Source organism: Nocardia sp. NPDC020380 (genome assembly GCF_044386975.1).
Classification (GTDB): domain Bacteria; phylum Actinomycetota; class Actinomycetes; order Mycobacteriales; family Mycobacteriaceae; genus Nocardia.
In genome coordinates this window covers 1-115,034 of the sequence record NZ_JBIRVQ010000003.1, presented here as the reverse complement: position 1 = coordinate 115,034, position 115,034 = coordinate 1, and the positions used below count along the sequence as shown (strand labels likewise).

Annotated in this window: 106 protein-coding genes (1 of these 106 running past the window's edge); 52 read left to right on the top strand and 54 right to left on the bottom strand. The window is 67.6% G+C overall.

The features are described from left to right. The 3 genes in view from ACH438_RS07980 to ACH438_RS07970 are tightly spaced (at most 42 nt apart) and all read right to left on the bottom strand, a layout consistent with a single transcriptional unit that may run on beyond the window. Positions 1-122, bottom strand: the start of a protein-coding gene (locus tag ACH438_RS07980; RefSeq protein WP_397002533.1) for a hypothetical protein. The gene continues 487 nt to the left of window position 1, outside the view; only the first 122 of its 609 coding nucleotides appear in the window; the start codon lies at positions 120-122; its stop codon lies off the left edge, out of view. 42 nt (positions 123-164) lie between these two features. Beyond that, positions 165-1,232, bottom strand: a complete 1,068-nt coding sequence (locus tag ACH438_RS07975) for a hypothetical protein (protein ID WP_397002531.1) — start codon at positions 1,230-1,232, stop codon at positions 165-167. An 8-nt stretch (positions 1,233-1,240) separates the two neighbouring features. Next, positions 1,241-1,753 (bottom strand): DUF4365 domain-containing protein, encoded by a 513-nt coding sequence (locus tag ACH438_RS07970; protein ID WP_397002529.1) that lies wholly within the window; start codon positions 1,751-1,753, stop codon positions 1,241-1,243. 255 nt (positions 1,754-2,008) lie between these two features. Between ACH438_RS07970 and ACH438_RS07965 the strand changes: the two genes are divergently transcribed. After that, the gene (locus ACH438_RS07965; RefSeq protein ID WP_397002527.1) at positions 2,009-2,653 is read left to right on the top strand and encodes a DedA family protein; all 645 of its coding nucleotides are present in this window, start codon (positions 2,009-2,011) and stop codon (positions 2,651-2,653) included. Here ACH438_RS07965 and ACH438_RS07960 read toward each other — a convergent pair. Continuing rightward, complete coding sequence (locus ACH438_RS07960; protein WP_397002525.1) at positions 2,641-3,567, bottom strand: MBL fold metallo-hydrolase; 927 nt, start codon at positions 3,565-3,567, stop codon at positions 2,641-2,643. The two genes, ACH438_RS07965 and ACH438_RS07960, sit on opposite strands and share 13 nt — an antisense overlap. A gap of 112 nt (positions 3,568-3,679) precedes the next feature. Between ACH438_RS07960 and ACH438_RS07955 the strand changes: the two genes are divergently transcribed. Beyond that, the gene (locus ACH438_RS07955; protein ID WP_397002523.1) at positions 3,680-4,543 is read left to right on the top strand and encodes a LysR substrate-binding domain-containing protein; all 864 of its coding nucleotides are present in this window, start codon (positions 3,680-3,682) and stop codon (positions 4,541-4,543) included. Here ACH438_RS07955 and ACH438_RS07950 read toward each other — a convergent pair. Both ACH438_RS07950 and ACH438_RS07945 read right to left on the bottom strand, forming a co-directional pair. Then, entirely contained in the window at positions 4,540-5,898 is a 1,359-nt protein-coding gene (locus ACH438_RS07950; RefSeq protein WP_397002521.1) for a nucleobase:cation symporter-2 family protein, read from the bottom strand. The genes ACH438_RS07955 and ACH438_RS07950 overlap by 4 nt on opposite strands. A 160-nt stretch (positions 5,899-6,058) precedes the next feature. After that, positions 6,059-6,496: a hypothetical protein gene (locus tag ACH438_RS07945; RefSeq protein WP_397002519.1), complete on the bottom strand. Its 438-nt coding sequence runs from the start codon at positions 6,494-6,496 to the stop codon at positions 6,059-6,061. A gap of 132 nt (positions 6,497-6,628) precedes the next feature. Between ACH438_RS07945 and ACH438_RS07940 the strand changes: the two genes are divergently transcribed. After that, positions 6,629-7,039, top strand: a complete 411-nt coding sequence (locus ACH438_RS07940; RefSeq protein WP_397002517.1) for a MarR family winged helix-turn-helix transcriptional regulator — start codon at positions 6,629-6,631, stop codon at positions 7,037-7,039. 49 nt (positions 7,040-7,088) lie between these two features. Then, entirely contained in the window at positions 7,089-7,670 is a 582-nt protein-coding gene (locus ACH438_RS07935; RefSeq protein WP_397002515.1) for a TetR family transcriptional regulator, read from the top strand. On the opposite strand, the gene ACH438_RS07930 is transcribed toward ACH438_RS07935, so the two are convergent. After that, positions 7,645-8,586, bottom strand: a complete 942-nt coding sequence (locus ACH438_RS07930) for an SDR family NAD(P)-dependent oxidoreductase (RefSeq protein WP_397002513.1) — start codon at positions 8,584-8,586, stop codon at positions 7,645-7,647. The two genes, ACH438_RS07935 and ACH438_RS07930, sit on opposite strands and share 26 nt — an antisense overlap. A gap of 35 nt (positions 8,587-8,621) precedes the next feature. Then, positions 8,622-11,057 carry an MMPL family transporter gene (locus tag ACH438_RS07925; protein ID WP_397002511.1) on the bottom strand — a complete coding sequence of 812 codons (2,436 nt, stop codon included), beginning with the start codon at positions 11,055-11,057 and terminating at the stop codon, positions 8,622-8,624. A gap of 97 nt (positions 11,058-11,154) precedes the next feature. Here ACH438_RS07925 and ACH438_RS07920 point away from each other — a divergent pair, with 97 nt between their 5' ends. The 6 genes from ACH438_RS07920 to ACH438_RS07895 all read left to right on the top strand — a co-directional run bounded on the left by ACH438_RS07920 (position 11,155) and on the right by ACH438_RS07895 (position 18,072). Then, entirely contained in the window at positions 11,155-11,850 is a 696-nt protein-coding gene (locus ACH438_RS07920) for a TetR/AcrR family transcriptional regulator (protein WP_397002509.1), read from the top strand. 155 nt (positions 11,851-12,005) lie between these two features. After that, positions 12,006-13,685 carry a metallophosphoesterase gene (locus ACH438_RS07915; protein WP_397002507.1) on the top strand — a complete coding sequence of 560 codons (1,680 nt, stop codon included), beginning with the start codon at positions 12,006-12,008 and terminating at the stop codon, positions 13,683-13,685. Positions 13,686-13,851: 166 nt separating this feature from the next. Then, positions 13,852-15,126, top strand: coding sequence for a lipase family protein (locus ACH438_RS07910; RefSeq protein WP_397003688.1), 1,275 nt, complete (start codon positions 13,852-13,854; stop codon positions 15,124-15,126). 122 nt (positions 15,127-15,248) lie between these two features. Beyond that, complete coding sequence (locus tag ACH438_RS07905) at positions 15,249-16,232, top strand: cytochrome c oxidase assembly protein (RefSeq protein WP_397002505.1); 984 nt, start codon at positions 15,249-15,251, stop codon at positions 16,230-16,232. Between the two features lie 222 nt (positions 16,233-16,454). Beyond that, the gene (locus tag ACH438_RS07900; protein WP_397002503.1) at positions 16,455-17,129 is read left to right on the top strand and encodes a hypothetical protein; all 675 of its coding nucleotides are present in this window, start codon (positions 16,455-16,457) and stop codon (positions 17,127-17,129) included. A gap of 265 nt (positions 17,130-17,394) precedes the next feature. Then, positions 17,395-18,072, top strand: a complete 678-nt coding sequence (locus ACH438_RS07895) for a hypothetical protein (protein WP_397002501.1) — start codon at positions 17,395-17,397, stop codon at positions 18,070-18,072. 97 nt (positions 18,073-18,169) lie between these two features. On the opposite strand, the gene ACH438_RS07890 is transcribed toward ACH438_RS07895, so the two are convergent. Next, positions 18,170-18,454: a DUF2631 domain-containing protein gene (locus tag ACH438_RS07890; protein WP_397002499.1), complete on the bottom strand. Its 285-nt coding sequence runs from the start codon at positions 18,452-18,454 to the stop codon at positions 18,170-18,172. 129 nt (positions 18,455-18,583) lie between these two features. Here ACH438_RS07890 and dxr point away from each other — a divergent pair, with 129 nt between their 5' ends. Together dxr and ACH438_RS07880 are read left to right on the top strand one after the other, a co-directional pair. Further along, positions 18,584-19,723 carry a 1-deoxy-D-xylulose-5-phosphate reductoisomerase gene (gene dxr / locus ACH438_RS07885; protein ID WP_397002497.1) on the top strand — a complete coding sequence of 380 codons (1,140 nt, stop codon included), beginning with the start codon at positions 18,584-18,586 and terminating at the stop codon, positions 19,721-19,723. Between the two features lie 22 nt (positions 19,724-19,745). Then, positions 19,746-20,960 (top strand): M50 family metallopeptidase, encoded by a 1,215-nt coding sequence (locus ACH438_RS07880; RefSeq protein ID WP_397002495.1) that lies wholly within the window; start codon positions 19,746-19,748, stop codon positions 20,958-20,960. On the opposite strand, the gene ACH438_RS07875 is transcribed toward ACH438_RS07880, so the two are convergent. The 3 genes from ACH438_RS07875 to ACH438_RS07865 all read right to left on the bottom strand — a co-directional run bounded on the left by ACH438_RS07875 (position 20,935) and on the right by ACH438_RS07865 (position 23,246). Next, on the bottom strand, positions 20,935-21,333 hold the full coding sequence (locus ACH438_RS07875; RefSeq protein WP_397002493.1) for a hypothetical protein: 399 nt from the start codon (positions 21,331-21,333) through the stop codon (positions 20,935-20,937). The two genes, ACH438_RS07880 and ACH438_RS07875, sit on opposite strands and share 26 nt — an antisense overlap. 2 nt (positions 21,334-21,335) lie before the next feature. After that, positions 21,336-22,475: a hypothetical protein gene (locus tag ACH438_RS07870; RefSeq protein ID WP_397002491.1), complete on the bottom strand. Its 1,140-nt coding sequence runs from the start codon at positions 22,473-22,475 to the stop codon at positions 21,336-21,338. An 81-nt stretch (positions 22,476-22,556) separates the two neighbouring features. Beyond that, entirely contained in the window at positions 22,557-23,246 is a 690-nt protein-coding gene (locus ACH438_RS07865) for an endonuclease V (protein WP_397002489.1), read from the bottom strand. A 207-nt stretch (positions 23,247-23,453) separates the two neighbouring features. Here ACH438_RS07865 and ispG point away from each other — a divergent pair, with 207 nt between their 5' ends. The 3 genes from ispG to ACH438_RS07850 all read left to right on the top strand — a co-directional run bounded on the left by ispG (position 23,454) and on the right by ACH438_RS07850 (position 27,412). Further along, positions 23,454-24,587 (top strand): flavodoxin-dependent (E)-4-hydroxy-3-methylbut-2-enyl-diphosphate synthase, encoded by a 1,134-nt coding sequence (gene ispG / locus ACH438_RS07860; RefSeq protein ID WP_397003686.1) that lies wholly within the window; start codon positions 23,454-23,456, stop codon positions 24,585-24,587. Positions 24,588-24,655: 68 nt separating this feature from the next. Further along, entirely contained in the window at positions 24,656-25,519 is an 864-nt protein-coding gene (locus ACH438_RS07855) for a GNAT family N-acetyltransferase (RefSeq protein ID WP_397002487.1), read from the top strand. Between the two features lie 105 nt (positions 25,520-25,624). Next, positions 25,625-27,412, top strand: coding sequence for a penicillin-binding transpeptidase domain-containing protein (locus ACH438_RS07850; protein WP_397002485.1), 1,788 nt, complete (start codon positions 25,625-25,627; stop codon positions 27,410-27,412). Between the two features lie 10 nt (positions 27,413-27,422). On the opposite strand, the gene ACH438_RS07845 is transcribed toward ACH438_RS07850, so the two are convergent. The 8 genes from ACH438_RS07845 to ACH438_RS07810 all read right to left on the bottom strand — a co-directional run bounded on the left by ACH438_RS07845 (position 27,423) and on the right by ACH438_RS07810 (position 46,323). Beyond that, complete coding sequence (locus ACH438_RS07845) at positions 27,423-27,632, bottom strand: hypothetical protein (RefSeq protein WP_397002483.1); 210 nt, start codon at positions 27,630-27,632, stop codon at positions 27,423-27,425. Positions 27,633-27,911: 279 nt separating this feature from the next. Further along, positions 27,912-28,424: a peroxynitrite isomerase gene (locus tag ACH438_RS07840; protein ID WP_397002481.1), complete on the bottom strand. Its 513-nt coding sequence runs from the start codon at positions 28,422-28,424 to the stop codon at positions 27,912-27,914. Positions 28,425-28,522: 98 nt separating this feature from the next. Further along, a complete protein-coding gene (locus tag ACH438_RS07835; protein ID WP_397002479.1) occupies positions 28,523-29,344 on the bottom strand; it encodes an ABC transporter permease in 822 nt (273 codons plus the stop codon). After that, positions 29,344-30,177: an ABC transporter permease gene (locus tag ACH438_RS07830; RefSeq protein ID WP_397002477.1), complete on the bottom strand. Its 834-nt coding sequence runs from the start codon at positions 30,175-30,177 to the stop codon at positions 29,344-29,346. Before ACH438_RS07830 ends, ACH438_RS07835 begins: the two co-directional genes overlap by 1 nt. 46 nt (positions 30,178-30,223) lie before the next feature. Further along, complete coding sequence (locus ACH438_RS07825; protein WP_397003684.1) at positions 30,224-31,300, bottom strand: ATP-binding cassette domain-containing protein; 1,077 nt, start codon at positions 31,298-31,300, stop codon at positions 30,224-30,226. Positions 31,301-31,332: 32 nt separating this feature from the next. Further along, the gene (locus ACH438_RS07820; protein WP_397002475.1) at positions 31,333-44,898 is read right to left on the bottom strand and encodes an amino acid adenylation domain-containing protein; all 13,566 of its coding nucleotides are present in this window, start codon (positions 44,896-44,898) and stop codon (positions 31,333-31,335) included. A gap of 39 nt (positions 44,899-44,937) precedes the next feature. Beyond that, the gene (locus ACH438_RS07815) at positions 44,938-45,309 is read right to left on the bottom strand and encodes an AMP-binding protein (protein WP_397002473.1); all 372 of its coding nucleotides are present in this window, start codon (positions 45,307-45,309) and stop codon (positions 44,938-44,940) included. A gap of 201 nt (positions 45,310-45,510) precedes the next feature. Further along, positions 45,511-46,323, bottom strand: coding sequence for a helix-turn-helix domain-containing protein (locus tag ACH438_RS07810; RefSeq protein WP_397003682.1), 813 nt, complete (start codon positions 46,321-46,323; stop codon positions 45,511-45,513). A gap of 313 nt (positions 46,324-46,636) precedes the next feature. Between ACH438_RS07810 and ACH438_RS07805 the strand changes: the two genes are divergently transcribed. The 3 genes from ACH438_RS07805 to mraY all read left to right on the top strand — a co-directional run bounded on the left by ACH438_RS07805 (position 46,637) and on the right by mraY (position 48,957). Beyond that, positions 46,637-46,996, top strand: coding sequence for a DUF4254 domain-containing protein (locus ACH438_RS07805; RefSeq protein WP_397003680.1), 360 nt, complete (start codon positions 46,637-46,639; stop codon positions 46,994-46,996). 295 nt (positions 46,997-47,291) lie between these two features. Further along, a complete protein-coding gene (locus tag ACH438_RS07800) occupies positions 47,292-47,666 on the top strand; it encodes a hypothetical protein (RefSeq protein ID WP_397002471.1) in 375 nt (124 codons plus the stop codon). A 214-nt stretch (positions 47,667-47,880) separates the two neighbouring features. Further along, positions 47,881-48,957, top strand: a complete 1,077-nt coding sequence (gene mraY / locus ACH438_RS07795) for a phospho-N-acetylmuramoyl-pentapeptide-transferase (RefSeq protein WP_397003678.1) — start codon at positions 47,881-47,883, stop codon at positions 48,955-48,957. Positions 48,958-48,961: 4 nt separating this feature from the next. On the opposite strand, the gene ACH438_RS07790 is transcribed toward mraY, so the two are convergent. Continuing rightward, positions 48,962-49,933, bottom strand: a complete 972-nt coding sequence (locus tag ACH438_RS07790) for an alpha/beta hydrolase (protein ID WP_397002469.1) — start codon at positions 49,931-49,933, stop codon at positions 48,962-48,964. 39 nt (positions 49,934-49,972) lie between these two features. Then, a complete protein-coding gene (locus ACH438_RS07785) occupies positions 49,973-50,827 on the bottom strand; it encodes an alpha/beta fold hydrolase (protein WP_397002467.1) in 855 nt (284 codons plus the stop codon). Between ACH438_RS07785 and ACH438_RS07780 the strand changes: the two genes are divergently transcribed. After that, a complete protein-coding gene (locus ACH438_RS07780; RefSeq protein WP_397002465.1) occupies positions 50,826-51,437 on the top strand; it encodes a CGNR zinc finger domain-containing protein in 612 nt (203 codons plus the stop codon). The genes ACH438_RS07785 and ACH438_RS07780 overlap by 2 nt on opposite strands. A gap of 15 nt (positions 51,438-51,452) precedes the next feature. Here ACH438_RS07780 and ACH438_RS07775 read toward each other — a convergent pair whose 3' ends face one another. From ACH438_RS07775 to ACH438_RS07735, 9 genes are all read right to left on the bottom strand, one after another. Then, positions 51,453-51,620: a hypothetical protein gene (locus ACH438_RS07775; protein ID WP_397002463.1), complete on the bottom strand. Its 168-nt coding sequence runs from the start codon at positions 51,618-51,620 to the stop codon at positions 51,453-51,455. A gap of 71 nt (positions 51,621-51,691) precedes the next feature. Next, complete coding sequence (locus ACH438_RS07770; RefSeq protein WP_397002461.1) at positions 51,692-52,513, bottom strand: MerR family transcriptional regulator; 822 nt, start codon at positions 52,511-52,513, stop codon at positions 51,692-51,694. Positions 52,514-52,539: 26 nt separating this feature from the next. Then, positions 52,540-53,052 carry a VOC family protein gene (locus tag ACH438_RS07765; protein WP_397002459.1) on the bottom strand — a complete coding sequence of 171 codons (513 nt, stop codon included), beginning with the start codon at positions 53,050-53,052 and terminating at the stop codon, positions 52,540-52,542. 127 nt (positions 53,053-53,179) lie between these two features. Beyond that, on the bottom strand, positions 53,180-53,977 hold the full coding sequence (locus ACH438_RS07760) for an ABC transporter permease (protein WP_397002457.1): 798 nt from the start codon (positions 53,975-53,977) through the stop codon (positions 53,180-53,182). Between the two features lie 3 nt (positions 53,978-53,980). Then, positions 53,981-54,856, bottom strand: coding sequence for a 2-aminoethylphosphonate ABC transporter permease subunit (locus ACH438_RS07755; RefSeq protein WP_397002455.1), 876 nt, complete (start codon positions 54,854-54,856; stop codon positions 53,981-53,983). Next, positions 54,853-56,037 carry an ABC transporter ATP-binding protein gene (locus ACH438_RS07750; RefSeq protein WP_397002453.1) on the bottom strand — a complete coding sequence of 395 codons (1,185 nt, stop codon included), beginning with the start codon at positions 56,035-56,037 and terminating at the stop codon, positions 54,853-54,855. The genes ACH438_RS07755 and ACH438_RS07750 overlap by 4 nt, the downstream gene beginning before the upstream one ends. Positions 56,038-56,063: 26 nt before the next feature. Then, positions 56,064-57,134 (bottom strand): 2-aminoethylphosphonate ABC transporter substrate-binding protein, encoded by a 1,071-nt coding sequence (locus ACH438_RS07745; protein WP_397002451.1) that lies wholly within the window; start codon positions 57,132-57,134, stop codon positions 56,064-56,066. Positions 57,135-57,216: 82 nt separating this feature from the next. After that, entirely contained in the window at positions 57,217-57,906 is a 690-nt protein-coding gene (locus tag ACH438_RS07740; RefSeq protein WP_397002449.1) for a phosphonatase-like hydrolase, read from the bottom strand. 53 nt (positions 57,907-57,959) lie between these two features. Further along, on the bottom strand, positions 57,960-59,075 hold the full coding sequence (locus ACH438_RS07735; protein ID WP_397002447.1) for a TIGR03364 family FAD-dependent oxidoreductase: 1,116 nt from the start codon (positions 59,073-59,075) through the stop codon (positions 57,960-57,962). A gap of 178 nt (positions 59,076-59,253) precedes the next feature. Between ACH438_RS07735 and ACH438_RS07730 the strand changes: the two genes are divergently transcribed. After that, entirely contained in the window at positions 59,254-59,964 is a 711-nt protein-coding gene (locus ACH438_RS07730; RefSeq protein ID WP_397003676.1) for a GntR family transcriptional regulator, read from the top strand. Positions 59,965-59,969: 5 nt separating this feature from the next. Here the strand turns inward: ACH438_RS07730 and ACH438_RS07725 are convergent, their stop codons facing one another. After that, entirely contained in the window at positions 59,970-61,166 is a 1,197-nt protein-coding gene (locus ACH438_RS07725; RefSeq protein WP_397002445.1) for an alpha/beta hydrolase family protein, read from the bottom strand. Positions 61,167-61,277: 111 nt separating this feature from the next. Here ACH438_RS07725 and ACH438_RS07720 point away from each other — a divergent pair, with 111 nt between their 5' ends. Together ACH438_RS07720 and ACH438_RS07715 are read left to right on the top strand one after the other, a co-directional pair. Beyond that, positions 61,278-61,886, top strand: a complete 609-nt coding sequence (locus ACH438_RS07720; protein WP_397002443.1) for a TetR/AcrR family transcriptional regulator — start codon at positions 61,278-61,280, stop codon at positions 61,884-61,886. A gap of 63 nt (positions 61,887-61,949) precedes the next feature. Continuing rightward, positions 61,950-63,353 (top strand): DUF222 domain-containing protein, encoded by a 1,404-nt coding sequence (locus tag ACH438_RS07715; protein ID WP_397002441.1) that lies wholly within the window; start codon positions 61,950-61,952, stop codon positions 63,351-63,353. Positions 63,354-63,650: 297 nt separating this feature from the next. Here ACH438_RS07715 and ACH438_RS07710 read toward each other — a convergent pair whose 3' ends face one another. Further along, positions 63,651-64,664 (bottom strand): LLM class flavin-dependent oxidoreductase, encoded by a 1,014-nt coding sequence (locus ACH438_RS07710; RefSeq protein ID WP_397003674.1) that lies wholly within the window; start codon positions 64,662-64,664, stop codon positions 63,651-63,653. Between the two features lie 247 nt (positions 64,665-64,911). On the opposite strand from ACH438_RS07710, the gene ACH438_RS07705 reads away from it, so the two are divergent. The 4 genes from ACH438_RS07705 to ACH438_RS07690 all read left to right on the top strand — a co-directional run bounded on the left by ACH438_RS07705 (position 64,912) and on the right by ACH438_RS07690 (position 68,416). Beyond that, positions 64,912-65,100, top strand: a complete 189-nt coding sequence (locus ACH438_RS07705) for a hypothetical protein (protein WP_397002439.1) — start codon at positions 64,912-64,914, stop codon at positions 65,098-65,100. A gap of 9 nt (positions 65,101-65,109) precedes the next feature. Next, entirely contained in the window at positions 65,110-65,973 is an 864-nt protein-coding gene (map, locus tag ACH438_RS07700; protein WP_397002437.1) for a type I methionyl aminopeptidase, read from the top strand. Between the two features lie 268 nt (positions 65,974-66,241). Next, positions 66,242-67,783 carry a cobyric acid synthase gene (locus ACH438_RS07695; RefSeq protein WP_397002435.1) on the top strand — a complete coding sequence of 514 codons (1,542 nt, stop codon included), beginning with the start codon at positions 66,242-66,244 and terminating at the stop codon, positions 67,781-67,783. 66 nt (positions 67,784-67,849) lie between these two features. Next, positions 67,850-68,416, top strand: a complete 567-nt coding sequence (locus tag ACH438_RS07690) for an alpha/beta hydrolase (RefSeq protein ID WP_397002433.1) — start codon at positions 67,850-67,852, stop codon at positions 68,414-68,416. A 118-nt stretch (positions 68,417-68,534) separates the two neighbouring features. On the opposite strand, the gene ACH438_RS07685 is transcribed toward ACH438_RS07690, so the two are convergent. Further along, positions 68,535-69,539, bottom strand: a complete 1,005-nt coding sequence (locus ACH438_RS07685) for an alpha/beta hydrolase (protein ID WP_397003672.1) — start codon at positions 69,537-69,539, stop codon at positions 68,535-68,537. A gap of 223 nt (positions 69,540-69,762) precedes the next feature. Between ACH438_RS07685 and mqo the strand changes: the two genes are divergently transcribed. Further along, positions 69,763-71,283, top strand: a complete 1,521-nt coding sequence (mqo, locus tag ACH438_RS07680) for a malate dehydrogenase (quinone) (protein WP_397002431.1) — start codon at positions 69,763-69,765, stop codon at positions 71,281-71,283. A gap of 18 nt (positions 71,284-71,301) precedes the next feature. After that, complete coding sequence (locus ACH438_RS07675) at positions 71,302-71,751, top strand: GNAT family N-acetyltransferase (RefSeq protein WP_397002429.1); 450 nt, start codon at positions 71,302-71,304, stop codon at positions 71,749-71,751. Positions 71,752-71,936: 185 nt separating this feature from the next. Here the strand turns inward: ACH438_RS07675 and ACH438_RS07670 are convergent, their stop codons facing one another. Continuing rightward, positions 71,937-72,347, bottom strand: a complete 411-nt coding sequence (locus tag ACH438_RS07670; protein WP_397002427.1) for a YybH family protein — start codon at positions 72,345-72,347, stop codon at positions 71,937-71,939. A 216-nt stretch (positions 72,348-72,563) separates the two neighbouring features. Here ACH438_RS07670 and ACH438_RS07665 point away from each other — a divergent pair, with 216 nt between their 5' ends. The 5 genes from ACH438_RS07665 (at position 72,564) to ACH438_RS07645 (ending at position 77,652) form a co-directional block, all read left to right on the top strand. Continuing rightward, on the top strand, positions 72,564-74,834 hold the full coding sequence (locus ACH438_RS07665) for a magnesium chelatase subunit D family protein (RefSeq protein WP_397002425.1): 2,271 nt from the start codon (positions 72,564-72,566) through the stop codon (positions 74,832-74,834). 2 nt (positions 74,835-74,836) lie between these two features. Then, complete coding sequence (locus ACH438_RS07660; RefSeq protein ID WP_397002423.1) at positions 74,837-74,983, top strand: hypothetical protein; 147 nt, start codon at positions 74,837-74,839, stop codon at positions 74,981-74,983. A gap of 98 nt (positions 74,984-75,081) precedes the next feature. Continuing rightward, positions 75,082-75,702: a cob(I)yrinic acid a,c-diamide adenosyltransferase gene (gene cobO / locus ACH438_RS07655; RefSeq protein ID WP_397002421.1), complete on the top strand. Its 621-nt coding sequence runs from the start codon at positions 75,082-75,084 to the stop codon at positions 75,700-75,702. Continuing rightward, on the top strand, positions 75,696-77,114 hold the full coding sequence (locus ACH438_RS07650) for a cobyrinate a,c-diamide synthase (protein WP_397002419.1): 1,419 nt from the start codon (positions 75,696-75,698) through the stop codon (positions 77,112-77,114). Before cobO ends, ACH438_RS07650 begins: the two co-directional genes overlap by 7 nt. Before the next feature lie 160 nt (positions 77,115-77,274). Then, complete coding sequence (locus tag ACH438_RS07645; RefSeq protein WP_397002417.1) at positions 77,275-77,652, top strand: cobalamin biosynthesis protein; 378 nt, start codon at positions 77,275-77,277, stop codon at positions 77,650-77,652. A 399-nt stretch (positions 77,653-78,051) separates the two neighbouring features. On the opposite strand, the gene ACH438_RS07640 is transcribed toward ACH438_RS07645, so the two are convergent. Both ACH438_RS07640 and ACH438_RS07635 read right to left on the bottom strand, forming a co-directional pair. Next, positions 78,052-79,155 (bottom strand): hypothetical protein, encoded by a 1,104-nt coding sequence (locus ACH438_RS07640; RefSeq protein WP_397002415.1) that lies wholly within the window; start codon positions 79,153-79,155, stop codon positions 78,052-78,054. An 8-nt stretch (positions 79,156-79,163) separates the two neighbouring features. Further along, complete coding sequence (locus tag ACH438_RS07635; RefSeq protein ID WP_397002413.1) at positions 79,164-80,300, bottom strand: phosphotransferase family protein; 1,137 nt, start codon at positions 80,298-80,300, stop codon at positions 79,164-79,166. A gap of 357 nt (positions 80,301-80,657) precedes the next feature. On the opposite strand from ACH438_RS07635, the gene ACH438_RS07630 reads away from it, so the two are divergent. After that, entirely contained in the window at positions 80,658-82,016 is a 1,359-nt protein-coding gene (locus tag ACH438_RS07630; protein ID WP_397002411.1) for a DoxX family protein, read from the top strand. A 4-nt stretch (positions 82,017-82,020) separates the two neighbouring features. Here ACH438_RS07630 and ACH438_RS07625 read toward each other — a convergent pair whose 3' ends face one another. Further along, positions 82,021-82,998, bottom strand: coding sequence for a hypothetical protein (locus ACH438_RS07625; RefSeq protein ID WP_397002409.1), 978 nt, complete (start codon positions 82,996-82,998; stop codon positions 82,021-82,023). 112 nt (positions 82,999-83,110) lie between these two features. Between ACH438_RS07625 and cobA the strand changes: the two genes are divergently transcribed. After that, on the top strand, positions 83,111-84,391 hold the full coding sequence (gene cobA, locus ACH438_RS07620; protein ID WP_397002407.1) for a uroporphyrinogen-III C-methyltransferase: 1,281 nt from the start codon (positions 83,111-83,113) through the stop codon (positions 84,389-84,391). A gap of 185 nt (positions 84,392-84,576) precedes the next feature. Continuing rightward, positions 84,577-86,037 (top strand): MFS transporter, encoded by a 1,461-nt coding sequence (locus ACH438_RS07615; protein ID WP_397003670.1) that lies wholly within the window; start codon positions 84,577-84,579, stop codon positions 86,035-86,037. Between the two features lie 5 nt (positions 86,038-86,042). On the opposite strand, the gene ACH438_RS07610 is transcribed toward ACH438_RS07615, so the two are convergent. Further along, a complete protein-coding gene (locus ACH438_RS07610) occupies positions 86,043-87,035 on the bottom strand; it encodes an SMP-30/gluconolactonase/LRE family protein (protein ID WP_397002405.1) in 993 nt (330 codons plus the stop codon). Between the two features lie 58 nt (positions 87,036-87,093). Between ACH438_RS07610 and ACH438_RS07605 the strand changes: the two genes are divergently transcribed. Then, complete coding sequence (locus ACH438_RS07605; protein ID WP_397002403.1) at positions 87,094-87,729, top strand: metal-dependent phosphohydrolase; 636 nt, start codon at positions 87,094-87,096, stop codon at positions 87,727-87,729. A 21-nt stretch (positions 87,730-87,750) separates the two neighbouring features. On the opposite strand, the gene ACH438_RS07600 is transcribed toward ACH438_RS07605, so the two are convergent. The 6 genes from ACH438_RS07600 to ACH438_RS07575 all read right to left on the bottom strand — a co-directional run bounded on the left by ACH438_RS07600 (position 87,751) and on the right by ACH438_RS07575 (position 94,422). After that, positions 87,751-88,236, bottom strand: coding sequence for an Lrp/AsnC family transcriptional regulator (locus ACH438_RS07600; protein ID WP_397002401.1), 486 nt, complete (start codon positions 88,234-88,236; stop codon positions 87,751-87,753). Positions 88,237-88,261: 25 nt separating this feature from the next. Next, positions 88,262-89,677: an NAD(P)/FAD-dependent oxidoreductase gene (locus ACH438_RS07595; RefSeq protein ID WP_397002399.1), complete on the bottom strand. Its 1,416-nt coding sequence runs from the start codon at positions 89,675-89,677 to the stop codon at positions 88,262-88,264. Positions 89,678-89,809: 132 nt separating this feature from the next. Continuing rightward, entirely contained in the window at positions 89,810-89,962 is a 153-nt protein-coding gene (locus tag ACH438_RS07590; RefSeq protein ID WP_397002397.1) for a hypothetical protein, read from the bottom strand. Between the two features lie 90 nt (positions 89,963-90,052). Further along, positions 90,053-91,540, bottom strand: a complete 1,488-nt coding sequence (locus ACH438_RS07585; protein WP_397002395.1) for a gamma-aminobutyraldehyde dehydrogenase — start codon at positions 91,538-91,540, stop codon at positions 90,053-90,055. 8 nt (positions 91,541-91,548) lie between these two features. After that, the gene (locus ACH438_RS07580) at positions 91,549-92,913 is read right to left on the bottom strand and encodes an aspartate aminotransferase family protein (RefSeq protein WP_397002393.1); all 1,365 of its coding nucleotides are present in this window, start codon (positions 92,911-92,913) and stop codon (positions 91,549-91,551) included. Between the two features lie 18 nt (positions 92,914-92,931). Beyond that, entirely contained in the window at positions 92,932-94,422 is a 1,491-nt protein-coding gene (locus tag ACH438_RS07575) for a CoA-acylating methylmalonate-semialdehyde dehydrogenase (protein ID WP_397002391.1), read from the bottom strand. Positions 94,423-94,690: 268 nt separating this feature from the next. Between ACH438_RS07575 and ACH438_RS07570 the strand changes: the two genes are divergently transcribed. Further along, a complete protein-coding gene (locus ACH438_RS07570) occupies positions 94,691-96,295 on the top strand; it encodes a PucR family transcriptional regulator (protein ID WP_397002389.1) in 1,605 nt (534 codons plus the stop codon). Positions 96,296-96,323: 28 nt separating this feature from the next. Here ACH438_RS07570 and ACH438_RS07565 read toward each other — a convergent pair whose 3' ends face one another. Then, positions 96,324-97,817 (bottom strand): UbiD family decarboxylase, encoded by a 1,494-nt coding sequence (locus ACH438_RS07565; protein ID WP_397002387.1) that lies wholly within the window; start codon positions 97,815-97,817, stop codon positions 96,324-96,326. Between the two features lie 69 nt (positions 97,818-97,886). Between ACH438_RS07565 and ACH438_RS07560 the strand changes: the two genes are divergently transcribed. From ACH438_RS07560 to ACH438_RS07545, 4 genes are all read left to right on the top strand, one after another. Next, positions 97,887-98,795, top strand: coding sequence for a LysR family transcriptional regulator (locus ACH438_RS07560; protein WP_397002385.1), 909 nt, complete (start codon positions 97,887-97,889; stop codon positions 98,793-98,795). A gap of 132 nt (positions 98,796-98,927) precedes the next feature. Next, complete coding sequence (locus ACH438_RS07555) at positions 98,928-100,433, top strand: alpha/beta fold hydrolase (RefSeq protein WP_397002383.1); 1,506 nt, start codon at positions 98,928-98,930, stop codon at positions 100,431-100,433. Between the two features lie 55 nt (positions 100,434-100,488). Beyond that, entirely contained in the window at positions 100,489-101,202 is a 714-nt protein-coding gene (locus ACH438_RS07550; RefSeq protein WP_397003668.1) for a response regulator transcription factor, read from the top strand. Further along, the gene (locus ACH438_RS07545) at positions 101,202-102,509 is read left to right on the top strand and encodes an ATP-binding protein (RefSeq protein ID WP_397002381.1); all 1,308 of its coding nucleotides are present in this window, start codon (positions 101,202-101,204) and stop codon (positions 102,507-102,509) included. The genes ACH438_RS07550 and ACH438_RS07545 overlap by 1 nt, the downstream gene beginning before the upstream one ends. Here the strand turns inward: ACH438_RS07545 and ACH438_RS07540 are convergent. After that, positions 102,487-103,068 carry a TetR family transcriptional regulator gene (locus ACH438_RS07540; RefSeq protein WP_397002379.1) on the bottom strand — a complete coding sequence of 194 codons (582 nt, stop codon included), beginning with the start codon at positions 103,066-103,068 and terminating at the stop codon, positions 102,487-102,489. The two genes, ACH438_RS07545 and ACH438_RS07540, sit on opposite strands and share 23 nt — an antisense overlap. Before the next feature lie 92 nt (positions 103,069-103,160). Here ACH438_RS07540 and ACH438_RS07535 point away from each other — a divergent pair, with 92 nt between their 5' ends. Continuing rightward, positions 103,161-104,078, top strand: coding sequence for an SDR family oxidoreductase (locus ACH438_RS07535; RefSeq protein ID WP_397003666.1), 918 nt, complete (start codon positions 103,161-103,163; stop codon positions 104,076-104,078). Between the two features lie 14 nt (positions 104,079-104,092). Here ACH438_RS07535 and ACH438_RS07530 read toward each other — a convergent pair whose 3' ends face one another. Then, on the bottom strand, positions 104,093-104,791 hold the full coding sequence (locus ACH438_RS07530; RefSeq protein ID WP_397002377.1) for a hypothetical protein: 699 nt from the start codon (positions 104,789-104,791) through the stop codon (positions 104,093-104,095). A 39-nt stretch (positions 104,792-104,830) separates the two neighbouring features. Here ACH438_RS07530 and ACH438_RS07525 point away from each other — a divergent pair, with 39 nt between their 5' ends. Next, positions 104,831-105,595 carry a S1C family serine protease gene (locus ACH438_RS07525; protein WP_397002375.1) on the top strand — a complete coding sequence of 255 codons (765 nt, stop codon included), beginning with the start codon at positions 104,831-104,833 and terminating at the stop codon, positions 105,593-105,595. A 16-nt stretch (positions 105,596-105,611) separates the two neighbouring features. On the opposite strand, the gene ACH438_RS07520 is transcribed toward ACH438_RS07525, so the two are convergent. The 3 genes from ACH438_RS07520 to ACH438_RS07510 form a co-directional block, all read right to left on the bottom strand. Further along, entirely contained in the window at positions 105,612-106,376 is a 765-nt protein-coding gene (locus tag ACH438_RS07520) for a glucose 1-dehydrogenase (protein WP_397002373.1), read from the bottom strand. Between the two features lie 43 nt (positions 106,377-106,419). Continuing rightward, positions 106,420-107,268 (bottom strand): helix-turn-helix transcriptional regulator, encoded by an 849-nt coding sequence (locus tag ACH438_RS07515; RefSeq protein WP_397002371.1) that lies wholly within the window; start codon positions 107,266-107,268, stop codon positions 106,420-106,422. 137 nt (positions 107,269-107,405) lie between these two features. Next, positions 107,406-107,708, bottom strand: a complete 303-nt coding sequence (locus tag ACH438_RS07510) for a hypothetical protein (protein WP_397002369.1) — start codon at positions 107,706-107,708, stop codon at positions 107,406-107,408. Positions 107,709-107,818: 110 nt separating this feature from the next. On the opposite strand from ACH438_RS07510, the gene ACH438_RS07505 reads away from it, so the two are divergent. The 3 genes from ACH438_RS07505 (at position 107,819) to ACH438_RS07495 (ending at position 110,060) form a co-directional block, all read left to right on the top strand. Further along, complete coding sequence (locus tag ACH438_RS07505; RefSeq protein ID WP_397002367.1) at positions 107,819-108,349, top strand: BTAD domain-containing putative transcriptional regulator; 531 nt, start codon at positions 107,819-107,821, stop codon at positions 108,347-108,349. Further along, a complete protein-coding gene (locus ACH438_RS07500; RefSeq protein ID WP_397002365.1) occupies positions 108,261-109,226 on the top strand; it encodes an FAD-dependent monooxygenase in 966 nt (321 codons plus the stop codon). The genes ACH438_RS07505 and ACH438_RS07500 overlap by 89 nt, the downstream gene beginning before the upstream one ends. Positions 109,227-109,487: 261 nt before the next feature. Continuing rightward, complete coding sequence (locus ACH438_RS07495) at positions 109,488-110,060, top strand: methyltransferase family protein (protein WP_397002363.1); 573 nt, start codon at positions 109,488-109,490, stop codon at positions 110,058-110,060. Positions 110,061-110,064: 4 nt separating this feature from the next. On the opposite strand, the gene ACH438_RS07490 is transcribed toward ACH438_RS07495, so the two are convergent. Next, positions 110,065-110,907: a hypothetical protein gene (locus tag ACH438_RS07490; RefSeq protein WP_397002361.1), complete on the bottom strand. Its 843-nt coding sequence runs from the start codon at positions 110,905-110,907 to the stop codon at positions 110,065-110,067. A 139-nt stretch (positions 110,908-111,046) separates the two neighbouring features. Here ACH438_RS07490 and ACH438_RS07485 point away from each other — a divergent pair, with 139 nt between their 5' ends. Together ACH438_RS07485 and ACH438_RS07480 are read left to right on the top strand one after the other, a co-directional pair. Then, on the top strand, positions 111,047-111,196 hold the full coding sequence (locus ACH438_RS07485) for a hypothetical protein (protein ID WP_397002359.1): 150 nt from the start codon (positions 111,047-111,049) through the stop codon (positions 111,194-111,196). A gap of 5 nt (positions 111,197-111,201) precedes the next feature. Beyond that, complete coding sequence (locus ACH438_RS07480) at positions 111,202-111,651, top strand: nucleoside deaminase (protein WP_397002357.1); 450 nt, start codon at positions 111,202-111,204, stop codon at positions 111,649-111,651. An 89-nt stretch (positions 111,652-111,740) separates the two neighbouring features. Here the strand turns inward: ACH438_RS07480 and ACH438_RS07475 are convergent, their stop codons facing one another. After that, entirely contained in the window at positions 111,741-112,946 is a 1,206-nt protein-coding gene (locus tag ACH438_RS07475) for an MFS transporter (RefSeq protein WP_397002355.1), read from the bottom strand. Between the two features lie 113 nt (positions 112,947-113,059). Here ACH438_RS07475 and ACH438_RS07470 point away from each other — a divergent pair, with 113 nt between their 5' ends. From ACH438_RS07470 to ACH438_RS07460, 3 genes are read left to right on the top strand one after another with little or no spacing between them, the layout of a single operon-like run. Further along, the gene (locus ACH438_RS07470) at positions 113,060-113,383 is read left to right on the top strand and encodes an ArsR/SmtB family transcription factor (RefSeq protein WP_397002353.1); all 324 of its coding nucleotides are present in this window, start codon (positions 113,060-113,062) and stop codon (positions 113,381-113,383) included. 1 nt (position 113,384) lies between these two features. After that, entirely contained in the window at positions 113,385-113,753 is a 369-nt protein-coding gene (locus ACH438_RS07465) for a YrdB family protein (protein ID WP_397002351.1), read from the top strand. A 43-nt stretch (positions 113,754-113,796) separates the two neighbouring features. Continuing rightward, complete coding sequence (locus tag ACH438_RS07460; protein WP_397002349.1) at positions 113,797-114,471, top strand: NADPH-dependent F420 reductase; 675 nt, start codon at positions 113,797-113,799, stop codon at positions 114,469-114,471. A gap of 100 nt (positions 114,472-114,571) precedes the next feature. Here the strand turns inward: ACH438_RS07460 and ACH438_RS07455 are convergent, their stop codons facing one another. Continuing rightward, positions 114,572-114,934, bottom strand: a complete 363-nt coding sequence (locus ACH438_RS07455) for a DUF4189 domain-containing protein (RefSeq protein ID WP_397002347.1) — start codon at positions 114,932-114,934, stop codon at positions 114,572-114,574. Between the last annotated feature and the right edge of the window lie 100 nt (positions 114,935-115,034).

Sequence of the window (115,034 nt, the reverse complement as noted above, 5' to 3'; positions counted from 1 at the left end):
TTCTTGCCGTCGAGCTTGAGCCCCGCAACCGCATACAGTTCGGCATTGGTGAGCTCGCGCGCCTCCGCCATCAGGACGAAGAGAATGCAGCGCTCATTCAGCGTCAGCCGATCGTCGGACATGTGGATTGTTACCTTTCGGTCGAATTCATGGCTGTGTCTGTCTCATGGCTGTGTCTGCCTGCCGGTGGTGAATCCACCTGCCGTGACGGTGATTTCGGTGCCCCGCCGATGCGGCGCGGCGGTCCCCTCCGCGCGCACGGTCTGCCCGTCCCGATGGGCCGCGAGCGCGAGTGCGTAGTTCTGTTCGTCGCCCAGTGCGACGGCCACCGTGCGTATGCCGTCGACGGCCGTGCCGTTGAGTTCGAGATTGCCCCGCACCTTGATTCGCCATCGGGCGCCGCCCGGATCGTCGGACAGGGCTATCACGTCGCCCTGCACGGCACCGGGGCCGCCGTCGCGTGATCGCTGGGCGCGGCTGCCGCTCGCGCGGGCGATGCGCCGCCCTGCGCCGGCCGGGTACCGCACCGTCGTGTCCTCGCGCGGCGCCCGCCATGACCAGTGGAACCCGAGTTCGAACGGGAGGTCGTACTCCGGCCCGGCCAGTTCGGCCAGCGCTGCGCATTCGGCATCCGAGACGCCCTGCCGGGCAATGTCTTCGATCGCCGAGCTCTCGGCGCTGTCCGCAATCCGGCGGAGGGCGGCGGCGATGTGCTGCATCCGCAGGGTGGTGCGCCTGCCGAGCGAATCCGGATCACCGTCCGTCATCGGGACGGAAACCTCCAGTGCGAGCTCATTGCTCAGTGCGAGCAGCGATTGCTCCAGCAGGGCGTGGACCGGACCCGGCATCGGGCTCCGCCGCGCGGGCGCCGGTTCACCGAGCACTTCGTGCGCACAGGCGACGACGAGGTCGCGCACCGCCAGTACGGTGTGGGCGCCCAGTGCGACCGTGATCGGATCGCCGTCACGTACCGCTCGATAGGACACGGTGTCCGCCGTCGGGGCGCTCATGTCGCGCCACACCGCGTCCGGTGACCGTTGCTCGGCGTCGGCGACGCAGCGGACCAGTTCACGCAGCCGGATCCCGGCATCGGCGACGGAGGTGCTGGGTGGTACCAGGACGTCGAAATCCTGCCGGGTCCAGATGGTCGCGGTACGCCAGCGCCCGCTGTCCACCCACCCGTGTACCCGCAGGTAGCCGGTGATGTCCGTGATGGCGGGGGTATTTCGCATGCCGCGGGTTATCCGGCGGGTAGCGCGGCGCTCTCGGTGACGAGTGCGCGCAGGCTCGCCGCGGTGAGGATATTGCTCATCGGAATCTTCACCCGCACATGACGCTTACGATCGGGTACGGGTATCGGCGTCCGATCCGCCAATGAGACGAAGTAGCCGATGTGCCTGAGTAGTAGACCGGCGGTGCGCAGGTCCGCGTAATGGGTTGCGCTGGCGGGAACATGAACGAGAAACAAGTACCGGGGTACCGTGAAATCCGGACCGGCCAGTCTGTTGTATTGCAGCTGGTCGAGATTGTCGAAATCGATGAGCCCTTGCCGGCCCTGCAGTTTGGCGATCGTCTTGACCTGCACCTCGATCCGCGGCGAGAAACCACGCGGCGTGCGTCCCGGCAGTTTCAGGCACAGATCGACGCCATCGAGATCGACATCATCCTGCGACCAGATCAACCCGGCCGCGGAAGCGAGTACGCGAATGTAATCGGCTCCGAACTTCCCCTGATGATTTCGTGTGTCGAGCACGAACCCTCCCCGACCGAAATCACTCCCACCTGCACTGCGGATCCAACTCTAGGGTCACTTCCCGATTACGGGATCTGAATCGGCAGAATTACCCGACAATAACTGCCGGTCGGTTTGCGAATTCCTTTATTCCTATTGGATATTACGGCTGGCAGGCGGCCCTGCGGTATCCAACCGGAGGCAGAGCCGCACGCGGCAGCCCGCTCGGCAGCACCGCCCGGGCCCTCCCGCTGATTCATCGGTAGCGTGTGAGCCATGAACGGTTTGCTGCACCGGATTCTGGATATTGCGCCGGTTTGGGTGTATCTGGTGGTCACCTTGCTGGTGTTTGCCGAGGATGCGGTGTTCATCGGGTTTGTGATACCCGGGGAGACGGCGGCGGTGATCGGTGGGGTGGCGGCCAGTCAAGGGCACGTGGAGCTTTGGCTGATGATCGTGCTCGTGGTGGCGGCGGCCATTGTGGGGGACAGTGTGGGGTATGAGGTGGGGAAGCACCTCGGGACTCGGGTGTTGCAGCTGTCGATACTGGAAAGGCATCGGGGGCGGCTGGATCGGGCTCAGGGGTATCTGGCTCGGCGTGGCGGGTGGGCGGTGTTCCTTGGGCGGTTCACGGCGTTTTTCCGGGCTGTGATGCCTGCCCTCGCGGGGACCTCTCGCATGCCCTACCGGCGGTTCCTGGTGTTCAATGCTTCGGGTGGAATCATTTGGGGCACAACGTTTGTGGTGCTCGGGTTCGTCGCGGGGCAGTCGTATGAAGCGGTGGCCAAGACCGTGGGGCGGGATATGGCCATCGGGGTCGCGGTCATCGTGGTGCTGGCGCTGATCGTGTGGAAGGTGCGGGAGGGGCGGCGGGAGCGGAAGATCGAAAACGATTACGAGGCAGCGCATCACGCCGAGTGATGGGCGGCGTGGTCGTGTTCGTAGCAGAGGCAGCGGACGCCGGTGGTGATCCATTCGCGGCCCGTCCAGTCGGGGCGGCGGGCCAGCAGGACGGCGGTCACCTCCTCGATGATCGTGTCCTCGGGCATGGACGAGTCACGGCGCAGCCAGGTTTCGTCGCGCAGTAGGCCGAGGTAGTCGCGGACGTCGGCGAGCAGGTCGGGGCCGCCGATATCACCGTGACCGGGGACCACCGTGCCGACCGGTTCGGCGGCCAGGCGGGTCATCAGGGACTGCCAGCGCAAGCCCGAGACATCCGTGTCGTGGGGCGGGAACCAGGGGAAGATCGCGAACTGGTGCGACTCCACCAGATCGCCGGTGAAGAGCACGTCGGCGTCGGGGATGCGGATGATCTGATCGCCCATGGTGTGGGCCTGGCCGGTGGCGCGGAGTTGCACGGTGCGGCCGCCCAGGTCGAGGTCGTAATCCGTGTCGTAGACGACATCCGGGTGTGCCAGCTGGACGCCCTCGAGGCGGCGGGCGACCGTCTCGCCGAGTCCGGCGAACATGCCGAGATAGCCGGGGCCACGGTTCTTCAGGTCGGTGGCCTGCGCGCTGTTGATCAGATAGGTGGCATGGCCGGCGAAAGTCTGTGCGCCGAAAGCATGTTCGGGGTGGAAGTGGGTCGTCGTCAGGTACAGGCGGCGGCCCGCCGCGTACTCGGTGGCGAAGGCCAGGACGGTTTCCGCATTGGCCGGGCCGATACCGGTATCCACGACGAGCACGGCCTCCCGGCCACCGATCACGCCGATATTCGGCACCAGGGGCCGACTGCCATCGGCCAGGACCACGAGATCCGGGGCGACCTCGCGCACCCGGTCGAGGCGCACCACGGGATCCGGAAGCTCCTGCGGGGGCAGATCGGCTGTTGTCACGTTGTTCTCCTTCGGCGCGTTCGAGGCTGTGCTCTCACCCTGCGCCGCAGGGGACCCGGGCGTCCAAGTCCGATTCTCTGCAGCCGATACCGGGCGGGTATCGTCGCCGGTGATGGAACTGCGGACCCTGCGCTACTTCGTGGCCGTGGCCGAGGAACTGCACTTCGGCCGCGCGGCCACCCGCCTGCATATGACCCAGCCGCCGTTGAGCCGCGCCATCCGGCAGCTCGAAATCGAGCTGGGATGCGAACTGCTGCAACGCTCTCCGACCGGCGTGGTGCTCACGCCCGCGGGTACGTCGCTGTACAAGGACGCGCGCGCACTACTGGCGCAGGCGGATCAGGCGCGCGCCCGGGCCGTCGCCGCAGCAGGCGCCGCGGTGCTCACCCTCGGCACCCTCGCCGACAGCGCCGAACAGGCCGGCGCGACACTCGCCGCCACCTTCCGCGAACGCCACCCCGGCGTAGAGATCCGCGTACACGAAGCCGACTTCACCGATCCCACAGCAGGTTTGCGCTCCGGCGCCGCCGATATCGCGCTCACCCGAACACCTTTCGACCGGACCGGCCTGACCCTGCGGGTACTGCACACCGACCCGATCGGCGTCGTATTGCGCAGCGACGACCCACTCGCCACCCACGCCAGCGTGCAACTCGAAGAACTTGCCGACCGCCCCTGGTTCCGGCTACCGGACGACACCGACAGCGCCTGGCGCGCCTTCTGGATGCCGCTCGGCAGCAGGACCGCCGACGGCCCCGTGGTCCGCACCATCCACGAATGCGTGCAAGCGGTGCTGTGGAACGGCACCATCGGACTGACCATGGTCGGCCACCGCATGCCGCCGGGACTCACGGTGATTCCCGTGGCGGACATGCCATCCAGCGATCTGGTACTCGCCTGGAATTCCGCCGACAACAATCCTCTGGTCCGTTCCTTCACCGATATTGCCGGAACCCTCTATCGCGCAAGGAATTAAGGGGTTTCGGCGATCGGCTCGGCGGCCGCGCCGCGCAGGCGGAACACCTGGTACAACACGATCGAGCACAGACACCCGGCGCTGATACCCGAACCCATGATCGTCGCCACCGGTCCCGGCAGACCGGCATAGAACGCGGGCGCCACCGTCGGCGTCATACCGACGAACAGCGACACACCCACGATCAGAGAATTGACCGGATCCCCGAGATCCGCCTTGGCCAACGTCCGGATGCCACCCGCGGCAACGGTTCCGAACAACACCAGTCCCGCACCACCCAGCACCGGCTTCGGCACCAGCTCCACCACACTGCTCGCCACCGGGAAGAACCCCAGCAGCACCAGCAACGCGCCACTCATGGCCACGATGTAGCGGCTGTACATGCGGCACAACGCAACCAGCCCGACATTCTGCGCGAACGCGCTACAGGCCAGCCCGCCCAGCGTCGCACTCAGCACGGTGCCGATACCGACCGACCGCAGTCCGTCGGCGAGCGTCCGCTCCTCGGCGGGCCGTTCCACGATCTCGCCCAGCGCCATCATGGTCGCGGTGCTCTCCGTCATCACCACCAGCATGGCGATACCCATCGACACGATCGCGCCGATCGTGAAATGCGGTGCGCCGAAATGGAACGGCGGCACGAACCCGAACGCGGCGGCGTGATAGAGCGGCGAGGTGTCCACCAGACCCAGCGGCCAGGCAATGAGCGACCCTGCCACCAACCCGATCAGCAAGGCCAGCTGCCGGGCGAAACCGCGCAGGAAACGATGCGCCAGCAACACCACCACCAGCGTCGCCGCGGCGGCCGCCAGATTCTTCATCGGCACACTCGACGAACCGTCGGCGCCCTCACCCGTGCCGTGGATCCAGCCCAGCGTGACCGGCAGCAGCGACAGGCCGATCAGCGTGATCACCGTGCCGCCCACCACCGGCGGGAAGAACCGCCTGAGCTTCGAAAAATAAGGCGCCGCAAGGGTTGCCAGCACACCCACCACCAGCGTCGCGCCGTAGACGGTGGGCAGCGCATCCGCGGGCGTCGTGGTCTTCACGATGGCCAGGGTCGGCGCGACGACCGCGAACGAGGCCCCGCACATGAGCGGCAGTCGCGACCCGAACCGCCACCAGCCCAATGCCTGCAACAAGGTCGCGAGCCCGGCGCTGAACAGCCCGGCGGTAATGAGCAGCCCCTGATCTTTCGGTCCGAGCCCGACCGCGGCGCCGATGATCAGCGGCGGCGCCACCACGCCGGCCAGCATCGCGGCAATGTGCTGCAGGCCGCCTGCGACGAGTTGCCAGGGGCGGGGCAACTCGTCGACCGGATGTCGTTCGAGGGCTGCAGGCTGCGCGTGGATCATGCGAGACTCTCCGCTTCGATAACGATTTTCGAGATACGGAACGTGAATTCCGCATCGCAAAAACGTAAGAGCGGTCACACAGGCATGTCAATGCGCATACCTCCATCGGGAGGATATATATCTGTCTACCGATAGCTTCTCCCACCTCACCCGAGCGGAACTACACGGGGACGATGGTCGCCACGATGGTGTGGATCTCGTGGTCCTGGACCACGAAGGTCTCGGTGATATCCACCGTCATGAGCCGGATCCCGAGCACGCCCGAGTCGAGCAGATAGCGAGCCGTCACCACATCGCCGTCCTCGGACATCCGGACATCCCGGATGTTCTGGATGACCGAGTACTGCACACCGGTATCGAGATCATGGGTCAACTGCGGTCCCGAGGTGCCGGTCTTCAACCCCGCCTCCACCCGGGTCGCATCGGGCGCGAACGGCACCGCGCTCGCATCGTGGCTGAGCAGGGCGTCGATGTAGGCGCGGGCGATGGCCTCACGCGGGGTGTCCGCAGGATTCGGTGCGGCGGCGGCGATTCCGGACCCGATATCGAGGGCCGCCGCGACCACCGCCGAGACAACTGCAACCCGTTTCATTTTCATCGGCACAGATTGACCCGAAACCCGCCCCGGCGCAAGCGGTTCCCGCGTCAACCGGTCACCGGATCAACCGGTAGCTGATTTATCTCAGGCTCCTTATATCAATAAGCTGATTGCCTGGGATATGCTCGGGCTGTGGAACCTTCGTTGCAGCAGGTCGGACAGGCGGTCAAACGACTGCAGTGGCGGCATCACCGGGAGGCCAATCGGCGGCTCGCGGATATCGGGCTGTCCATTGCGCAGTGGGATGTGCTGCGGAATCTGCACGAGCACCCGGACGCCTCGCTGCATGCGTTGGCGGAGTTGACTTTTCAGACCGATCAATCGATGGGGACCCTGGCTGCGCGCATGATCGATCGCGGGTTGCTCGAGCGGGTCGCCGGGCCGGGGCGGGCCGTGCGGCATCGATCGACCGCGGAAGGGGAACGTGTCCGGCGGGCGGGGGAGGCGATGATGGTCGAGGTGTTGCGGGATACCGTCGGACTGCTCGATGCGGGGGAGCGGGCGACGCTTTATCGGCTCTTGACGGCGGCTGCCGGGGAGTAGCGCGGAACGGCACTGGGAAGTCAACGTCTGTTGGCCTACAATTGTTGGCATGACCGATGAGCCTGCCCCGCGTCGCTCCGACGCCACCCGCGCGGCCATTCTCGACGCCGCCCGCCGCCGCTTCGCCGAGGACGGGTTCCGCAAGGCCACCATCCGGGCCATCGCCGCCGACGCCGGCATCGACCCCTCCATGGTCATGCGCTACTACGGCAACAAGGACGGCCTCTTCCTCGCCGCCGTCGACATCCACCTCGACCTCCCCGATCTCGGCGCGGCCGCACCCGATGCGCTCGGCGACCTGCTCATCCGCCGCTTCCTCGAACTCTGGGAACGACCACCCAGCAACGAGATCCTGCTGACCGTGCTGCGCTCCGCCGTCACCGACGAAACCTTCACCCAGCGCGCCCAGCAACTCTTCGCCGAACAGGTCGCCCCCGCCGTCCTCCGCATCGGCGACCCCGCCGACGCCCCGCGCCGCGCCGGCCTCATCGCCACCCAGATCCTCGGCCTCGCGCTCTGCCGGTACATTCTGCGACTGCCCCCGGTGGTCGCCCTCACTCAGGAGCAAGTGATCGCCGAGATCGCCCCGGCGATCCAGCGCTACCTCACTTCGGAACCGCCAAAGTTGTAGGCACTCCCGCCAATTCGGAACTGGTGTTCCACAGATCCTCCGCCTTCGCGAGGTCATAGGAATCCGCCGAGGACGGGATCTCCCGGCGACCCGAGAAGTACCTGCCCGTGACATCGGCCAGCGCCGGATCGAGCACCAGCCGCGCCAGCGACGCACCCGAACGACGCGGCGTATGCCAATTGAGACCGGGCACCACCGTCAACGCGGGCATGAGATACCGCCAGCCGAAAGCCAGCACACCCGGATAATCACGAGCCAGCCCCGTACCCGGCATGAGCCCGGGATCGAAGGCATTCACCGTGATTCGCGGCGCCTGCCCCGGCGTATCGAGCCGGCGCGCCAACTCGTACGTGGTGAGGACATTGCACAGCTTCGACGTGGTGTAGCGGCGGCGGCCCGCCGAACTCCCATCCGCGGCATCCTCGACCGGATGCGCGAGCTCCTGCGCACTCGTGTATTCCGGATCCGGCATGCCCGTCGGCTTACGCGGATCGTGAGTGTCACTGGCCACGAACACGATCCGGCCCGGCGCCGGCAACTGCGGCAGCAACTCCCGCACCAGCAGGAAATGCGCGAGATGATTGACCCCGAACGTCTCCTCGAAACCGTCGGCGGTCCACCGCAAGCCGGAAGGGATCTGAATCCCCGCATTGCACACCACCGCATGCAACGGCGGCAGCCCGAGCCGGGGGAGACCGGCGGCGAACCGGCGCACCTCGGCGAGCGAACCCAGATCCAGCACCGCCCCGGCCGCATGCGCACCCAGCCGCCGGGCCGCCGCCTCGACGGCCGCACTCCCGCGTCCGGTGACGAGCACCTGCCAGCCGTCATCGGCGGCCAGGATCGCCTCGGCGGCACGGAACCCGAGACTGCCGGTACCGCCGGTGATCAATACGGTGCGATAGGGCGCGGCCATACTGTCGTCCTTCCCCCGGGGAACCGGCCCGGCGATCACGCCGAAACCAATTCCTTCGTACGCTGCTCGGGCTTTTCTTCCTGCGTGCCTTCGATATTCACCCTCGGCAGGATCGCATCGAGCTTGCGCGGCAGCCACCAGGCATACCGGCCCAGCAGTGCCAGTATTGCCGGGACCAAGGTCAGGCGCACCGCGAAGGCATCGATCAGCACACCGGCCGCCAAGGCGAACGCAATCGGCTTGATCAGGGCATCATCGGTCGGAACGAACGAGGCGAAGACCACGACCATGATAGTGGCCGCCGCCGTCACCACCCGCGCATTGTGCCGCGCGCCTTCGATGATCGAAGCCGCCGGATCACCGGTCCGCGTCCACTGCTCGCGAATACCGGACACCAGGAACACCTCGTAATCCATGGCCAGGCCGAACAGAACGCCCACCAGGATGATCGGCAGGAAACTCACCACCGGACCCAGCCGGGAAACGCCGAAAAGATCTGCGGCCCAACCCCATTGGAACACCGCCACAGTCATACCCAGCGCGGCCGCGACCGACAACAGGAAGGTGAGCGCCGCCTTCACCGGCACAGCGATCGACCGGAACACCACGATCAGCAACAGCAGACTGAGGCCGACCACGATCCCCAGGAACGGGACCAGTGAAGCCGAAAGACGTTGCGAGACATCGATGGTGACAGCGGTATCACCGGTGACCGCCACCCGCGCTCCGGGAACCGAACCCGGAATATCGCCGCGAATCGAATGCACCAGATCGGCCGTCTGCTGCGTCTCCGGAGCAGTCGACGGCACCACCATCACAATCGATTGACCAGCAGTCCGCGTGGCCTGCGGCGGTGCGACGAGTGCGACATTCGGCAGCTTCCGCACCGACGCCGCCACCGACTGCGCCGCCTGCGCGCCACCATCCACCACAACGACCAGCGGACCGTTGAACCCGGCCCCGAACTTCTCGGCAATCGTGTCGTAGGCCTCCCGCTGACCACTACCGATCGCAGCAGAACCGTTGTCGGGCAATGCCATTCGCAGCGCGGTGACAGGCGCGGCCAGCATTGCCAGCGCAGCGACCACGGCCAGCACGGTGACCACCGGCCGTCTGGTAACCAATCGTGCCCATCGCGCGCCCATGACATCCGAGCCTGCGGCAGCCCGCGACCGAGAGATGCCGCTGAACCGAGCGATGCCGCTGAACCGAGCGATGCCGCTGAACCGAGCGATGCCGCTGAACCGAGCGATGCTGCTCAACCGAGCGATGCTGCTCAAGCGCGCGGCTGCACTGTCCGATCCCGCGGCAGCACTGTTCGAGCCCGCGGTGACGGCGATTGCGCGTGTGGTGACGTTGTTCGCCCGTGCGGCAACGCCGTTCGTGCGTGCGGTAACGCCGTTCGGGCCGGTCGGCGGCCCGTTCGGGCCTGTGCTCGTCGCGCGTTGGTGCGCCCGCGATCCCACGCGGGGCCGCAGCCGCTCACCGGAGAATCCGGCCAGGGCGGGCAGGAGGGTGGTGGCCACGGCGACGGCGACCAGCACCGCGCCGGACGCGGCCAGGCCCATGACCGTGAGGAACGGGATGCCGATCACGCTGAGTGCCGCCAAGGCGATGATCACGGTCGCGCCCGCGAATACCACCGCGCTGCCCGCCGTCGCATTCGCTTGTGCCGCAGACTCTCTCGGCGTGAGCCCGGCCGCCAGCTGCGATCGATGCCGGGACAGGATGAACAATGCGTAGTCGATGCCGACCGCTAAGCCCAGCATGAGTGCCAAGGTCAGCGCGGTGGAGGACACCGACACCACCGAGCTCAGGGTGAGCAGTCCGCCCACGGTGATGCCGACGCCGAAAATGGCTGACAGCAAAGGCATTCCAGCCGCCAGCAGCGATCCGAAGGTGATGAACAGCACCAGTACCGCCACCGCCAGGCCGATGCCTTCGGTGATGCCCGGATGCATCTGCCCCACGCCGTAAGCGGATCCGCCGACCGATACGTCCAGTCCGGCGTCGCGTGCGGAGGTCGCGGATTGTTCGACGGCGGTGCGCGCCGCATCGGTCACCTGGGAGCGGTCACCCGTGAAATGCACCATCGCCACGGCCGTCCGCTGATCGGCGGAGATCGTGCCGGTCTGCTGTGGTGTGGTGACCCCGGCCGCGCCGGGCGCGGTCCCCGCGACTTCGAGGGTGTGCTGAATGGCCGCCGTATATGGGGTTTCGGTGATGCGATGCCCCGGCGGCGCGGTGAACACCAGTTGTGCCGTGGCCCCGGCGGCCTCCGGCGCGGACTTCTCCAAAGTGTCCAGCGCCTGCTGTGATTCGGCCCCGGGCACGGTGAATCGGTCGTCGAGGTGGCCGCCGGCGGTGGCGACGCCGCCGATCAGGGCGATCAGCAGGACTGTCCATACGGCGAGGACCACGCGGCGGCGCCGGAAGGCGAGATCTCCCAGTCGCCCCAGAAATCCGCTCATCGGCGTCTCCTTCGAATGCGGGCATGAATGTGGGCAGGCGTGAACTTTATGGGTGTTAACTTGCCACGCAATCTGTACAGGTGTCAACATTGACTTCGTGACCAGCTCCGACGATGCAGCTCAGCGACCGGTTCGCGAAGGTCCCTACCACCACGGCGACCTGCGCAATGCCCTCGTGCAGGCCTCCGCGCAACTGGCCGAGATCGGCGGCCCCAGCGCCGTCACGGTCCGCGCCGCCGCCCGCGCGGTCGGCGTCACCGCCACCGCCGCCTACCGGCACTTCACCAACCACGAGGAACTCCTCACCGCCGTCTGCGAGCAAGCCGAACAGGCCCTGTTCGAAGCGCTCAGCAGCGCCATGGAAAGCGTTCCCCCGCAAGCCGATCCGACCGCCACCGCCATCGCGCAGCTGGCCACCGCCGGCCGCGCCTACATCGAATACGCCGACCGCGAGCGCGGACTCTTCCGCACCGCCTTCTGCATCGGCGAGATCGACGTCGAGAAGGACGTACGCGAGGACCCGATCTTCGCGCTGCTCGCCACCGGCCTCGACGGCCTGGTCGCCGTCGGCTTCATGGACCCGCGGCAGCGCCCGGGCGCCGAATTCACCGGCTGGGCCGCCGTGCACGGGCTGGCCGGGCTCATCGTCGACGGTCCGCTCGCCGACGTCTCCGACGAGGAACGCGAGGCCGCCATCCGGCACGCGGTCGCCACCGTGCTGCGCGGATTCGCCACCGGCCCGCACGCCGAACCGTACCGATCCACCGACCCGCACATCGCCCTCGACGCCTGACGCCGACCTTCCGCACGTGAAACGCTCTGCGTTCACCGGTGTGTCGTGTGTCCGTAAGCTGGCCGCGTTTTGATGACGACGATGCCGGCGTGCTCGACGACGCCGACGGACTCACGCTCGACGCCCCACGAACTCACGCTGACAAGGTTGCCTGGATGTTGAATCCCCCCGGCCTGCTGCCTCGCACGGGCATTCCGGCTCATCTCGCCGCGCACATGACCATGGACGAGCAGTACGACTGGCACCGCTCCTTCCTGAAACGACACCGCGTGAGCCGGCGGACCTTTCTCCGGGGCAGCACCGCCGCGGCCATGGCGGCCGGATTCGCCGGCGTCTTCAGCCAGGTCGCCTACGCCGACGACGCACCCCTCGCGGTCGGCGGCCGGCATGTCGGCTTCGGCCCGGATGCGGCCAGCCAGCTGCGCTTTTCGGGTCAGCTGTCACGAAACCCGGGCTCCGGCAAGGTCTTCCTCGACCACGGCCCCACCCCCGCGCTCGGCGGCACCATCGAAGCCGAGGTACGCAACCTGGTCACCCAGGTGCCGCGCACCGACGGGGGAGTGCTGGCCGCGGAACAGTTCTACGTGCACGCACCCGTCGACGGCCTGCCCGGCCGCCTGCCGCACTTCTACCGCTGGCGCACCTCCGACGGCTATGTGGGCGAAGTGGTTTCGGCCAGTCCCGCCATGCCCAGCTCCCGCGCCGCCCTGCTGCCCTTCCGCTTCACCATGATGGGCGACCAGGGCATCGACGAAACCCCGAAGCAGCCCGAGGGCATGCCCGCCGGCGCCTACCGCAACAAATACGGCCAGGGCGATGCGCCCGGCGCCCGCAACATGGAGAACATCCAGCGCCAGATCGTCGCCAACAACCCGGACTTCCACATTCTCGCGGGCGATATCTGCTACGCCGACACCTCGCATGGCGGCGGCCCGGACTGGTTCGTGCCCAGTGGCGCCGCGCCCAATGACAAGATCGACGCCTACAACCCCTTCACCTGGGACTACTACTTCCAGGCCATCGAGAACAGCGCCGCCCGGGTGCCGTGGATGTTCACCACCGGCAACCACGATATGGAAGCCGTCTACGGTACCCACGGCTACGGCGGCATCATGTCCCGCCTGGACCTGCCCGGCGGCGGCCCGGCCGGCTGCCCCTCGGTGTACTCCTTCACCTACGGGAACGTGGCCATTCTTTCCCTGGACGCCAACGAGGTCAGCTACCAGGTGCAGGCCAACCTCGGCTATTCCGGTGGGGCACAGACCAGTTGGGTGGACCAGACCCTCGGGCAGTACCGCGCCGACCCGAACATCGACTTCATCGTGTGCTTCTTCCATGAATGCGCCTACGCCACCGGCATCGGCGGCGCCAGTGACGGCGGCGTGCGCGGCGCCTGGGCGGACCTGTTCGACAAGCACAAGGTCGACCTCGTGCTGCAGGGCCACAACCACAACTTCGAGCGCACCGACCCGATCCGCGGCGGGCAACCCGTCAAACCGGCGCCCGACAATTCGATCGTCTACCCCGACACCGACGGCACCGTCTACTACGTGGTCGGTGGCGGCGGCGCGGTGCACGGCACCTTCGCGGCCGGCGAAACCTACCGGGGCCACGAGAATCCCGACACCTTCGTGCCCGGCAGCACGCTGTGGGGTTCCGACGGCAAGGACCGGAAAGAGGACGCCAACTGGTCCCGGGTGCGGTATGCGCGCTACTCGTTCATCCGCGTGGATGTGCGGCCCGGCGTCTTCTCCAGTGAGATGGATGTGACCGCCGTCGACGAGAACGGCCAGGAATTCGACAAGGTCACCTATCGGCGCCTGGTGACGCGATAGCAACTCTTGACGGTTCGAAAGAACACGTTCACACTACCAATCGGTAACAGGACAATAGTGTCCGGTTGTGGTCAGTGGGCTCTGACCAGCGTCTTCTCGACGCCCGTGATGGAGGGGAACTCTGGAGTTGAGAAAAACACAAGGACGTGTTCCATTGGCAACCGCTATGGCCGCGTTCGCGCTGGTGGCTGCCCCGTCGGCGATCTGCGCACCACAGGCCGGGGCCGCACCGGACGCGTTCTACGAATACACCGGCGCCACACCGTTATCCGCGTTCGAACCTGGCACCGTCCTGGATACCCGGACCATTCCGTATCACGTGGCCGGCCTCCCGGCCCCAGTCACCGCGGTCCAGCTGCTCTACCGCACCACCGACGCACAGCAGCGACCCACCGTCAATGTCACCTCCGTGCTGGTGCCGCCCGGCGGTAACCCCGCCAAAGCCATTGCCTACCAATCCTTCTACGACTCCCTCAACCCCGAGGACAGTCCCTCCCGCGCCATCGCCGGCGACGTCTCCTTCGGCGGCCTGGTCAACACCTCGGAAGCCGCGCTGATCGCACCGTCGCTGGCACAGGGCTATTCGGTGATCGTCGCCGACACCGAGGGCCAGCAGGCCGATTTCGCCGCCGGACCCGAGTACGGCATGAACACCCTCGACTCGATCCGCGCCGCCACCCACTCACCCGACACCGGGCTGAACCCGGGCACCCGGATCGGCATGATCGGATACTCGGGCGGCGCGATCGCCACCGACTGGGCCGCGGCCCTCGCACCCAGCTACGCCCCGGACGTGAATGATCAACTGGTCGGCGCGGCCGAGGGCGGCGTGCTGGTCAATCCGGCCCGCAACCTCTCCTACGTCAGCGGCAGCACCGGCTGGTCCGGCGTCGCGGCCATGGCGGTCATCGGCATCGCCCGCTCCTACGATGTCGACTTCGCGCCCTACCTGAACCCGCACGGCGCCCAGATCATCGACAAGCTGCGGTACGCCTCGATCGCCAACGTGCTCTTCCAGTACCCGGGGCTCACGTGGCAGCAGCTCGCGAAGCCCGAGTACGCCGATCCCAACAGCGTGCCGCCGTTCGTGGACGCCGTCCGCAAGATCGACCTTGGGCTCGCGCCCACCCCGACCATCCCGATGTTCATCGGCCAGGGCGCCAACGGCGTGCTGGAGGGCACCGACGGCGGCAGGCGCGGCATCGGCCCCGGTGACGGTGTCATGGTCGCCGGTGACGTGCGCGCCCTCGCCAACCAGTACTGCGATACCGGCAACCCGGCCATCGAATACCAGCAGTACGACCTGCTCAGCCACGTTCCGGCCATGGCCCCGTGGATGCCGGCGGCCCTGCTCTGGATCGACGACCGGTTCGCCGGGCAGGCCGCTCCGGGCAACTGCGGCAGTATCGCACCCGGAAATCCCCTCACCCCGGAACTGTGACGAGCCGATCCTGCTGCACCGCAGCATGATTCGCGGGCCGGTACTGCCAATCCGAGCAGTGCCGGCCCGCCGGTCCGAGAGGCCCTGCGAGCCGTATGACGGCGCGGCGCATACTAGGTGCCGTGGTACAGATCGAAACACCGCTGCACATGAGCAGTTTGGTGACCTCATGGCGGTGGGACACCTCGACTGTGCTGGTCACCGCGCTGCTCGCCCTCGTCTACGCAGGTTGCTGGGTCAAGGCCCGGCGCAACGGCGCGGAGCTGCCCGTCCGGCGGGCCGTCACCTTCGGGGTGGCGGGCCTGGGCATATGGCTACTGACGGGCATCAGCCTCATCGGCGTCTACTCCGACACCCTGTTCTGGGTGCGCGCGCTGCAGATCCTGCTGCTGCTGTACCTGGTGCCGTTCGCGCTCGCCGCGGGCGCGCCCATGACCGTGCTGCGCGAGGCTCTGCCGCCGCGCGCCCGGGAACGCATGGACGCGGCGCTGTCCGGATCCGTCGCGCGCTTCCTCACCTATCCGGCGGTGCCGTCGCTGCTGATCCTGGCGCTGCCGTGGGTGCTGCTGATGTCGCCCTGGCTCGAGGCGGTATTGCGGCACGGTGGAATCGATGCGTTCACCCGAATCCTGTTGGTGGTCATCGGGTTCCTCTACTTCTATTCGCGCCTGCAGGTCGATCCGACGCCGAAACATGTGAATCAGGGTTTCTCGGTGCTCATCACGATCGGGGAGTCCATCGCCGACGGCATTCTCGGCATCGTGCTGTGGCTGGGCCCGCTGGTGGGCGGCGGGTATTACGAATCCCTGGGCCGCGCCTGGGGGCCCGATCTGCACACGGATCAGACGATCGGCGCGGGCATCCTGTGGCTGCTGGGAGACTTTCTCGGCCTGATCTATGCCCTGGTCGTCATGCGGGCCTGGAATGCGGACGAGCGCCGCAAGGCCCGGGAACTCGATGCGGAACTGGATGCCGAGGAAGTGCGGGCGAAGGCCGGAAAGGTCAGCGCGCGCAGGGGATTCGCGGTCGAAGAGGATTCGGCGCCGGCGACCACGGGATTGTGGTGGGAGAACGATCCGCAATTGCGGGACCGTTTCCGCCGCTGAGCGTGTGGCGCGCCTCGAACAGTCGTGTGTGGTGCGCCACAAAATCGGCGAGCCGGTGATATCGGCTATTAAAAGAGCTTCTCAGCTACTTTTCAGTAACGAATTGTTGGACACTCGACTAGGGCGGCCGAAGGTGTCCCCCACCTCCGACAATGCGTAGCTTTGCGCCGTATGAAAGTCCTGAGAAGAATGAAGTTCAGCAAATTTGCCGCGACCTCAATCATGGCTATCGCGGCCCTCGGCATCGCCAGCGGAACCTCGCACGCCGATCCTGCCCCGCTGCCTGTCATCCCCGACCTCCTCGGCGGCATCGATCAGGGCATCGCCCAGGTCGCCCCCGGCATCCACTGGAACACCCACATCGAAGGCGATTCCGTGGTCGTCGACACCGACGCCGGCTCACTCGACACCGCCGACAATCAGTTCCAGGTGCGCGACAACCAGGGCAATGTCGTCGCGGGCTTTCCGATGAGCTACACGCTCGGCGATCTCGAATACCCGATCGGCGTCGCCATCGACGGCCTGCACGCCGTGCTGACGCCCAGCAAGGACCCGGCCGCCGCGCATCCGTCCGGCCTGCTGCACGACGTCGCGAACCAGAAGGCCTTCGACGACGCTCTCTCGGCTGCCGCGACCCAGTACGGCATCATCACCGCCATCGGCACCCTGGTCGGCACCATCGTCGGCGCGGTCGGCGGCTGCGCGCTCGGGCTGCTGCCGGGCATGGTCGTGGGCGTCGTGTTCCTCGGCCTGGGCCCGATCGGCGGTTGTATCGCCGGTGCGGTGGCCGGCGGCGCGATCGGCGGCATGGCCGGGCTGATCATCACCGGTGTGGTCGCCGCGGTCGTCGTCGGCATCGGCTTCTTCAACCGCATCAACGATCCAGCCAATCAGTAGCCGGAACGTCTAATTTGCCAGTGGGCTGCCCCGCACTGTTCAAGTGTGGGGAAGCCCACTTTTTTATGCGCTGCATTGTTGCTAGCGGGGGTGATCGAAAGGGTTTTTATCATCTCTTTACGAAAAATATAAGCGAACTTGCGATTCGAGCACGGTTAAGCAACATTTCTGCAACATTTGCCGAGGACTCTCTAGTCGGGTGCTCGATGAGGACCTCGCTCCCAAGCAAGGGTTGCTCCCACTGAAGAAAGCGCGAGTTTTTCTGATGAAGTTCAAGAAGTTTGCCGTCACCTCGGCTCTGGCCATCGCTGCTCTGGGTATCACCGCCGGCACCGCCAATGCGGATCCCGCCGCGGCCGGCCCCGGAATCCACTGGAACACCAAGCTCGAGGGTCAGTCGGTGGTCTTGAACACCGACCTGGGTTCGCTGGACGCCGCCAACGGCCAGTTCGAGGTGCGCGACACCCAGGGCGCCCTGGTCACCTCCTTCCCGCTGAGCTTCGTGACCACCGGCGACGGCCTGGCCCACCCGGTCGACGCCCAGATCGACGGCAATACCGCCACCCTCACCCCGGACATGAACCCGGCCGACGCCTCCCCGGCGCCCGTCCTGCACGATGTGGCCAACCAGGCCGACCAGGACGCGGCCTTCTCCGCCGCGGTCAACGAGCTCGGCCTCGCCAGCTCCATCGGCACCCTGATCGGCACCCTGGTCGGTGGCGTCGCGGGCTGCGTCATCGGCGCCGCGGGCGGTGCGGTGCTCGGCGTCGCCGTCCTCTCGGTGCCGACCGGCATCGCGGGCTGCGTCGCGGGCGCGGCCATCGGCATCCCGCTGGGCGCCGCCGCGGGCCTGATCATCGCCGGTGTGCCCACCCTCGTCGTGGTCGGCATCCAGCTGGCCCAGCGCCTGAGCGCGCCGGACTCCACCCCGGCAGCTTCCTGAGCACCTGAGCCGGAACACGATTCGGGCCGGATCACCTCTCGGTGATCCGGCCCGAATTACGTTGCGTGGCGGTGCGCCAGGCTGATTCGCTGCTGTCTCAGCGCTGCCTGCGCGACATGATCGAGTCGCGGATCAGCACGAACGCGAGGCCGATCGAGATCAGGATCAGGAAGATGTATCCGGTGTTGCCCGTGCCGGAGTTGCTGCCCTGCTGGTTCTCGAACAGCATCGCGAGCAGGATCACGATGACGACCCAGCCGGCCGTGCGAGCGGCCCGACGCGATTCGCCGCTCCAACCCCAAGCGGCGGACGGAACCTCGGCGGTGTCGACCTTGGTGACGACAGCTGCGCTGTGCGTGGGTTCCAGTTCCGTGGCGGCCACTTTCGCTCCTTCATGGCTCGAATAGATTACTGAGCCATATGGTGGCATACGACCGTCCGTCGTAGCCAGCAGGGTCTGCGGCGAGGCGGGCCGAAAGCATCCGGGATCCGGTCAGGGGAAAATAAGCACGTGTCCGACATCGTGAGAGTTCTGCTGCTGGGCAGCACCGGTTCCATTGGCACCCAGGCGCTGGAGGTGATCGCCGCCAACCCCGACCGCTTCGAAGTGGTCGGACTGGCCGCGCGTGGCGGCAATGCCGAGCTGCTCGCACAGCAGATCGCCGCCACCGGCACCCGCAACGTCGCCGTCGCCGACGAGGCCGCCGCCGCCAAACTCGGTGTGCCGCTGGCCGGTCCGGACGCCGCGACCGAGTTGGTCCGGCGCACCGAGGCCGACGTGGTGCTGAACGCGCTCGTCGGCTCGCTCGGACTGGAACCGACCCTGGCCACCCTGGACTCCGGGCGGCGACTCGCCTTGGCCAACAAGGAATCTCTGGTCGCGGGCGGATCGCTGGTCACTCGCGCGGCCGCGCCCGGGCAGATCGTGCCGGTCGACTCCGAGCACTCCGCGCTCGCGCAATGCCTGCGCGGCGGCCGCGCCGACGAGGTGGCCCGGCTGGTGCTGACCGCCTCGGGCGGACCCTTCCGCGGCTGGACCGCCGACATGCTGGAATCGGTGAATCCGGCCGAGGCCAAGGCACATCCGACCTGGTCCATGGGTCTGATGAACACGCTGAACTCGGCCTCGCTGGTGAACAAGGGCCTGGAACTCATCGAGACGCATCTGCTGTTCGGTGTGCCCTACGACCGCATCGATGTGACCGTGCACCCGCAGTCCATCGTGCACTCCATGGTCACCTTCCACGACGGCTCGACCCTGGCCCAGGCCAGCCCGCCGGATATGAAGCTGCCCATCGCGCTGGCCCTGGGCTGGCCGGACCGGGTGCCCGGCGCGGCCGCGGCCTGCGACTGGTCCACCGCCGCCACCTGGACCTTCGAGCCCGTCGACGACGAAGTGTTCCCGGCCATCCGGCTGGCCCGGCAGGCCGGTGAGGCCGGTGGCTGTGTGACCGCGGTCTACAACGCCGCCAACGAGATCGCCGTGCAGGCGTTCCTCGACGGTCACATCCGATTCCCCGACATCGTGCGCACGGTGGCGCGGGTCGTGGAGTCCGCCGACCGCTGGACAGCGGAACCCGGTAGCTTGGACGAGGTGCTCGCGGCCGATGCGTGGGCGCGTGAAACCGCACGCACATTGGTGCGCGGCTGACAGCAGGAGGAATCGGTACCGCATGGTCTTCGCGATCGGCTTCGTTCTGTTCGCCCTCGGTATCACCGTGTCGGTCGCTTTGCACGAGTGCGGCCACATGTGGACGGCGCAGGCCACCGGCATGAAGGTGCGCCGCTACTTCATCGGCTTCGGCCCGAAGGTGTTCTCGTGGCGGCGCGGTGAGACCGAATACGGTCTCAAGGCGCTGCCGCTCGGCGGCTTCTGCGATATCGCCGGCATGACCGCGCTGGACGAGCTGGAACCCGAGGACCTGGATCGGGCCATGTACCGGCAGGCCGCCTGGAAGCGGCTGCTGGTCATGTCCGGCGGCATCCTGATGAACTTCATCCTCGGCTACATCCTCATCGTGATCCTCGCGGTCGGCTGGGGTCTGCCGCGCTTCGACTCCCCGCCCGCCACGCAGCTGGGCGCCATGAGCTGTGTCGCCAACCAGTTGCCCGACGGCAGTTACGCCAAGTGCACCGGCGACGGCCCCGCCCAGCGCGCGGGCCTGCAGCGCGGCGACATCGTGACCGCCGTGAACGGCACCCCCATCAAGACCTGGAACGACTTCAAGACCCTCACCGAGAAGCAGACCGGCGCCTTCACCTACACCGTCAAGCGCGGCGACCAGACCAAGGACGTCCAGATCACCCCCGTCGAGGCGACCACCTACGTCGACGACAAGGGCAACAAGATCGAGACCCCCAAGACGGTCGCGAAGGTCGGTGTGGGCCAGGACTACTACTCCCCGGTCCACCACAACTTCTTCTCGGCCTTGCCGGCGTCGGTGGTCTTCACCGGCGAAATCGGCGAGCGCACAGTCCAATCCCTCGCCCAGATGCCCGCCAAGGTCGCCGACCTCTGGAAGGCCGTCACCGGCGGCCCCCGCGACCCCGAAACCCCCGTCTCCGTCTACGGCGCCAGCCGAATCGGCGGCGAGGCGGTCCAGCACGACGCCTGGCCCCTCTTCATCCTCACCCTGGCCAGCCTCAACTTCTTCCTCGGCGCCTTCAACTTCCTCCCCCTCCTCCCGCTCGACGGCGGCCACATGGCGGTGGTCATCTACGAAAAGATCCGCAACGTCTTCCGCAGCCGCAAGGGCCTCGCCCCCGGCGCCCCCGTCGACTACATGAAACTCCTCCCAGCCACCTACGTAGTAGTCGTCATAGGCGGCGCCTACATGGTCCTCACCCTGGTAGCCGACATCGTCAATCCCGTGAAGCTGTTCCCGTGACGTGAACGACGGAAGGGGCCAGATCATCGTCGATCTCGGTCTCGAACCCCGCCGACCGCAGAATCCCCGAGATCGCTTCACCCATCTGCTCCGCCACAATTCCGTTGTGGCGGATAGCCGGATCGTCGAACCGTGACTCCTCGACCGCCGCAGCCGCAGCCTTCCTCAGTGCGGAATCGGCTTGCCAATCGACGAACACCCCACCGAGCGAATCATCGCCCGGATCCACACCCACCACGGCCCCGGCAAACCCCACGGCCCCGGCGGCCTCGAGCGTCGGCAATCCAGCCCGCTCCAGCTCTGCGCGAACCCTTTTCGCCAGCTCCCGTCGCCGCTCGAGTTCCGCCTCCGGCACACTATTCGGATTCGACATCGTCAGCGCGATCCTCCCGCTTCATTGATGTACTGCTTCAGCAATTCATTGGATGCCCGGCGAATGTTGACCGGGAGGGTACCGGTGGTGGCACAGCCGCCGGCGGGACGACTGTCCACGGTGACCGTCGACGTCATGGAGACCGAGACATTGCCCGAGAGGTTGGCCTTGCGGGTGGAAGTGGTCGAGGTGGTGACGTCGGCGGAGACGGTGCAGCTGGTGTCGGAGCAGTTGATATTGCCGGTCTGGCTGAAGTCGAAGTTGATGCCGAGGTCGACGGCGGCGCTGAGCTGCTGGGTCTGGGCGATCAGATCGGTGTAGGTGCCGTCGATGTCGGCGGGGGACATCGGGACGAAGTCGATCGGGCCGAAATCGGTTGTGATCGGGGAGGGTTCGGAGGCCGGGGCGGGAGCGCCGGGGGAGCCGGTGGCCGGGTCCGGGTCGTCCGCGGTCGTGGGGGGCGCCGGAGCGGTTGTGCGGGTGGCTGATTCGCCGGTGACCGGGGCTGCCGGAGTGAGTCGCAGCACCCGATAGGGCGCGGTATCCGAGACATCGAGCGCGCCGATCGGAGTGGTCACTTCGAGTGCGCGGTCATTGCCGATCTGGACGATCGGGGCGCCGTAGCGGGGAAACTCGCCGGTCTGGTCGAGTGCGTTCAGCAACGCCGTGCCCACGGTCCGCGGTGACCAGGAACCGGCGGGCACCGCGGCGGCGAGGTCATCGTTGCCGGAGAGCCATTTCCCGGCGACCGAATCCGCGGAGACGCTCGACGGAAGGCTGTTCTGCAGCGCCGTCGCGGGCGGTTTGACATAGGTCCGTCCGCCGACCGCGAGCGCATCGCTGCGCTGTCCGCCCGTGGTGACCGCGCCGATCTCCTCCCCGCCGGTGGTGGCGCGCAGGTCCCAAGTGGACGATCGCCCGGGCTCCGAGCTCACGTAATGCGCGACCGACTGGGTCAGCAGATCGGTGACGGCGTAGTAGAACGGCACCTTGTCCTGGGCGGCGATCGGGTGTCCCGGCATGGTCGAGCAGCCGGCCAGGGCCGCCACCGCGGACGCGATGGCCAGGAACACGCCGATCACGCGTACCCGCCCGCGCCCCGCCCGGATCGAATGACGACGTGACTGACCGATTCGCCGCATAGGACGCATCCCCCTACCCCCGGTTGATCTTGCTCGGGGTCATTGTGTCGCAGGGGCGACCGCGCCGCTAATCGAGCGGAATCAGCCGGGCTGGCCGGTTGCCAGGTTGCGCAACAGCTTTCGGCAGAGGGCGTCGGCGCGGCGGGTGGTTTCGGGTTGGCGGAATTCCGGGGTGAGGGTCAGGACCTGGGTGCAGGCGGTGTCGATGTTTATGAGATGGCCCACGGAGACGTAGACGGGTTTGACGTTGGTGCGGGTGCGGAGGGCTCGGCCTACCGGGGTGCCGTCGAGGGTGATTTCGGACCAGGAGCCGCGGGTGGGGCCCGGGTCCGAGTAGTCGCCCCAGGCGTTCTTGGCTACGCCCACAGTGGGGATGCCGGTGAGGAGGCCCAGGTGGCAGGCGAAGCCGAAGCGGCGGGGGTGGGCCAGTCCCTGGCTATCGCAGATGAGGAGATCCGGTGTGACGGTGAGGGTTTCGAGGGCGGCGGCGGTGGTGGGGAGTTCTCGGAAGGACAGTAGGCCGGGTACGTAGGGGAAATCGGTGGTGCCGCGGGCGGTGGCGGTCTCGACTGTCTCGAGGGTTTCGGCGTCGAGGACGACTATGGCGGCCACCACGTTGCCGTGGTCGTCGTAGGCCGAGTCAAGTCCCGCTATCGTGCGGAAACGGGGTGGGCGGGGGTTTTCGGTGATCACCTGGGTGCGGAGACGATCTTGTAGGGCGATGGCCTGCTCGGGGGTGGCGGGCCACGGACTTGTCTTCGCTACCTTCACTTTTCGCTCCGTAAACCTTCGCATCACCTGTAACGAATAGTCAGTGTAGGGGCCCTCCGGTGCCGTACCGGACGCTCGGGATGTGTAGCCTTGTCGCCGCCGTCACAGGGCAACCGGTATCCGCGCGTCGGTAAGCTCGGGACCGGAAGGGTGTGAGGACGAACAGGAAGTAGGCAACCGATCGTGAGCAGTGCCATCGCTTTGGGGATGCCGTCCGCACCGGCGGCCGTCCTGGCGCCGCGCCGTAAGACCCGTCAGCTGATGGTGGGCAAGGTGGGGGTCGGCAGCGAGTTCCCGATCTCGGTGCAGTCCATGACGACCACCAAGACCCATGACATCAACGCCACCCTGCAGCAGATCGCGGAACTGACCGCGTCCGGCTGTGACATCGTGCGTGTGGCCTGCCCGCGTCAGGAGGACGCCGACGCGCTGGCCGCCATCGCCAAGAAGTCCCCGATCCCCGTGATCGCCGACATCCACTTCCAGCCGCGCTACATCTTCGCCGCCATCGACGCGGGCTGCGCCGCGGTCCGGGTCAACCCGGGCAATATCAAGGAATTCGACGGCCGCGTCAAAGAGGTCGCCAAGGCGGCCGGTGACGCGGGCATCCCGATCCGCATCGGCGTGAACGCCGGTTCCCTCGACAAGCGAATGATGGACAAGTACGGCAAGGCCACCCCCGAAGCGCTGGTGGAGTCCGCGCTGTGGGAGGCGAGCCTGTTCGAGGAGCACGGCTTCGGCAACCTGAAGATCTCGGTCAAGCACAATGACCCGGTCATCATGGTGGAGGCCTACCGCCAGCTCGCCGCGCAGTCGGACTACCCGCTGCATCTGGGTGTGACCGAGGCCGGTCCGGCGTTCCAGGGCACCATCAAGTCCGCCACCGCCTTCGGTGCGCTGCTGTCGCAGGGCATCGGTGACACCATCCGGGTGTCGCTGTCGGCGCCGCCGGTGGAGGAGATCAAGGTCGGCGATCAGATCCTGCAATCGCTGAACCTGCGCCCGCGCAAGCTCGAGATCGTGTCCTGCCCCTCGTGTGGCCGCGCCCAGGTCGATGTCTACACCCTCGCGAACGAGGTCAGTGCCGGTCTGGAAGGCATGGAAGTGCCGTTGCGCGTGGCCGTCATGGGCTGCGTGGTGAACGGTCCCGGTGAGGCCCGCGAGGCCGATCTGGGTGTCGCCTCCGGCAACGGCAAGGGCCAGATCTTCGTCAAGGGCGAGGTCATCAAGACCGTCCCCGAGCACTTGATCGTGGAGACCCTCATCGAGGAGGCCATGCGCATCGCGGAGCAGATGGGCGAGGACGCCGGCAGCGGCGCGCCGGTCGTCACCGCGGGATAAGTCCTGGTGGCCCACTCGTCCGAGCCGAATGTGCGGCGCGGTTTCACAGTTCGTGGCAGGCTGTGAACGTGCGGAGTGTGCTGGAGCCGACCCGCCGGGCCAGAGCGTCCGGTGCGCGCCTGCTCGCGAACCGCGATCTGACGCAGGTTTTGCGAGTGCTCGACGATGATCCGGTCGCGAGCTGCATGGTGGCTGCGCGTCTGCAGGAGTACGGCCTGGACTCCCGCGGTGTCTACGGGGAACTGTGGAGCCGCGGCGGTCCGGGCGAATCCCTGTGTTTCTCCGGAGCCAATCTGGTTCCCTTACGTGGCGCGCGGGATGACCTGCGCGCCTTCGCCGATCGTGCGGTGCGCGGCCCGCGGATCTGTTCTTCGGTGGTGGGCCGCCGGGAGCTGGCCCTGCCGCTGTGGGAGCTACTGGCCGGGCAGTGGGGTCCGGCGCGCGAATTACGCGACGATCAGCCGCTGCTGGCGCTGGAACGCACCGCCGGGGTATCGCCCGATCTACGGGTGCGCCGCGTCCGCCCGGATGAGATCGAGCGCTATCTGGTGGCCGCGATCGCCATGTTCACCGAGGAGATCGGTGTGGATCCGCGCAGCGGGGACGGTGGCCGCAGCTATCGCCGCCGGGTGCAGAACCTGATCGAAACCGGCCGGGCCTGGGCGCGTTTCGAGGACGGTGAGGTGGTCTACAAGGCCGAGGTGGGCGCGATGTCGCGGCGGACCGGCCAGATCCAGGGCGTGTGGGTGCATCCGGACTGCCGTGGCAAGGGCTTCGGCACCGCGGGGACGGCGGCGGTGGCGAATGTGGTGGTGTCCTCGGGCCGGACCGCGAGCCTGTATGTGAACTGCTTCAACGAGGCCGCGCGCCGCTCGTACGCGAAGGTGGGTTTCCGGCAGATCGCGACGTTCGCGACGGTGCTGCTGGATTGACCGGCGATGTCGGCATTGACCGGTGTCTGTGACTTCTCCCTGAAATCCTTTACGCCCCAGTGTGTCGCCCGTGTTTGCTCATAGTTGGCTCTAGCATCTGTGCCGATGTCGAAACGGGTGCTCACCATGCTGATCACCGGCGCGGTCTCGGTAGCCGTAGCCGGGTGTACCTCCGCTCCGCAGGGACCGGCGCAGGTCGCGGACGCCTTCGTCTCCGCCTTCGCCCGCCATGATGTGGAGGCCGCCGCGCGGGATACCAGCCTGCCCGAAACCTCCGGTCCCGCACTGGCTTCGGTCTGGGACGGCCTGAAGGCGGAGAAGCTGGTGGCCACGACCGGCGATGCCCGCATCACCGGCGATACCGCGGTGGTCGACTACACCTACGAATGGCATCTGCCCAAGGATCGGGTGTGGAAGTACGGCGGCCAATTGCAGATGGGCCGCAGTGCCGGCCGCTGGATGGTGCGCTGGAATTCGGCGGATATCCATCCGCAGCTGGGCAATACGCAGACATTGCAGATGCGGGTGATTCCGGCCCCACGCGCCCGGGTGAACGAGCGGGCCGGCACCGATGTGCTGGTGCCGGGCGCGGTGTATCGGCTGACGTTCCAGCCCGCGGCGGCAACGAATCCGAATGCGGTGGCCACCGCGCTGGCGAATGCCTTGCAGCCCTTCGACGATCGTTTCACCGCCGATTCGATTCTCCGCAATGCCCGTAAATCCGATGGCGGCTATACCGCCGCGATGCTGTCGGAATGGGAATACAACCAGGTGAGCGCGAACCTGTTCGGGCTACCCGGGGTGACTTTCGCCAAGGAATGGGATCTGGTCCCCACCGATCGCCGTTTCGCCCCGGATCTGATGACCCAGGTGCGCAAGACGGTCATCGATGAAGTCGACGGTAAATCGGGCTGGAGTGTCGTGACCGTGAATGCGAACGGCGCCGATACCGATGTGCTGAAAGAGGTGGAGCCGCAGACTTCTCCGTCGTTCTCGCTGAGCATCGATCGCAATGTGCAGAATGCCGCGCAGCGGGCGGTGGACGGCCGCACCGAGCAGTCCATGATGGTGGTGATCCAGCCGTCGACGGGCGCGCTGCTGGCGATCGCGCAGAACGCGGCGGCGGACAACGACGGTCCGGTGGCGGCTTCGGGCCTGTATCCGCCGGGATCGACCTTCAAAACGGCCACGGCGGCCGCGGCCATGACCGACGGTCATGCCAATCCGGATACCACGGTGCCGTGCCCGAGCCGAATCGTGGTGGGGGAGCGCACGATTCCCAATTACGACAACTTCGCGCTGGGCAATGTGGCCATGTCGACCGCGTACGCGCGTTCGTGCAATACCGCTTTCGCGAACGTGGCCTCGGAGCTGGGTGGCGGCGATCTGAAGAAGGCCGCGTCGGCGCTGGGTATCGGCCCGGATTACACGGTGGCGGGCCTGCCGACGGTGTCGGGTTCGGTGCCGCAGGACGATGATCTGGTGCAGCGGGCCGAGGACGGTATCGGGCAGGGCAAGGTGCTGGTGAGCCCGTTCGGGCTGGCGTTGGTGGCGGCGACGGTGGCGCACGGTTCGACGCCGGTGCCGTATCTGATCTCGGGTCATCCCACGCAGGTGTCCGGTGATCATCCGCAGTTGTCGCCGGAGGTGATCAACGGGCTGCGCGAGATGATGCGCAAGGTGGTCACGAGCGGTACGGCCGAGCGGATCGCCGATCAGGGCGAGGTCTACGGCAAGACTGGTGAGGCCGAGGTGGACGGCGGTTCGCACGCGTGGTTCATCGGCTACCGCGGGGATATGGCGTGGGCGACGCTGGTGGTGCGGGGCGGGAGTTCCGACAATGCGGTCGCGGTGACTCGCGACATGCTCACGGCGTTGCCCGCGGGGTATTGAGTATTCGCGTTCAGCGGTCGCCGAAGCGGGAGGGCAGCGGGGTGGCGTTCACGCAGGCTGCGGGACGGATTTCCCCGATGGGGTCGGCGACATAACGCTGCTGTGCCAGGGATTTCGCGGGCGGGCCGGCGGCGGAGGCGTCGCCGAGAACTTCCGTGACGCCTGCTCCGGCGAGGATCATGCCCGCGGTGGTCAACAGCAGAAGGGCTGAACGCTTCATAGGGCGCTCCCTTGTTTGGAGATGAGTTAGTAAACCCGAACGGTCTGTTCCGGATGGCCACTGCTCATTGATGAGGCTTATTCACGCGGACCGCCAAGACGGCTCCCACCTGTGACGATGCTTGGCCGTGAATAGGACTCAGTGTTGGCTAACTGTTTGCCAACGAAAGAAACGGTAATCCGTCACCGATGTCCGAGGCAACCCGCAATTGTCCGGCGGTCCCCTCCAAGGGAGAGTAATCTCCAGGTCAGGCCAAGGGTAAGAGCCTGAAGTTCATTTTCAATTGGCCCGCTGCATGGTCGCCGCAAGGTGATGTTGCAGCGGTTGCTCGACCGCGGCCATGCGCAGGGTGTAGTTGAGCGTGTCCCCGGCGACGGTGATGGTCCGGCCCAGCGCGGTGACCGATTTGGCGCTGGTGCTCATGCCGATGGCCGTGGAGTCGAGTTCGATCCGCATCCCGTCGTCGTCGGTCACCAGGGTGCCTTCGCAGATCTCGGTGATGCCGGTGGGGTGCGCGAGGATCAATTCCACGCGGTCCTCGGAAATGGCGCGCAGATACCCGGTTTCGCTGTGCATGGGCCGGCCGTCGTCGGCGGCGCGGGTGCGCTGCCGGTAGGTGAGGAAGGGCCGCCCGACGTGACCGAAGTGCACTTCTTCGAGGTACTCGAAGTTCTTGATGGTCGGGTACTCGCCCTGCCCGCGGCCGCGCCAGACGCCCAGCAGGGGCGCGAGGTGGGCGATATCCGGGTGGGGCGCGATGTCGGGCTGCGGGTCTGGCACGGCGGACAGCATAATGCGCCCGCGCCCGCGGCACCGCCGGACGACGCGCCCAGCGGCCGGTATTTACGGCAAGGGGTCTGGATATCAGGTTTCACTCCCGATATCAGGCGTCACTTCCGACTGGCGCGCCGGTAACCCCACGCCGCGGGCACCGCGAACACGACGATCAGGCCGACCGACCACGCGACCGTCTTCAGGAGCGGCCCGGCGAGCGGTCCGCCCTCGGCCAGCGCACGCATGGTGTCGACCGCGACCGACATGGGCTGATGTTCCACCACCGGCGCGATCCACTTCGGGTACGCGCCGATCGGCACGAATCCGGTGCTGAAGAACATGAGCAGCGACGACAGCAGCGCGACGCCCTCGACCAGCGTGGACTTGGCGGTGAACACCGCGATGGCGGTGACCATGGTCGCGAAGGCCAGCCCGAACAGCACCGGAATCCACAGGAAGGCGAACGCGGCCAGCGGCCCTTCCCGGAACCGGAAGCCCAGCGCCATACCGAACAGGATGATGACGACCGTCCCGCAGAGGATGCGGCACCCCTCGGCGAGGATGCGCGCCGCGAGCCCGGAGGCCCGGTGCACGGGCAGCACCCAGAAGCGCGCGAGGATCCCGGCCTCGCGTTCGCGCCCGAGCATGATGCCGCTGGCCACGGTGCCCGACAGCGCGCCCACCAGGGTCACCATCGGCGTGGACCCGTACAGGGCGCTGTGTCCCGAGAACTTCTGGATCTGACTGCCCACCACGATGTCCAGCATGAGCAGCAGCAGGCACGGCACGATCAGCGTCTCCAGCAACGTGATCGGATCGCGCACCCAGCGCAGCAGCAGTCGCTGCGTCTGAATCCAGGTGTGCCGCAACAGGGCCGGAATCGAGCTCTCCGGCACGACGATGGTGTCGGCGATATCGGTGCGTTCGAGGGTGGCCATCACGACCTCTTGGTGTTCTGGCGGACGATGAAGAAGCAGGAGACCACGACGATGGCCGCGATCCAGCCCAGCGGCGGACCCATGAGCGACCAGTTCACCGCACCGGCGCGGCCGAGCGTGTCACCGCCGAGCGCGCGCAGTCCGTACGCGAACTGCGAGACCGGCTGATTGCGTACGAAGAACTGCACCCAATGCGGAAACTGTTGCGCCGGTGCGAGTCCGGTGGAGAGCATGCCGAGGATGAGCGGCGGCAGCACCAGCATCTGCGTGGTGGCCTCCGGGCTGCGGGTGAAGGTGCCGATGGCGTCCGCACCGAGGCAGAACGCGCCGCCGATGAGCAATCCCAGCGCCAGGAACCCGAGGGTGTGCGCGGTCCCGCCGTGGAACCGGAAGCCGATGATGTGCGTGCACACCACGGCCGAGACCAGCCCGATGGCGAGCCGGAAGATATTGGAGGACATGCGCGCCGCGACCGGAACCAGCGGATGCATGGGCATGGCGTCGAAACGCTTGTCCAAGCCGGACACCGCGTCGGTGGCCGCGCGGAAGGCCGCGGAGACAGCGGTGAACGCGGCGGCCTGCAGAATGACGATGGGCGTCATGAACTGCGCGTAACTGCTGAAATTCAGTCCGGCGAAGGACATTACGCGGTTCAGTGGTATATAGAAGCTGGCCGTGAAGGTGGCCGGCGCGAGGATCGCGGTGATGATCTCCCCGGTCTTCACCGAGGGCACGATGAGCCGCGTGGTCAGCACCCACCACTGCGCCAGGGTGGCCGGGGTGGCGCGGACGCTGGTGAGCCACGCGCTGGTGGTGGTCTCGACGGCGGTCATGACCGGGCCTCCTGGCCGGGCGTGCGGATCGCGGCCCTGCGAGCGGTCATGATCGATCCCCCCGATCGGTGAACGGCACTGTGACGCTCAGGGTTCGCTCGTCGCCGGTGAACCGGCCGTCCGGTGCGCGGTGCTTGCCGCCGGAACCCGCTGCCGCCGAGTTGTTTTCGGCCCGGTGCCCGGTGAGTTCCAGGAACACGTCGTCGAGCGAGGGCCGCCGCAGTGCGATGTCGACCAGTTCCAGTCCGGCGCTGTCGAGCCGGCGCAGCGCCTCGGCCAAGGTCTTCGAGCCCTCCGGTGCGGGAATGGCGATCCGGTCCGAATCCGCGTTCAGCGCTTGGCGATTGGCGGCGGGCAGCAGGTCGCCGAGGGCGGTGGCGATGGCGGGTAGGTCTTCCATGCGCAGGGGCACGATTTCGCAGTAGCTGCCGCCGGTGCGGGCCTTGAGTTCGTCGGCGGTGCCGTCGGCGATGACGACGCCGTGGTCGATGACGATGATCCGGTCGCAGAGCGCGTCGGCTTCTTCCAGGTACTGCGTGGTGAGGAGGGTGGTGATGCCGTGTTTGCGGAAGCCGCCGACGAGGTCCCAGACGCCTTGGCGGCTGCGCGGATCGAGTCCGGTGGTGGGTTCGTCGAGGAACACGACCTCGGGCCGGACGACGAGTCCGCAGGCGATGTCGATGCGCCGCCGCATGCCGCCGGAGTAGGTGCCGACGCGGCGTTTGGCGGCGTCGGTGAGGTCGAATTCGGTGATGAGTTCGTCGGCGCGGGCGCGGGCGGCGCGTTTGCGCAGTCCCATGAGCCGGCCGAACATGACGAGGTTCTCGTAGCCGCTGAGAGCGTCGTCGAGGGCGGCGAACTGCCCGGTGAGCATGATGCTGCGGCGGACGGCGGCGGCCTCGGTGACCACGTCGTGCCCGGCGACGCTGGCGCGGCCGCTGTCGGGTGCGATGAGGGTGGAGAGGATATTGACGGTCGTGGTCTTGCCGGCGCCGTTGGGGCCGAGGATGCCCAGTACCTCACCGGCGGCGGCCTTGAAGGTGATGCCGCGCAGGGCCTGGACGGCGCCGAAGGATTTCTCGACGTCTTCGACGATCACGCCGTCGAGGGTGCTGGTCTGCATATGAGTGTTATCGGCGCTGCCGCTGTCGGTGTTCACGGGATGACTCCAGGTTTTTCGTCGTGGAGGTGCGGCTGCTCTTTCTCGAGGCTGTGACTCCAGTGCTCCTCGAGGCTGTGACTCCAGTGCTCCTCGAGGCTGTGACTCCAGTGCTCCTTGAGCGCGCGGGCGATGGCTGCGAGTGCGTGTGGCGCGGTCATGTCGTCGTGGGCCGCGTCGATGTCGTGGTTGGTGATGGTCCCGGTGATCCAGGGCCGCCACCCGTCGGGCCCGAATATGTCCGAGTTCTCGCCGGTGTGCACGGTGGCGCTGAAATACAGTGCGTCCCCGTCGAATACGGGCCGCTGATAGCCGGTCCGGGTGCGGGCGGAGGCATTGTAGGAGGCGGCCATGCGCTCCAGCGTCTGCGCGTCGATCAGGGCCACGCCTCCCATCCGTTCGCGCACCAGGTCGGCGGCCTGTTCGGCGGTGGCTTCGGCGGGGATGTCGGTGATGCCGAAGACGGATCCGAACGCGGCGACGAACGATCCGGCGGTGAGCTTTTCGATGCTGTCACCGTCGATGTCGGTGCTGTCGGCGTCGAGCAGGGCCAGGGTGCCGATTGCCGCACCGCCGGTGTGGAGCTGGGTGGCGACCGCGTGTGCGATGAGGCCGCCGAAAGACCATCCGAGCAGATGATATGGCCCCTCGGGCTGGATCCTGCGGATTTCCGCGGCGTAGCGGTCCGCGAAGTCGGCAATGCTGCGCGCGTGGGGTGCGCCGGTCAGGTCGGGGGCCTGCAGACCGTAGATGGGCCGGCCGGGCGGGAGTGCGTCGGCGAGGCCGAGGTAGGGCCAGGCGATGCCGGAGGACGGGTGGATGCAGAACAGGGGCGGCTGGTCGCCGTCGGGCCGGATGGGCAGGACCACATCCAGGCCCAGTCCGGGCGCGGAAGCTGTCTGAGCGGAGGCCAGTTCGGCCTCCAGACGCTGCCGCCGGAGTTCGGCCATGGCCTGCTGCTCTGCGGCCGCGGCCGGTTCGGCATCGGGCCCGACGGCGAATTCCGCTGCGGCGGTGAGGGCGTCGGTCCACAGCCGGGCCAGCATGGTGATTTCGTGCTTGGGCAGCAAGGTTTCGGGGAAGGTGAAGGTGGCCTGCATCCGTTCGCAGACGACGACAGCGTTGATTTCGATCTCGGCGATGACGGGCACGTCCGGGCATTCGGGGGCGGGCAGGTCGCCGAGTTCGCCGCTGGGCAGCCAGCCGAGGCCCTCCAGCCCGGCCGGAATATCGGCCGTGGCGTAGCGGCCCAGGTAGTTGAAGCCGATGCGCCCGGGTATGCGATCGGGCAATGCCGCGTCGGAGTCGAGGTCAGGGTCGGGGGAGCGGTCGAGGTACCGCAGCATGCCGTAACCGATGCCCTTGTCCGGCACGGCCAGCAGCTGGTGTTTGACCGCGCGGATGGCGGTCCCCATATCGGGTCCGCCCGCCAGTGCATCCCGGGTGTCGATGCCCGGCAAGTCGAGTCGCAGTGGATAAACGGTCGTGAACCAGCCGAGGGTGCGGGAAAGGTCCGCGCCCGGGATGATCTCCTGCTGCCGCCCATGGCCTTCCATGCGCAGCAGCACCGAGTCACCGGAGTGGGTGCGCCAGCGCATGATCGCCAGTGCGAGGCTGGCGAGCAGCGCGTCCTCGACGGTGCCGTCGAAGAGCGCCGGGAGCGTGGTGAGCAGTGCGGTGGTGACCTCCTCGGAGATCTCGATGTCGACAGCGCGCACGGTCGGTGCGAGGTCGACGTGCGGGTCGAGTTCGCGCCGGCCCAGCGGGAGGTCCGGGGTGGCGGCGATATCCCGCCAGTAGTCGAGTTCGGCTCGCCGCGCGGGAGTTCGGGCCGCGTCGCTCAGCGCGTGCGCCCACCGCCGCATGGAGGTGCCGGTCTCCGGCAGTATCGGCGCCGCGCCCGCACTGATCTGGGCCCAGGCGGCGATCAGATCCGGGATCAGAATCCGCCACGACACCCCGTCGGTCACCAGGTGATGCGCGACCAGAATGAGCTTCCCGTTCTGCCCGGGCCGGTTCGAGACCGGGTTCAGCCACACCAGTTGCAGCACGGTCCCGGCGGCCGGGTCGAGCCGGTCGAGCGCGGAGTCGAGTTCGGTGACAGCGTATTCGCGCAGTTCCACGGTATCGGCGGTGTCGTATTCGATGCCGTAGAGCAGATTGTCGACATCGACGCTCCCCGGTGGCCGGGTCTGCAACCGCCATTCGCCGTCGATCCGATCGAGCCGGGCGCGCAGCATGTCGTGCCGGTCCACCACGGCGGTGACGGTGGCGACCAGTCCGGCGCGGTCGATGCCGGGCGGCAGGTCGAGCACGGCCGTCTGCGCGAAACGCCGGTGATCACCGCCGCGTTCGAGCATCCAGTGCACGATCGGCGTGAGCGGCAGCTCGCCGACCCCGCCGCCGGGCAGTTCGTCGAGGGTGACGCTCGCACCCGCGGCCTCGGCGAGTTCGGCGAGGGCCGCGACCGTGCGATGCTCGAACACCTGCAGCGGGGTGATCTCCAGTCCACGCAGCCGGGCGCGCGATACCAGCTGGATGGCGAGAATACTGTCACCGCCGAGCGCGAAGAAGGAATCGTGCACGCCGACCCCCTCCGCTCCACCTCCCTGCGCTTGGCCGAGCAGTTCGGCCACGATCTCGGCGAGCACGGTTTCGGCCGCATTGCCGGGTGCGCGGTACTCGGTCTCGGCCTCGAACACGGGCTGCGGCAAGGCTTTCCGGTCGAGTTTGCCGACCGCATTGAGCGGGATGGCGTCGAGGACCGTGAGGGCCGACGGCACCATGTACCCGGGCAGCCGATCGGCGGCATGCGCGCGTACCGCGGCGATATCGAGGGTGCGTCCGGGCTCTGGCAGCAGGTAGGCCGCCAGTGCGGTGGCACCACCCGGACCCGGAACACCCAGGGTGACAGCGAATTCCACGCCCTCGGCCTCGGACAGCGCAGCGTCGATCTCGCCGAGCTCGATACGCTGGCCGCGCACCTTGACCTGGAAGTCGGTGCGTCCCAGATATTCCAGCCGTGGCGCGTCGAGTGCGCCGGTCCACCGCACAAGGTCGCCGGTTCGATAGAGCCGCTGACCGGGCTGCCCTGAGGGATCAGCCACGAACCGCGCCGCGGTGAGTCCCGGCCGCCGGTGGTAGCCGCGCGCCAGGGCACGTCCGGCCAGATACAACTCACCAGCCACGCCCATCGGTACCGGCCGCAGCCGATCGTCCAGCACCGCGGCCCCCGCGCCCCGGATGGGTGCACCGATGGTGACCGGCTGTGCAGGCCGCAGCGGCTCGGAAGCCGTTGCCCAGATGGTGAATTCGGTAGGTCCGTAGAGATTGATGAGCGCCCGCCCGGGAGCCCAGCGCGCCACCAGATCGGGCCCGATGGCCTCGCCCGCCACGGCCAGCACCCGCACACTCGACACGGCCGCCGGATCCATGGTCGCCAGCGCCGACGGTGTGATCACCAGATGCGTGACACCCTGTGCCGCAATGAGATCCGACAGCGCCTCACCGCCGAACACATCGGGCGGTGCGACCACGGCGGTGCCGCCGCTGCCGAAGGCCATGAGCGCCTCGAAGGCGGAGGCGTCGAAACTCGGTGAGGCGACCTGCAATACGCGGCAGTGCTCACCCAGTGCGAGCAGTTCCCGCTGCGCCCGGACGAGATCCGCGATCCCGCGATGCGAGACCGCGACGCCCTTCGGCGTACCGGTGGACCCGGAGGTGTAGATGAGCCAGGCCGGCTGATCCGGATGCGCCCGCCCAGGCCGCCCGCGCCGAATTCGAGCCCGCGGCTGCGGTTGCCGCCCCGCATCGAGGGGCAGCCACTGAATGCTGTCCGGCAGCAGCCGCCGATGCGTGGTCGTGGTCAGCCCGAGCACCGCACCGGAGTCCGACAGCATGTGATCGATGCGGTCGAGCGGATGGCGCGGATCGATGGGCAGGAAGGTGGCCCCGGCACGAGCACATGCCCAGATGGCGGTGAGCAATTCCGTCCCACGCGACAGTGCCAGGGCCACAACAGTTTCCGCCCCGGCACCCGCGGCGGCGATCTGGGTGGAGAGCCGTTCCGACGCGGCATCGAGGTCCCGATAGGACATGGCCCGCCCGTCGGCGATGATGGCCGGGCACAGCGGGTGCGCTGCCGCGGCAGCATCGAAAACCTCCGCCAGCGTATTCACATCGCTGTAAGCGCTGATACTCCCCGGCCCGCGTACAGGCACCAGAGCGGCACGTTCGCCCGCATCCATGAGATCGATATCGGACACCCGGATATCCGGATCGGCGGTCACCGCGGCAAGCACCCGCAACCACCGGTTCAGCAGCAGTCGCACGCCGGCTTCATCGAAAAGATCAGTGGCGTAGGTGAGTGTCCCGTCCAGCCCCGATTCCCCTTCGCGCAGATCGAAGGTGAGATCGAACTGCGAGGTATCCCGGACCACCGGTTCGAGATCGACCCGCAGCCCCGGGAATTCGATGCTCGGCGCAGTGAAGTTCTGCAACGACAACGACACCTGGAACAGCGGATGCTGCGCCGTCGACCGCGCCGGATCCACCACCTGCACCAGCCGCTCGAACGGCACATCCGCATGCGCGAAGGCATCCAGATCGGTCGCCCGCACGGACGCGAGGAATTCCCGGAACCCACTGCCCGGCCGCACGATCGTCCGCAGCGCCAGCGTATTCACGAACATACCGACCAACTCGTCCAGCGCCGCGTCTCCCCGCCCGGCAATAGCGGTCCCGATCAGCACATCCGGCGTCCCAGCGAGCCGCGACAACAACACCGCCAGCCCCGCGTGTACGGTCATGAACAGGCTGCTCTCGGTCCGAGCCGCCATTTCCGCCAGCGCCCGATGCAGTTCCGGCTCGACGGTGAATGTGAGATCCGCACTCCGCATACTCTGCACCGCAGGCCGCGCCCGATCCGCCGGCAACTCGAGCACATCCGGCGCCGCCCTCAGCTGCTCACCCCAATACCGAATCTGCTGCCCCGCAGCAGATTCCGAATCCTGCTCATCCCCCAGCAACTCCCGCTGCCACAGCGCGTAATCGGCATACTGCACCGCCAGCCCAGGACGCCCACTCTCCACGCCAGCGATCCGCGCCAGATAAGCCGCCACCAGGTCAGCCGCCAGCGGCGCCATCGACGCCCCATCCGCGCTGATGTGATGAACAACGAGCACCACAACGTGGACATCGCCGCCGCCGTTGCCGCCGGACGTCCCCGCCGGGGCAGTTACCGGTCGTGTTGCCACGCCAGAGGCGATCCGCGGACCGGACTCTGCCACAAGGTGGTCCGCGGGTGCTGTCGCAGCGTGATCTGCTTGGACCGGCGCGTGGCCGGCAGCGGCGTCGGCGCGGTCTCGGATGCGCGCCACTCCTACGCGCAGTGGCGACTCGCGGGTGAGGTCGAAGCCGGTGCCGGTGAGTTCGTCGATCCATTGGCGCAGTGGTGCGCCGTCTTCGGTTTCGGTGTGATGGATGTGGGGTGCGGCGGTTTCGACGCCGACCACGATCTGGCGGGGGCCTTCGGTATCGGCCGGGTAGATGGTGCGCAGAGCTTCGTGGCGGGCGACCACATCGGATACTGCCTGTTCCAGTGCGGTGCGGTCGAGGTCGCCGGTCAGGCGGAGGGCGACGGTGATGTTGTAGGCGGCCGAGGTGGGGTCGAGGCGGTTCAGTACCCAGATGCGTTGCTGGGCAGGGGAGAGTGGGATGCGGTCGGGGCGGATGCGGGGTGCGAGAGCGGGGCGGCCGGAGAGGTCGCCTGCCGGGACGACGCGGTTCGCGAGCTGGGCGACGGTCGGTGCGTCGAACAGGTCGCGCAGGGCGATCGTCGCGCCGAGGGCCGCGTTCACGCGGGCGACCACCTTGGTGGCGCTGAGGGAGTTGCCGCCGAGTTCGAAGAAGGAACGGTCGATGCTCACCCGGTCGGTACCGATGACCTCGGCGAACACTTGCGCGACGGCGGTCTCCACCGGTGTGCGGGGGGCCAGATATCGTTCTTGGAGGCTCTCGAAATCTGGTGCGGGCAGGGCATTCCGGTCCAGTTTGCCGACCGGCGTGAGCGGCACCTCGTCGAGTTCGATCAGGTAGCTGGGCACCATGTAGCCGGGCAGGGCGGCGGCCACGCGGGTGCGCAGCAGTTCGGTGTCGAGCCTGTATCCCTGCGCCGCAACGACATACGACACCAGGATGGTCTGGCCGCCGGGTCCGGGCGTGCCGATGGTGGCCGCGTAGTCGACCTGGTCGTCGGCGGACAGGACGGCGTCGATCTCGCCGAGTTCGATGCGGAGGCCACGGATCTTGACCTGGAAGTCGCTGCGCCCCTGGTATTCCAGCTCCCACTGCGCCCCGTCGGCGGTCTTGACCTCGACCCACCGCACCATATCGCCGGTGCGGTACATGCGTGCGCCATCGGCCTCGTACGGGTTCGCGACGAAACGTGTTGCGGTGAGCCCGAATCGGTTGAAGTAGCCGCGCGCCAGGGCGGGCCCGCTCAGGTAGAGCTCACCGGTGATGCCGATCGGCACGGGCCGCAGCCAGGTATCCAGGACCATGGCGCCCGCGCCGCGGATGGGCGCCCCGATGGTGATCGGGTCTCCGGCGCGCAGTTCGCCGGGCCCGGTCGCCCATACACTGAATTCGGTGGGCCCGTACAGATTCACCATGCGCCGCCCGCGCGACCAGGCTGCCACCAGTTCGGGTCCGGCGGCTTCACCAGCCACCGACAGACACCGCAAGTCTTCGAGGCCGTCCGGATTCATGGTGGCGAGTACCGACGGCGTGATGACGGCGTGCGTGACGCGCCCGGTGCGCATGAGCTGCTCGAGTTCACTGCCCCCGTACACCTCCGGTGGCGACAACACGAGCCGTCCGCCGGAGCCGTGTGCCATGAGCAGTTCGTGCACCGAGGCGTCGAAGCTCGGCGAGGCGACCTGCAGCGCGCTGGCCGTGTCGTCGAGGTCGAGCAAACTCTGTTGCGAGGCGGCCAGATTGGCGAGTCCGCGGTGGCTGAGCAGTACGGCCTTGGGTTTACCCGTGGAGCCGGACGTGTAGATGAGGTATGCGACCTGCGCCAGCTCGATGGGTCCGCCGCGTTCGGTGTCGGTGATGGGTGCATCGGAGACGGTCATGACGCGGCGGATGGTGGCGAGGTCGTCGAGCAGTAGCCAGTCGATGCTGCCGGGCAGTGTCTCGCCGACCTCGCAGACGGTGACGCCGATGGGCGCGCGCGAGTCGGTGAGGATGTGCTCGATGCGTTCCACCGGATAGTTGGGGTCCAGTGGCAGGAAGGCGGCGCCGGTCTTGGCCAATGCCCAGACGGCGACCACGGATTCGACGGATCGCGTCAGGGCCAGTACCACGAACACTTCGGGGCCGACACCCCGGCGCAGCAGTACCCGCGCGAACCGGTTGGACCAGGCGTCGAGATCCCGGTAGGTCATGGTGAGGTTCCCGGCCGCCACGGCGATGGCGTCGGGGTTCACCTGGGCGCCGGCCGCGAGTATGCCGGCCAGCGAGCGCATGGGTACGGGTTCGCCGCCGTGTACGGGCAGCAGCGCACGGCGTTCCCCGGCATCGCAATGCTGCAGCCGAGCGACCAGTCGGTCTGGCCGCGCCGCAATCTGTTCCAGCAGGTACACGAACCGTTCCAGCAGTCGCCGCGCCCCCGCCTCGGGAAGTTGATCGGCCATGAACTTGATGCTGATCTGCAGGCTTTCGGCCCCGTCGGCCGCGCGCTGCGGAATCACCATGAGGTTCAGCGGGTACGGCGTGGCATCGGTGCCGGACACGTCGAGGATCCGCATGCCCGCGATATCGAGTGCCTGCGAGAGGCTTTCGCGGTCGATGGGATAGGACTCGAAGACGGTCAGGGTGTCGAACAGTTCGGGCAGTCCGACGGCCCGGTGAATGGCCGCCAGCCCGACATGCTGATGGTCGAGCAGCCGCGCCTGTTCGGTCTGCACCCGCGCCAGCAGTTCGTCCACGCGTTCACCGGGTTCCAGCCGGACCCGCACGGGGAGCGTATTGATGAACAGCCCGACCATGTCCTCGATGCCGGCCAGCTGCGGCGGCCGCCCGGAGACGGTGCCACCGAAGACCACATCGGTGCGCCCGGTGAGCATGGCCAGCACCAGCGCCCAGGCGGTTTGCACGGCGGTGTTCACGGTCGCACCCGCGGCGCGGACGGTGGTTTCCAGCCGGGTGAGTGCCGCCGCGGTGAAATCGGCGGAGACCATGCCGGATTCGGTGGAGCCGATATCGGCCAGCGTGGGCACTGCGCGGGTAGGTCCGTCGACCCCGTCGAGCGCCTCCGTCCACGCGGACATGGACGCGGCGTCGTCCTGTTCGCCGAGCCAGCCCAAGAATTCACGATAGGAATGAGCCGGACCGGTCGGTACTGCCTGCCCGATGCTCGCGGCGAGGTATGTGGCGAGCAGTTCCCGCACCACCAGCGGCGTCGACCAACCATCCAGCACCAGATGGTGATTCGCCATGAGCAGCGTGTAGGCCTCGGCGTCGGTGCGGATCAGGGTGAACCGCAACAGCGGCGGGCGGGTGAGATCGAACCGGGTGCCCGCATCGACCGCGACCAGGCGTTCCAGCTCCCGCTGTCGTTCGGCGGGGTCTGCGATGGAGCTGAGATCGACGTTCTGCCAGGGGATCTCGGCGGTACCGACCACCAATTGCGCGGGCCCGTCCGGGGTTTCGGCGAAAGCCACCCGCAGCACCTCGTGCCGGTCGAGCAGCGCCTGCGCGGCGGTGCGCAGCCGCGCCGAATCCACGCGCCCGGCCAGCGACAGCTGCGTCTGCACGGTGTAGCCGTCGGCGGTATCGGTGTCATAGCGGGCATGGAAGAGCAGCCCGTACTGCAGCGGCGAGAGCGGCCACACATCGGTGAGGCCGGGATAGCCGCGTTCCCACTCCTCGATCTGCTGCTGCCGCAAGGGAATCAGCGGGAAATCGGAGGGCGTGTGCCCGCCGGTCCCGGCCTCCCGGGCATGCGCGGTGAGCGCGGTGAGCGCGTCGGCCCACAGATCGGCGAACCGCCGCACCTGGCCGTTGCCCAGCAGCCGCGAGGCGTAGGCCCAGGTCACCTCGAGGCCCGAGTCGGTGTGGAAAGCATTGATATCGAGCACCGCCGCGAGCGGTGCATTGTCATCATGGGTTGCAGTGAATCGCCGCGGCAGCCAGGGCGTTTCCGCACCGTCCGGCTGATCCGCCCCCGCGCCCGTCCGGCCGAGATAGTTGAAGCTCAACTGCGGCACAGTCGCCCCGGCCAGCGCCGCCCCGGCATCCGCATCGAGGTAGCGCAGCATCCCGAATCCGACACCCTTGTCCGGAATAACCCGCAGCTGCTCCTTGACGGCCTTGAGCGCCGCCCCGGCCGCCGGTCCCGCCGCGTAGGCATCGTCGAGGTCGATCCCGCTGAGGTCCAGCGCAACCGGGTACACGCTGGTGAACCAGCCGACAGTGCGCGACACATCGGCGCCCGGCAGGATCGACTCCTCCCGCCCGTGACCTTCCAGCGTGAGCAGGGTCTGCGTGGTCTCCCGCGCCCGGCTCGAAGCCATCGCAAGCGCGGTGAGCAGGACATCGTCGGGCCCGCAGTGAAAACGCTCGGTCACCAGTTCCAGTGCCGCCGCGGCGGTCCCCGCATCGATGGTGGTCCGCACCTCCGCCATGGTCTCCGCGGTATCCGCCCCCGAATCCAGCGTCCGCGACCCGAGCAGCGGATCCGGCGTAGTCAGAATCCGTTGCCACAAAGGCAGTTCCGCAACGCGCCCACCGACCCCCTCGAGCTGTCCGTGCGCCCACCGCCGAAACGACGTCCCGACCGGCGCGAGCGCCCCGCCCGCCCACGCGGTAGCCAGATCCGGCAACAGAATCCGCCACGACACCCCGTCGGTGACCAGGTGATGCAACACAACCCACAGCAGCGGCCCACTGTCTTCCCGCTCGAGCAGCACGAACCGCGCCATGATCCCCGCAGCCGGATCGAGCAGGTCAGCAGCCCGCTGCAAAGCCTGCTCCACCTCACTGGTCCCCGCCGGCACGACGTCGATCAACGCCCCCGCCTCGACGGATCCGGGCTCGGCAACTCGCCATTCCCACTGCGCGGCAAGACCTGTCGCCATTGTTGTCGGCGAGCCCGTCAGGACGCCGCCCGTGCTGCCCAGGATGTCTGCGGTCGAGGTCCCATTTGTGACACCCGGCTTGCCCGGATCGTTGTCGGGCCTGCGCGTCAGAGTGCTGCGCAGCAGGTCGTGCTGTTCGAGCAGTGCCTGTACGGCGATCGGCAGACGGTCACGGTCGATGTCTCGGGGGAGGGGGATCAGGGCTGCCTGGGCGAAACGTGGCCAGGTGTGGCCTTGTTCGAGCATGGCGTGGACGATCGGGGTGAGGGGGACTGTGCCTATCGGGCCGCCCGGGAGTTCCTGGATGGCGGGTGCGGTGACTTCGGTGGCGATGGTGGCCAGGGCGGCGACGGTCTTGTGTTCGAAGACGTCTCGGGCGCGCAGGGCGAGTCCGGCGGTTTTGGCGCGTGCCACCAGTTGGATGGCGACGATGCTGTCGCCGCCGAGGGTGAAGAAGTTGTCGTCGGCGCTGATCTCGTCGAGGCCGAGGACCTCGGCGAAGATGGCTGCGAGTACGCGCTCGTTCGGGGTGGCGGGCGCTCGGCCGGTGCGGTCGCGGGCGAAATCCGGTGCGGGGAGGGCGCGGCGGTCAACTTTGCCGGTGGGTGTGAGCGGCAGGGTTTTCAGGACCATGACCACCGACGGCACCATGTGTGCGGGAAGTTGCTGCGCCACGGTCGCTTTGACGGCTTCCGGATCCAGGCCCGGATCATCCGCGGTTATATAGGAGACGAGAGCGGTCGCGCCGCCGGGTGTGGTCGCGCCTACCGTGATCGCTATCTGTACTCCGGGATGCCGCGCGACCGCAGCATCCACTTCGCCGAGTTCGATGCGGAAGCCGCGCACCTTCACCTGGGTGTCACCGCGGCCGAGGTACTCCAACTCCATGCGCCCATTGCGTCGCAGCCATCGCACCAGGTCGCCGGTGCGGTACATGCGGGCGCCGTCCGCGCATGGATCGGCGACGAAGCGCTGGGCGGTGAGGCCGATGCGCTGGTGATAGCCGCGCGCCAGACCCGGGCCGCTCAAATACAACTCGCCGATCACGCCTGGCGGCACGGGACGCAGCCACGGATCCAATACGAGTGCGGCGACACCGCGGGCCGGCGCGCCGATGGTGATCGGATCGGCGGGGGAGAGCGGGGAGCTGAGGGTGGCGGTGACGGTCGCCTCGGTGGGGCCGTAACCATTGATGACGCAGCGCCCGGCCCAGCGCGCGGGCAGTTCCGGCGGGCAGGCGTCGCCGCCGACCACCACGGTGCGCAGTCGCGGCAGCGTCTCGGGTTCCAGTGAACCGGCCACGGCGGGAGTGACATTCAGATGGGTGACCTCGAGTGCGCGCAGCACTCGCGCCAGATCCTCACCGGCATAGGAAGTGGGCGGCACCACGGCGACGGTCGCACCGACGGCCAGAGCCACCAGCAGCTCCTCCACCGAGATGTCGAAACTCGGCGAGACCGCGTGCGCCACTACCGCATCCGCACCGACGCCGAAGGCCGCGCCGGAGCCGGTCGCGAGATCGGCGAGCCCACGATGGGTTACGCCGACGCCTTTGGGCAGGCCGGTGGAGCCGGACGTGTAGATCAGGTACGCGAGCTGATCGATCAGCACGGGCGACAATCGATCGGCATCGCTGATCGGCGCGGAATCGGCTGCAGCAAGCGCCGTTTCGACCTCAGGGTCGTCCAGTACGAGCCACTGCACCCGATCCGGCAACGCGGCGCGAGACGCGGCCATCGTCACGCCCGCCACCACGCCGCTGTCGGCGACCATGTGCTGAATGCGATCCACCGGATACCCGGGATCGATGGGCACGAACGCCGCTCCGGTCTGCGCCACCGCGTACATGGCCAGCACCGACTCCGCCGACCGCGGAATCGAGATGGCCACCGCCCGTTCGGGTGCTGCGCCTGACTCGATCAGAACTCGAGCCAATCTGTTGCTGTACTCGGTGAGCTCTCGATAGGTGAAAACGGTCCCGTCTGCCCGCATAGCGATGGCGGACGGCAGTTTCTCCGCGCCGGCGCGCAGGATATCGGGCAGCGTGCGCGCCGGCCCGCCACGTCGTCCCTGCGCGGGTGCGAGTTCCGCCCGTTCCTCGGTCGTGATCGTGGTGAGCCCAGCCAGCCGTGCCCCCGCGCCCGCGGCCAGGAACCGGCGCAGGAATTCCAGGAACCGCGCATGCAGCTGCGCGAGCTCCTTGTCCCCGTACCGGTTCGGATTCGCCTGGAAATCGATATGCGTGCGCTCCCCGCCGATCCCCGGATACACATTGACGAACAGATCGTCGATGAGCCCCGACGTGAGCACATGCAGCCGCCCGGTCACCCCGCCCAGCCGGATGCGGGTGTCGGCGAGCATGAGGTTCACCGTCGGCCCGAACCCCGCGACATCGTCCATGGACCGCCCGAGGTCGCGAATGATGTCCTCGTGCCGGTATCGCTGCCGGCGCAGTGCCGCGGTGAGCTCCCCTTGCGTGCCGCGCACGAGATCACCGACCGTCGCGGTGGCGGCCGGATGCAAGCGCAGCGGAACCACATTGGCGACCATGCCGCCGGAGCGGCGCAGGGCAGCGGTGGTACGCCCGGAGACGGGCAGGCTCAGCACGATCTCGCCGCCGCCGGTCATGGCGCTGACGAAGGCAGCGAAGGCGGCGACCACGACGGGTGCGGCGCTGGTCGACATTTCGGCGGTGAGCGCGTCGAGCAGCGCCGCGGTCTCGGTGCTCAGCGCACCACTGAGCAGTCGCGGGTGCGCGTCGACCGCCCCGGTCCGCGCGCCCAGCTGCTTCGGCTCGGCCATCCCCTCCAGATGCTGCCGCCAGTACTCCCGATCGACCTGCAGCTTGTCCGAATTCCGGTATGCGACATCGGCTTCGGCGATCGTCTGCAGCGGTTCGGCCTTGCCCGCGGGGATTTCGTCGCCCCGGATGGCGGCATTGTAGATTTCGCCGGTGCGTTGCAGCATGGTCAGCGCGCCGACGCCGTCGAGCAGGATGTGGTGCAGCCGCGAATACCAGTACCAGCGTTCGGGTGCCACGCGCAGCATGGCGACCATGCAGAGGCGGTCGCGGGTGAGGTCCAGGGGTGCGGTGTATTCGGCGCGCATCCAGGCCTGGGCGGCGGCCTCGGGGTCGGGGGCGCCGGTCAGGTCGATGGTTTCGATGTGGTCGTCGAGGCCGGTGTCGACGAGTTGCCAGGGCAGTTCGTCGATTTCGAGCAGTCGCAGGTAGCCGGTGCCGAATTCGCGTCCGGCCCGGCGGGCGGCGTCGGCGAGCAGGCCGACGTCGACCGCGCCGGAGAATTCGACGTATTGGGCGATGGAGATCGGGGTGTCGCCGGCCAGCTGCTGGGCGAACCAGATTCCGCGCTGGGCGGCGGAGAGTGCGAAGGAGCCGGCGGGTGTGGAGCTGAAAGCCATGCTGAAACATCCTGCGAGCTGGTGAGATTCGGAGGGGGGTCAGGAGGCCTTTCGCACCCGGTGCAGTTCGGCGTCGGTGAGCGGCGCATCGGAGCCGGTGAGGTATTGCTGCAGGGTGGAGCGCTCGTCGAGCACCAGCCAGCGGCTCGGATCCGTGAGCCGGGCGAGACCCGCCTTGGTGGTGATGCCGAAATCGGCGCGGGCGGAGTTGGTTTCAGTGGCGAAGGGCACCGGGGTGGCGCCGGTCTTGGTGATGGCCAGCCGGGACACGATGGACTCGAGCCGAGGGGTATCCGCGATCACGACCCGGGTGCCGGGGCGGGCTCCGAGCTGCAACAGCATGCGCGCCAGGCGATTGCTCCAGCGGTCCAGCTCCGCGGCGGTGAGCTCGCAGTCGGCAGCGGTCGCCACGACACGGTTTGCAGGCGATTCGACCGGCTTGCACATCGAACATCATCCTCTCGGAGGAACGGCTTCGTGGGAGTGTTGAAGATGTCTTCAACTGTCGCCGTTCGAGGCCGTGTCAGACACCGACCCCAGTGCTGCCGGGTGTTGCTCCGAGGGTGATCAATTCCCCATCAAGGGTGGGTATGCGGGCGGTATCGAGATCACTCAGCTGCCGAGATCTGCCATGGCCGAGGAGATCATGTTCATGGAGTCGCGGGGGCTCAGCGCCATGGCGCGCAGCTGATCGAACATGACGCCGTAGCGGCGGACCTCCGGATGACCTTCGATCAGTTCGTCACTGGCGATGCCTTCGACGTAGACGAGCTCCGGATCGGCCGGGTCGGGGAAGTCGAGCAGCGTGAACGAGCCGAGCATGCCGGGGTGGGCGCCGGCGTCGAAGGGCAGGATCTGCAGGATGACGTTCCGCTTCTCGGTGTGATCGAGCAAGCGCTGCAGCTGTTCTCGCATGATCTCCGGTCCGCCGATGACGCGGCGGATGACGGCCTCGTCGAGGACCACCCACAGTTCCAGCGGGTCGTCCTTGGTGAGGACGTTGGCGCGTTCCTGGCGGGCCCGGATGCGTTGCTCGATAACCTGATCCGAGACCTTGGGCATGGTGGTCTGGTACACCGCGTTCGCGTACACCTCGGTCTGTAAGAGGCCGGGGACGTAGGTGGACTGGAAGAACCGCGCCGAGAGCGCCTCGGCTTCGAAGTTGATGTATGCGCCGTAGACCTCGGAGACGGCATCCTCGAAGGAGCGGGCCATACCGGGGCGGAGCGCATCCACCAGCAACTGCAAGGCATCTGAACGTTGCGGCTCACCGATGTTGTAAAGGTCCAGCATCGCGGTCAGGGTGCGGCGCTGCGGCCTGGCCTGAGCTGTCTCGATCCGGTACAGCGTGGTGACGTTGATGCCGGTCTTCGTGCTGACCACCTCTTTGCTGAGGCCGGCGGTTTCACGCATCTCGTGGAGCATCGCCGCGAGCCTGCGCAAACGGACGGTAAGCACGGTGCGCTTGCCTGCCATGACAACCCTTTCGCCTTGCGCACTTCCTAGAACGCAGTATTGCGTTCTTGCATTTGTAAGAGCATGATCCAGCTAGCCTATTCGTGTACAGCCGATCCGATGACCGGTATAGCTGAATCCGGAGACCAATCATGTTGGTGCGATTAGTGATGCTGTCGGGTGCATGGGGAGAGTTGAGATGACCACGTCCATAGCCGGCGTGCTGCCGACGGCTCCGCAATTGCTCTGTGCCTTCCAGGGACGCCGTTTCCAAGATCGAGTTCTGTTGCGGTCGGCGCACGCCCTCGCGGAGTTACACGAGCGGCGAGCCGAAGTGCGTGATGCCATGCTGATCACCGAGATCGATTGCCGCCGCGGTGAACTGGTTGACGATATCAATGATTGGGTGGAGCAGGAACTGCCGCAACACCGCAACGGGACTGCGTTACACACCGAAAGTCTGGGTGCGGTAGTGGATCGTATGGCCCGGAGCTGGGTGGAAGCCAATCAGGTGATCGATCACGAGGGCGCGGCCAGCGATAACACCCATAAACACTGGTACCATCTGGCCGAACTGGTGGACGGCTACACTGATCTCGTAATCGACGTGGCCGGTGGCCGTCGCCGTTTACCAGAACAATGATTCCAAATGCATTGACACAATTGATGCATTGCTACAGAGTCATTTGTCGCCAGCGGTGACGTCAACCGAGTGGGGCTGTTGGACCAATAGCCTGCTCGAACCCTGAGACGTTGCCCGCCTCGAAGACGGCGGGCGCAACGGGGCGCCCCGCCCGGCGTGCCGCGTGGTCGACTGGCGCGGCACGCCCCACCGAGAAAGCTTGCACAACCCTCCGGTTTTCTTTTGTGGGTGCCCTGTTTGTGAAATTCACTTCTTGCTTTTCACTTCTTTCACGTCGAATGAACGGAGTCCTGGCATGTCCGCGGGGGAGATCACGGCGAACGACCTGTACCAGCAGGCGCTGGGCGGCACCTTCCGGCTGGCCGAACCGGTCGCCCGCAAGTGCGCCGCGAACTTCCTGCGCTTCGCTGATGCCCTCGACTCGCAGATCGACTCCTCCCACCGCGTCCACGCGCTGACCGGCTTCGGCGGCTTCGACTCCGCCCGCCAGCTACGACACGGCTTCGAATCCAAGGCCGGGCAACTCACCGAAGCCCTGACCGGACTACAGGATTCGGCCCTCCGCATGGCGGCCGCCTACCTACTGGCCGCCGGCCTGATCCGGGAATCCGATGATTCCCATTCCCGCGCCCTGCTCGCGGCGAGCGCGGGCCTGGAGCCCCCGGGCTGATCCCTCCCCGGGGAAAACAGTTGGGCCGGCATCGGTTTCGATGCCGGCCCGACTGCTGTGCCCCGGCTCCGCCCCCGCCGGCCGCACGCACGTAATCGTGGTGTGGGCGTGGGGGTTTGGTTAGCATCGAAATTACGTGACGTGTGTTGCGTGTGTGACGGCTGTGAGCTGTGACGGGCTGTGAGCTGTGACCACTGTGAGCATTGGGGGGATCGTGCGGCAGATCATGGTGGCGGGGATCGTGGGAGTGGCGGTGGCGATCATCCTGACGCCATTGCTGGTCAAGCTATTCGGCGAACGATCCCCGGCCCGCGACCACCGATACGCGGGGCCGACGGGTCTCGCCGCGGAACGCGGGACGCCCACGCTGGGCGGCGTGGCCGTCATCGCGGGTATGTGGGTGGGATACCTGGTGGCGCACCTCGTCCGAAGTCCCGGCGGCGGTTTGGGGTTGAGCGCCTCCGGGCTGCTGGTGCTCGGCTTGAGCACCGCCTGCGGTGCCGTCGGGTTCGCGGACGACTTCGTGAAACTGCGCGAGGGCCGGAACTCGGGAGTCACCGGCGGCGGGAAGTTCTTCGGGCAGGTGGTGGCCGCGGGCGTGTTCGCCCTACTGGTCCTGCACTTTCCGGACGGGAACGGCTTCACCCCGGGCAGCCGGAAACTCTCCTACGTGCGCGATATCCCGATCATGTCACTGTGGGTCGGGGCGTTCGTGGTACTGGTGTGCTTCCTGGTGGTGGCCTGGTCCAGCGCGGTCACCATCAGTGACGGACTGGACGGCCTGGCCGCCGGGTCGATGGCCATGACGCTGGGCGCCTATGTGCTGGTGACCTTCTGGCAGTACGCCCACTCCTGCGCGGCCAAACCGGTGCCCGGTTGCTACGACGTCCGCGACCCGCTCGACCTGGCCCTGGTCTGCGCGGCCGGGGCCGGCGCGTGCATCGGATTCCTCTGGTGGAACGCGGCTCCCGCCAAGATCGTCATGGGCGAGACCGGGTCGCTCGCCATGGGCGGACTACTCGCGGGACTGTCCGTCACCACCCGCACCGAACTGCTCATGGCGGTCATCGGCGCGCTGTTCGTGGCCGAACTGGCCTCGGTCGTGCTGCAGGTGGCGGTCTTCCGCACCGCGCATCTGCGGCTCTTCCGGATGGCCCCGTTTCACCACCATTTCGAATTCTCCGGCTGGGCCGAAACCGCCATCGTCATCCGATTCTGGCTGCTGGCGGCCCTTTCCGGCGCCATCGGGCTCATGCTGTTCTACGCGGAGCACCTGCCCGCGCGCACCTGAGCGGTCAGTTCCGCGCCAGCCAGGTGACGATGGCGGTGACGGTCTCCGGATCCAGCTCGGCGTCGTCGGCGTTGTAGCGGGCCATGACCTCGGCCTGATTCAGCTCCGCGCGCGGGCGGGGCTCGTACTTGAGGACGTGATTCGCGTTCTCCGGGAACAGGAACGACACATTCTCGCGGCCCTTCGCCGCTTCCTGCAGCACCTCACCGTCGGCCTGCCAGTCCACCTGCAGGTCCTTCTCACCGATGATGACCAGCGCCGGCACGGTCACCCGCGCGAGTGGCGCCGCCGCATCCGCCGTCCACAACTCACGCGCGAACGGCAGATTGGCCGGATTCTCCAGCGAACGCAGCAGATTCACCACGCCCTCGGGCAACGCGGGATCCGGCGCCACCGGCTCACCGGCCAGGAATCGCGCGATCGACGTGTCGTACAGCCCGAGCAGCTCGGTCCCACCGGGCACGGCCGCCGCCTGCGCGGCCAATTGCGCCCGGGACACATCCCCGACATTGCGTCCCGGCGGACCGGTGAGCACCAGCCCGGCGAAGGGCGGGCGGTCATCGCTCAGCGCGTAGTTCAGGACATGCAGGGTTCCCTCACTGTTGCCCAGCCCGAAGATGCGATCCTCGCGCACATAGTCCTCACCGGCCAGCACTCGCACCGCACCCGCGAGTTCGTCCAGATGACTCTGCATGCTCAGCTTGCCGATCAACAGCGGAATGGTCTCCCGCACATGCGGTCCCGACGCCCGCTTGTCGTAGCGCACCGAGGCGATCCTGGCCTGCGCCAGCGCCTCGGCCAGCAACTTCGCACTCCCATTGCGCCCCGGCAACAGCGGCGAATCCCAGTCCCGATCGGTCGGCCCGCTCCCGGCCACGAACGCCACCCCGGGGAACGGCCCCACCCCCTCCGGCCGCACCACCGTCCCGCAGACCGTGGTCTCACCGAGCGTCCAGCTCACCTCGCGACTCTGCACGCCCGAATCGTACGCGGCGCCGATGGACGGACCGTGTATTCAGTGCGCCAGGAAGTTTCGAATCGCCTGGGCGATCTCCTCCGCGTGCGTCTCCAACGCGAAGTGCCCGGTGTCGAGGAACCGCACCTCGGCCTTCGGAAGGTCGCGCTGGAAGGCCTCGGCCCCCGCCGGCAGGAAGAACGGATCGTGCTGCCCCCAGATGGCGAGGAACGGTGGCTGATGCTCCCGGAAGTACTCCTGGAACGCCGGATACAGCGCCACATTGCTCTGATAGTCCCCGAACAGATCCAGCTGGATCTCGTCCGCGCCCGGCCGCCGCAGGTAAAAGACGTCGAGCGAATACCCATCGGGCGACACCGAATCCACGTCGCTGACCCCGTGCGTGTACTGGAAGACGGTGCTGTCCAGCGTCAGCAGCTCCCGCAGCGCCGCACGATTGGCCTCCGACGGATCCTGCCAGTACGCGCGGATCGGATTCCACCCGTCACTCAAACCCTCCACGTAGGCATTGCCGTTCTGCGAAATGATCCCCGTGATCCGCTCCGGATGGGCGAGCGCGAGCCGGAACCCGGTCGGCGCACCGTAGTCGAACACGTAGACCGCATACCGATCGAACCCGATGACCTCGGTGAACCGATCGATGACGCCCGCCAGATTATCGAACGTGTAACTGAACTCATCCCGCCCGGGCAGGTCCGACTGCCCGAACCCCGGCAGATCCGGCGCAACGATGTGAAAACGGTCCGCCAGCTTCGGAATCAGGTCACGGAACATATGACCGGCACTCGGAAACCCGTGCAGCAGAAGCAGCTTCGGCTTCCCCGGCTGACCGGCCTCGCGATAGAAAACCTTGAATCCGTCGACATCGGCACGGCGGTAGGTCGTAGCAGTCATGATCGATCCCGCATTGCTCCTGGCCGATGTGTCGGGCCTCGATTTCCTGAACTCGATTGCGACGCCGGTGGACGAACCCGTCGACTGGATTGCCGATGGCGAGGGCTTGCTGCGTTGGCTCGAACAGGCCGGGATGGTGCCGCGGGCTGTGTTGGATGGATTCCGCTCGGGCACCGAGTCCGCCGCTCTCGACGCTGTCGCCGCCGAGGCGCGCGAGTTGCGTGAATGGTTCAGGGCTTTCGTGCGGGCGCGGAAAGGGCCGTTGCTGACCGGTGTGGATCTGGGTGAGCTGGATCGGTTGAATGCTCTGCTGCGCCAGGACGATCGGTTCGACGAGATCGCGGCCGGTGGCGGCGCGCTCGAATTGCGCTCGAATCGGCGATGGTCGTCACCGCGATCGCTGCTGATGCCGATCGCCGAGGCGATGGCGAAACTGGTGTGTGAAGAGGACTTTACGTATGTGAAGGCCTGTGAGGGCGTGCGGTGCACGCTGATGTTCGCCGATCACACCCGCGGCCATGCGCGCCGCTGGTGCAGCATGGCGCTGTGCGGGAACCGGGCGAAGGTGGCGGCCCACCGGCAGCGGCTCAAGGACCGTGAGCGGCAGTAGGTCGCCGCGCTGCGGCTAGGAGCCCTTCAGGAAGCGCAGGTAGAAGCCGCCGAACACCAGGACGATGCCGACGTTCACCAGGAGCCGGGCCCAGAAGTGGTGCCTGAAGATCGCGACGTCCAGGCCGACTATGAGGGCCACCATCGCGAGTATGTAGAGCACCAGGATCGCCTGTTTTCCCATGCGCCATTCTTACTACGCCCCGGCACGTGAATCCGGGATGATTCGCGAACCGAGGGTGTCGGTGCGCGGCGCTACTTCCAGGTCGCCGAGCCGGGATCAATGCCGTGGCCGAGGGCATTCGCGTCGATGACGGCGCGGAACCAGACGGCCAGTCCGGGTTCGAGAGAGTCGTAGTAGGCGGCGTAGCCGGGCTCGTCGGTGAACTTGCGGCCCAGGCAGACCTGCATGGCGAGGGTGCAGTCGAAGTAGCGGGACATGAGGGCGCGATGGCGGTCGGCCAAGGTGCCGGCGGCGGGGGAGCCCGGGGGTACTCCGCCGCGGAGGGCGGCCGCGAGATCGGCATTGAAGGTTTCGGTTTCGGCAGTGATGGCCTGCCAGTCGGCGGGAGTGAGGTCGGAGACTCGATCGGTGTACTGGGCCCATTGAGTGGTATCACCCCAACGGTTTTCGGCCTCCTCCACCCACTCCGGCTGCCAATCGGCGCCGAAGATCTCGGCCTGCTGCTCGACGGTCAAGCGCATGCCGGTGGCGGTGGCCTCCAGCATGCGGTCGACCGCGGTGACCATCTGCTCCAGATGCGAAATGCGTTGCGCCAGTTCGGCTCGCTGGGTGCGCAGGTGGCGGCGGGCGTCGATGGCGGGATCGTCGAGCAGGCGGGTGATCTCGGCGAGCGGGAAGCCGAGCTCCTTGTAGACGAGAACGCGATGGATGCGGGCGATGTCCTCGGCGGAGTACACCCGATACCCCGCATGGGTGCGGTCGCTGGGCCGGACCAGGCCGATGAGATCCCAATGATGCAGGGTGCGCACGCTGATGCCGACCAGCGCCGCGGCCCGGCCGACGGTCAGGCCGTCGGCCGGGGCGGGATCACCGATGCCGGGAGAGTGCGTCATCGGCCCAGTATCGTGCAGCGCGGAACTCACGCGCGGGGCACCTCGATGCCCACCGCGCGCAACCGGTCGGCGGCGGCGCTGTCCGGGTCCAGCGGCCGGGCCGCGGTCAGGACCACGCGGGCGTTCTCGGGCGTGACGACGGTCAGTTCCGCCGAATTCCACGGCTTCTCCTCGGGCCCCGATGTACAGCCGGGGACGAGCCGTTCGCAGCGCGCGGCCACCTCGTCGAGCTGGTTCAGGACGCTCGCGAAGCTGATCGTCATGGCGGTCGGCGCGGCCGCGGGTGCACCCGGCACCAGCAGCACATCCTGGAAGGCCCACCGCCGCAGATGTGTCACCTGCCCGGGAATGGTGAAGAGGTCGATGAATCCGAGCCCCTCCAACCAGAAGTCGCGGGAGGCGGTGAGGTCGGCGGTCGGGATCGTCACGAACTGCGGCATGCCGTAGATCTCGCGGTAGACATCCGGGGCGGTCGCGTCGAGCGCGGGAAGGGGCACCGGGCTGAGATATTCGGTCACCGGGCTGAGGTATTCGGTCATGTCCCGATCGTCGGGGCTGACGCTACGTGAGGGTCAAATCCGAATTCCCGGCCCGCAGCGAATCCGGAAGAGCCCGCACGGGGCTGACCGCACCCCTCGCGTGCGGCCAACCCCGTGCGGAAAGCCGTCAGCGCAGTGCTGCCCGGCCTTTGAGACGGCCGAGGATCACCAGGGCGATGAGAGTCACCAGCACCAGCAAAGTGGTGCTGGCCGCGGCGTCGAAGACCTCGCCGCGATCCGTCTCGGCGAAGATGGTGACGGGGAGGGTCTTCCACGTCGCCGGATAGACCATGATGGTCGCGCCGAGTTCGCCCATGGACAGGGCGATCGCCAGACCCGCGGCGGCACCCAGGGCAGGGAGCAGCAGCGGCAGAGTGATCCGGAACAGGACGCGGACCGGGCCGGCACCCAGTGATTCCGCGGCCTGTTGATAGCCGGGGTCGAGTCGGTCCAAGGCGGCGGACACACCACTGAAGGCGTAGGCCAGCACCAGCACCGTATGGGCAAGAATGACAATCCATTTGGTCCCGCCGAGCAGCAGCGGGCGTTCATTGAAGGCGATGAGCACACCCAGGCCGATGGCCACGGACGGCACCGCCACCGGCACGTGGAACACCGCATCGGTGATGCGCCGCAACCACTGCGGAGCCTCCCGCGAGGCCAGCGCCGCCCAGGTGCCGAGCACCAGCGCGAAAAGCCCGGCCAGCAGCGCGGTCTGCAGACTCACGGACAGACTCGCCGACTCTTCACCCGACAACGCCCGGTTGAAGTTGGCGAACCCGAGATGCGACGGCAGCGGGCCGTCCCACCGCCCGGCCAGCGCGGCCGCGACCACGGTCGCGATCGGCGCCACGAACACGATGGTCACGACCACCGCGAAGGCGGCCAGCACGGTCATCCGCCCGCGGCGGGTCCACACCAGCATGGCTCAGCTCTCCTTTCGAGCACTGGTCAAGCGGCCGAACAACAGCCGGTAGCCGAGGTACAGCGTCAGCGACAACAGCACCTGCACCGTGGCCAGCACCGCCGCACCCGGCAGATCGAACGTCACGATCCCGCGCGTATAGATCAGCGCCGGCAGCGTGATCACGCCCTTCGCGCCGGTGAACAACACGATGCCGAACTCGTTGAGCGTCAACAGCAGGGTGAGACTCCCACCGGCCGCCAGCGCCGGCCACGCCTCCGGCATGACCACCTGCCGCAGCACCCGCCACGGCGAAGCCCCCAGGCTCGACGCCACATCCAGCTGCTCCCGCGGCAATTGCGCGAACGCCGCCAGCAGCGGCCGCACCACGAAAGGCGTGAAAAACGTTATCTCCGCGACGATCACGCCCCACGGCGTGGACAGGAAGTTCAGCGCGTGCGACTTGTCGCCCGTGATCTTGGTGATGAGCGCGTTCACCGCACCGGCCGTGCCGTACAGAAAGGTGAACGACAACGTCACCAGGAACGACGGCAACGTCAGCACCGAATCGATGAGCCGCCCCACCAACTGCGAACCCGGAAACGGCACGAACGCCAGCACGATAGCCAGGAACGTCCCCAGCACCAGGCACCCGGCCGTCGAACTCACCGCAATGGATATGGTGCGCCACAACGCATTCCGGAACGACTCCTCGGCCAGCACCTTCGACCAGGTCCCGGCCTTGGTCGACTCCAGCAGCACCCGCACGATCGGATACGCGGCAATGAACAGCACCACCAGCACCGGCGGCAGCGTCCAGGCAATCGGCCGCCACGCGCGGTGTGGCCCACGAGCCTCGGGCGCAGCTGGGGGAGAGGAGGATTCGAGCAGCGCGGTCATGACCGCACCTCGGGTCCGTCTGCGGCTGCGGCGGTTCCGATGGCCGGCGGCACCAGGACGCCCGCCGGATCCGCGAACCGCACGCTGACCTTGTCGCCGACGGTGAGCGGGCTGTGGCCGGGCACATCGGCGGTGACCTCGGCCGGGATACCGTCGATATCGAGGTGCAGGCGGGTCGAGGCGCCCTTCCAGACGCTGGTGATCACGGTGCCGCGCAACGCATCCCGCTCGGTGAGGGGCACGATCCGCACCGTATGCGGCCGGACCACCAGCGCCGCATCGGCATTGGGCACCCAGTCCGGGCGGCCGACACTCGGCGGGGGCGCATCGGCGCGCAGCGTGTGCTCGCCGACACTGACCAGCGCCGCGGTTCCCGTCACGTGATTCACGGTGCAGGGCAAAAGATTAGCGCCGCCCAGGAAGGAGGCGGTGAATTCGGTGGACGGTTGCTGCCACAGATTCTGCGCGGTGTCGATATCCACCAGCCGCGCATCCCGCATGACGGCGATCCGGTCGGCCAGCGCCAGCGCCTCCGACTGATCGTGCGTCACATAGAGCATCGCCGTATCCGGCAAGGCCTGCCGCAGCTGCTGGAGTTCGCCGAGCATGTTCTGCCGCAGCTGCGCGTCGAGCGCCGCCAGCGGTTCGTCCAGCAGCAGCACCTTCGGCCGGATGGCCAGTGCCCGCGCGATGGCGACGCGCTGCTGCTGACCGCCGGACAGTTCGCGCGGCAGTCGTTTGCCGTACGCGCTCATCCCGACCATGTCGAGGGCTTCGGTGACGCGTGCCCCAATTTCATTGCGCGCCACCCGATGTGCCTTGAGTCCGAAGGCGACATTGTCGTGCACCCGCATGTGCGGGAAGAGCGCGTACGACTGCACCACCACCCCGATGCCACGCTTGGCAGGGGAGAGGTCGGTGACATCCCGGCCGGCCAGCCGCACCGCACCCGAGGTGGGCCGGACGAATCCGGCCAGCGCCTTGAGCGCGGTGGACTTGCCGGAACCACTGGGCCCGAGCAGCGCGACCGTCTCCCCGGCGGCGACCCGCAGGTTGAAATCGGCCAGTGCGACAGTGCTTTTCCGGCCGCGACCGTAGGTGACACCGACCCGGTCGAACACGATGGCGGGTTCGGCGGCGGTGGCCGCGGCCACCGTGGAGGTCGTCGCAGGGGAGGACATGGTTGCTGCTCCTGGGCTCGGTGGGATTAGCTGCCGGTGGCCTTCGAGTACGCCGCGACATCGGAGTCGAGGTCGTCGACGACCTTGTTCCAGTCGGGGTGCACCACGGTCACGTTCTTGATCACCTGCGCCGGGGACGGACCGTTACCGGTCACGGGGGCGTCGGCCAGCTCCTGGCGGGCCGGCATCGCGAAGGCGTCCGGCAGGGTCTTCTGTGCGTCGGCCGACAGCATGAAGTCCATCAGCTTCTTCCCGGCGTCCGAGTGCGGCGCACCCTTGGCCAGGCCCATCGCGTACGGCAGCGCCACGGTCGACTGCTTGCCGTCATTGCCGGCGGGGAAGAACACGGTGAACTTCGAGCCGTCCTTGACCGAGGCCAGGTTCATCTGCACATCGCCGTTCGCGACGAGCAGTTCGCCCTTGTCCACCTTCGGCTGCAGCTTGCCGGTCGAGGCCGACGGGCCGACATTGTTGGCCTGCAGCTTGCCCAGGTAGTCCAGGGCGCCCTGCTTGCCGTACAGCTGCTGCAGCAGTACCAGCACGGCGGTGCCGTCACCGGCCTGGCCGGGGGTCGAGTACTGCAGCTTGCCCTTGTAGTCGGGCTTCAGCAGGTCGTCCCAGGTCACCTTGGCGGTGTTGACATTCACCGACGGGTTGGCGATCCAGCAGAGGTAGTTGCCCGCGAGGGTGACCCAATTGCCGTCCGTGGCCTTGTCGGTGGCGGCGACCGAGCTGAAATCGACGCCGCTGGCCTGCAGCAGGCCCGACTTGTCGGCCTTCTGGATGAACGGCGGCAGCGTGACGACGATATCGGCCTGCGGGTTGGACTGTTCCTTCTCGACCCGGCTCACGACCTCGCCGGAGCCCGCCTCCACGTAGTTGACGGCAATGCCGGTCTGGTCCTTGAACTTCGCGAACAGCGGCTTGTACCAGTCGCCGAGACCGTCCGCGGAGTAAACGGTGACGGTCTTGCCGCCGCTGGAGTCGGTGCCCGTGCCGCCGCAGGCGGTGAGGCCGAACGCGACCGCGGCCGCCGAGGTCAGGACGAGCGCGGTGCGAGCGATGCTGCGTGCGAGGCGGTTGTTCGTATTACGCACGGTGACTGCAACTTTCAGTTCGTGGGAGCTGGGATCGAAGGGACAGGGGAGATCCCGCCTGGCCGGCGGAACGTTGAGCGGGTCAGCCGCGCTCGGCCAGCAGCAGCCGGGCGAACTCCGCGACACTCGGCACCACATGAGTGGCGCCGGCGGCACGCAGCTGTTCCTCGTCGTGCGCGCCGGTGAGCGTGCCCGCGACGATCCGCGCGCCCGCCGCCAGCCCGGTGGCGATGTCACTGGCGGTATCACCGAGCACCGCAACCCGATCCACGGCGTCGATCTCGAGCCGCAGCAGGGCGGTGAGCACCATGTCCGGGTAGGGGCGGCCACGCCCGGCATCGGACGGGGCCAGGGTGAGGTCGGCGATGTCGTGCCAGCCCAGCGCATTCAACAGCTTGTCCTGCGTCTCCCGGCTGAAACCGGTGGTCAGCGCCACCTTGATGCCGGCGGCCCGCAAGGCCGAAATAGCCTCGGCGGCACCCGGAATCGGCTCGACGCCGGCATTGGCGAACTCGGCGTAGGCCGCCTCGAAGGCGTGGTTGGCGGCCTGGGCGCGGTCCTCGTCGTCACCGAGCAGCGCCCGGAAGACGACGATCTTGGACTGTCCCATGGTGTCGATCACGTACTGCCGGGCCGTATCGCGCTCGGGCCCCTCGGCGGGAATGCCCGCGGCCGTGGCGGCCTGCTCGAAGGCCCGCAGCACGAGCCCGTCATCCGCGACGGTGGTGCCGGCCATATCGAGGACGGCCAGGTCGATCTGCTTGTCGGACAAGATGTCTGTTCCTATCTGTCGGCAGTGCAGCTGTGTAGTTCGAAGCTTCGGGTTCAGAGATTCAGCAGGTCGGCGGTTTCCTCGCCGAGCGCCGGGCCGAGGGTCATGCCGCGCCCGCCGGGGCCGGTGACGACCCAGACGTTGTCGGAAGCCTGTGCGCGCGTGACGATCACGCCCGGATCGATGGACTGGCTGTACACGCCCGCCCAGCGCCGCACCACGGTCGGCAGCTTGCGGCCGAGCAGTTCCTCGGCGACGGCGGTGAGGTGCTCGTAGGGCCCCTCGTCCACGTCGAAGGCGAAGGGCTCCTCGTATTCGTGGGTGTCGCCGATGGTGAGCCCGCCGTGCAGGCGCTGCACGCAGAGCAGCTGCATCTTGTGCTGTGCGGCCGTGAACGGCTGCGCCTCTTCACGATTGAGGCGGTCCAGTTCGGCCCCGGCGAAGGCCGGGTAGTAGCGGAAGCTGTCGCCGTCGGCGACGGCGGTGGTGAGGGCCTCGCCCAGCGGCGCGGTCTGCATCATCTGCAACCGCACGCGGCGTACCGGAATATCGCCCACCAGTTCACGAGTCAGGCCGGAGTGCGCGGCGCCCGGGCAGACCAGGACGAGATCGCCCTCGTGGCGGCGGCCGCGGTCGTCGACGACGGTGCTGCCGGTGATGCTGCGCGCCTCGGTACCGCCGAAGAAGGTGTAGCGGTCGCTGGCCTCCATGTAGCGGCGCAGCGCGGGCAGCGCCTGCCGGGATTCCACGGCGGCGTCCGACGAGCAGTGCAGTCCGGCAATGAATTTGCCGCGCAGCGCGGGGTTCACGGCGCGCACCCGTTCCGGATCGAGCAGTTCGAAGCCGCGTTCGGCGGCGGACGCGTGCGCGACGGCGGCCTCGGCGACGGCGAGTTCGTTCTGGGTGCGGACCAGGGTGATGGAGCCCGCGGGCCGGAATCCGACGCCCGGCACCTTGCCGCCGATCTCCTCCCAGAGTTGACGGGAGCGCAGCGTGATCTCCAGTTCGTTCGCGCTGCGCCCGGATACCCACACCAATCCGAAGTTGCGGACGGTGGCGCCGCGCGCCTCGACCTCCCGCTCCAGGTGGATCACTTCATGACCGCGTCCGATCGCGGCCAGGGCGTGGGCAGTGCCGAGTATGCCGCCTCCGATGATGACCAATCGCATGCCGACCATCGTGGGCAATGGTCTAGACCTACGGGTGTTTCGTATGGAAACGCCAGGTTAAAATTTGGTATAGACCAATCTCGGGTACGCTGAGGGTATGGACACAACGGAGATCACCGGGGTGGGGACTCGGCGCGGCACAGGCACCGCGCTGAGTGAATTGTCCAGCGTGGGCGATATTTCCGAATTCAGCCGCATGCCCAAGTCCTACCGCGTGCGCACCGAACTGGAATCCCTGCTCGCCGAACTACACGAAGGCGACCAACTACCCTCGGAACGCGACCTGGCCGTCCGCTGCGGCGTCGCCCGCGAGACCGTACGCCAGGCATTACGGGAACTATTGGTGGAAGGCCGGATCCGCCGCAAGGGCCGCGGCACCGTCGTCTCCCGCCCCAAAATGGTGCAGCCCCTGTCCCTCCGCTCCTACACCGAAGGCGCGCTGAGATTCGGCCGCACACCCGGCCGTCTCCTCGTCAGCTGGACCGATATCCCCGCCGACGCCGACCTCGCCCACGATCTGGCGGTAGCCCCCGGCGACCTCGTCATGCACCTGGAACGAGTGCTGCTGGCCGACGGCGAACGCATCGGCCTGGAAAGCACCTGGATGCCGTTGCCGCGCTTCGCCTTCCTGCGCGACACCTACGACCCCTCGACCTCGCTGTACACCGCCACCCGCGCCAGCGGCGTCGTCTACGTCTCGGCCACCGAACGCATCGAAACCATGCTCGCCTCGCCCCGCGAAGCAGCACTCTTGGAATGCACCACGGCCCTCCCGATGCTGCTGCTACACCGCCGCAGCATCGACGCCGAAGGCATCCCGATCGAACGCGTGCGGTCGCTGTACCGCGGCGACCGCATCGCGTTCCAGGCCACCCTGCGCGACTACTAGCGGCATCACGCCGACTGGGCGTCCAGCCAGTCGAAGATGCGCTGGTGGGTCAGCAGCATCGTGCCCGCGTGGCAGTGCTCACCGGCGCCCTCCGCCTCGGTGCCGACGATCAGATCCTTCTTGCAGGTGAGCGCCTCGTAGACCTGGGGCGCCTGACCCTGGAAGAACAGGTCGTTCTCGGCATCGAGAACCAGTGTGGGGCACTGGATTCCGGTGATCACATCGGCGAGCGTGTAGGCCGCCGTGCGGCGGACGTAGTCGGCGGGTGAGGAGGCGCCGAAGGTCCACACGCCATTGCGCATCGCCCAGCGGGTGGTGGTGCTCACCGCCATGACCAGGCCGGCCACACTGTTCGCATCCTCGTCGCGACCGGCCGCGATCCACTCCGACAGGAACGGCGGCATCACCCGGGTGTGGGCGGCGTGGTAGTCGAACAGGCCGTCATTGAGGATCAACGCCTGGACGCGGTGCTCGAACGCGGCGGCGCGGGCGGTCAGGTAGCCGCCGAGGCTGTAGCCGAACAAGGAGATTCGCGCCGCATCCACTTCCGGAAGCGTGAGCGCGAAGTCCACGACGGGGGTGATCACGGCCTCCCAATCCGGACGGAACGGCAGACCCTGCTCGCGGATCACCGCGCCCTGACCGGGGCCGTCGAAGGCGAGTACGTGGTAGCCGCGCGCCAAAGCGGCTGCGGCGAGGGCGAAGTACGCCTCTTCGAGGGTGGAGTCGAAACCGCTGTTGAAGATGATGGTCGGCCGCGGCGCACCCGAATCGTCCACCAGGAACAGGTAGCCGGGCAGCGTGGTGTCCTCGTAGGGGATCGCGACCGAGCGGACCGGCGTATCCATGAGTTCCGCTGCCCGCGCGAAGGTTTCGCGGGACAGGCGGGACAGCTCCTGGGCCTTCGGGTCGTGGGCCGGATCGTCACGCAGGTAGAACTCGGCGGTCCGGTAGTAGTTCGAGGCGCGCAGCAGTGCCTCCCGGGCGCTGACCCGCCGCCCCGCGGCCGCGCTGGAAGTGGCAATGGCGTGCACGCGGCGAGCGGTCGCCTCCCACTCGCGCTCCCAAGCCGCCTCGTCGCCCTCGGGGATGCGGCTCGCGGTGGAGATGACCTCGCCGAGATCCGCGCCGGCATAGCTGGCGAACCCCGCCGCGCGCAGCGCCTCATAGGAGAAAGAGTCGTCGTCGAACAGGAACTTCATGACCGTGACCTCTCGTTTTACGTCGATACGACTCCGTTTCGTCGTACGAGAAGAACGGTAGACCGGTCCACGTCGAAACGCAACCGTATCGACGTTGGTACAGTGCTCGGCATGAGCGAGGAATCCGGCCCCCGCACCCGCAAACCCGCGGGAGCAGCCGTCATGCAACCCCAAGTGACCGCCGCCATCCGCATGGCGGCCTTCCAAGAACTGGCCGAAGTCGGCTACGGCAAACTCTCCATGGAAGCCGTGGCCCGCCGCGCGGGCGTCAGCAAACCGACCCTGTATCGCCGCTGGTCCACCAAGGAAGAACTCGTCATCGCTCTGGTCACGGAAGTCGCCATCGACTCCGCCGAACCGCCCGACACCGGATCCATCCGGGGCGACCTACGCACCTTCCTCGCCACCGCCGCTACCGGAATGTCGAATCCCCTTGCCTCCCGGATCATTCCGGACCTCCTGGCTCAAGCGGTCCGTTCTCCGGCTCTCGCTGTCGCGCTCCAATCCGGTGTGGGTCAGGAACGCCGGGCCCGGGCTGCTCAGATACTCACCCGTGCCATCGGTCGTGGCGAGCTTCCGGAAACCTTGAATCTCGAACTGGCACTGGACTTCATGCTTGCGCCGCTCTTCTGGCGGGTCCTCCTGGGTGGCGATCCCACCGTCGGTGTCTACCTCGACGAACTAACCACTATGGTGCTCGCGGCTTACGGCTCTATCTGAAAACACTTGTATCACAACGGATTTGCTATGGATCGAACGGGTGTTCGATAGTAGAATTGTGCTATGACCACCGGGGGAATCCTCGTCACCGACGACGCCACTGCAGCGTTTACCGCTGCGGTCGACGCCCTCAGTGAGTTGAACCCGGTCCGGTTGACCGATGCTGAACTCACTCAGGCGTTGCGTGAGATCGAAAGTGACAAGCGCCGTTTGGTGACCGTCGAGCATCGCTTGATCATCGAGATCGAGCAGCGCAATATCCCTGAGAAGGTCGGCGCGAAGACCACCGCCCGCTACCTTGGGGAAGTTCTGCGGCTGTCCAATGCTGACGCCTGTGCTCGCGTGAACGCCGCCAAGGTGCTGAGCCCGCGACTGGTGTCCGGTGAAGTCCTCGAACCGGTGTTGCCGTGCACTGCCGCAGGGCAAGCGGCCGGGGAGATCTCGGCTGATCATGCGAGTCGGATCGCGAAGATCGTGCATCGGATCCCGGCCAGTGTCTCTGTCGCGCAGAAGGAATCGGCTGAAGCTCAGCTTGCTGAGTATGCGCGTACCGGCTGGCCCGATGATCTGCCGAAACTCGGTGACCGCATCCTCGGGTTCCTCGACCCCGATGGCGTGCTCGTCGACGACAAGGATCGCCAGCGCATGCGCGAACTCACTATCGGTAAGCAGCGCGTGGACGGGATGTCCCCGATTCGTGGTGAGGTCACTCCCGAGTTGCGTGCCCTGCTGGATCCGGTACTGGCCAAGCTGGCCCGGCCGGGTTTGTGCAATCCCGAAGACGCTGAAAGCCCCTGGACCGGTGGGGATTCCGTCTCGCCCGAGGTGCTCGAGGCGTGTGCCAGGCGTGACACTCGTAGTGCTGGGCAGCGTAATCATGATGCGCTTGTGGCGTTGTTGCGCCCGGAGATGGGTCCGGCCGATCTCGGGCAGCATCGTGGCCTGCCGGTGAGCACGATTGTCACCATGACCATTGCTGAGGTCGAGGCTGCCGCCGGTGTGGCCACCACTGCCTCGGGCGGGCGGATCTCGGTACCGCAAGCGTTGAAGTTGGCAGAGCAATCGATTCCCTGGCTGGCTGTGTTCAACCAGAAGGGCATGCCCTTGCATCTGGGCCGGGGTACTCGGCTGGCCAATGCTGCTCAACGGCTGGCGCTGATCGCCGCTGAGCGTGGCTGCACCCGCCCCGGCTGTGACGCACCCGCGACCCTGTGTCAGGTCCACCACGTCACCGAATGGGCCGCCGGTGGTCTTACCGATATCGAGAACCTAACGCTGGCTTGCGATACCTGCCACGCGCGCGTTCACGACGGGCCGGGTGGCTGGAAAACCGTGAAACTGGGCAAGAATTCGCCGTGGCCCGGGCGTACCGGCTGGATCGCGCCTGCCCATATCGACCCCAGCGGCACCCCGCGAGTCAACCACCGCCACCACGCCAAAGAAATGCTCGACAACTCGGCGGCGTGAAAGACAAAAACCAAAAGACAAGGGACAAAGATGAAAAGCCGGAAGTGTGGTGGCGTCGCCTGCCCTACCGGACCTGGGCTGACGCCGAGCTGGGAGCCGTAACCCACCGATCCCAGCCCACGGACCGCACGTATCACCTTTCAAAGATTGGTTTTTCATCTCGAGAAGGTGATGCGTGCAGTCCGTGGGCCGGAACCGAGGATCACGGCTCCCAACTGGGCGTCAGCCCCAGTCCGGCAGGGCAGACGACCCAGCCACACTTCCGGCTCTTGATCTTTGTCTTGATCTTTTATCTCTTCAACGCACTTGTGGCGCAACCTTTTCGCCAAGGAGGGCGATGCTATGCAGCACCTTCTCGTGGGGCAAGGTACCGACACTGGTATGCAGCATGAACCGATCCAGCCCAAGAGTGTCACGGACATCCGCGATCTTCTCCGCAACATAATCCGGCGTACCGAGGAACAACGAACCCTCAGGCGACCGAAGCCCATCGAACTGAGCGGGAGTCATCGGACCCCAGCCACGTTCACGCCCGATCCCGGACATAGCCCGCGCATACGACTTGTAGAAGTCACCGACAGCTTCCTTCTCGGTCTCCGCGACGTACCCGTGCGCGTGCACCGCCACCGGCTGCGGCTCATGCCCGCCCTCGTCCAGCGCCCGGTGATACAGATCCACCAGCGGCTTGAACCGCGCAGGCTGCCCGCCGATGATGGCAATAGCCAGCGGCAGACCCAGCAGCCCCGCCCGAACCACGGACTCCGGGCTCCCACCCACCGCGATCCACACCGGCAGCGGCCGATTATCGGTCCGCGGATACACCACGGCATCCTGCAGCGGCGCCCGGAACTTGCCGGACCAGGTGACCGGCTCGTCCTCGCGGATCTTCAACAGCAGCGCCAGTTTCTCTTCGAACAGATCGTCGTAGTCGGAGAGGTCGTAGCCGAACAGCGGGAAGCTCTCGATGAACGATCCACGCCCCGCCATGAGTTCGGCCCGGCCGCCCGAGATTCCGTCGAGCGTCGAGAAATCCTGATACACCCGCACCGGATCATCCGAGCTGAGCACCGTTACCGCGCTGGTCAATTGAATGCGCTCGGTCCGCGAAGCAATAGCGGCCAGCACCACGGCAGGCGCGGAGGCCGCGAAGTCCTTCCGGTGATGCTCGCCCACGCCGTACACGTCGAGCCCTGCGTTCTCGGTGGCCACAGCCTCCTCGACCACCTGCCGCAACCGCTCGCCCGCAGTCGGCACCGGCCCGTCTCCGCTCACCGGATGGGTCTCGGCGAATGTCGTCAATCCCAGTTCCACGGCCTGCGCCCCGCTCTCTTTCTCGGATGTTTCCAAGTCAACCAGAAGCATAAACGGACCGTGGTCCGGAAAGATTCCCTCCCGCTCAGCCCACCCAAATCCACTGGACGCAACCCCCGGCACAGTGAAACACCCACCCCATCGCGGCCACGCCCACCCCTGCCACCGCAGCCGCCCGCAACCCTGCGCCCAATGCACAGCTCCCAGAACACCTCGGCGTCCGAGCCCTCCGCTCCCATGAATAGTGGTGGGGTACACGCTCGCCTTCGGGTCGTTGATGCTCTCGGCCGAGCATGTGGCGGATGTTTATGGTCGGCGGCGCGCATTTCTGTCTGGCGCAGTGGTGTTCCCGGTGGCGGTCGTCATCGCCTTCCTGGCATTGCTTCTCGTCCTGCCGATACGGGCGCTGGGCAGGGTGGGCGGCGCGGAACGCTAGTCTTGATCCATGTCAGTGCGCACCCGCCAGCCCCTCGTTCCCGGGACCCAGTCGCCCATTCGCGAGGTGCCGAAATCCATCGAGCGGCCCGAGTACGTCTGGAAGAAGACCGCCAACGAGGGCCACGAGCCCTGGGTGCAGACGCCGGAGACCATCGAGAAGATGCGCCTCGCGAGCAAGATCGCGGCGCAGGCTCTGGAAGAAGCCGGTAAGGCCGTCGCGCCGGGCGTGACGACCGATCGCCTCGACGAGATCGTGCACGAGTACCTGTGCGATCACGGCGCGTACCCGTCGACGCTGGGCTACAAGGGATTTCCCAAGTCCTGCTGCACCTCGCTCAATGAGGTCATCTGCCACGGGATTCCGGACTCGACCGTCATCGAGGACGGCGACATCGTGAACATCGATGTCACCGCCTACATCGACGGCGTGCATGGCGACACCAACAAGACCTACCTCTCGGGCAACGTGGACGAGGAGGTGCGCCTGCTGGTCGAGCGCACCGAAGAGGCCACCATGCGCGCCATCAAGGCCGTCAAGCCCGGCCGCGCCCTCAATGTGATCGGCCGGGTCATCGAGGCCTACGCGAACCGCTTCGGCTACGGCGTGGTCCGCGACTTCACCGGCCACGGCGTCGGCCCCACCTTCCACAGCGGACTCGTCATCCTCCACTACGACAACCCCGCCGTGGAAGCCGTCATCGAACCCGGCATGACCTTCACCATCGAGCCCATGATCAACCTCGGCGGCATCGACTACGAGATCTGGAACGACGGCTGGACCGTCGTCACCAAGGACCGCAAGTGGACCGCCCAGTTCGAGCACACCCTCGTAGTAACCGACGAAGGCGCAGAAATCCTCACGCTGCCGTGAGCAAAAGGGGAAACGGGGGCCCGGCCCCCGAACCCCCGGCACCCGGGGAGCACTGGACAAACGCAGGCTCAACACCCGAACTCCCGCTGCCCGGACGGCGTGGAGGCAATGCTGGATTCGCTCGAGAGCGCCTGTCGAACGCCGCCTGCCCTCTCTGGCACGTGGTAAACGGTGGCCGAGGAAGGGGCGCGGGCTTCGTCCCACAACGCCAGGCAAGCGGGGGGAGCGGGAGATTCACGCTTCATGGCCCGGTCGGTGGGGAGCGGTTGTGAAGGGTGCTTTGCTGGTGGCCGGGACTACCTCGGACGCGGGGAAAAGTGTTGTGGTGGCAGGGCTTTGCCGGCTGCTCGCGCGGCGGGGCGTGTCCGTGGCGCCGTTCAAGGCGCAGAATATGTCCAACAACTCGGTGGTCACGCTCGATGGTGGGGAGATCGGGCGAGCTCAAGCTGTGCAGGCGCGGGCCTGTGGGCTGGAGCCGAGTGTGCGGTTCAATCCGGTGTTGCTGAAGCCCGGGAGTGATCGGCGGTCGCAGCTGGTTGTGCGGGGGAAGGCGATCGATACGGTCGGGGCCAAGGATTACTTCCGGCATCGGCAGGAGTTGCGGGCCGTCGTCGCGGAGGAATTGGCTTCGCTGCGCGACGAATTCGATGTCGTCATCTGTGAAGGGGCCGGGTCGCCCGCTGAAATCAATTTGCGGGCAACGGATCTGGCCAATATGGGGCTGGCTCGTGCGGCTGAGCTACCGGTCATTCTCGTGGGCGATATCGATCGCGGGGGTGTGCTGGCGCATCTCTTCGGGACCGTCGCGATTCTGGAGCCCGAGGATCAGCGGTTGATCGCCGGATTCGTCATCAACAAGTTCCGGGGTGACGTGGACCTGTTGAAGCCCGGTCTGGATCAGTTGGAGGCGCTCACCGGCCGCCCCACGCTGGGCGTCATTCCGTTCACCGATGAGCTCTGGATCGACGCCGAGGACTCGCTGAGCACCGTGTCCGACGCGCCCGTCGGCCGGCCTCTCCCGCCGGTGGGGTCCGAGTGGCTGACCGTCGCCGCTCTCCGGCTGCCGCGGATTTCGAACTCCACCGATGTCGAGGCCCTGGCCTGTGAGCCCGGCGTCGCCGTCCGCTGGGCGACCGATCCCTCCCGCCTCGCCGGCGCCGATCTGGTCGTCGTGCCCGGCAGTAAATCCACCGTGAGTGATCTGGAGTGGTTGCACCGCACCGGAATCGCCGATGCCCTCACCGCCCGCGCGGCGGCCGGCGGTCCGATTCTCGGCATCTGCGGCGGCTATCAGATGCTCGCCCGCACGATCGACGATCGCGTGGAGTCCGCCGCGGGCACGGTGCCCGGCCTCGGCCTGTTAGATCTGGAGATTGTGTTCGACGATCCCAAGGTTCTACGCAGGTCGTCGGGCCGTGTGCTGGATCATGGCGGGGCCGCCGGTAATAATGATCTCCCTGTCCACGGCTATGAGATCCACCACGGCCGTGTTCGCGGTAATAGCGACAAGCCCTGGCTCGAACTCGACGGTGAACCGGAAGGCAGTGTGCGCGGAGCGATCTGGGGCACCCATCTGCACGGCGCCTTGGAGTCCAACGAGTTCCGCCGCGCCTGGCTGCGCGAAGTGGCCGCCCAGGCAGGTCGCCCGGGTTTCGTTGTGGCCGAGGATGTTTCAGTGGCAGAAGTGCGCAACGGGCAGCTGGATCTGCTCGCGGATCTGCTGGAGAAGCATCTCGATCGAGCCGCCTTGGAGCAGATCATCGACGGCAGCGCCCCGACCGGTCTCCCGGTTCTTACGACCTATAAGTGACGCCGATCACAGAAATCCGGACGACACCGGCTCCGCTACTCCCGATGCCGTGTAGTTTTTATCAACATGGAATCTCGGCGGATCACGGTCGGTGACCGCGTGTGGACGGTGCGTATAGGCGGCCCCCAAACCCGGCACCACGTCCTCCTGCTGCCCGATGCGGGCGACCCGGCCGACGTATATGACCAGGTCTGCACCCGGTTGCAGACCTCGGACCTGCAGACCATCGCGCTCGAATCGGCCGAAGGCCTCGACGCCGATACCGCGCTGGCCATCCTCGACGAGTTGAAGGTGTCCTACGCCAATCTCGTCGGCCGCGGCAGTGGCGCGCAACTGGCCTGGCAACTCGCGGCCCGCGGCGGATTCCGCCGCTTCATGAGCCTCATCGTCGCCGACAACGGCCACCCGGCCGCCGCGGACGCGGACGGCGTCGTCGCCGACGCCACCTGCCCCCCGGTCGAAATCCCCACCACCGTGCTGGCCACCAAGCGCCTCCCGCGCCAGGTGGCCGAGGCCTCCAGCCGCTTCGTCTACGGCGAATTCCGGCTCGTCCCAATGGATGTCACCGACGTGGCCGGCGAAGCCAGCCACGAACTGGCCACCGAGATCGTGCTCCGCACCAGCCTCTGGTGAAGGTGCGTTGCGCGGCCGCGCTGAGCCGCGCAGTGCGATCTGTGCTTTGACCCCGATGAGTTGCTGCGCAACCGGCCGAACGACCCGTTGCGCAGCCCCTACAACCCCGGCACAGCCGCTACGCGCCCGCCTCCGGCGCCGTGGCCAGCCATTCCAGCCAGGAATCCAGTTCCTTGAACGCCGCCGTGCGCGGCTGCTCCGAGGACAGGAACACGTCGTGGCGGGCGCCCTCGATCGGCACGATATTGGTCCGCTCACCCAGGCAGCCCGACCAGCGCTGGATCTGCTGCACATCCAGCACCACATCCGACACGTCCGCGGCCGGCCCGTACTTGCGCATGAACTTGGTCACCTTCGACCGCAGGATCAGCGACGGCGCACCGATATCCAGGCCCTGATGCAGCCGCAGATGCCCGCGGCGGATGGCGCGCAGCCAGCCCGCGTGAACGGGGAAGCCGGTCAACGGCTTCCAATCCAGGTTGTAATCCCATTCGCCGGACACGCTGCGGTGCAGGCTGTCTCCGTAGGTGCTGGCCTCGCCGAGCGGTAGCCGTGCGAATGCCCGCAACCGGCCCAGCCCCTCCAGCACGGCGGTCCCCACCGAGCGGTAGTACGACGGCCCCTGCAGGTCGAACCACGGGCTGTTGAGCATCAGGCCCGTGATGCCCTGCGCGCGTGTGCCGCCCGTACCGTTCAGCCGGTTCAGCCACAGCGAGGTGACCAGGCCGCCCGTCGAGTGCGCCATGATCAGCAGCGGCAGGCCCGTCTCCTCGCGGATGATCTTCAGCGACCGGTTCAGTTCCGCGTCGTAGAGCGCCAGATCGCTCACGAAGTGCGGCGTCTGCCCCTTGCGGGTCGACCGCCCGCACTTGCGCAGATCCAGCGCGTAGAAGGCGTACCCCTGCGCGGCCAGGTGCTCCGCCAGGTGCTCCTGGAAGAAGTAGTCGGTGAAACCGTGTACGTACAGCACGGCTTTCGTGGCGGTCGGGGCCTGGGCGGGCGTATAGCGGACCAGTGTGGCGACCACATCGCCCTGCCCGTCCGGATCCGGCCCGAGCGGGATGGTGAGCTGCTGGTAGTCGGCGCCGAGCACGTCGGGCTGCCAGGCTCCGGTGGCCGGAATCGCCGGAATCGACTCGGATGAAGGGGCGGATGACGTATCGGAGGTCACATGCCCAATCTAAACTCCGTCGTACGGAAGTGAACCCGCGAGGTATCTCTCACATTCGGCCTTTTCGTTGCGGGATTTCCTCGTGTCCAGGGGCACAATCGAGCGTAGGTGAACGACGGGTAACCTAACTGCCGCTGGGTTGCCCGAACTATGGACAAGGAAGTCGACTAACGCCGTGTCGAACGCTGCCACGATTCAGAAGACCGATGTAGTACTCATCGGGGCCGGCATTATGAGCGCCACTCTGGGCGCCTTGCTCCGGCAGGTCCAGCCGGACTGGTCGATCACCATGTTCGAGCGCCTCGATGCCGCCGCACCCGAGAGCAGCGACCCGTGGAACAACGCGGGTACCGGCCACTCCGCGCTGTGCGAGCTCAACTACACGCCGCAGAACGCCGACGGATCCGTCGACGTCTCCAAGGCCATCGACATCAACGAGCGCTTCCAGGTGTCGCGCCAGTTCTGGTCCTACGCCGCCGAGAACGGCGTGCTCGCGACCACGAACTTCATCAACCCGATCCCGCACGTGAGCTTCACGCACGGCGCGGACGGCGTGGACTACCTGCGCAAGCGCTACGAAGCGCTGTCGCGGCACCCGCTGTTCGAGGGGATGCAGTTCATCGACAGCCCGGACGAGTTCACCAAGCGGCTGCCGCTCATGGCCAAGGGCCGGGACTTCTCCGACCCGGTCGCCCTGAACTGGACCGATTACGGCACCGATATCGACTTCGGTGCGCTCACCAAGGAACTGCTCGCCTACCTGGGCCGCACCGATGCGGACATCGCGTTCGGGCACGAGGTGCGCAACCTGTCCAAGCAGTCCGACGGCTCCTGGCTGGTGAAGGTCCGCAACCTGCGCACCGGCAAGGACCGCGTCCTCAGCTCCAAGTTCGTCTTCGTCGGTGCGGGCGGCTACGCGCTGCCGCTGCTGCAGAAGTCGGGCATCAAGGAGATGAGCGGCATCGGTGGTTTCCCGGTGTCGGGTCTGTTCCTGCGCTGCAACAACCCCGCGCTGATCTCGCAGCACGAGGCCAAGGTGTACGGCAAGGCCGCCGTCGGCGCGCCGCCGATGTCGGTGCCGCACTTGGACACTCGCGTCATCAACGGTGACCGCGGCCTGCTGTTCGGCCCCTACGCCGGCTGGACCCCCAAGTTCCTCAAGGACGGCAAGCTCACCGACCTGTTCGGCTCGGTCAAGCCGAACAACCTGTTCTCCATGCTCGGCGTCGGCGTCACCGAGCTCGGCCTGGTCAAGTACCTGGTCTCCGAGCTGCTCAAGTCGCCGGCCGGACGCGTGCACTCCATGGAGGAGTTCATTCCGCGTGCCGAAGGGCACGATTGGGAGCTCATCATGGCCGGGCAGCGGGTGCAGGTCATCCGGCGTAAGGGCGCGGGCGGCGTGCTGGAGTTCGGCACCGCCGTCATCACCGCCGAGGACGGGTCGATCGCCGGTCTGCTGGGCGCGTCCCCGGGCGCGTCGACCGGTGTCAGCGCCATGCTGGACGTCATGCAGAAGTGCTTCCCGCGCGAATATGCCTCGTGGGAGCCGAAACTCAAGGAAATGGTGCCGTCCCTCGGGCTCAAGCTGTCGGAGAACCAGGCCCTGTTCCGCGAGGTGTGGGACTGGTCCAACAAGGCCCTCCACCTGGACGATGCCAACACGCCCAAGCATGCAGGGGTCGACTCTCACGCCTAGGTGTGATAGCAACGGGCGATGATGTCAACGGTTGCTCTCAAACGGTCGTGGTCCCAAGACCTGGATACCGCGACGCTGTACAAGCTGTTGAAACTTCGCGTCGAGGTTTTCGTGGTCGAGCAGAAGTGCGCTTACCCGGAGTTGGACGGATTCGACCTGCTGCCGGAAACGCGCCACTTCTGGCTCGATGACGAGGACGAGGCCATCTGCACCCTGCGCCTCATGGAAGAGCACGAGGACGGGGTGAAGTCCTTCCGTATCGGCCGCCTCTGCACCACCCCCGCGGCGCGCGGCCACGGCTACACCACCCGCCTGCTGCAGGCCGCACTGGCCGAGGCCGGCTCGGCCACCGTCCGCCTCAACGCCCAGACCTACCTGGTCGACATGTACACCAAGCACGGCTTCAAGACCGACGGCCCGGAGTACATCGAGGACGGCATCCCGCACATCCCCATGCGCCGCGGCTAGCCCCTTCTTCACCGCCAACAGGTCAGCCCGTCCACACGGCCGCTGCGCCCGCCCCCAAGGCCCGCGCAGCGGCCGTGCTGCGTAGTTGGCCGACGCCGGCTGTATTTGCCCCGCTGGGTGGAGTCAACGCGGTGCAGGCCGCGATTGCCGGCGGGTAGGGGTTGCAGATGCTGCGTCCGGGTTTGTCAGGGCTCTACGCCCCAGGGGTCGTCGATTGCGATGCCCCAGGAGTCGTCGCCGCGGCGGCGGAGGACGTCGGTGCTGGTGGCTGCCATCATGACGGGTCGGCCGTCGGGGCGGACGCCGGTGAGGCGCCAGGCGGTGACCACGAAGGCTACGTCGCCGGCGATCACTACGCGGCGTACGTCGTTCTGGAGCTGCGGGTGCAGGCCGGCCAGTTCGGCCAGCGCGCCTCGGATGTCGTCCCGGCCGATCAGCGGATCACCGCCTGGCGCAAAGTAATACACGGCATCGGGCTCGTAGAGTGCCGCCGCGTCGTCGGGGCGGCCGTCGGCTATTGCTGCCCCGCGCAGCGACAACACTGCCTCGGGTGTGCAGGCGCGCGGTTCGGGCTTTTCGTCGAGTGGCGCGGTCATCGGGCCCTCCCCGCACGCTCGATCATCGGTGGCTGCCATTCGGGTACACAGATTTCGCAAGCCATATCGCCATCATCCGCCCGCTAGCAGCATGTTGGCGCTCGGATCCCGATGCGCGGTGGCGAGCAGTCTGCCGGCTGGATCACCAGGGCTCGTATGCGCCGATGCGCATGCCCCGCGACCGGGGGCCGGAGGCGGCGCGCATAGAGTTGGGGCGTGTCGGTTTCTCCTGTGGCTTACTCCGAAAGTGTCGGTGCGACATCCCGTGACGATGCCGGGTTCCCGTTCTCCGCGGTGGTGGGGCAGGAACGGTTGCAGCTGGCGCTGATCCTGTGCGCTGTCCACCCGGGCATCGGCGGCGTGCTGGTGCGTGGGGAGAAGGGGACCGCGAAATCGACCGTGGTGCGCGCGCTGGCCCAGCTGCTGCCGCCCGTGGTCGACGAGACCGGGGCGCGACCCGCGAAGCTGGTGGAGCTGCCGGTCGGCGCGACCGAGGACCGGGTGGTCGGATCGCTGGATCTGGAGCGCGTGCTGCGCGACGGTGAACAGGCATTCAAGCCCGGCCTGCTGGCCGCCGCTCACCACGGCGTCCTGTACGTCGACGAGGTGAACCTGCTGCACGACCATCTGGTGGACGTGCTCCTCGATGCCGCCGCCATGGGCCGCGTGCACATCGAACGCGATGGCGTATCCCATTCGCACCCCGCACGATTCGTGCTCGTCGGCACCATGAACCCGGAGGAAGGCGAACTCCGCCCGCAGCTGCTGGACCGCTTCGGCCTCACCGTCGACGTCGTCGCCTCCCGCGAGGTCGACGTCCGCATGGCCGTCGTCCGCCGCCGCCTCGACTACGAGGCCGACCCCGCCGCCTTCGCCGACCGGTACGCGCCCGCGGATCGTGAAGTGGCCGAACGCATCCTGACCGCCCGCGACCACCTCCCCGCCGTCGCCCTCGACAACACCGAACTCCGCCGCATCGCCGCCCTCTGCGCCACCTTCGACGTCGACGGCATGCGCGCCGATCTCGTAGTCGCCCGCACCGCCACCGCCCACGCCGCCTGGCGCGGCAGCGAGACCGTCACCGAGGCCGACGTCCGCATCGCCGCCGAACTTGCCCTGCCCCACCGGCGTCGACGCGACCCCTTCGACGAACCGGGCATTACCGAACAGCAACTCGACGAGGCGATGAAGTCAGCCGCCGAGGAAGCCGCTCGTGAGGGTGGCGACAGCCTGGGAAAAGATGAGGCGGTCCCGGCCGACGGCCAGGGATCGCAAGATCAGGCTGTAGCGCAGGACGATTCGCTCGGCGGCGAGGAAGACGGTGGCGCCGCACCGCAGGGTTCCGGCGGAGCCGATGCGAGCGCCGGCGGGCTCGATGACCGCGGCGCCGACCCGCAGCGGCTCGACGACCGGGCCACCGACTCACAACAGCTCGACGGCCTAGACGCGGCCGACAACCCCAGTGCGCCTGACTGCACCTGCGATCGCGCGGATTGCCCGTGCGCTCGCTGGGATCGCGCCTGCAGCAATCCAGACTGCCCGTGCGGCAGCCCGGAGGAGATGGGCAACCCTGGCCCGGATTCGAATGGAAGCGGCCGGAATTCGTCCGATCATGCACAACCCTCCAGCGAGGATGGCCGCAATCAGCATGGCGGCTCTCCCCGTGAGGGTCGCATCGCCGCCCCGACCGGCATGCTCGCCAAGCCACCCCGCTGGGAAGTCCCCGGCGTAGGCGAGGGCGCCCCCGGCCGCCGCTCCCGCGCCCGCACCCGTCACGGCCGCGTAGTCCGCGCCAGCGACGACACCACCACCGGCCTCCACCTGCTCGGCACCATCTTCGCCGCGGTCCCGCACCAGCATTCCCGCGGCCGCCTCACCGGCCCCCTCGCCTTCGAACCCCCCGACCTGCGCGGCGCGTATCGCGAAGGCCGCGAAGGCAATCTGGTCGTCTTCGTGGTCGACGCCTCCGGCTCCATGGCCGCCCGAGACCGCCTCTCCGCCGTCACCGGCGCGGTGGTCGCCCTACTCCGCGACGCCTACCAGAGCCGCGACAAGGTAGCCGTGATCACCGTCCGCGGCCAGCATGCCGAACTCGTCCTCCCCCCGACCTCCTCGGTCGACATAGCCGTCCGCCGCCTGGCCGGCATCCGCACCGGCGGCAAAACCCCACTCGCCCAAGGCCTCCTGAAGGCCCGCGAGGTAATCCACCGAGAACGAGTCCGCGACCCCCACCGCCGTCCCCTCCTCGTCCTCCTCACCGACGGCCGAGCCACCGGCGGCACCGACCCCGTCCCGCGAGCCCGCACGGCCGCCCGCCTCCTCGCCCGAGACCACACCACCGCCATGGTCATCGACTGCGAACGCGGCATGATCCGCCTCGGCCTGGCCCGTGACCTGGCCACCGAACTCCGCGCCGGCTACCTCCAACTAGCCGACCTCACAGGCGATTCCGTAGCCGGCCTCGTCCGAGCCACCCGGGCGGCCTGACCGTGCGTCTGTTCCGGCGCCGCAAGCAGCGCGATTCGCCCGAGTTCTCGCTGAAGCGATCCGCCGGGGAAACCGTCGCGGAAGGCATCTTCGAGCTGGCCATCCGTGGCGTCGTGGGCGTGATCAAGGCTGTGCTCCACGGCCTCTGATCCGGCCGGCCCGCGCCGGGCCGAGGGGTATCCGGGGCTGGTCTCGGCCGATATGGCACCGTGGTGCTGCGAACGGTCGGGTGGAAGGAGCTCAGACGATGCCCAAGGGTGTGCCGGTACCGGAGAGTATTCCGGAGGATGGGCTGACCACGCGGCAGCGGCGGAATCAGCCGGTGCTGGCCGTGCATACGGGGCCGGGCAAGGGGAAGTCCACTGCCGCGTTCGGGATGGCGTTGCGGGCCTGGAATCAAGGGTTCGATGTGGCGGTGTTCCAGTTCGTGAAGAGTGCCAAGTGGAAGGTGGGGGAGGAGGCCGCGTTCCGGACGCTGGGGACGCTGCATGAGGAGACCGGGGCGGGTGGGGCCGTCGAGTGGCACAAGATGGGGGAAGGGTGGTCCTGGACTCGGAAGCAGGGGTCGGATGAGGATCATGCGGCCGCGGCGCTCGCCGGGTGGAAGGAGATCGCGCGGCGGCTGGGGGATGAGCAGCATCGGTTCTACGTGCTGGATGAGTTCACCTACCCGTTGAAATGGGGGTGGGTGGATGTGGACGAGGTGGTCGAGACGCTGCGGAATCGGCCGGGGAATCAGCATGTGGTGATCACCGGGCGGGATGCGCCGCAGGCGTTGATCGAGGCGGCGGATCTGGTCACCGAGATGACCAAGGTGAAGCACCCCATGGATGCGGGCCGCAAGGGCCAGCGGGGTATCGAATGGTGAGTGTGCCGGCGGTGGTGATCGCCGCGCCCGCTTCGGGCAGCGGGAAGACCACCGTTGCCACCGGGTTGATCGGCGCGTTGCGCCGGGCGGGGCATCGGGTCGCTCCGTTCAAGGTGGGGCCGGATTACATCGATCCCGGGTATCACGGGCTGGCTGCCGGACGTCCGGGGCGGAATCTGGATCCGGTGCTGGTCGGGCACGAGCGGGTTGTGCCCTTGTATCGCAACGGATCCCGGGATTGCGATCTGGCCGTTGTCGAGGGCGTCATGGGGTTGTTCGACGGGCGCATCGACGAGCAGCAGACGGAGCCGATCGCCGAAGGCTCGACCGCGCAGATCGCCGCGATGCTCGGCGCGCCCGTGATTCTGGTCGTGGATGCGCGCGGACACAGTCAGAGCCTGGCGGCTCTGTTGCACGGCTTCGCCACCTTCGAGTCCGGAATCCGTTTGGGCGGCGTGATTCTCAACCGGGTCGGTAGCGAACGCCATGAGCAGGTGCTGCGCGCGGCCTGTGCTCGGGTCGGGCTCCCGGTCCTCGGTGCGCTGCCGCGGCTGGCCGAGCTCAATGTTCCGTCGCGGCATCTCGGCCTCATTCCGGCGGTCGAACACGGGGCGGCCGCTCAGGCTGCGGTGGACGCTATGACCGATCTGGTTGCGGCGCATATCGATCTGGCGGCAGTGGCGGCCTTGGCGGCATCGAATACCCAAGGGGACGCCTGGGATCCCGCCGCTGAACTGGCAGCCGCCCAGGCAGATCCGGCCACGAACGGTGGTCCGCGGGTCGCGCCGATCCTCGCGATGGCGGGCGGTCCAGCCTTCACCTTCGGTTACGCCGAGCATCGCGAGCTGCTGGAGGCCGCCGGGGCACGCGTGGCGGTGTTCGATCCCATTCACGACGAATTGCCCCACGGCACAGCCGGATTGGTGCTGCCCGGCGGCTTCCCCGAGGAACACGCCCCCGATCTCGCGGCCAATACGCCCCTGCTGGAGAGCATTCTCGGCCAGGCACATCTCGGCCTCCCCATCCACGCCGAATGCGCGGGCCTCCTCTACTTGACCCGCTCCCTCGACGGCTACGACATGGCCGCAGTGGTCGACGCCGAAGCCGAATTCGGCCCTCGCCTCACCCTCGGCTACCGAGACGCGGTGGCCCTCACCAACTCCCCCCTCTGGCGAGCCGGCGAACGCGTCCGAGGCCACGAATTCCACCGCACCCGCCTCACCGAGACCGGCGACTTCCACCCCGCCTGGGCCTGGCGCTCCCCAACCGGCGAAACCATCCGCGAGGGCGTGATAACCCAAAACGTCCACGCCTCCTACCTCCACACCCACCCCGCCGGAAACCCCTCCGCCATAGCCGGTTTCGTCGTCGCCGCAGCCCACTTCGCACAAACCCATGCAGCCCGAGCCTGAGCTGTCCCCACCGGTCACGGTGGACGGCCGGCACGTACACCCAGACGGCCTCCGTGGTGAAACCGCCACCGGAGGCGCCGACACTGACAGTGCGGTCATAGGCCAAGCCGCTACGAAAGACGGTGCTACGAGAGACATTGCCTCCGGAGCGGCCTCGTGCGTGGCGGCGCACCGTATCCCGCAGCTGGCGGTAGGTGTCGGCGCCCGCCCCGGGGTCGCGGCCGACGTCATTGTCGCTGCGGTGCGGGAAGCCTTGGCGGATGCCGCAATTCATTGTCTGGCGACCGTCGACCGGCGAGCGGCCGAGCCGGGTCCGGCTGCGGCCGCCGCACTGCTGGGTGTCCCATTGCGGGTCTTCTCACCCGGTGAGCTGGCCGCTGTGCCGGTCCCGACCCCCTCGCCGCGTACTGCGACGGCCGTGGGGACCGCCAGCGTGGCGGAAGCCGCCGCCCTGCTGGCGTCCGGCGGCACCGAACTGGCCGTGCACAAGCGAGTCGTCCACGGAATCACCGTGGCAGCCGCCGCAATTCGCGACTAGCTCCACGAGAGGGCACTCATGGTGGTGAGCTCTCGACGTTTACTTCCACCAGTGCCCGCTCGCGCTCGAGTCGGATGGGCTGGAACGCCGAGTGGCACCTGATCGGGAGGTTCGACGGCGTGTCGTCTCGGTCAGGTGCCACTCGGTGCAGGGGGAAACAGGTTTGGGGCCGCCGCACCCTCGGCAGGTTGGGAGAGCGGGGGGTGCGGCGGCGAGGCGAGCCACCCGCACGCGCTGGGGTGGCCGCCGTCTTTGGGTTAGGCGGCTGGGGGATTGGCGCCTGTGGAAGGAATCGAGGCCGGGCTTTCCGGGCTCAGCGCTGTTGCTCAGGGCCCGAGTGCGTCGCTTGGGGGTTAGGGGCTGCCGCCTTGGGGCCGAAGGCGGCAGCCATCTTGGCATTTAGGGGGCTACTGCGCCCCAGTTGGCGAAGCCGGTGGGGTCGTGGCGGCCCATGGTGCCGTGTTCGAAGAGGCCGTAGCCTTCGTCGGTGCCGCAGCGGGCCTTGCCGGCGTGGTCGATGACGCCGAAGGGGATGCGGCCGGCGATCGCGGGGTCGGTGATGTCGTAGAGGCGGCTCTCGGACCAGTTGCGGCCCTTCCATTGGCCGTGCTGCCAGTCGGGGTCGCCGCCGTAGCCGCAGCCGGCATTGAGGGCGATGAAGGTGCCGGCTTCTACTTCGACTTCGAGGGGTTTGCCGTCGGGGGTGGTGAGGTCGAGGCGAACGGCGGTGGGGATGCGGGTGCCGGACTTGTAGGTGAGATGCACTCGGGGCCAGCCCAATTGCTCGATGCGGCCGTCTTTCCAGATGCGGGTGGCATCGTTCAGGGTGCGGAAGCCGTTGGGCTCCTCCTGCACGATCACGATGATCGAGTAGTCGTCGAAGCGCAGGGGGACGTACAGCCACCAGAAGCCTTCGGATGGCTCGTCGGCGACGCGGCCCGGCGGGTCGGATTCGCCGACGGGGCGGATGCCCCAGGAGCGGTCGCGGGTGCCGACCCAGTGGGACGGGTCGATGGCGATATCGGTGCCGTCCACGTTCAGGGTGCCGGACCAGGTGCCGACCTGCGCGAACCGCTGGGCGTCGATGATCGGCCGGTTGAGCCCGGTGATGATGGTGTGCGGTTCCTCGCGCACCACGGGGAAGGAGCCTTCCCAGGTGAGGTCGGCGGACAGGTCCTCGTGCTCGCACACCACGCGCAGCTTCTGCAGCGGTTCCAGTACTTCGATGCGGTAGCCGCCGACGGCGAGGTCGGTGCTGCGCTGGACGAGCGCGTCGGAGAATCGCACGGCGCGCTGGGTGTCGCCGCGTCGGACGGTGACGAAGGCGTCGGTCACTCCGAGGTTCGGGTACACGCCGAAGCCGGTGATGAGCATGGTCTCACCGCCGGTGTCGATGGCGTTGAAGTAGCTGCGGTCGTAGAAGTTCCGATCGCTGGTGGCCACCCGCGCCATGGGTAGCGGCGTCTGGTGGATGGGGAATTCATCGAGTGGTCCGATGATCATCAGTTCTCTCAATCCCAGGAGTAGGTGCCGTCGAGCAGTGCTTCCAGCAGCGGCCGGTGCATCACGTAGTCGTCGCGGTCGTCGTTGTCGGCGGCCTCGCCGAAGTGGATCATGCGCCGGCGGATGCGGGCCATCACGATCCCGTGCCGCAGCGCGGAGTACATGAGATACCAGTCGAGGTCGCGGACCGGGTGGCCGCTGAATTCCTCGTACAGTTTCTCGACGTCGCTGCGCCGCATGTAGTCCGCGAGTCCGGCCTGGTCGAAACGCGTGGCGATGTCCTGGAAGAACCGGTGGATGAGGATGGTCCAGGCGACGTCGAGTTCGCGCGGCCCGATGGCGGCCATCTCCCAGTCCAGCACCGCGACCGGATCGAATTCGTCGAACATGATGTTGCCGGGCCGGGCGTCGCCCCAGCTGAGCACGTCGTCGCTGGGCTCCGCGGGCCAGTTGGCTTCGAGCCAGTCGAAGGCGCGTTCCAGGATGGGAATGCGGTAGCCGTCATCGGCGAGCGCCCAGTCGTACCAGGCCTTCTGGGCGTCGAAATGCCGCCGCAGCGAGGAGCCTTCGCCCGCGAACATGGGGAAGCGCTCGGCCGGATTGTCGATCGAGTGCACCTTGGCGATGGCCGCGACGGTGTGCCGGGTGATGGCGTAGCGCTGTTCCGGGGTGGCGTCGAAGAGCCAGCCGGTGAACACGTAGGGCGGATTGTCCTCGGGCACACGGCCGCTCACGCGGCGCATGACGAAGAACGGTGCGCCGAGCGCATTGTCGGATCCGGTCTCCAGCCAGCACAGGGTCGGCACCGGCAGGTCGGTGGCCTCGGCGACGCCCTTGATGACCGCGAATTGGGTTGCCAGGTCGTAGTTCTCGAAGACCGGGAAGGAGCTGGCGTCCGGCGCGAGCCGCGCCACGAAGGAGCCGCCCGCGGGTTGCCCGTGCTCGGACCATTCGGCGTCGAACAGCAGCGTGGTGCTGGACATGCCGCCCGTTTCCGGCCGCGTGATCGAGGTGACCTTCGGCTCCTCGTCGGCTTCGACCTTGGTGCCGAGCCACTGCGCCAGCTCGGTGGCCAGCAGATCAATGTCCAGGCCGGAGACGGTGAGGTCCTGCCGCTGGTTGGGATCGGCGTCGGCCGATGTCATGGGTCCTCCTGCACAGGGGATAGCGAGGCGTGTCAACGGATTACGTACATCTGGACACTAGTGGCCCGGTGGTGTAAGCCGCGATTCCGCGTTGGCTGAAATGTAACGCGTTCTAAATGGCTCCGGTAGGGAAACCGTGCGGCCAATTTCACGAGTACCGGTCACCGGGATGACGGGTTGGCTGAATTCCTCTACTCGTGCTGGCGCGCAATACCTGAGAGGTATGAACGAAACATACTGCAGGCGTATCGACAGTGCGTGCGAAACCCGGGTGGGATCAAGGAAAAGCCGGATGCGTGCCGCCTCGGTCGCGTCCTACCGTCGAGGAAGCCATATGCCGACAAGAGGGGGAGCGGGATGAGTCTGCTGACAGTCGATACCGATGCCGAGCCGGAGGTGAGCGAGCCGGATCCGCCGAAGTCCTGGAATCCTTTCACCCGCTTGGTATTCCGCTTCGCCTTTCTGTACTGCGTCCTGTTCTGCGTCTTCTATCCGCAGCCGCTCTACGCCTTCACCGGCCCGATCAGTCATTGGTTGCCGGACAATTGGTTCCGGTGGTGGGTCGACCTCAGTGCGCCGCTGGTGCGATGGGCGGGCCGGACCGTATTCGATACACACCTCGTATTGCACGACACCGGCAGCGGCGACCAGGCCATCATGTGGGTTCTGGTGTTCTGCATCCTGGTCATCGCGGTGGCGGGTACCGCGGTGTGGAGCGTGCTCGACCGCCGGCGCCGTGAATACCGGTGGCTGGCGGGGTGGTTCCTGCTCTTCATCCGGCTCTGCGTGGCGGGGCAGATGTTCTTCTACGGCTTCGCCAAACTGATCCCCAATCAGATGCCGGACCCTGGTCTGGTCAATCTGCTGGTGCCTTACGGCGACTTCTCGCACATGTCGGTGCTGTGGTCGCAGGTCGGCATCTCGCCGGTGTACGAGAGCCTGCTCGGCGCGGCCGAGGTGACCGGCGGCCTGTTATTGCTGCTGCCCCGCACGCAGCTGGCCGGGGTGCTGCTGAGCATCGTGAGCATGGCGCAGGTGTGGATCCTGAACATGACCTTCGATGTGCCGGTCAAGCTGCTGTCGTTCCATTTGCTGCTGCTCGGCCTGGTGCTGCTGGCGCCCGAGGCGCCGCGATTGGCTGCCTTCCTCACCGGCCGGGCGACCGGTCCCTCCACCGCCCCGCAGCCGTTCCGTACGCGCCGATCGTGGCGGATCGCGGCGGCGCTGCAGGTGCTGCTGGCCGTATGGTTCGCGATCCCCTGCGTCTGGCAGGGCATCGACAGCTACCACCAGTACGGCCTCGGCCGTCCGAAGTCCGAGCTGTACGGCATCTGGGTCGTCGCGGACTTCAGTCGGGACGGCATACCGGTGCCCCCGCTGCTCACCGACGAGACACGCTGGCGGCGTGTGGTTTTCGAGTACCCGCAATTGGCGTTCTATCAGAAGATGGACGATGCGCTGGCGGCGGTGAGTGTCCGGATCGACAGTGGCGCACACCGATTGGTCATGACCGACCCGGATTCCAAGACAGAACTGGGAGCCCTGACCTATGACCGAACCACGCCGGACCACATGGTGCTGACCGGTGAACTGAACGGCCACCCGGTGGTCATCTCCCTCGATCGCGCCGACCTGAGCAAGCTGCCCCTCCGGCGCAGTGGCGGCCTGCACCTCATCCAGGACAACGCCGACTTCGGCACGGTCGTCGAGTTCTGAGGCGTCACCGGGGACCGAGATCCCCGATCTGGTTGATCCAGTTCGGATTCGGCGCATAGAACTCGCCGGCCCCGGGGACGAACGCCTGCTGGGCATCCGCATCACCCAGCAGGCGGGCCGCCAGCCAGGCCATGGGATAGCCGAGATACCCGTACACGCCTTCGACGCACGGCCAGGAGGCGGTGGCGCAATCCGGTTGGCCCTGAACGTCATTGTGATTCGGCCCGACCAGCGTCCCCCACACCTTGGGCACGCCCGGCGGGACAGCGTCGTAGTACGCGCGCATCGACTGCAGCCCGACCAGTTGCACCGGCAGCCCCTGCTCCGACGGCGCGATGATGCCGTCCGAGGAGCCGTTCACCAGAAACACCGAACCGCCGGTCAGACTTCGCGTGTCGGGACACCAGGACCCGGTACTGCACCAGATCTGCGCCGGCAGCTCGATCGGCACCGCCGTCCGGATCCGCCCGCCGGACCGGATCATGGCATTGAGCGCCCCGGTCGCGCCCTGCGAATGTCCGACTGCCGCAACCGCATCCGGATCGAGCCGGTCATGGAAGATGCTGCCCGGATCGGCGGCCCGGCCCAGCAGGTAGTCCACCGCCCCGGCGATATCCGCGCCGGAGCCGGTCTGCGCGTTCTCGGTGGCGATCACCACGAACCCCCACGACGCCAAATGCGAAAGCAGATAGGCGTATTGGTTCGGATGCGCGGCGGTGCCGTCGCCCCAGGTGATGATGGGGTGCCGGAAGCCGCCCGCGCCCAGATCCGTCGGATACCAGATGTCATAGGCCGCGCCGGTGGAATCGCAGCAGCCGAAACCCTGTTGGGCCGTCACCGCCCACGGCCCCGGCCCGGAGTACTTCGTTTCGACTCCCGGGGAAGGAACATAGGTTTGGGCGCTCGCCGTGACCGGTACGGCGAACGGCAGCAGCAGCGCGATTCCCACGGCGAGCATCCCGAACATCGCTCGGTATCTCATGACCACCCGGCACCTCATAGCAGAAAAGCATAGAAGGATTGATAGCGGCAGAGCATAGAAGTAAGCCGGGTGCGTGTGATGCGTGTCCGCGCAGGCCGTAATCTCAATCCTTGTGCAGAATGCGTCAGCCACCCCCGAGGACCAGGCAGGATCGAATGCCGGAGGAGACCCCAACTATCTGGTGGGTCTCGATCTGAGCGGCCGCCGTGTCGTGGTGGTGGGTGGTGGAACGGTCGCCCAGCGCCGCCTCGGCCTGCTCATCGCCTCGGGCGCGGACGTGCATGTGATCAGCCGTGAAGCCACTCCGGCCGTCGAGGGTATGGCGAGCTCCGGCCAGGTGAAACTGGAACTGCGCGATTACGCCGACGGTGATCTGGACGGCGCCTGGTACGCCATGGCCTGCACGAACGAACCCGATACCAATGCGGCCGTGGTCGCGGAGGCCACCCGGCGGCGCATCTTCTGCGTGCGCGCCGATACCGCCCGCCTGGGCACCGCGGTCACGCCCGCCACCGCGCGCCACGATGGCATGACGCTGGGTGTGCTGGCCGGTGGTCAGCACCGTCGTTCGGCCGCGGTGCGCAATGCGCTGCTGGAGGCGCTGCAATCCGGTGTGGTGACCGATGATTCGGCTCCCGTGGTGCCGGGCGTGGCGCTCATCGGCGGCGGTCCGGGCGATCCGGATCTCATCACCGTGCGTGGCCGTCGTCTGCTGGCGCGCGCGAATCTCGTTGTGGCGGACCGGCTCGCGCCGCCGGAGCTGCTCGCCGAGCTCGGTCCCGAGGTCGAGGTGATCGATGCCGCCAAGATCCCCTACGGTCGCGCCATGGCCCAGGAGGCCATCAACAAGGCGCTCATCGAGGGTGCGCAGGCGGGCAAGTTCGTGGTGCGCCTCAAGGGCGGCGACTCCTATGTGTTCGGCCGCGGCTACGAGGAACTCGAGGCCTGTGTCGAGGCGGGCGTGCCGGTGACGGTGGTCCCGGGCGTGACCTCCGCCATCTCGGTGCCGGCGCTGGCCGGTATCCCGGTGACCCATCGCGGTGTCACGCACGAATTCGTGGTCGTCTCCGGCCATGTGGCCCCGGACCACCCGGATTCCCTGGTCGACTGGCCCGCTTTGGCGCGGTTGCGCGGCACGATCGTGCTGCTCATGGCCGTCGAGCGGATCGAGAAGTTCGCGGCCGCCCTGCTCGAAGGTGGGCGTGCCGCAGAGACTCCCGTCACGGTCATCCAGGAGGGCAGCCTCCGCACCCAGCGGATCGTCCGCGCCGATCTCGCCACCGTCGCGGAACGCGTCCGCGCCGAGGCGATCCGCCCGCCGGCCATCATCGTCATCGGCCCGACGGCGGGTTTCACCGCGGGCGCGCCCGATCTGGAAGCGGATTCGCGCTAGCCGATGAGACAGCCCGCCGCGAAACGCCTGGATGCGCCATATCGGGCAGACATCCGTGCTGTCGCGGCAGGGGTTTCCGGTGCCGGCTCCCGGCCCCGAGCCCCGAGAAGTACCGCCGGTAGACCTCGAGAGTTCAGCACCCCATCCACTACAGTGGCGGGGTGCTCGATAACCCCGCTGCGACGATGCAGTATCCGGTGACCAAGCGGGCGTTCGGGCTCGCCATTCTCGTGTTGAGCGGGCTGCAGTTGATGGTGGTGCTCGACGGCACCGTCATGATCTTGGCGCTCCCGCGGGTGCAGGAGCAGTTGGGACTGTCCAATGCGGGCAGTGCGTGGACGGTGACGGCCTACGGTCTGCCGTTCGCGGGCCTGATGCTGCTGGGCGGGCGGCTGGGCGACTCGTTCGGCCGGAAACGGATGCTGATTCTGGGCGTCGCATTGTTCACGCTGGCTTCGGCGCTGTGCGGTACCGCGCAGAACGAGGCCTGGCTGATCGCGGCCCGCGCCGCGCAGGGCACCGGCGCGGCCATTGCCGCGCCGACCGCATTCGCCTTGGTGGCCAGCACTTTCGCGCCCGGCCCGGCCCGTAATCAGGCGATCGCGATCTTCGGATCCATGGTCGGCATCGGTTCGGTCGGTGGTCTGGTGATCGGTGGTGCGCTGACGCAGCTGGATTGGCGCTGGATCTTCTGGATCAATGTGCCGATCGGCATTCTCATCGTCGCCGGCGCCATGTACGAACTACGCGACACCGAGCACCACCGCATCTCCCTGGATGTGCGCGGCGCGGTGCTCGGCACCCTGGCTTGTGCGGCCATCGTTTTCGGTGCGACCGAGGGGCCCGAGATGGGCTGGGGCAGTCCGATCATCCTGGGCGCGCTCATCGGCGGTCTGGTGTTGCTGCTGGCCTTCATCTTCGCCGAGCGCAATGTGCTGAATCCGCTGCTGCCGTGGTCGCTGTTCGACAGCCGGGACCGGGTGATCTCCTTCGTCGCCATCTTCCTGGCCTCCGGCGTGCTCGGCGCGACCACCTTCTTCGTGGCCCAGTTCCTGCAGAACGTGCTCGGTTACAGCCCGCTCATGGCGGGTCTGGCCAGCATCCCGTTCACGCTCGGCGCGGGCGTGGGCACCGGTATCGCGTCCAAGGCCGTGCAGTTCGTGCAGCCGCGCTGGCTGTTGTTCGGCGCTGCGCTGGTGCTGGCGGCGGGCCTGGGATTCGGCTCCACGCTGGATCGTTCGGTGCATTACTTCCCGACGCTGCTGATCCTGCTCGGCGTGGTGGGCGCGTGCGTGGGCATGACCATCGTGATCCTGCCGCTGTGCGTACTGGTCGGCGTGGACATGACGAATATCGGCCCGCTGTCCGCGGTCGGGCAGATGTTCATGAACATGGGCACCCCGTTCGCGGTCGGCCTGCTGAGCCCGGTCGCCCTGTCGCGGACGCTGTCGCTGGGCGGTAAGTCCGGCAAGGTCACCGAGATGACCTCGGCCCAGATCGACGCGCTGGGCAGCGGTTACATGCTGGTGCTGGGGGTGTGCGCCATCGGTACCGCGATCATGGGCGTGCTCGCCCTGACCCTGCGCTACACCCCCGCCCAGCTGGCCCAGGCCCAGCACGCCCAGGACGAGGCCCAGAAGAACTGACGCGCCTAAGGCACCTGTACTACGGCGACAGCCGTTTCACTGAGGCTGCCCAGGTACAGCGTGCCGTTGTGTTCGGCTACCCCGGTCACCATGGCGTAGTCGGTGCCCTCATGCTGCAGGTCATGGACGAGCCGGCCGTCGAAGCCGTAGGCCGTGATCCAGACAGTACGCGCCGGTTTCGGTTGCAGCGCTTCGGGAATCGCCCATACCAGCTGCCGCAGGATGCCCGGCAGCGGAAGCAGCATGTCCAGCAGTGGATTTCGCGGCGCGACCATCGCCACCCACACCAATCCGTCACTGCCCAAGCCCATATTGTCGGGGAAGGCAGCCAGGTTTTCGGCGAAGTAGTCGGTGGTCCCGGACTTGGGGCCGGTCAGCCAGTGCCGCCGGATGCTGTAGCCGCCGGTCTCGGCGACCAGCACGCACGAACGGTCCGGGGCGAGCACGATGCCATTGCCGAAATCCAGCCCGTCGATGAGGATTTCGACGCCGCCGTCGGGATCGCGCCGCATGAGCCGGCCGGTGCCGGAGTGCTCCAGCATGTCGCCCATGTACTGCTGCAGCGGCCAGTTCCGGGTGGACTCGGAGAAGTAGATGGTGCCGTCGGTATCGGCGACCACATTGCTGGGGAAGTTCAGCGGCTTGCCCTCGACCTCGGAGACCAGCACCTCGAGCTGCCCGCCCGGCTTGTCGAGGCGCAGCAGCCCGCCCCCGAAATCGCAGATGAGCACGGACCCATCGGGTTCGGCGTGCAGGCCGAGGGGCCGTCCGCCGGTGTGCGCGATCTGCTCGACGGTCCCGGACTCGGGATCGACCGCCAGGATTGCGCCGTTCTCCAGTCCGGTGAGCACCCGGCCGTCCGCGGCCACCACCACGTCCTCGGGTCCGGTCCCGGGTAGTTCGAGCCTGCGGACCGGCGGTAGTGGTGGGACGCTGCGGGTTTCACGGGCGCGGGGCGTGGCTTTGGGCGGGGTCCAGCGGCGCGGTTGCATAGACATGGCTCACAGTAACCTCGAGAGGGTGTCGCCCGGTCGGCATATTCGGCAGACTGCCGGGATGGACACGAGTCTGGACACGGAGCTGCTGAACCGCTGGACGAAACTGGCCGGCGCTGCTGCTCGTGCGGTGGGGGTGGACCTGGTGCGCCGGTACAGCGAACCGCATCGGCGGTATCACACGGTCGAGCATCTGGCGGCGATGCTCGCGGTGATCGACGATCTGGCCGCGGACGCAACGGATATCGACGCGGTGCGGTATGCGGCGTTCTTTCACGACGCGGTCTACGAGGTGGACGGCACCGACAACGAGGAGGAGAGCGCGCGGCTGGCTGAGCTCACTCTCGCTGACCTGGGCGTTGCGCCGGAAACGGTAGCGGAGGTGGCGCGCCTGGTACGACTCACCGGCGGTCACCATCCGGCTTCGTCTGATCGCAACGGCGCAGTGCTCTGCGATGCGGATCTGGCTATTCTGGCTGCCGACGAATCGGCTTATGCCGCATACACTTCCGCGGTCCGTGCCGAATACGCCCACGTCCCGGACGAATTGTTCCGCGCGGGCCGCGCCGCGGTGCTGCGGGGGCTGGTCGATCAGGAGCGGCTGTTCCGCACCCCGACCGCCCAGGCCCGTTACGCCGCGGCGGCCCGCGCCAACCTGGCGGCCGAACTCGCTGCCCTCACCGCGCCCGCGGAGTAGGTCAGCGAATTCGGCAGCGTGTCAGCGGGTTCCGTATTTATAGGTCTGCTTGCGCAGTTTCAGGTAGACCATGATCTCTGCGTGCCGGACCCCGGCCAGGGTCCGGATCCGCGTCGATACGAGTTCCAGCAGTGCCGCGTCGTCCGGGCATACCGCCTCGCACAGCAGGTCGTAGCGCCCGGCGCAGACCACCACGTAGTTGATCTCATCGATGAGAGCCAGTGCGTCCGCGACTGGTTGTACCGGCCCGTCGACGGTGATCGCGATCATGGCCTGCCGGAACAGCCCGACCTGCAGCGGGTCGGTGACCGCGACGATCTGGATGACCCCCGCGTCCGACAGTTTCTGCACGCGTTGCCGGACCGCCGCTTCCGATAGTCCGACCGCTTTTCCGATCGACGCGTACGCTCGCCGGCCGTCCTCCTGGAGTTCGGCGATGATGCGTTTGGAGATGTCGTCGAGTACCGGGCCGCCCCGGCCGGAATTAGCGTCGGGCACAGGGGTCATCCTTGTCGTAGTGGTCGTAGTCAATTCAGCTGTCGAATCCCAGGCCGGTGTAGTCGAGGGTCTTCAACCACAGGTTACGGCGGCCGTGGTGGGCGTCGGCGCGGGCCAGCGACCAGCGGGTGAGGTTGATTCCGGCGGAGCGCAAGGGTTCCGGCGGCAGCGGCAGCGGCCGGGTGCGGACCAGGCGCAGCCGGGTGCGTTCGGTATCGAGGCCCCACAGCCGATCGAGCATGACCTCCGCGCCGAATCTGGTGGCGCCCACCCCGAGCCCGGTATATCCGGCGGCGTAGGCGAGTCGCCCCTTGTAGGCCGATCCGAAGTACGCGCAGAACCGGGAACAGGTGTCGATGACCCCGCCCCAGCGGTGGGTGAAACGCAGCCCGTCCAACTGCGGGAAGGTCTGGAAGAAATGCCGCGCCAGTGTTTCGAAGGTCTCCTCGTTGTATTCCAGTTGCGGCGCTATGCGATTGCCGTAGTGGTAGATCGCGTCGTAGCCGCCGAACAGAATGCGATTGTCGCGGGTGAGCCGGTAATAGTGGAATCGATACGACGCATCGCCGAGTCCCATGCGCGAACTCCAGCCGATGGCGTCGAGCTGTTCGCCGGTGAGCGGCTCGGTCATGAGCGCGTAATCGTAGACCGGCACCACATGCCGGGAAATTCGCGCCAGAGGTCCTTGGAATGCGCTGGTGCACAGGGCAACCCGGGGTGCGCGCACTTCGCCGTGCGGAGTGTGCAGCGCCAGCGCGCCGCCGTGTGACCGTGAAATGCGTTGTACGGGAGTGCCTTCGTAGATGCGCACGCCCGATTCCAGGCAGGCGCGCCGCAATCCCCAGGCCAGTCGCGCCGGGTCCAGCATGGCCACGCCGTCGCGGTCCCACCAGCCGCCGAGGTAGGTGGGGGAGTGCACGTGCCGTTGCACGGCGGCGGCGTCCAGCAGTTCGCTGCGGTAGCCGAGGGAGGTGGCGGCGTCGTAGTTCTCCTGCAGCCATTCCAGCTCGTGGGGCGCGGTGGCGACCTCCATTTCGCCGGTGCGCTCGAAATCGCAGTCGATGCGGTAGCGCAGCACGGCGTCCTCGATGGCATCGAGATTCGCGCGGCCGAGGCGTTCCAGATCGTCTATCTCGTCGGGGAAGCGTTCCATCCCGTTGTTGAGCCCGTGGGTGAGGCTGGCGGAGCAGAAGCCGCCGTTGCGGCCGGAGGCGGCGTGGCCGCACATTCCGGATTCCACCAGCACCACATCGGAGCCGGGGTTTCGTTCCTTGGCCAGCAGGGCTGTCCACAATCCGCTGTAGCCGCCACCGATGACGGCCAGGTCGGCGTCGGTCGCGGTGGTGAGGGGCTCGGTGGGGACGGGCCGGTCGGGCCGGTCGGTCCAGTACGGCGTCGGCGCTGCTGCGGACAGTGCCGACGCCCACAGTTTGCTTCCTTTGGCCTGCATGGCCGATCAACTCCTTCTCTCTTGCCGTACGGTCCGGCCGTCCGGCCCAACAACGAGGTGCGTTGGTCTGGGAATGCGCGAAAGCCGCCGGAGATCGCCCAGCGGGGGATCTACCGGCGGCTTTCGGTGAAATCAGCTGGTGGCGGCGCGGTCATCGGAGCGGCGGCGCATGCGCAGTTGCCCGGCGATGACGAAGACCAGCAGTGCCATGGCGACGATTCGCGACGCGGCAAGGGGCTGCATGATGGACCGGAACGCCTTTCGGGGCGTCGGAAGGGGGTCCATTTCGGGGCTCCTGCGGTTGGCACAACGTATGTGTGCGCCCGAGAATAACCCAAAAACGGCCCGATGGCTGGAACCGTCGCCCAAATGCGGCTATCGCGCCCGGAAAATCACGTCGTGCCACGGTTTGTGCGCGAGTCCGGTGATATCCGACATGACGTGCTTGATATTGGTGTATTCGTCGAACGCGTACGTCGACATGTCCTTGCCGAAACCGGAGGCCCGGTACCCGCCGTGCGGCATTTCGCTGATGATCGGAATGTGGTCGTTGATCCACACGCAACCGGCCTGGATTTCCCGGCCGGCCCGCTGGGTGCGGAACACATTCGAGGACCACGCCGAGGCGGCGAGCCCGTAGGGCGTGTCATTGGCGAGGGCGATGGCCTCGTCGTCGGTGTCGAAGGGCAGCACCACCAGCACCGGGCCGAAGACCTCCTGCTGCACGATCTCGGCATCCTGGGCCGCGCCGATGACGAGCGTCGGCTCGTAGTACGCGCCGCCGGCCGGGGTGTGGTCCGGAATCCGGCCGCCCCGAACGATTTTCGCGCCCGCCTCGCGCGCCCGGTCCACCATGCCGCTCACCTTGTCCCGGTGCGGCAGTGAGATGAGCGGGCCCAGATCGGTTTCCGGGTCCTCCACCGGTCCGAGCCGCACCTGATCCATGAGATCGGCCACCCGGCTCACGAATTCGTCGAACAGCGGACGCTGAACGTAGGCGCGGGTAGCCGCGGTGCAGTCCTGGCCGGTATTGATGAGCGACCCGGCCACCGCACCACGCGCCGCGGCCTCGACATCGGCATCGTCGAACACCACGAAGGGCGCTTTCCCGCCGAGCTCCAAGTGCACTCGCTTGACCGAGCCCGCCGCGGCGGCCGCCACCCGCCGCCCCACGCCGGTCGATCCGGTGAACGACACCATGGCCACATCCGGATGCTCGACCAGCGCCTGCCCGGCCGCCGCACCCGTCCCGGTGACGATATTGATCACGCCCGCGGGCACTCCCGCCTCGATCGCGGCCTCGGCGAACAGCAGCGAGGTGAGCGGCGTGAGCTCGGAAGGCTTGAGCACCACCGTATTTCCCGCCGCCACCGCCGGCAGGATCTTCCACGCCGCCATCTGCAACGGATAGTTCCACGGCGCGATCGACCCGATCACTCCGAGCGGCTCCCGCCGGATCGACGAGGTGTGATCCCCGGAGTACTCGCCCGCGGCCTTCCCCTCCAAATTCCGTGCCGCACCGGCGAAGAACGCCGTGTTGTCGATGGTCCCCGGCACATCGAATTCACTGGCCAGCCGAATCGGTTTTCCAGCATTGCGGCTCTCCACGGCCGCGAATTCCGCTGCCCGCCCGCGCAACAGCCGTGCCCACTCGTGCATGATGTCCGACCGCGTGCCGGGCGTTGCGCCCGCCCACTCGGGAAATGCCACGCGCGCAGCCGCAACGGCGGATTCCACATCCGCCGCCGCGGCGCCCGCGCCGTTCACGATCTCCTCGCCGGTCGCAGGCGCGGTCACCGACAGCGGCTCACCCGTCCCGGCCCGCCGCTCGCCACCGATGAACTGCAGTTCCTGCGTACTCACTGATCTCCTCAGACGGTATGTGCGTCGGCCAGGGTGAGGGCTTGATCGAGGATGGCCAAGCCTTCCTTGGTCTCGCTCTCACTGATGGTGCAGGGCGGCACCACGTGCAGGCGGTTGAAGTTGACGAACAGCAGGAGGCCTGCAGCCTTGGCGGCGGCGACGGTTTCGGTCATGGCCGGGCTGGTGCCGCCGTAGGGGGCGAGGGGTTCGCGGGTTTCGCGGTCGCGGACGAGTTCGATCGCCCAGAAGACGCCGAGGCCGCGGACCTCGCCGATGCTGGGGTGGCGTTCGGCGAGTTCCCGCAGGCCGGGGCCGATTACGCGGGCGCCGATATCGGCGGCGTTCTCGACTATGCCCTCTTCCTGCATGGCATTGATGGTGGCCACGGCTGCCGCGGTGGCGAGGGGGTGGCCGGAGTAGGTGAGGCCGCCGGGGTAGACGCGGTTGTCGAAGGTCGCGGCGATGTGGGGTGCGATGGCTACGCCGCCGAGCGGCACGTAGCCGGAGTTCACGCCCTTGGCGAAGGTGATGAGATCCGGCACGACGTCGAAATTGTCGATGGCGAACCATTTTCCGGTGCGGCCGAAGCCGGCCATGACTTCGTCGGCGATGAAGACGATGCCGTGGCGGTCGCAGAGTTCGCGGACGCCGGCCAGATATCCCGGTGGGGGAACCATGATTCCGGCGGTGCCGGGCACGGATTCCAGGATGATGGCCGCGATGGTGCCGGGGCCTTCGAGGGCGATGGTCTGCTCGAGATGCTCCAGAGCCCGCTGCGATTCCTCGGCCTCGGTGCTCGCGTAGAACTGCGAGCGGTAGCGGAACGGCCCGAAGAAGTGCACGACGCCGCTGTTGCCGTGGTCGTTGGGCCAGCGGCGGGGGTCGCCGGTGAGGTTGACCGCCGTCTCGGTGCCGCCGTGGTAGGAGCGGTACCGCGCAAGGACTTTCGGCCGTCCGGTGTGCAGCCGGGCCATCCGCACCGCGTGCTCGACGGCGTCCGCGCCGGCATTGGTGAAGAAGATCCGGTTCAGCTCGCCGGGGGTGCGTTCGGCGATCAGCCGGGCGGCTTCCGAGCGGGCGTCATTGGCGTAGCCGGGCGCGATGGTGCACAGCTTGGCGGCCTGCTCCTGAATGGCCGCCACCACCTTCGGATGCTGGTGCCCGATATTGGTGTTCACCATCTGCGAGGAGAAGTCCAGCAGCCGGTTGCCGTCGCCGTCCCACACGTACGAGCCCTGCGCGGCGCTGATGACCATCGGCTTCAGCGTCGATTGCGCGGCCCAGGAGTGGAAGACGTGCTTGCGGTCGAGTTCGTAGGCGCGGGCGGCCTGTTCCCGGGCGGCGTCCGGGGTGAGGCCATTGGGGAGGCTCATCGTGCGGTCCTTCCGGGCTCAGTGGTTCTGCGGGAAGCCGAGGTTCAGCCCGCCGTGGCTGGGATCCAGCCAGCGGGTGGTGACGGCCTTGGTGCGGGTGAAGAAGTGCACGCCGTCGACGCCGTGCGCGTGCGAGTCGCCGAACAGGGAGTTCTTCCAGCCACCGAAACTGTAGTAGGCCATGGGCACCGGGATGGGGACGTTGATGCCGACCATGCCCACCTCGACCTCGTTGTGGAAGCGCCGGGCCGCGCCGCCGTCATTGGTGAACAGGGCGGTGCCGTTGCCGTAGGGGTTGCCGTTGATGAGGGCGAGGGCCTCGTCGTAGGAGTCGACGCGGAGCACGGAGAGCACCGGGCCGAAGATCTCGTCGGTGTAGACGGTCATATCGGTGGTGACATGGTCGAGAACGGTGGGGCCGAGCCAGAATCCGTCGGCCGCGCCGTCGGCCTCGACCGTGCGCCCGTCGAGAACGACGGTGGCCCCGGCGGATTCGCCCGCGCCGATGTAGGCGGCCACCTTGTCGCGGTGCACCTGCGTGACGAGCGGCCCCATATCGGTGCCGCGGGTGCCGTCGCCGGTGCGAATGGTCTTGGCGCGCTGCGTGATCCGCGCCACCAGATCGTCGGCGATATCGCCCACGGCGACCAGCGCGCTGATGGCCATACAGCGTTCGCCCGCGGAGCCGAAGCCCGCGTTCACTGCGGCGTCGGCCGCCAGATCCAGGTCCGCGTCGGGCAGTACCACCATGTGGTTCTTGGCCCCGCCGAGCGCCTGTACGCGCTTGCCGTGCGCGGTGCCGTTCTCGTACACGTACTTGGCGATGGGCGTGGACCCAACGAACGAAACCGCCTTGATCGCAGGGTTTTCCAGCAGTTCGTCCACCGCGGCCTTGTCGCCCTGGACGACATTGAACACGCCGTCGGGCAGCCCGGCCTCCTGCCACAGCGCCGCGATCCACAGCGATGCCGACGGGTCCTTCTCGCTCGGCTTGAGCACCACGGTATTGCCGGCGGCGATGGCGACGGGGAAGAACCACATGGGCACCATGGCCGGGAAGTTGAACGGCGAGATGACGGCGACCGGGCCCAGCGGCTGCCGCACGGAGAAGATGTCGACCTTGGTGGAGGCGTTCTCGGTGTATCCGCCCTTGAGGAGATGCGGTATGCCGCAGGCGAATTCGACCACCTCGAGCCCGCGGGTGACCTCGCCCAGCGCATCGGCGAGCACCTTGCCGTGCTCGGACGTGATGACGGCGGCCAGTTCTTCCTTGCGCTCGTTGAGCAGCTCACGGAAGCGGAACAGCACCTGGGTGCGCTTGGCCAGCGACGCGTCGCGCCAGGCCGGGAAGGCCGCGGCGGCGGCGTCCACGACCGCCCGCACATCGGCGGCGTCGGCGAGGGCGACCTGTCCGGTCACCGCGCCGGTGGCCGGGTTGGTGACGGGCGCGGTGGCGCTGCTGGTGCCGGCGAAGGGCTTGCCGTCGAGCCAGTGGGCGATGGTCTGCATATCTCCTCGTTTCGGTGCGCTGTTGTTCGGTGGACCGGTTGTGGCGAGCGGCCCGTCCCGTCACCGTGCAGGGGACGGTGGTCCGCACGGCGGGGAAAGGCCGCCGGTACGGCAGGGACGGGCCGCTGGGAGGAGGGCGTGGACACCGCCACCCCGTAACGAGATCGGGGCGGGACTGCACTGGCCCGGTTATTACTCTGCATCCGATCGGGCGGTTAAGCGGCTTACGTTCTGTACAAGTTTCCAGCCTTCGTATTACGATCCGGCGGTGCTCCTTACCGTTGCCGACATTCTGGCCATGCCGGTGGTGCGCGCCGGGGAGCCGGAGGTCGCGGGCGGCGGGTCGCTGGATCGGCCGGTGCGCTGGGTGCATGTGAGCGAACTGCCGGATGTGGCGAAGCTACTGGTCGGCCGGGAACTGATCCTGACCACCGGGCAGGCGCTGTCCGGCGGCGAGGCGCGGGCCGTGGCCTATTTGGAAGCGCTTGCCGCGGCGGGGGTTTCGGGCCTGGTCGTGGAATTGGGTACCTACCTGCAGGAACTGCCGGCGGTGCTGGCGCGGACCGCGGATCGGCTGGGGCTGCCGATCGTGGTGCTGCATCGGGTGGTGCGGTTCGTGGAGATCACCGAGGCGGTGCACCGCGTGATCGTGGCCGATCAGTACGCGGAGCTGGAGTTCGCGCGCACGGTGCACGAGACCTTCACGGCCTTGAGCGTCCGCCGCGCCTCGCTCGCCGAAATCGTGAAAACCGCTGCGGGGATGCTGGACGCGTCGGTGGTGCTGGAGGATCTGACCCATCGCGTACTGGCCTCGGCCGCCCGGCACATGTCCACATCGGTGCTGCTCGAGCGCTGGGAGACCACCTCGCGGCTGCTGCCCGACGAGGACGCGAATGTCGTTCCGGTGGGCCCGCACACGCAACGCTGGGGCCGGTTGATCGTGCGCTCCAGCCGGGTTCCGGGCACCCGGGCGCGCATGGTGCTGGAACGCGCCGCGCAGACCCTGACCCTGCATCGCATGATCGAACGGGATCGCTTCGGCCTGCACCGGCAGGCCCAGACCGGGCTCATCGACGACATGCTCACCGGACGCCTCACCGATGAGCGGGACGCCCTCGCGCTGGCCGCCGCGCTCGGATTGGCCCGCCGTGCCCGGTACGTGCCCCTCGCGGTGGATGTCGCGGCGGCCGTGGAATCCGATCCGGTAGCGCAGCAGCGGCGGACGGCCGCCCTGCTGGACGCGGCCACCCACGGCATCGGCCTGGCCAAGGCCACCGCCCTCTGCGCGCCGGATCACGGCAGCCGGATCAACCTGCTGCTGGCCGTATCCCGCACCGGCGAGCTCGACGAGATCCTCACCCGGGTCTGCCTGACGGTACTGGCCGAGGTGCGGCGGGTGGCGGGCGTGCACCGGGCCGTCATCGGCGTCGGCACCGAATCGGAGTCGCTGCTCGACACCGCGCGCGAGCTGGCGCAGGCCGCGCATGTGGCGGAAGTGGCGCTGTCACTGGTGTCCTCGGCGTCGCGGCCGTTCTACCGCAGTGGCGATGTGCGTCTGCGCGGGCTGCTGTCGCTGATCCGCGACGAGCCCGGCGTGCAGCGTTTCGCCGAAACCGAATTGAGCGCCCTGCTGCGCTACGACATCCGCCAGGCCGCGGATCTGACCAGCACCCTGCGGGCCTTCCTCGACCTGGCCGGCAACAAGACCGAACTCGCCAAGCGCCTCACGATCAGCCGTCCCACGCTCTATGACAGGTTGTCCCGGATCGAGCGCATTCTGGACGTGGATCTGGACGATGGCGAGACCCGGACTTCTCTGCACGCCGCCCTGCTGATCCGCGACCTCGCTGTTCCGGATCTCGAAAACCGCTGAGTATCAGCGATATTCGTGACGCAAGGCGTCAGCGGTATCCGTACTTCTCCCAATTGTCGAGCACCAGTTGCTGGACCTCGGCGGGCCAGCCGTTCTGGAAGCTGCCCTTCACCGGTCGATCGTTCTCCTCGAAAAGATCAGCCAGCAGGCAGTTGTAGACGACCTTGCCCGCCTTGTAGCTGTGCTGCTCCACCTCGGAGAGGTAAACCGACAGTGCCGCGGTGAGTTCCGCGGGGAAGTGCACCTCGCCGTGCTCGGGATGAGCGCGGGTCGCGAAGGCCCACACCACCTCATCGACATTGGTGATGTCGATATCGTCCTCGACCAGCAGCACCTTCGGCACGCCGAATCCGGCCTTGCCCGCGAAGACGATATCGCCGATCCGCTGCGCGAGTTCGGCCGAGGACAATCCCGTGGTCCGGTGCCAATCCTGGCGTACCGAGACGATCAGCCAGTGCAATGCGGACTCGTAGCTGAACCAGGTCGAGGCCGCGGGTAGCCCGGCCTTGCGCAGTTCGAAGAGGATTTCGGCGGCATGCATGGTGCCGGTTCCGGTGTGGTCCTCCTCCACCGGTGGTCCGGCAGCCACGACCGGCAGGATGGCGCCGTCGCGGTGAGTGATGGCGGAGACGTGGAAGACCGGCTTGGGGGAGTGCTCGAGGGCGTTGTAGCCCGGGTACTCGTTCATCGGGCCTTCTTCGACCGTCTCGTCGAACGAGATATGGCCTTCGATGATGATCTCCGCGGTGGCGGGGACCATGAGGTCGACGGTCTCGGCGGGCACCACCTCGATGCCCTCATCGAAAAGCGCTCCCAGGAAATGGGATTCGTCCGCGCCCTCGGGCAGTGGCATGGCGCCGACGAACGGTAGGCCCGGTTCGACACCGAGGGCCAAGGCGATGGGCAGCGGTTTGCGTTCGGCGGCCCACTTGGCGCGAATGATGCCCAGGTGCTGCGGTCCGGGAATGAGGCACGCGAGGGTGTTCTTGCCGGCGACCATCATGCGGTTGACCGACCAGTTCGTCCAGGACCCGTCCGGCGTCTTGACGATGTTCATGCCCCAGGTCTGGATGTACCGGCCACCGTCATTGCCGTGAATCAGCGGTGTCGGAAATATATTCAGATCCACATCGTCGCCGAGCACGATGTGCTCCTTGCACGGCGCGGTCTCGGCCGCCACCACCTGCGGGGGAATGCCCGGCTTACCGCGCGCCGCGACAACGGCTTCGATGACCTCCTGCCCGGAGGCCTCGGCCGGCAGGCCGAGGGACAGCGCGATGCGCGCGAGCCGGTGCCCCGGCGCGGACAGTCCGCCCGGCGCGCCGAGCACCCGGAATCCGGTGTCCTCGTAGTCCTTGATGCTGGTGAACAGTGGAGCGGGTGCGCGCAGATCGTACGAGCGGCGAATGACGGCGCCGATCTCCAGATTCCAGTCGACCGTCTTGTCGATCCGCTGGATCTCGCCGATCTCCTCGAGCGCTTCGATGAACGCCCGCAAGCTCTTCAGATGTGAGGTAGCCACCGGGTCAGCGTTCCTCGGTTCGAGTTGGCTATCAATGGCGAGTTCCGGCAGTATCGATCAGCAATGCTAATGAGTGAACCAGCAGGTAGTTTCCGCGTCGATCCAGCGGAATTGGAAGCGTTTCTCGTGCTTTCGGAGGAACTCCATTTCGGCCGGACGGCGCAACGGCTGGGCTTGTCCCAGCCGAGGGTGAGTCAATTGATCCGGTCCTTGGAGAACCGGATCGGGCGCAAGCTCGTGGATCGCACCAGCCGCCGGGTGCGGATCAATCCGCTCGGCGAGCAGTTGCTGGCGGGTGTGGCGCCCGCCTTCGCCGATCTGTGGCAGGCCTTCGTCGAAGTCCGGGAGAGCGCGCGGCGTCTCCGCATCGGTTTCCTCGGGCCCTACGGCAGCACCCTGGACGGGCCGATCGCGCGATTCCGCCGGCAGTTTCCGGATTATCCGGTGTCGTTCATCCAGGTGCAGTGGACCGATATCTACGGGCCGCTGCGGCGCGGTGAGATCGATTGCCAGATCTCGCTGGCCCCGGTCACCCAGCCCGACCTGACGGTCGGTCCCGAACTGGCGGTGTTCCCGCGGCTGCTGGCGGTGGGCCGCAACCATCGCTGGGCGGGGCGCGCGGAGGTGGATATCGAGGAGCTGGCCGAGGTGCGGGTGATCCAGCCGCACCGGGATGTGGTGTTCGAGTTCGCACGCAGTTTCTGGCCCGGCGCGGCCACGCCCGCGGGCCGTCCGATCGCGACCGCGCCCCCGGCCCGCACCGAGCCGGAGATGCTCAGCGCGGTGGCGCACGGCGAGGCCGTTTTCGTGACCACCGCCGCCATGCCGACCCGCTTCACGCATCCGGAGGTGGTGTTCGTGCCGTTCACCGGATTGCCCCCGGCGCGAACGCTGCTGGTGTGGCGCGCGGACAATGCCGACCCGAAGGTGCTCGAGCTGGCCCGCCTGGCCGAGCGGGAGCGGGACGCCGCCCGCTAGCGCCGCCGGACACGGTTCGCGGATTCTTACACGCTTTTGTCATTGGCTTGCGGGGGCTTTGACGTCGCGCACCGAGGATCGTCCTCGACGTTCCGGGAAGAACCGGACGCGAGGATCGAAAGGGGCTGCGGTATGCGCGTATTCGTGCGTTCGGCGGTGAGTGTGGCGCTGGCCGCCGCTGTCGTCGGCGGGGTTATCACGGGGTGCGACAGCGCGGATTCGGGCAGTGCGGCCAAGACTCCGGACTGGTGCCCGACGGTGGCCGGGCACACCGTCGACTGCGGTGTGGTGCAGCGGCCGCTGGTGGCCGGGCAACCCGGCCTCGGCACGGTGGATGTCGGCTATGCGATGGTGCGGCGCACGGAAATCGGCAAGCCCGCCGCGGGCACCGTGCTGCCCAATCCGGGCGGGCCGGGCGTGCCGTTGATCTCGCATGCCGCCGAGGCGGTGGCCGTGGCGCAGGAGCTGATCTCCGATCACGACCTGCTGCTCATCGACGCCCGCGGCACCGGCGTCTCCGGCCCGATGAACTGCGGCGTCGACAACGACCGCTTCGAATACGGCACCCGCGAAGAACAACTCGCCGCCGTCGAGAGCTGCGGTAAACAGCTCGGTGCGCGCGCCGCGGGCTACACCACCGCCGCCACCGCCGACGATTTCGACGCCGTGCGCGAGCATCTCGGCATCGACAAGGTGGTGCCGTACGGCATCTCCTACGGCACCTATCTGATGCCGGTCTACGCGCAACGGCATCCGGACCACGTGCAGTCCATGGTGCTCACCGGCGCCTACCCGGCCGATTTCGATCGGCTGCAACGGCCCAATGCGGAAGCGGTTTCGCTGACGCTGCAACGCGTCTGCGAGCGCAGCCGGGCCTGCGACGGGCCGACCGCGGTGGCGGACCTGACCACGGTGGCCACCCGCCTGCGCGCGCACCCGGTCGAGATTCAGCAGCCGCATCCGATGCAGCTGGACGAGGGCAAACTCGCGAACCTGATCTTCGAGGCGGCCAGCACCAATGTCGGCGCGCAGCCCAAGGAGCTGACCGCGCTCGGCCTGCTGCCGTCGGCCCTGCATGCCGGGGCCCGCGGTGACGACAGCGGGCTGAAGGAATTCGTGCAGTCCGCCATGAGCGGCACCGGCTACGAGAACATGAACGCCTATATCACCGTGGCCTGCAACGACTATGCGACCCTGTGGTCGATGAACGCCCCGGTGCCGCAGCGGCAGCAGCAGTTCGATGCCGCGCTGGCCAAGGTGCCGGCCACGCTCGGCGCGTTCAGTGCGCGGGGCTGGGAGGACGGTCAGCGCGACGGCGGCGATATCTGCGTGCGCTGGCCGGGCATCGCGAATCACGAACGCCCCGACCAGGTCCGGACGGCCATGCCCGAGGTGCCGGTGCTGGTGCTCTCCGGTGATCTGGATGCCATCACCCCGGATGCCAACGGCAAGCTGGTGGCGGCGAAGTTCGCCCGGTCCACGTTCGTCTCGGTGCCCAATACCGGTCACGTGCCGGACCTGGAGCCGAGTGGTTGCGTGGCGAGTGTGATCGCCGGATTCGTCCGCACCGGTGCCGTGGGCTCGACCGAATGTGTGGCCACGGTCCCGCCGATCGTGGTGAGACCGGTCACGAACTGAGCGCCCGCGACACCCCGGCAAACCCACCACCGTCCAGACTGGACGCATGACCACCATGAGGCAGGCCATGGGCTCGAGCCAGACCATCGCGACCGTCCTGGTCGCCGAGGATGACCCGAACGTGCGCTCCACCCTCGACCAGCTGCTGCGCTTCGAGGGCTACCGCGTCCTGCTCGCCGCGGACGGGCGGGAAGCGCTCGAACTGCTCGAGCGGGAGCGCCCGGACCTGGCGGTGGTGGATGTGGTGATGCCGCAACTGGACGGCTTGTCGCTGTGCCGGCTGTTACGCCGGCGCGGCGACCGGTTGCCCATCCTGGTCCTCACCGCACGGCACCAGGTCGGCGACCGCATCGCCGGCCTGGACGCCGGAGCCGACGACTACCTGGCCAAACCGTTCGATACCGAGGAACTGCTGGCGCGCCTGCGAGCCTTGTTGCGCCGCAGCACTTTCGACGTCGCAGAAGATGCCGGTCTGCTGACCGTCGCCGATCTGGTGCTCGATCCGGCCACCCGCGAGGTGCGGCGCGGCGGCGGGCTGCTCGACCTCACCCGCACCGAATTCGATGTGCTCGAACTGCTCATGCGCAATGAGCGCGTGGTGCTGTCGAGAACACAGATCTACGAACACATCTGGGGCTTCGATTTCGACACCGAATCCCGGTCGCTCGACGTGTACATCGGCTACCTGCGGCGCAAGACCGAACAGGGCGGTGCGCCCCGGCTGATACACACGGTTCGCACCGTCGGTTACACCGTCCGGGTGCCGTGATGTTGCGGGCTCGCCTCACCGTGGTGGCGGTGATCGCCGCGGTGGCGGCCATTCTCATCACCGTCACCAGTGCTTACCGCAGTGTCGCGCCGCTGGTGGCGACCCAGATCGAACGCGGTCTGTCCGACCGCGCCGACACCGTGCTCGCCATCCTCGACACGGCTGCCCCGCTGCCGGTGCGGCCGGATATGACCGAGCAACTCCTGCTGCCCGACGGCGGTGTGCAATTGCTGACGCGGGGCCGGAAACCCTTGCCGGTCACCGATGCCGACCGGGCCGTGGCCGCCTCGGGGCAGGGCAGCAATTCGAACAGCATCGTCGTCGACGGCGTGAGTTACGACGTGCTCACCAAGGCGCGGCCGCATGGCGGCGGCGCGGTGATGGTCAGCCAGAACATCGCCGAGGTCGAGCGCATCGACAACGAATTCCTCTGGCGCACAGTATTGCTCACCATTGCCGCGGTGGCGGTGGTGTCGCTGTTGAGCTGGCTGTTGATCGGCCGCATCCTGCGGCCCATCCGCCGGCTGGCCGCGGCGACGGCGCACATCACCAGCACCCAGGAGTTGTCCGCGGTGCTGCCGGATCCGGGCAGCGGTGAAGTCGCCGAACTGACGCGCAACTTCAACAGCATGCTTGCGGCCCTGCGAGTTTCACGTGCCCAGCAGCAGCGGCTGGTGCAGGATGCCAGCCATGAACTCCGCACCCCGCTGACCTCGATCCGGGGGAGCGCCGAACTGCTGAAACGCGCACGCGGCCGGTTGGCTCCCGCGGACGAGACACAGGTGCTGACCACGCTGGTACAGGAAGCCAAGGCGCTCGACGATCTGGTGGGTGAGCTGGTCGACCTCTCCGCCGACCGGTATGCGACGGAAACGCCGGTGCCGGTGGACCTTCCGCAGCTGGCGGAGGATCGCGCCGAGCGGGTCCGGCGGCGCACCGGTCGCGTGGTCACGGTGACCGCCGATGCCCCGCTCGCGGTGACCGCGCGGCCGCGCGCCCTGGCCCGTGCCATCGACAATCTGCTGGACAATGCCAGCAAATACAGCCCGGACGAGACGCCCATTGCCGTGCACGTCCATCACACCCGGCTGGTGGTGCGCGATCACGGTCCCGGCATCGATCCGCAAGATCATCAGGCGGTTTTCGATCGCTTCTATCGCGCCGATCGCACGCGTGCCACGCCCGGTTCGGGTCTCGGCTTGGCGATCGTGCACGATATCGTCACCGCGCATCAGGGCGCGGTCTTCGCCGCGAATCGCCCCGAGGGTGGCGCGGAAGTGGGATTCAGCCTCCCGCAACAGGATTGAGCTCGATGGCGGGTAGTTGCGCTGCGGTGTCGCGGAGCAACTGCGCGAGGGTCTGCTCGCCGGTGTCGCGGGTCCAGCGTCCGAAAGCGGTGTGCAACACCGCAATGCCGACCTGACCCGCCAACTCGGCCACGGTCTCGGGTACGCCCCGCTCGCGCAATGCCTCGGCGAGCGCCACGCCCAGTGAGGCGCTCTTCACCAGTTCGCGTTCCTGCAGCCCAGGATTCGCGTCGATGACGAGCTGCCGCTGCAGGGCGAGCGCGCGCCGCGGCTCGAAGAGTTCATCGGCCGCGTGCTCGAGCGCCGCCAGCACGGCAGCCAGTGGCGCGGTCCCCTCCGGTGCGGCCGCGACCCCGTTCACGAGCAGCTCCCGCAGCGGCTGCGTGCCGCCGAACAGCACCTCGCGCTTATCGGTGAAGTACCGGAAGAAGGTGCGTTCGGTGAGGCCGGCGCGTTCGGCGATCTGGGCGACGGTGGTGCTGTCGAAGCCGTTCTCGCGGTACAGCTCCAGCGCCGCCTGTTCCAGGCGGCCGAGCGCATTGGGTTCCCACCGGGCCATGCAGCGATCCTAACCTGATGACAGTGGCTGACATCAGGTGTATCGTCATGTCAGTAGCTGACATCACCTACTCGTTCTCTGGAGTGATCCCCATGCGTGTACTCGTCACCGGCGCCTCCGGCCACCTCGGCTCCGCCCTCGTCCCCGAACTGCTCGCCGCCGGTCACCAGGTGACCGGACTGGCCCGCTCCGACGCATCGGCCGCGGCACTCACCGCCCGCGGCGTCGAGGTCCTGCGCGGCTCGCTCGCCGACCTCGACCTCCTCGGCACCGTCGCCTCATCCACCGACGCCGTCGTACATCTGGCGTTCGACCACGAATCCATGCTTTCCGGCGATATGGCCGGCGCGGCCGCCCTGGACCGGCAGGTGATCGAAACCTTCGCCGACGCACTGGCGGGCAGCGGCAAGGCCCTCACCGTCGCCTCGGGCACGATCATGCTGGCCATGCTCGGCCTCGGCCGCCCCGCCCTCGAGACCGACACCCTCGTCCGCGACGACAATCTCCCGCGCTCCGAGACGGAGAACTTCGTCATCGCCCTCGCCGAGCGCGGGATCAGATCCTCCGCAGTCCGCATCCCACCGGTCGTACACAGCGAATTCGACCGGCACGGCTTCGCCCACATGCTCATCGCCACCGCCCGCCGAACCGGCCTCGCCGGCTACCTCGGCACCGGCGCCAACCAGTGGCCCGCCGCCCACACCCTCGACGTAGGCGCATTGTTCGCGCGCGCAGCGGAATCCGCCCCCGCCGGAACACGACTTCACGCCGTCGGCGACGAGGGACTCGCCATGCGGGATATCGCCGAAGTGATCGGCCGCCGTCTGAACCTCCCGGTGCAGTCCGTCCCGGCGGAAAGCGCCGCCGAACACTTCGGTTTCCTGGCAGCCATTGTGGGCCTGGACAACCCGACCTCGAACGACCTCACCCGCGAACTACTCGCCTGGAAGCCGGTCCACCGCGGCCTACTCGAAGACCTCGAACACGGTCACTACTTCGACGCTCTTTAGCCGGGGACTCCGTGCTACTTCGGCCGGGGTCGTTCGAAGATCGAATTGTCGATGACGACATCCATGAAAGGCACCGGATCAACCTCGGTGAGGTAGATCCGCTCGGCCGGCAGATACCGATCCCGGTGCAGCGCTTCATCATTGTCGCGGGCCGCGCCGCGGCGCACCGAGACCTCCGGTGACACCTCCGGCCAAATGCGGAAATCCCAGTGCGCGTTGATTTCCGGCCGGAATGCGAAGACCCCGTCCACTATCAGCACAGCATTCGCGGGGACCTCGATCAGCTCCGATGAATGGTCGATCTGCGTCAGCGGGTCGATGGCGCACAACGCGCACCGGCCGGAACCGTCCGGGCCGCAAGGTTCCAGCAGCAGTGTCCGGGTCGCGGGGTAGTCGAAGGCATTGCGGTAGTAGCCCTCGCCGGACAGGCGGTCGTACAGATGCGCTTCACGCCACGGCCGTTTGAAATCGTCCAGGCTGGCTCGCAGTACCGGCCGGCCCGCGCGGCTGATCGATTCGGCAACCTCATGGCCGAAACTCGTTTTCCCCGCTGCCGTCAACCCGTCGATGCCGACCCGCAGCCGTCCCGGGCCCAGCGCCAGGATTCGGTCGGCGACCTGTCCGACCAGCGCGGTGCGCTCGGTCGAGGCCGGTGCGGGCACGGGCTGCTGCCAGGTCGAGGCCGAACGGTGGATCTCCCCCGGGGAACTCATGGGGCGAGGCTATGCCGGGCGTTCCTATAGCTTGGAGGGGTGAGCGGCGATCGATGGGCAATCGTGCGGCGGTGGATCGGGAAACCGGAGCGCATCGGTGGGCTGTGCGTCGGGTTGCTGGTTGTCGGGGTCACGGTGTTTGCCGGCGAGCATCTGCGGGCGGATCAGGATGTGCGGGTTCGGTCGCAGATGTCGCATTTGGGGGATATGGCTGTGCAGTTGGCGCGGTCGGTGGTTGCGGTGCATGCCGATGGGAATGGGTCCGGGTCGGGGATCGTGCTGGATGGGACGGGGCTGGTACTGACCAATAGTCATGTCGTCGATCGGTCGTCGCGGATCACTGTTGCGGATTCCACCGGGACGCGGAGTTATCGGGCCACGCGCGTGGGGACGGACGCGCTGCGGGATGTGGCATTGCTGAAGCTGGAGAGTCCGCCCGGATTGCCTGTCGCACGGATCGATCCGGATGCGCGGCCGGAAACGGGAAGTGCGGTGCTGGCCGTTGGGTATGCGGGTGGGAGCGAGTTGCCCGTCACCGCTACCGGCACGCTGGTGGCGGTGAATCAGTCGACCCGATCGGATGGTGAAGGCGGCCGGCCGGTTTCGCGGCTCACCGGCATGCTGGCCATCGACAACCGTGTGGCGCCCGGTGATTCGGGTGGCGGGCTCTTCGATGCGGACGGCCGGGTGGTCGGCATGATCACCAGCATCGATACCGGTAACCCCGCGCCCGGTGGTGCGTCCGCATTCGCTATTCCGATCGATACAGCCGTGCAGGTGGCGCGTAGCTGGGCTAGTTGGTAGCGAAAACCACTGAGTATCAGAGGAGCTGCGCGGGGAGAGCTGCGATCAGACCGCCGTCCACCAGCAGGTCCTGGCCGTTGATGTAGGACGCCTCCTCGGAAGCGAGGAAGGCGACCGCGGCGGCTACCTCCTCGGGCGTGCCCACCCGGCCGGCGGCGACCGTATCGGCTGCGGCGGCCTGTGCCGCCTCCGACAACTCGGCGCGGAAGGCCGGGGTGCTGATGTAGCCGGGGCTCACCGAATTGACGCGAATTCCTTTGGGCGCCAGCTCTGCCGCGAGGGTGCGCGCCAGATTGTGCACGGCGGCTTTGGTCGCCGAATAGAGGGCGCCGCCGGGGACACCGCGATGCAGGGACCAAGAGGCGTTGATCACCACCGCCGCACGGTCCGGCAGGAGTGGGAGCGTCTTCTGGATGGTGAAGTAGACGCTCTTGAAGTTGGCTTCGACCACGCGCAGGAACTCGGCCTCGGTGACGGCTCCTACCGGCTGGAAGGCGCCGATACCGGCATTGGCGAAGACCACGTCGACGTGACCGAACTCGGTGCGGAGGCGGTCGGCGAGGCTGTCCAGATCCGCGAGATCCGCTGCGTCACCGGCGATTTTGGTCGCGCCGTCACCCAGCTCGGCCACGGCATTGTCCAGCTTCGTCTTGTCGCGGCCGGTGATGATCACACGCGCGCCCTCCGCGGACAGCCGGTGCGCGGTGGCCAGGCCGATGCCGCTGGTGCCCCCGGTTACGAGTGCGATCTTGCCGTCGAATCGAAAACCGTTGTTCGTCATGGCTTCAGCCTGCCGAGCGGCACCGCACGCGAACAGTGCGTGTTTATCGTAGGTGTGGCGCCACCAGGCTGGTGTCGAGCTGTGCGAGGCGGTCCAGTGTGGGGGTATCCGGTCGCGGGTTGTACAGCACCAGATTCCAGTCCGGGCGGTGCGCGAGGATCAGGGTGGTGGCATCGAAGTACAGCTCACCGGCCTCGGGATGGTGCAGGACATTCACCGCCTGTTCCGGTTCGCCGACATCGTGGCGCTCCCACAAGGCCGCGAATTCCGGGCTCAGTGCGCTCAACTCGGTGACTACACGCTCGAATCCGGGATCGCCCGGTGCGTGCGCAGCATCCGCGCGATAGGCCGCAGCGACCGCGGGCGCCGCCGACTCCCACGGTTCCCGCACGGCGAGGTAGCGCGGATTGGTGAAGAAGGTGACCAGGCAGTTCTGCGCCGTACCGTCGAAGCCGAACATGAGACGCGCGATATCGTTGTACGCCAGCACATTCCAGTATCGATCGCGTAGCACCACCGGCAGTGGCGACCAGGCGTCGAGCAGCCGGCGGATCTCCGCGGTGACCTCCCCGCCGGACGACGCGCCCGCCGGCGGCGGATTCAGTCCGGCCAGCAGATACAGGTAGGACTGCTCGGCCCGGCTCAGTTGCAGCGCCCTGGCAATGGCGTCGAGCACGTCGGCCGACACGGTGATATCGCGCCCCTGCTCGAGCCACGTATACCAAGACACCCCAACCCCAGCCAGCAACGCGACCTCCTCACGCCGCAGCCCCGGAGTACGCCGCCGCCCGGCGACCGGCAGCCCCACCTGCTCCGGCGCCACCCGCGCCCGCCGATCCCGCAGGAATTCCCGCAGCTGTCCCCGCCGCCGCTCCGCAAGCTCGCTGACCATAAGTCACGCTAACAGCCCTGCGGCGGCCGATATTTCGCGCGGCCGTACGGATGCGGCCGCCTGCTTCGCTGACTGACCGCGGTCCGCCTGCGCTACGGTTGCCGTCCGCACTGGGTGTCCGGAGACGCTCCCTGCGATCACCGGCCCTGTCGGCGGGTCTTCAATTCCTTGCCCTGGGCGCGGAGGTCGGCCTTCAGCTGCTTGCCCTGCGCCCGCGCCCCGGCGCGCAGTTCCTTGATCTGCCGGCGGGTGAGGCGGGTAGAGGGCTCGGTGCCGTCGGCGGCGAGGGCGAGGTCGACCCTTGTCGCGGCGGCGGCCATGCGCTGCTCGGCATCGGTGCGGGCATGCTCCATCCGGTCGGCGATCAGCTGCGCGACAGGCTCGGTGGCCTGAGTCGACGAGGTGCCGGTGAAGAGCTTGGCGAGCGGGTTGTGCGACATGATGTCTCTCCTGTGCTGGTGCCGGACTGCTTCCGGCTGACAGGGAAGACGATGCGCGGCGGCGCTGACAGCACGCCGACAGTTCGCTGACTGCGAGCATACTGTCGGGCGTGCAGTTCGGGATGCTTGGGCCGGTCGAGGTACGGCGAGACGACGGCGGTCCGGTTTCCGTGGGCGGGCCGCAGATGCGGTCGCTGCTCGCCTTGCTGGTACTGGAGGCGGGACGCGGGGTCGGACGGGAACGGCTGATCGACGGACTGCACGGGGAAGAGCCGCCGGGGGACGCCGGGCACGCGCTGCAATCGCAGGTGTCACGATTGCGGCGGGCGCTGCGGAACGGCTCCGGAGGCGGCGAAATCGTCGAATCCACGACTGCCGGTTACCGATTGGCGATCGATCCGCGGGACACCGATGCGCACCGATTCGCCGAACTCGCCGAGCGTGGGCGTAAAGCCCTGCGCGACAAGGATCCGGCTACGGCAGCCACCCTCCTCGATGAGGCATTCGGACTGTGGCGCGGACCCGCACTCGCCGACGTGCGCGACGCGCCGGGTGGACGCCAAGGGCAAGGTGCTCGCCACCCTCGGTCCCGACCTGATCGGCCTGCGTTCCCCGGGCGACGACGAGGTGCTGCGCGGTGACCTGGCGCGGATCCTGTTCGACGCCACCAAGTCCGGCGTCGAATACGTCTTCGGCGATTCCCTCACCGACCTCGTACAGCACACCGACGGCGTCGAGGTGCACTTCCGCAATGCCGCCCCGCGCATGTTCGACCTCGTGATCGGCGCCGACGGTATGCATTCCACCGTGCGCCGCCAGGTCGTCGGCCCGGAGGAGCGGTTCGCCCGGCACACCGGCATGGCGGCGGCCGTCATCTCGGTGCCCAACTACCTGGACCTGGACCGGTGGGAGCTGCTGCACCCCACCCCGGGCCGCATCGTACAGATGTACAGCACCACCCAGGCCGCCGCCAAGGCGCAGTTCGTCTTCCCCGCGCCGGAGCAGCTGCCCGACCGCCGCGATGTCTCCGCCCAGCAGCGGCTGATCGCCGACGCCTTCGCCGACGGCGGCTGGGAGACCGCGAACCTGTTGCGCCTCATGCCCGAATCCCCGGACTTCTACTTCGATTCGGTCAGCCAGATCCACCTCGGCACCTGGTCCGCGGGCCGCGTCGCCTTGGTCGGCGATGCCGCCTGGTGCCCGTCGCCGCTGTCCGGGCAGGGCACCAGCATGGCGCTGGTCGGCGCCTACGTGCTGGCCGGTGAATTGCTGGCCGCGGCCGGCGATCAGCGCGCCTTCGACCGCTACCAGGAGAAGATGCAGCACTTCATCGACGAGAACCTCGCGCTCGGCTGGAAGAACGCCACCCAGATGGTCGCCGGCGGCAAGGGCGCGCTGCGCATGCAGATCTTCATGCTGCGCATGGTCAGCCGCCTGCCGTGGAAGGGGATGGCGCTGCGCTCGATCATCGATCCGATCGAGAAGGCCGCCAATGCGATCCACCTCGAGGACTACTGATCGGCAGGCTGCGAGCGACCGGTGTCATCCGCGCGGGTGGCCCGGGTCATCCGCAGGTATCGAATGCGGTCATCCGGGAGTCTTCTCCGGGGCATTCCGGGTATACACGCCGCCTCGCAGCTGGTTGATTCGAGATGGCCGGCCGATCAGCTCGGTCGGCTATCGGGGTCGGCTGGTTGGCTCCGCGAATTGGTTCGATGCTCGAGTTGGTTGGTTGCTCGGGTTGGTTGGTTACCCGAGTTGGTTGGAAAGAGGGGCGCAGTGGCTGTCGCGGTGGTTATCACCTGGGTCTGGATGGCGCTGGAGATCGGTTTGCGGGTGCGGGATCGCCTGCGCGGGAACGGATCCACCGCGGGCGACGGCCGGACACGGCTCACCATCACCCTGCTCATCGCGGCCTCGATGATCGTGGCCATCGTCGTCGCGGTCGTGCTGCCCGCAGACAGCGCGCTGCGCTTTCCCGGTTCGTCGCTGGTCTGGGCGGTGCTCGGCATCCTGCTCATGGTGGGCGGGCTGGTCCTGCGGGTCTGGTCCATTGCGGTGCTGGGCAAGTCGTTCCGCACCACCGTGGAGGTCGACGCGGACCAGACGGTGGTGAACAGCGGCCCGTACCGCTGGGTCCGGCACCCCTCCTATAGCGGGATGCTGCTGCTGACAATCGGTTACGGCATCGCCTCGGACAACTGGATTTCCCTGCTGGTCACTATCGTGCTCCCGGCCGCTGCGCTGCTGCGCCGCATCGGCCTCGAAGAAGAAGTTCTGGTCGAGACGCTGGGCCAGCCGTACGAGGAATACCGGATCGGTACCAAGCGGCTCGTGCCCGGCGTGTGGTGAACCCTCAGGGCGCCCCGGTGCCGAGCAGATCGGGGGAGCGGACCACACCGGTGTGCGCGACCGCGCGAGCCGCGGGGGTCAGCGCCGCCAGCGTCGCCTCGATATCAGGTACATCTGTGTAAGCGGTGAGCGCCAGTGCGTCCGTACGGGATTCGATATGCGCCCGCAAGGCTCGCCCCGCCTTGGTGATACCGGACCCGTCCAGCAGTCCGCGCTCGGCCAGCCGGGATTCCGCTGCGGCCCACTCGTCTTCGGTCCAGCCGCGCAACTCCCGCCAGAGTTCCGGCGGCGTGCCGGTGTCGGCGGCGAACAAGGCCAGTGCCTCACCGCTGCCGAGACCCTCGGCCAGCAGACACCCGATATGCCCGTCCCCGCGGTGTTCCCGCAGCGCCGTCACGGCCTGCCACAACGACTCGACCGGATCCTCGGGTGTAGGCAGATCCCGATTGGCGGCGAACAGCGGCCGCCCTCCCGCCGGCGCCGCCTCGACCGCAGCCAGCAGACTCGGCAACGCCCGCTCGGCCGCCTCGGCGATGTCGGGAGCCATGCCGCGCAGGGCCTCCGCCGCCGCCCGGCCGCGCACTGCCAGCACCGTTTCGGGTGTCGCGAAACCCCAGGCATCCGGAATCGCCCGCCGCACCATGCGCGGATGGAAATTGAAGAAGGCAGCCTCCACGAGGCTCGGCCCGGCCGCTCCGAACGGCGCGCTGCGCCCGGCGAAGTAGCCCATCCAGAAACCGCGCAGACCGACGGCCTTGAACGCACCGAGGCATTCGGGCGCGAAGTAGGTGACCGCGTGCAGCGGTTCGAGAACTCGCCACATATCGCGGGCGAAAGCACTGTTCATGGGCGCCACAGCCTCCTTCATGACTTCACAGCTTTGTTCACGGCTCGACGATACGAGCCCGAAACCGGGTTTCATATCGCCGCAATGTGCCGACCTCACAATTCTTCTCAGGTCGTACGGCCTGTGAAGGAGTTCCACCATGAAAATCGGTCTGCCTGTCGTTCTGGCGGTCTCGGCCCTGCTGTTGATCGGCTATCTCCCGGGCCTGGTCGTGGTCCTGCTGCTGGCCGGCCTCGGCTACGCCACCTATCTCGAACGCAAGGATCGCCGTCGCTGCATGGCAGCATGATCGGCATGAATTCCGCAGCAGATCTGCTGATCACCGCCTACGAAGAGGCGCAACTCGGGCTCGATGAGGGCGGCATTCCCATCGGTGCCGCACTCTTCGACCAGGACGGAAAACTGCTGGGCCGCGGGCACAATCGCCGCGTCCAGTACGACGACCCCAGCGTGCACGCCGAAACCGACGCCTTCCGCAATGCGGGTCGCCGCCGCGACTACCGCGACACCATCATGGTGACGACCCTGTCCCCGTGCTGGTACTGCAGCGGACTGGTGCGGCAGTTCGGGATCGGCGCGGTCATCGTGGGCGAGGCCCGGACCTTCCACGGCGGCCACGATTGGCTTGCCGCGCACGGGGTTTCCATCACCGTCCTCGACGATGCCGCCTGCATCGACATGATGACCCGGTTCATTGCCGAAAAGCCCGAACTGTGGAACGAGGACATCGGCGTCCCGGAGTGACGCCAAGACCATCGGGCGAGTTCCCACGGCCGTCGGAGGATGCGGCGGCCGTGGGGGCGAACTCAGGCGGCGGATTACGCAGGGCGAACTCAAGCGGCGGGTTGGGTCGCGGGTGCAGCAGTCGTCCCGGGAATCGCTGTCGCGGCGGCATTCCGGTGCCGGGCCGTGCGCAGGCTCACCGTGAGCAGGCCCAGCGCGCCGATCACCAGCACTGCGCCGATCCACCCCAATGATCCGGCGCCCCACCACTGCAGGCCGAGACCACCCACCGCACCGCCGAGCGCGGTGCCGAAGTACTGCGCCGAGGCGTTCAGCCCGAGCAGCAGCGGGGTGTCCCGCGGCGCCAGCTCCACCAGCCGATGCTGTTGCGCCACCGCCCAGATCCAGCCCGGCAGGCCGAAGCACATGATCCAGATCAGCGCCGTCACGAACGAATGCCCGGCCAGCGGCGCCGCCGCGAGAATCACGATATTCGCGCCCAGCGTCAGCGGCATGACGCGATGCGGCCCGACCCGGTCGACCAGTCGCCCGCTCAGCGTGCTGCCCGTGAAAGCCATGACGCCGTAGACCCAGAGCAGCAGCGAGAACGTGCCCGCACTGCCGCCGGTCGCATGATGCAGGATCGGCCCCAGATAGGTGTAGGCGGTGAACATGCCGCCGAAGAGCAACAGCGTGTGCAGCAGGGTGGTGGCAACGACCCTGTCCCGCAATGGTTGCAGGCGTTCCCGCAGCAGCGCCGGGGTGGGCAGGTGCACGGCGGGCACGATCAGTGCCACGCCGGCGAGGGCCACCAGCCCCAGCCCCGCCACCATCCACAGGGTGGCGCGCCAGCTGAACGCGCCGCCGATCCACGACCCGAGCGGTACGCCCAGCGCGGTCGCCACCGTGAGCCCGCCGACCACCACCGCGATGGCCCGCCCGCGCCGCTCGGGCGCCGACAATGCCGCCGCCACCGCCGAGGCATTGGGCGTGTACATGGACGCGCCCGCCGCCGCGATCACCCGCGAGGCCAGGACCAGCGCGAACGAACCCGCAAGCGCCGTAACGATATTGCCGAGCACGAACACCGACAGCGCGATCAGCAGCACGTGTTTGCGCGAGAGCGTGGCCGTCGCGGTACCCAGCAGCGGCGACAGCACCGCATAGGACAGCGCGAACACGGTGACCAATTGCCCTGCCGCGGACGTGGATACGTGCAGATCCCTGGAGAGCGGCGCGACCAGGCCGGCGGTGACGAACGCGTCGATGCCGATGGCGAAGGTGCCCGAAGCCAATGTGAGCAAACGTGAATTCACCCGGAACTCCTCATGGAGTGGGAGCGGAGAGCCCGCAATTAGTTTGACGATCGTCATACTAAGGAGATGGTTTGATATCTGTCAAACTATCCAACAATTGCTACGCTGACCGCATGCGGTACCTGCCCCAACCGGCCACCGACGACATCCGATTCGTCGCGGTCATGCACGCACTGTCCGATCAGGTGCGGCTCGGCATCCTCGTCACCCTCGCCGACGACGCGGAACACTCCTGTGCCGCCGCGGCCGAAGGCGTCGACGTCCACAAGTCAACGGCCACACACCACTTCCGCGTACTGCGCGAAGCTGGTTTGATCAGCACACGGCAGGAAGGACGATCCCGTTTCGTCCGGCTTCGTCGTGCCGATCTGAACAACCGCTTCCCCGGGGTCCTGGACGCAGCTCTGAACGCCGGGAGCATGACTGCCGAGGTCTGACATGAAGCTCCCCAAGTCCCTCTTCTGGGCCAATGAAACCCTGGCCTTCGTCCTGGAACTCATCGCGCTCTACGGCCTGGGGTGGTGGGGATATCACCTGGCCGGCGGGGGTTTCGGCGGAGTCGTGCTCGCCATCGTCTTCCCGCTGATCGCGGCGGTGTTGTGGGGCGCGTTCGCGTCGCCGCGCGCCAAGTACAAGATTCCGTTCGCCGCCATCATGGTCGTCAAGGCGGTCGTATTCGGCGCGGGCGCCATCGGTTTCGCCGTGGTCGGGCACGGGGTGTCGGCCATCGTCTTCGCGGTCGTCGCCCTGGTCAATACCGTGCTCGCCGAGGCCAATCGTCCGCTGCAGCAGGTGGAAGTCTCGTAGCCGCCCGGGAACATTACCGCCCGGCGGCGTGTTGGGAGCGGTCATGACGACGCTTGGATTGATCGGCAGCGGGCGGATCGGCAGTACCCTCGCGAAGCTCGCCATCGCCGCGGGAATCGATGTGGTGCTGAGCAACTCGCGCGGACCGGAGACGCTCGCGGCACTGGCCGCGGAACTGGGGGACAAGGCCCGCGCCGGCACCTCCGAAGACGCGGCGGCCGCGGACATCGTGGTGGCGACGGTACCGTTCCGCGCCTACCAGCAACTGCCCGCCGACCAGCTGGTGGGCAAGGTCGTCATCGACACCGGCAACTACAGCTCCGCCCGCGACGGCCACATCGCCGACCTGGACGCGGGCGGAACCACCAGTTCCGAATTGCTGCAACGGCATCTGCCGCGTTCCCGCGTCGTCAAGGCGTTCAACAATATCTACTTCGAGCACCTGGCCGTGCTGGCTCGCCCGGCCGGCGCCGCCGATCGCACCGCACTGCCCATCGCGGGCGACGACTCCGAGGCGAAAGCCGCTGCGGCGCAGCTGATCAGTGCGCTCGGCTACGACACCTTCGATATCGGTGACCTGAGTCAGAGCTGGCGCATCCAGCCGGATACGCCCGCCTACGGCGCGCCCTACGCGGCCGGAAAACCGTTCTGGGAGAACGAGGCCGCATCCGCCGGCGTGGAAGCCGTGCGCAAGGCCGTCGAGGCCGCGGAACGCTGAGCTTGCCGGGCCGCGATTCGAGTGCGGCGCTGAGACTTCGGTACGGCGCGGCGGTGTCAGGGCCGCCACGCCTTCCCGTCGGTCGTCGCAGGCTGCCCGGTCAGTCGTTGCAGATGGCCGCGCGGACGATATTCGAATCCGGGTACCACTTGGCATTGTTCTCGGCGTCGATCGGCGTGGCGCCGTAACCGCCGGTGTACTTGTTCATGCTCTGCGAGAAGGCCGCCGCGCCACAGCCCTGGAACGTGGTGATGGTGGAGCAGTCGGACTTACCGCACTTGTCCTCGGCCGCCTGGCTCGCGGAGGTCTCGGTGTCGTAGTTGTAGGCCCAGCCCAGGTCGCCGTTGCCGGAGACGGCAATGGCGCCCCACGAGCTGGCGTCGGCCTGCGCCGAGGCGACGGGCAGCACCGCGGCGGCGGTCACGGCGGTGAGCCCGGTCAGGGCCAGCAGGGTCTTGCGCATGAGATTTCCCTAAGTTTGTAGGTGTCTGGGGTTGATGCCCTGGACGCCCAGGACAGTGGGGTGTAGCTGATGAGGTTCTGCTGCTTGTGTGGCTCGGAAG

Coding starts and splice junctions, on each gene's coding strand:
- ACH438_RS07975 (WP_397002531.1), bottom strand. CDS start 1,232: ATGCGAAATACCCCCGCCATCACGGACATCACCGGCTACCTGCGGGTA.
- ACH438_RS07965 (WP_397002527.1), top strand. CDS start 2,009: ATGAACGGTTTGCTGCACCGGATTCTGGATATTGCGCCGGTTTGGGTG.
- ACH438_RS07955 (WP_397002523.1), top strand. CDS start 3,680: ATGGAACTGCGGACCCTGCGCTACTTCGTGGCCGTGGCCGAGGAACTG.
- ACH438_RS07950 (WP_397002521.1), bottom strand. CDS start 5,898: ATGATCCACGCGCAGCCTGCAGCCCTCGAACGACATCCGGTCGACGAG.
- ACH438_RS07945 (WP_397002519.1), bottom strand. CDS start 6,496: ATGAAAATGAAACGGGTTGCAGTTGTCTCGGCGGTGGTCGCGGCGGCC.
- ACH438_RS07935 (WP_397002515.1), top strand. CDS start 7,089: ATGACCGATGAGCCTGCCCCGCGTCGCTCCGACGCCACCCGCGCGGCC.
- ACH438_RS07930 (WP_397002513.1), bottom strand. CDS start 8,586: ATGGCCGCGCCCTATCGCACCGTATTGATCACCGGCGGTACCGGCAGT.
- ACH438_RS07925 (WP_397002511.1), bottom strand. CDS start 11,057: ATGAGCGGATTTCTGGGGCGACTGGGAGATCTCGCCTTCCGGCGCCGC.
- ACH438_RS07915 (WP_397002507.1), top strand. CDS start 12,006: ATGTTGAATCCCCCCGGCCTGCTGCCTCGCACGGGCATTCCGGCTCAT.
- ACH438_RS07910 (WP_397003688.1), top strand. CDS start 13,852: ATGGCCGCGTTCGCGCTGGTGGCTGCCCCGTCGGCGATCTGCGCACCA.
- ACH438_RS07900 (WP_397002503.1), top strand. CDS start 16,455: ATGGCTATCGCGGCCCTCGGCATCGCCAGCGGAACCTCGCACGCCGAT.
- ACH438_RS07895 (WP_397002501.1), top strand. CDS start 17,395: ATGAAGTTCAAGAAGTTTGCCGTCACCTCGGCTCTGGCCATCGCTGCT.
- ACH438_RS07880 (WP_397002495.1), top strand. CDS start 19,746: ATGGTCTTCGCGATCGGCTTCGTTCTGTTCGCCCTCGGTATCACCGTG.
- ACH438_RS07875 (WP_397002493.1), bottom strand. CDS start 21,333: ATGTCGAATCCGAATAGTGTGCCGGAGGCGGAACTCGAGCGGCGACGG.
- ACH438_RS07870 (WP_397002491.1), bottom strand. CDS start 22,475: ATGCGGCGAATCGGTCAGTCACGTCGTCATTCGATCCGGGCGGGGCGC.
- ispG (WP_397003686.1), top strand. CDS start 23,454: ATGCCGTCCGCACCGGCGGCCGTCCTGGCGCCGCGCCGTAAGACCCGT.
- ACH438_RS07850 (WP_397002485.1), top strand. CDS start 25,625: ATGTCGAAACGGGTGCTCACCATGCTGATCACCGGCGCGGTCTCGGTA.
- ACH438_RS07845 (WP_397002483.1), bottom strand. CDS start 27,632: ATGAAGCGTTCAGCCCTTCTGCTGTTGACCACCGCGGGCATGATCCTC.
- ACH438_RS07840 (WP_397002481.1), bottom strand. CDS start 28,424: ATGCTGTCCGCCGTGCCAGACCCGCAGCCCGACATCGCGCCCCACCCG.
- ACH438_RS07835 (WP_397002479.1), bottom strand. CDS start 29,344: ATGGCCACCCTCGAACGCACCGATATCGCCGACACCATCGTCGTGCCG.
- ACH438_RS07830 (WP_397002477.1), bottom strand. CDS start 30,177: ATGACCGCCGTCGAGACCACCACCAGCGCGTGGCTCACCAGCGTCCGC.
- ACH438_RS07825 (WP_397003684.1), bottom strand. CDS start 31,300: ATGCAGACCAGCACCCTCGACGGCGTGATCGTCGAAGACGTCGAGAAA.
- ACH438_RS07820 (WP_397002475.1), bottom strand. CDS start 44,898: ATGGCTTTCAGCTCCACACCCGCCGGCTCCTTCGCACTCTCCGCCGCC.
- ACH438_RS07810 (WP_397003682.1), bottom strand. CDS start 46,323: ATGCTCCACGAGATGCGTGAAACCGCCGGCCTCAGCAAAGAGGTGGTC.
- ACH438_RS07800 (WP_397002471.1), top strand. CDS start 47,292: ATGTCCGCGGGGGAGATCACGGCGAACGACCTGTACCAGCAGGCGCTG.
- ACH438_RS07780 (WP_397002465.1), top strand. CDS start 50,826: ATGATCGATCCCGCATTGCTCCTGGCCGATGTGTCGGGCCTCGATTTC.
- ACH438_RS07785 (WP_397002467.1), bottom strand. CDS start 50,827: ATGACTGCTACGACCTACCGCCGTGCCGATGTCGACGGATTCAAGGTT.
- ACH438_RS07775 (WP_397002463.1), bottom strand. CDS start 51,620: ATGGGAAAACAGGCGATCCTGGTGCTCTACATACTCGCGATGGTGGCC.
- ACH438_RS07770 (WP_397002461.1), bottom strand. CDS start 52,513: ATGACGCACTCTCCCGGCATCGGTGATCCCGCCCCGGCCGACGGCCTG.
- ACH438_RS07765 (WP_397002459.1), bottom strand. CDS start 53,052: ATGACCGAATACCTCAGCCCGGTGACCGAATATCTCAGCCCGGTGCCC.
- ACH438_RS07760 (WP_397002457.1), bottom strand. CDS start 53,977: ATGCTGGTGTGGACCCGCCGCGGGCGGATGACCGTGCTGGCCGCCTTC.
- ACH438_RS07755 (WP_397002455.1), bottom strand. CDS start 54,856: ATGACCGCGCTGCTCGAATCCTCCTCTCCCCCAGCTGCGCCCGAGGCT.
- ACH438_RS07750 (WP_397002453.1), bottom strand. CDS start 56,037: ATGTCCTCCCCTGCGACGACCTCCACGGTGGCCGCGGCCACCGCCGCC.
- ACH438_RS07735 (WP_397002447.1), bottom strand. CDS start 59,075: ATGCGATTGGTCATCATCGGAGGCGGCATACTCGGCACTGCCCACGCC.
- ACH438_RS07725 (WP_397002445.1), bottom strand. CDS start 61,166: ATGAAGTTCCTGTTCGACGACGACTCTTTCTCCTATGAGGCGCTGCGC.
- ACH438_RS07720 (WP_397002443.1), top strand. CDS start 61,278: ATGAGCGAGGAATCCGGCCCCCGCACCCGCAAACCCGCGGGAGCAGCC.
- ACH438_RS07715 (WP_397002441.1), top strand. CDS start 61,950: ATGACCACCGGGGGAATCCTCGTCACCGACGACGCCACTGCAGCGTTT.
- map (WP_397002437.1), top strand. CDS start 65,110: ATGTCAGTGCGCACCCGCCAGCCCCTCGTTCCCGGGACCCAGTCGCCC.
- ACH438_RS07690 (WP_397002433.1), top strand. CDS start 67,850: ATGGAATCTCGGCGGATCACGGTCGGTGACCGCGTGTGGACGGTGCGT.
- ACH438_RS07675 (WP_397002429.1), top strand. CDS start 71,302: ATGATGTCAACGGTTGCTCTCAAACGGTCGTGGTCCCAAGACCTGGAT.
- ACH438_RS07670 (WP_397002427.1), bottom strand. CDS start 72,347: ATGACCGCGCCACTCGACGAAAAGCCCGAACCGCGCGCCTGCACACCC.
- cobO (WP_397002421.1), top strand. CDS start 75,082: ATGCCCAAGGGTGTGCCGGTACCGGAGAGTATTCCGGAGGATGGGCTG.
- ACH438_RS07650 (WP_397002419.1), top strand. CDS start 75,696: ATGGTGAGTGTGCCGGCGGTGGTGATCGCCGCGCCCGCTTCGGGCAGC.
- ACH438_RS07640 (WP_397002415.1), bottom strand. CDS start 79,155: ATGATCATCGGACCACTCGATGAATTCCCCATCCACCAGACGCCGCTA.
- ACH438_RS07635 (WP_397002413.1), bottom strand. CDS start 80,300: ATGACATCGGCCGACGCCGATCCCAACCAGCGGCAGGACCTCACCGTC.
- ACH438_RS07630 (WP_397002411.1), top strand. CDS start 80,658: ATGAGTCTGCTGACAGTCGATACCGATGCCGAGCCGGAGGTGAGCGAG.
- ACH438_RS07625 (WP_397002409.1), bottom strand. CDS start 82,998: ATGAGATACCGAGCGATGTTCGGGATGCTCGCCGTGGGAATCGCGCTG.
- ACH438_RS07615 (WP_397003670.1), top strand. CDS start 84,577: ATGCAGTATCCGGTGACCAAGCGGGCGTTCGGGCTCGCCATTCTCGTG.
- ACH438_RS07610 (WP_397002405.1), bottom strand. CDS start 87,035: ATGTCTATGCAACCGCGCCGCTGGACCCCGCCCAAAGCCACGCCCCGC.
- ACH438_RS07605 (WP_397002403.1), top strand. CDS start 87,094: ATGGACACGAGTCTGGACACGGAGCTGCTGAACCGCTGGACGAAACTG.
- ACH438_RS07600 (WP_397002401.1), bottom strand. CDS start 88,236: ATGACCCCTGTGCCCGACGCTAATTCCGGCCGGGGCGGCCCGGTACTC.
- ACH438_RS07595 (WP_397002399.1), bottom strand. CDS start 89,677: ATGCAGGCCAAAGGAAGCAAACTGTGGGCGTCGGCACTGTCCGCAGCA.
- ACH438_RS07590 (WP_397002397.1), bottom strand. CDS start 89,962: ATGGACCCCCTTCCGACGCCCCGAAAGGCGTTCCGGTCCATCATGCAG.
- ACH438_RS07580 (WP_397002393.1), bottom strand. CDS start 92,913: ATGAGCCTCCCCAATGGCCTCACCCCGGACGCCGCCCGGGAACAGGCC.
- ACH438_RS07575 (WP_397002391.1), bottom strand. CDS start 94,422: ATGCAGACCATCGCCCACTGGCTCGACGGCAAGCCCTTCGCCGGCACC.
- ACH438_RS07560 (WP_397002385.1), top strand. CDS start 97,887: ATGAGTGAACCAGCAGGTAGTTTCCGCGTCGATCCAGCGGAATTGGAA.
- ACH438_RS07555 (WP_397002383.1), top strand. CDS start 98,928: ATGCGCGTATTCGTGCGTTCGGCGGTGAGTGTGGCGCTGGCCGCCGCT.
- ACH438_RS07550 (WP_397003668.1), top strand. CDS start 100,489: ATGAGGCAGGCCATGGGCTCGAGCCAGACCATCGCGACCGTCCTGGTC.
- ACH438_RS07545 (WP_397002381.1), top strand. CDS start 101,202: ATGTTGCGGGCTCGCCTCACCGTGGTGGCGGTGATCGCCGCGGTGGCG.
- ACH438_RS07540 (WP_397002379.1), bottom strand. CDS start 103,068: ATGGCCCGGTGGGAACCCAATGCGCTCGGCCGCCTGGAACAGGCGGCG.
- ACH438_RS07535 (WP_397003666.1), top strand. CDS start 103,161: ATGCGTGTACTCGTCACCGGCGCCTCCGGCCACCTCGGCTCCGCCCTC.
- ACH438_RS07530 (WP_397002377.1), bottom strand. CDS start 104,791: ATGAGTTCCCCGGGGGAGATCCACCGTTCGGCCTCGACCTGGCAGCAG.
- ACH438_RS07520 (WP_397002373.1), bottom strand. CDS start 106,376: ATGACGAACAACGGTTTTCGATTCGACGGCAAGATCGCACTCGTAACC.
- ACH438_RS07515 (WP_397002371.1), bottom strand. CDS start 107,268: ATGGTCAGCGAGCTTGCGGAGCGGCGGCGGGGACAGCTGCGGGAATTC.
- ACH438_RS07510 (WP_397002369.1), bottom strand. CDS start 107,708: ATGTCGCACAACCCGCTCGCCAAGCTCTTCACCGGCACCTCGTCGACT.
- ACH438_RS07490 (WP_397002361.1), bottom strand. CDS start 110,907: ATGAACAGTGCTTTCGCCCGCGATATGTGGCGAGTTCTCGAACCGCTG.
- ACH438_RS07485 (WP_397002359.1), top strand. CDS start 111,047: ATGAAAATCGGTCTGCCTGTCGTTCTGGCGGTCTCGGCCCTGCTGTTG.
- ACH438_RS07480 (WP_397002357.1), top strand. CDS start 111,202: ATGAATTCCGCAGCAGATCTGCTGATCACCGCCTACGAAGAGGCGCAA.
- ACH438_RS07470 (WP_397002353.1), top strand. CDS start 113,060: ATGCGGTACCTGCCCCAACCGGCCACCGACGACATCCGATTCGTCGCG.
- ACH438_RS07465 (WP_397002351.1), top strand. CDS start 113,385: ATGAAGCTCCCCAAGTCCCTCTTCTGGGCCAATGAAACCCTGGCCTTC.
- ACH438_RS07460 (WP_397002349.1), top strand. CDS start 113,797: ATGACGACGCTTGGATTGATCGGCAGCGGGCGGATCGGCAGTACCCTC.
- ACH438_RS07455 (WP_397002347.1), bottom strand. CDS start 114,934: ATGCGCAAGACCCTGCTGGCCCTGACCGGGCTCACCGCCGTGACCGCC.